This is a genomic window from uncultured Granulicatella sp., from assembly GCF_963515095.1.
GTDB lineage: Bacteria > Bacillota > Bacilli > Lactobacillales > Aerococcaceae > Granulicatella.
Genome location: NZ_CAUPXD010000001.1, coordinates 1 through 115,343, shown reverse-complemented (window position 1 = coordinate 115,343; position 115,343 = coordinate 1). Strand labels below are relative to the sequence as shown.

Annotated in this window: 109 protein-coding genes, 3 tRNA genes, 3 pseudogenes and 3 riboswitches (1 of these 118 running past the window's edge); of the genes and pseudogenes, 20 read left to right on the top strand and 95 right to left on the bottom strand. The window is 33.0% G+C overall.

Annotated features, from left to right (window positions below; all coding sequences use genetic code 11):
• The 3 genes in view from pcrA to RWL86_RS00550 are tightly spaced (at most 26 nt apart) and all read right to left on the bottom strand, a layout consistent with a single transcriptional unit that may run on beyond the window.
• On the bottom strand, positions 1 to 2,157 hold the 5' portion of the coding sequence (gene pcrA / locus RWL86_RS00560; RefSeq protein ID WP_314076671.1) for a DNA helicase PcrA. The gene continues 141 nt to the left of window position 1, outside the view; 2,157 of the gene's 2,298 nt are visible here — the first part of the coding sequence; it begins with the start codon at positions 2,155 to 2,157; the stop codon falls past the left edge of the window.
• A 26-nt stretch (positions 2,158 to 2,183) separates the two neighbouring features.
• Positions 2,184 to 3,296 carry an ATP-grasp domain-containing protein gene (locus RWL86_RS00555; RefSeq protein ID WP_314076670.1) on the bottom strand — a complete coding sequence of 371 codons (1,113 nt, stop codon included), beginning with the start codon at positions 3,294 to 3,296 and terminating at the stop codon, positions 2,184 to 2,186.
• A gap of 7 nt (positions 3,297 to 3,303) precedes the next feature.
• Positions 3,304 to 3,909: a glycoside hydrolase family 73 protein gene (locus RWL86_RS00550; protein WP_314076669.1), complete on the bottom strand. Its 606-nt coding sequence runs from the start codon at positions 3,907 to 3,909 to the stop codon at positions 3,304 to 3,306.
• Between the two features lie 197 nt (positions 3,910 to 4,106).
• Here RWL86_RS00550 and RWL86_RS00545 point away from each other — a divergent pair, with 197 nt between their 5' ends.
• Positions 4,107 to 4,637, top strand: coding sequence for an aromatic acid exporter family protein (locus tag RWL86_RS00545; protein ID WP_314076668.1), 531 nt, complete (start codon positions 4,107 to 4,109; stop codon positions 4,635 to 4,637).
• 46 nt (positions 4,638 to 4,683) lie between these two features.
• Here RWL86_RS00545 and RWL86_RS00540 read toward each other — a convergent pair whose 3' ends face one another.
• The 8 genes from RWL86_RS00540 to RWL86_RS00505 all read right to left on the bottom strand — a co-directional run bounded on the left by RWL86_RS00540 (position 4,684) and on the right by RWL86_RS00505 (position 10,878).
• Entirely contained in the window at positions 4,684 to 4,932 is a 249-nt protein-coding gene (locus tag RWL86_RS00540; protein WP_314076667.1) for a hypothetical protein, read from the bottom strand.
• 113 nt (positions 4,933 to 5,045) lie between these two features.
• Positions 5,046 to 6,275, bottom strand: a complete 1,230-nt coding sequence (locus RWL86_RS00535; RefSeq protein WP_314076666.1) for a hypothetical protein — start codon at positions 6,273 to 6,275, stop codon at positions 5,046 to 5,048.
• A gap of 539 nt (positions 6,276 to 6,814) precedes the next feature.
• Positions 6,815 to 8,035: a hypothetical protein gene (locus RWL86_RS00530; RefSeq protein ID WP_314076665.1), complete on the bottom strand. Its 1,221-nt coding sequence runs from the start codon at positions 8,033 to 8,035 to the stop codon at positions 6,815 to 6,817.
• Between the two features lie 13 nt (positions 8,036 to 8,048).
• Complete coding sequence (locus tag RWL86_RS00525; RefSeq protein ID WP_314076664.1) at positions 8,049 to 8,843, bottom strand: ABC transporter permease; 795 nt, start codon at positions 8,841 to 8,843, stop codon at positions 8,049 to 8,051.
• Positions 8,840 to 9,529: an ABC transporter ATP-binding protein gene (locus RWL86_RS00520; RefSeq protein WP_314076663.1), complete on the bottom strand. Its 690-nt coding sequence runs from the start codon at positions 9,527 to 9,529 to the stop codon at positions 8,840 to 8,842. Before RWL86_RS00520 ends, RWL86_RS00525 begins: the two co-directional genes overlap by 4 nt.
• A 1-nt stretch (position 9,530) precedes the next feature.
• Positions 9,531 to 9,902: a GntR family transcriptional regulator gene (locus RWL86_RS00515; protein WP_314076662.1), complete on the bottom strand. Its 372-nt coding sequence runs from the start codon at positions 9,900 to 9,902 to the stop codon at positions 9,531 to 9,533.
• A gap of 234 nt (positions 9,903 to 10,136) precedes the next feature.
• Positions 10,137 to 10,316 (bottom strand): 2-hydroxymuconate tautomerase, encoded by a 180-nt coding sequence (locus RWL86_RS00510; protein WP_227931913.1) that lies wholly within the window; start codon positions 10,314 to 10,316, stop codon positions 10,137 to 10,139.
• Positions 10,317 to 10,350: 34 nt separating this feature from the next.
• Positions 10,351 to 10,878: a folate family ECF transporter S component gene (locus RWL86_RS00505; protein ID WP_314076661.1), complete on the bottom strand. Its 528-nt coding sequence runs from the start codon at positions 10,876 to 10,878 to the stop codon at positions 10,351 to 10,353.
• Between the two features lie 63 nt (positions 10,879 to 10,941).
• Positions 10,942 to 11,041, bottom strand: a riboswitch (THF riboswitch).
• A gap of 195 nt (positions 11,042 to 11,236) precedes the next feature.
• Here RWL86_RS00505 and RWL86_RS00500 point away from each other — a divergent pair.
• From RWL86_RS00500 to RWL86_RS00490, 3 genes are read left to right on the top strand one after another with little or no spacing between them, the layout of a single operon-like run.
• Positions 11,237 to 12,079: an AraC family transcriptional regulator gene (locus RWL86_RS00500; protein ID WP_314076660.1), complete on the top strand. Its 843-nt coding sequence runs from the start codon at positions 11,237 to 11,239 to the stop codon at positions 12,077 to 12,079.
• 9 nt (positions 12,080 to 12,088) lie between these two features.
• Positions 12,089 to 12,664 (top strand): GNAT family N-acetyltransferase, encoded by a 576-nt coding sequence (locus tag RWL86_RS00495; RefSeq protein ID WP_314076659.1) that lies wholly within the window; start codon positions 12,089 to 12,091, stop codon positions 12,662 to 12,664.
• Positions 12,661 to 13,734 (top strand): PDDEXK nuclease domain-containing protein, encoded by a 1,074-nt coding sequence (locus tag RWL86_RS00490; RefSeq protein ID WP_314076658.1) that lies wholly within the window; start codon positions 12,661 to 12,663, stop codon positions 13,732 to 13,734. Before RWL86_RS00495 ends, RWL86_RS00490 begins: the two co-directional genes overlap by 4 nt.
• Positions 13,735 to 13,798: 64 nt before the next feature.
• Here RWL86_RS00490 and RWL86_RS00485 read toward each other — a convergent pair whose 3' ends face one another.
• Together RWL86_RS00485 and RWL86_RS00480 are read right to left on the bottom strand one after the other, a co-directional pair.
• Complete coding sequence (locus RWL86_RS00485; RefSeq protein WP_314076657.1) at positions 13,799 to 15,415, bottom strand: peptide ABC transporter substrate-binding protein; 1,617 nt, start codon at positions 15,413 to 15,415, stop codon at positions 13,799 to 13,801.
• 147 nt (positions 15,416 to 15,562) lie between these two features.
• The gene (locus tag RWL86_RS00480) at positions 15,563 to 16,363 is read right to left on the bottom strand and encodes a formate/nitrite transporter family protein (RefSeq protein ID WP_314076656.1); all 801 of its coding nucleotides are present in this window, start codon (positions 16,361 to 16,363) and stop codon (positions 15,563 to 15,565) included.
• A 713-nt stretch (positions 16,364 to 17,076) separates the two neighbouring features.
• Between RWL86_RS00480 and RWL86_RS00475 the strand changes: the two genes are divergently transcribed.
• Together RWL86_RS00475 and RWL86_RS00470 are read left to right on the top strand one after the other, a co-directional pair.
• Positions 17,077 to 17,478, top strand: coding sequence for a DUF4430 domain-containing protein (locus tag RWL86_RS00475; RefSeq protein ID WP_314076655.1), 402 nt, complete (start codon positions 17,077 to 17,079; stop codon positions 17,476 to 17,478).
• On the top strand, positions 17,478 to 18,017 hold the full coding sequence (locus RWL86_RS00470; protein ID WP_314076654.1) for an ECF transporter S component: 540 nt from the start codon (positions 17,478 to 17,480) through the stop codon (positions 18,015 to 18,017). The genes RWL86_RS00475 and RWL86_RS00470 overlap by 1 nt, the downstream gene beginning before the upstream one ends.
• A 24-nt stretch (positions 18,018 to 18,041) precedes the next feature.
• On the opposite strand, the gene yidD is transcribed toward RWL86_RS00470, so the two are convergent.
• From yidD to cdaA, 8 genes are all read right to left on the bottom strand, one after another.
• The gene (gene yidD / locus RWL86_RS00465; RefSeq protein ID WP_314076653.1) at positions 18,042 to 18,341 is read right to left on the bottom strand and encodes a membrane protein insertion efficiency factor YidD; all 300 of its coding nucleotides are present in this window, start codon (positions 18,339 to 18,341) and stop codon (positions 18,042 to 18,044) included.
• Positions 18,342 to 18,352: 11 nt separating this feature from the next.
• Positions 18,353 to 18,964: a VTT domain-containing protein gene (locus tag RWL86_RS00460; RefSeq protein WP_314076652.1), complete on the bottom strand. Its 612-nt coding sequence runs from the start codon at positions 18,962 to 18,964 to the stop codon at positions 18,353 to 18,355.
• A gap of 102 nt (positions 18,965 to 19,066) precedes the next feature.
• Entirely contained in the window at positions 19,067 to 19,597 is a 531-nt protein-coding gene (locus RWL86_RS00455; RefSeq protein WP_314076651.1) for an acyl-CoA thioesterase, read from the bottom strand.
• 340 nt (positions 19,598 to 19,937) lie between these two features.
• Positions 19,938 to 20,042 (bottom strand): putative holin-like toxin, encoded by a 105-nt coding sequence (locus RWL86_RS08410; protein WP_227931684.1) that lies wholly within the window; start codon positions 20,040 to 20,042, stop codon positions 19,938 to 19,940.
• A 293-nt stretch (positions 20,043 to 20,335) separates the two neighbouring features.
• The gene (locus tag RWL86_RS08405) at positions 20,336 to 20,440 is read right to left on the bottom strand and encodes a putative holin-like toxin (RefSeq protein ID WP_227931684.1); all 105 of its coding nucleotides are present in this window, start codon (positions 20,438 to 20,440) and stop codon (positions 20,336 to 20,338) included.
• A 465-nt stretch (positions 20,441 to 20,905) separates the two neighbouring features.
• Positions 20,906 to 22,264, bottom strand: a complete 1,359-nt coding sequence (gene glmM, locus RWL86_RS00450; protein WP_314076650.1) for a phosphoglucosamine mutase — start codon at positions 22,262 to 22,264, stop codon at positions 20,906 to 20,908.
• Positions 22,265 to 22,294: 30 nt separating this feature from the next.
• Entirely contained in the window at positions 22,295 to 23,293 is a 999-nt protein-coding gene (locus RWL86_RS00445) for a CdaR family protein (protein WP_314076649.1), read from the bottom strand.
• Complete coding sequence (cdaA, locus tag RWL86_RS00440; RefSeq protein ID WP_314076648.1) at positions 23,286 to 24,131, bottom strand: diadenylate cyclase CdaA; 846 nt, start codon at positions 24,129 to 24,131, stop codon at positions 23,286 to 23,288. Before cdaA ends, RWL86_RS00445 begins: the two co-directional genes overlap by 8 nt.
• A gap of 152 nt (positions 24,132 to 24,283) precedes the next feature.
• Here cdaA and RWL86_RS00435 point away from each other — a divergent pair, with 152 nt between their 5' ends.
• The gene (locus RWL86_RS00435) at positions 24,284 to 24,589 is read left to right on the top strand and encodes a hypothetical protein (protein ID WP_006703658.1); all 306 of its coding nucleotides are present in this window, start codon (positions 24,284 to 24,286) and stop codon (positions 24,587 to 24,589) included.
• Between the two features lie 40 nt (positions 24,590 to 24,629).
• Here the strand turns inward: RWL86_RS00435 and RWL86_RS00430 are convergent, their stop codons facing one another.
• From RWL86_RS00430 to RWL86_RS00390, 9 genes are all read right to left on the bottom strand, one after another.
• Positions 24,630 to 25,559 carry a 2-keto-3-deoxygluconate permease gene (locus RWL86_RS00430; protein ID WP_020991242.1) on the bottom strand — a complete coding sequence of 310 codons (930 nt, stop codon included), beginning with the start codon at positions 25,557 to 25,559 and terminating at the stop codon, positions 24,630 to 24,632.
• Between the two features lie 44 nt (positions 25,560 to 25,603).
• Positions 25,604 to 26,353, bottom strand: a complete 750-nt coding sequence (locus tag RWL86_RS00425) for an SDR family oxidoreductase (protein WP_314076647.1) — start codon at positions 26,351 to 26,353, stop codon at positions 25,604 to 25,606.
• 163 nt (positions 26,354 to 26,516) lie between these two features.
• Positions 26,517 to 27,350 (bottom strand): rhamnulose-1-phosphate aldolase, encoded by an 834-nt coding sequence (gene rhaD / locus RWL86_RS00420; protein ID WP_314076646.1) that lies wholly within the window; start codon positions 27,348 to 27,350, stop codon positions 26,517 to 26,519.
• A 349-nt stretch (positions 27,351 to 27,699) separates the two neighbouring features.
• A complete protein-coding gene (locus RWL86_RS00415; protein WP_314076645.1) occupies positions 27,700 to 27,879 on the bottom strand; it encodes a hypothetical protein in 180 nt (59 codons plus the stop codon).
• 1 nt (position 27,880) lies between these two features.
• Positions 27,881 to 29,221, bottom strand: coding sequence for a PTS transporter subunit IIC (locus RWL86_RS00410; RefSeq protein ID WP_314076644.1), 1,341 nt, complete (start codon positions 29,219 to 29,221; stop codon positions 27,881 to 27,883).
• 11 nt (positions 29,222 to 29,232) lie between these two features.
• A complete protein-coding gene (locus tag RWL86_RS00405; protein ID WP_006703663.1) occupies positions 29,233 to 29,511 on the bottom strand; it encodes a PTS sugar transporter subunit IIB in 279 nt (92 codons plus the stop codon).
• The gene (locus tag RWL86_RS00400) at positions 29,508 to 29,987 is read right to left on the bottom strand and encodes a PTS sugar transporter subunit IIA (protein ID WP_314076643.1); all 480 of its coding nucleotides are present in this window, start codon (positions 29,985 to 29,987) and stop codon (positions 29,508 to 29,510) included. Before RWL86_RS00400 ends, RWL86_RS00405 begins: the two co-directional genes overlap by 4 nt.
• A gap of 12 nt (positions 29,988 to 29,999) precedes the next feature.
• Entirely contained in the window at positions 30,000 to 31,931 is a 1,932-nt protein-coding gene (locus RWL86_RS00395; protein ID WP_314076642.1) for a PTS sugar transporter subunit IIA, read from the bottom strand.
• Positions 31,932 to 32,211: 280 nt separating this feature from the next.
• Complete coding sequence (locus tag RWL86_RS00390; RefSeq protein ID WP_314076641.1) at positions 32,212 to 34,863, bottom strand: YhgE/Pip domain-containing protein; 2,652 nt, start codon at positions 34,861 to 34,863, stop codon at positions 32,212 to 32,214.
• Positions 34,864 to 34,992: 129 nt separating this feature from the next.
• On the opposite strand from RWL86_RS00390, the gene RWL86_RS00385 reads away from it, so the two are divergent.
• Positions 34,993 to 35,553, top strand: a complete 561-nt coding sequence (locus RWL86_RS00385) for a TetR/AcrR family transcriptional regulator (protein ID WP_314076640.1) — start codon at positions 34,993 to 34,995, stop codon at positions 35,551 to 35,553.
• Positions 35,554 to 35,695: 142 nt separating this feature from the next.
• Here RWL86_RS00385 and RWL86_RS00380 read toward each other — a convergent pair whose 3' ends face one another.
• From RWL86_RS00380 to RWL86_RS00360, 5 genes are all read right to left on the bottom strand, one after another.
• Positions 35,696 to 37,216, bottom strand: a complete 1,521-nt coding sequence (locus tag RWL86_RS00380; RefSeq protein WP_314076639.1) for an ABC transporter permease/substrate-binding protein — start codon at positions 37,214 to 37,216, stop codon at positions 35,696 to 35,698.
• Positions 37,209 to 37,940 carry an ABC transporter ATP-binding protein gene (locus RWL86_RS00375; RefSeq protein ID WP_314076638.1) on the bottom strand — a complete coding sequence of 244 codons (732 nt, stop codon included), beginning with the start codon at positions 37,938 to 37,940 and terminating at the stop codon, positions 37,209 to 37,211. Before RWL86_RS00375 ends, RWL86_RS00380 begins: the two co-directional genes overlap by 8 nt.
• Before the next feature lie 23 nt (positions 37,941 to 37,963).
• Positions 37,964 to 38,416, bottom strand: coding sequence for a MarR family transcriptional regulator (locus RWL86_RS00370; protein WP_314076637.1), 453 nt, complete (start codon positions 38,414 to 38,416; stop codon positions 37,964 to 37,966).
• Positions 38,417 to 38,547: 131 nt separating this feature from the next.
• Positions 38,548 to 39,903: a hypothetical protein gene (locus RWL86_RS00365; RefSeq protein ID WP_314076636.1), complete on the bottom strand. Its 1,356-nt coding sequence runs from the start codon at positions 39,901 to 39,903 to the stop codon at positions 38,548 to 38,550.
• A gap of 13 nt (positions 39,904 to 39,916) precedes the next feature.
• The gene (locus RWL86_RS00360; protein ID WP_314076635.1) at positions 39,917 to 40,777 is read right to left on the bottom strand and encodes a methyltransferase domain-containing protein; all 861 of its coding nucleotides are present in this window, start codon (positions 40,775 to 40,777) and stop codon (positions 39,917 to 39,919) included.
• A 173-nt stretch (positions 40,778 to 40,950) separates the two neighbouring features.
• Here RWL86_RS00360 and RWL86_RS00355 point away from each other — a divergent pair, with 173 nt between their 5' ends.
• On the top strand, positions 40,951 to 42,114 hold the full coding sequence (locus RWL86_RS00355) for a GTP-binding protein (RefSeq protein WP_314076634.1): 1,164 nt from the start codon (positions 40,951 to 40,953) through the stop codon (positions 42,112 to 42,114).
• A gap of 340 nt (positions 42,115 to 42,454) precedes the next feature.
• Here the strand turns inward: RWL86_RS00355 and RWL86_RS00350 are convergent, their stop codons facing one another.
• The 5 genes from RWL86_RS00350 to RWL86_RS00330 form a co-directional block, all read right to left on the bottom strand.
• Positions 42,455 to 43,270, bottom strand: a complete 816-nt coding sequence (locus RWL86_RS00350; protein ID WP_314076633.1) for a DUF2785 domain-containing protein — start codon at positions 43,268 to 43,270, stop codon at positions 42,455 to 42,457.
• Positions 43,271 to 43,351: 81 nt separating this feature from the next.
• Positions 43,352 to 44,020 carry a hypothetical protein gene (locus RWL86_RS00345; protein ID WP_314076632.1) on the bottom strand — a complete coding sequence of 223 codons (669 nt, stop codon included), beginning with the start codon at positions 44,018 to 44,020 and terminating at the stop codon, positions 43,352 to 43,354.
• Positions 44,017 to 45,021, bottom strand: a complete 1,005-nt coding sequence (floA, locus tag RWL86_RS00340) for a flotillin-like protein FloA (RefSeq protein ID WP_314076631.1) — start codon at positions 45,019 to 45,021, stop codon at positions 44,017 to 44,019. Before floA ends, RWL86_RS00345 begins: the two co-directional genes overlap by 4 nt.
• Before the next feature lie 11 nt (positions 45,022 to 45,032).
• Positions 45,033 to 45,677 (bottom strand): NfeD family protein, encoded by a 645-nt coding sequence (locus RWL86_RS00335; RefSeq protein ID WP_314076630.1) that lies wholly within the window; start codon positions 45,675 to 45,677, stop codon positions 45,033 to 45,035.
• A gap of 80 nt (positions 45,678 to 45,757) precedes the next feature.
• Positions 45,758 to 46,051, bottom strand: a complete 294-nt coding sequence (locus tag RWL86_RS00330) for a thioredoxin family protein (RefSeq protein ID WP_314076629.1) — start codon at positions 46,049 to 46,051, stop codon at positions 45,758 to 45,760.
• A 143-nt stretch (positions 46,052 to 46,194) separates the two neighbouring features.
• Between RWL86_RS00330 and RWL86_RS00325 the strand changes: the two genes are divergently transcribed.
• Entirely contained in the window at positions 46,195 to 46,914 is a 720-nt protein-coding gene (locus RWL86_RS00325; protein ID WP_314076628.1) for a YebC/PmpR family DNA-binding transcriptional regulator, read from the top strand.
• Between the two features lie 732 nt (positions 46,915 to 47,646).
• Here RWL86_RS00325 and RWL86_RS00320 read toward each other — a convergent pair.
• The 7 genes from RWL86_RS00320 to RWL86_RS00290 form a co-directional block, all read right to left on the bottom strand.
• Complete coding sequence (locus RWL86_RS00320) at positions 47,647 to 49,899, bottom strand: heavy metal translocating P-type ATPase (RefSeq protein WP_314076627.1); 2,253 nt, start codon at positions 49,897 to 49,899, stop codon at positions 47,647 to 47,649.
• 22 nt (positions 49,900 to 49,921) lie between these two features.
• Positions 49,922 to 50,131: a heavy metal-associated domain-containing protein gene (locus RWL86_RS00315; RefSeq protein WP_314076626.1), complete on the bottom strand. Its 210-nt coding sequence runs from the start codon at positions 50,129 to 50,131 to the stop codon at positions 49,922 to 49,924.
• 114 nt (positions 50,132 to 50,245) lie between these two features.
• On the bottom strand, positions 50,246 to 51,487 hold the full coding sequence (sstT, locus tag RWL86_RS00310; RefSeq protein WP_314076625.1) for a serine/threonine transporter SstT: 1,242 nt from the start codon (positions 51,485 to 51,487) through the stop codon (positions 50,246 to 50,248).
• 155 nt (positions 51,488 to 51,642) lie between these two features.
• The gene (locus RWL86_RS00305; protein WP_314076624.1) at positions 51,643 to 53,232 is read right to left on the bottom strand and encodes an ABC transporter ATP-binding protein; all 1,590 of its coding nucleotides are present in this window, start codon (positions 53,230 to 53,232) and stop codon (positions 51,643 to 51,645) included.
• An 85-nt stretch (positions 53,233 to 53,317) separates the two neighbouring features.
• On the bottom strand, positions 53,318 to 54,169 hold the full coding sequence (locus tag RWL86_RS00300; RefSeq protein ID WP_314076623.1) for a helix-turn-helix domain-containing protein: 852 nt from the start codon (positions 54,167 to 54,169) through the stop codon (positions 53,318 to 53,320).
• 216 nt (positions 54,170 to 54,385) lie between these two features.
• Positions 54,386 to 55,429 carry a Fic family protein gene (locus RWL86_RS00295; RefSeq protein WP_314076622.1) on the bottom strand — a complete coding sequence of 348 codons (1,044 nt, stop codon included), beginning with the start codon at positions 55,427 to 55,429 and terminating at the stop codon, positions 54,386 to 54,388.
• A 177-nt stretch (positions 55,430 to 55,606) separates the two neighbouring features.
• Positions 55,607 to 56,971, bottom strand: a complete 1,365-nt coding sequence (locus RWL86_RS00290; RefSeq protein WP_314076621.1) for a hemolysin family protein — start codon at positions 56,969 to 56,971, stop codon at positions 55,607 to 55,609.
• Positions 56,972 to 57,189: 218 nt separating this feature from the next.
• Here RWL86_RS00290 and cbpA point away from each other — a divergent pair, with 218 nt between their 5' ends.
• The gene (gene cbpA / locus RWL86_RS00285) at positions 57,190 to 57,828 is read left to right on the top strand and encodes a cyclic di-AMP binding protein CbpA (RefSeq protein WP_314076620.1); all 639 of its coding nucleotides are present in this window, start codon (positions 57,190 to 57,192) and stop codon (positions 57,826 to 57,828) included.
• A gap of 522 nt (positions 57,829 to 58,350) precedes the next feature.
• Here the strand turns inward: cbpA and RWL86_RS00280 are convergent.
• The 6 genes from RWL86_RS00280 to RWL86_RS00255 all read right to left on the bottom strand — a co-directional run bounded on the left by RWL86_RS00280 (position 58,351) and on the right by RWL86_RS00255 (position 66,492).
• Positions 58,351 to 59,298: an ABC transporter permease gene (locus RWL86_RS00280; protein ID WP_314076619.1), complete on the bottom strand. Its 948-nt coding sequence runs from the start codon at positions 59,296 to 59,298 to the stop codon at positions 58,351 to 58,353.
• Positions 59,299 to 59,302: 4 nt separating this feature from the next.
• Positions 59,303 to 60,043 carry an ABC transporter permease gene (locus RWL86_RS00275; protein WP_314076618.1) on the bottom strand — a complete coding sequence of 247 codons (741 nt, stop codon included), beginning with the start codon at positions 60,041 to 60,043 and terminating at the stop codon, positions 59,303 to 59,305.
• Between the two features lie 13 nt (positions 60,044 to 60,056).
• Positions 60,057 to 60,998: an ABC transporter ATP-binding protein gene (locus RWL86_RS00270; RefSeq protein ID WP_314076617.1), complete on the bottom strand. Its 942-nt coding sequence runs from the start codon at positions 60,996 to 60,998 to the stop codon at positions 60,057 to 60,059.
• A gap of 281 nt (positions 60,999 to 61,279) precedes the next feature.
• Entirely contained in the window at positions 61,280 to 61,861 is a 582-nt protein-coding gene (locus RWL86_RS00265; protein WP_314076616.1) for a TetR/AcrR family transcriptional regulator, read from the bottom strand.
• A gap of 745 nt (positions 61,862 to 62,606) precedes the next feature.
• A complete protein-coding gene (locus RWL86_RS00260; RefSeq protein WP_314076615.1) occupies positions 62,607 to 65,777 on the bottom strand; it encodes an FtsX-like permease family protein in 3,171 nt (1,056 codons plus the stop codon).
• Between the two features lie 13 nt (positions 65,778 to 65,790).
• Positions 65,791 to 66,492, bottom strand: a complete 702-nt coding sequence (locus RWL86_RS00255) for an ABC transporter ATP-binding protein (RefSeq protein WP_314076614.1) — start codon at positions 66,490 to 66,492, stop codon at positions 65,791 to 65,793.
• Positions 66,493 to 66,629: 137 nt separating this feature from the next.
• On the opposite strand from RWL86_RS00255, the gene RWL86_RS00250 reads away from it, so the two are divergent.
• Positions 66,630 to 67,043 carry a peptide deformylase gene (locus tag RWL86_RS00250; protein WP_314076613.1) on the top strand — a complete coding sequence of 138 codons (414 nt, stop codon included), beginning with the start codon at positions 66,630 to 66,632 and terminating at the stop codon, positions 67,041 to 67,043.
• 91 nt (positions 67,044 to 67,134) lie between these two features.
• Positions 67,135 to 67,746 carry a tetratricopeptide repeat protein gene (locus RWL86_RS00245; RefSeq protein ID WP_314076612.1) on the top strand — a complete coding sequence of 204 codons (612 nt, stop codon included), beginning with the start codon at positions 67,135 to 67,137 and terminating at the stop codon, positions 67,744 to 67,746.
• Between the two features lie 81 nt (positions 67,747 to 67,827).
• Here the strand turns inward: RWL86_RS00245 and RWL86_RS00240 are convergent, their stop codons facing one another.
• The 19 genes from RWL86_RS00240 to RWL86_RS00150 all read right to left on the bottom strand — a co-directional run bounded on the left by RWL86_RS00240 (position 67,828) and on the right by RWL86_RS00150 (position 85,931).
• Complete coding sequence (locus tag RWL86_RS00240) at positions 67,828 to 68,724, bottom strand: haloacid dehalogenase-like hydrolase (protein WP_314076611.1); 897 nt, start codon at positions 68,722 to 68,724, stop codon at positions 67,828 to 67,830.
• A gap of 13 nt (positions 68,725 to 68,737) precedes the next feature.
• Positions 68,738 to 70,618: a copper homeostasis protein CutC gene (locus tag RWL86_RS00235; protein ID WP_314076610.1), complete on the bottom strand. Its 1,881-nt coding sequence runs from the start codon at positions 70,616 to 70,618 to the stop codon at positions 68,738 to 68,740.
• The gene (locus RWL86_RS00230) at positions 70,619 to 71,578 is read right to left on the bottom strand and encodes a N(4)-(beta-N-acetylglucosaminyl)-L-asparaginase (RefSeq protein WP_314076609.1); all 960 of its coding nucleotides are present in this window, start codon (positions 71,576 to 71,578) and stop codon (positions 70,619 to 70,621) included.
• Positions 71,579 to 71,580: 2 nt separating this feature from the next.
• Positions 71,581 to 72,672 carry a M42 family metallopeptidase gene (locus RWL86_RS00225; protein ID WP_314076608.1) on the bottom strand — a complete coding sequence of 364 codons (1,092 nt, stop codon included), beginning with the start codon at positions 72,670 to 72,672 and terminating at the stop codon, positions 71,581 to 71,583.
• A gap of 4 nt (positions 72,673 to 72,676) precedes the next feature.
• Positions 72,677 to 73,657: a hypothetical protein gene (locus RWL86_RS00220; protein WP_314076607.1), complete on the bottom strand. Its 981-nt coding sequence runs from the start codon at positions 73,655 to 73,657 to the stop codon at positions 72,677 to 72,679.
• A 16-nt stretch (positions 73,658 to 73,673) separates the two neighbouring features.
• Positions 73,674 to 74,177 carry a GrdB-related putative oxidoreductase gene (locus RWL86_RS00215; RefSeq protein WP_314076606.1) on the bottom strand — a complete coding sequence of 168 codons (504 nt, stop codon included), beginning with the start codon at positions 74,175 to 74,177 and terminating at the stop codon, positions 73,674 to 73,676.
• A gap of 104 nt (positions 74,178 to 74,281) precedes the next feature.
• On the bottom strand, positions 74,282 to 75,637 hold the full coding sequence (locus RWL86_RS00210; RefSeq protein ID WP_314076605.1) for a PTS transporter subunit EIIC: 1,356 nt from the start codon (positions 75,635 to 75,637) through the stop codon (positions 74,282 to 74,284).
• A gap of 11 nt (positions 75,638 to 75,648) precedes the next feature.
• Positions 75,649 to 75,969, bottom strand: coding sequence for a PTS sugar transporter subunit IIB (locus RWL86_RS00205; protein WP_314076604.1), 321 nt, complete (start codon positions 75,967 to 75,969; stop codon positions 75,649 to 75,651).
• Between the two features lie 24 nt (positions 75,970 to 75,993).
• On the bottom strand, positions 75,994 to 76,317 hold the full coding sequence (locus tag RWL86_RS00200; RefSeq protein ID WP_314076603.1) for a PTS lactose/cellobiose transporter subunit IIA: 324 nt from the start codon (positions 76,315 to 76,317) through the stop codon (positions 75,994 to 75,996).
• A gap of 170 nt (positions 76,318 to 76,487) precedes the next feature.
• Positions 76,488 to 76,925, bottom strand: a complete 438-nt coding sequence (locus tag RWL86_RS00195) for a hypothetical protein (protein WP_314076602.1) — start codon at positions 76,923 to 76,925, stop codon at positions 76,488 to 76,490.
• Positions 76,926 to 77,057: 132 nt separating this feature from the next.
• Positions 77,058 to 77,129, bottom strand: a tRNA-Gln gene (locus RWL86_RS00190).
• A gap of 1 nt (position 77,130) precedes the next feature.
• A tRNA-Tyr gene (locus RWL86_RS00185) sits at positions 77,131 to 77,214 on the bottom strand.
• A gap of 149 nt (positions 77,215 to 77,363) precedes the next feature.
• Positions 77,364 to 77,627: a chorismate mutase gene (locus RWL86_RS00180; RefSeq protein WP_314076601.1), complete on the bottom strand. Its 264-nt coding sequence runs from the start codon at positions 77,625 to 77,627 to the stop codon at positions 77,364 to 77,366.
• A 14-nt stretch (positions 77,628 to 77,641) separates the two neighbouring features.
• Positions 77,642 to 79,111, bottom strand: coding sequence for an SLC13 family permease (locus RWL86_RS00175; protein ID WP_314076600.1), 1,470 nt, complete (start codon positions 79,109 to 79,111; stop codon positions 77,642 to 77,644).
• Between the two features lie 107 nt (positions 79,112 to 79,218).
• Positions 79,219 to 80,433: an ATP-binding protein gene (locus tag RWL86_RS00170; protein ID WP_314076599.1), complete on the bottom strand. Its 1,215-nt coding sequence runs from the start codon at positions 80,431 to 80,433 to the stop codon at positions 79,219 to 79,221.
• A gap of 198 nt (positions 80,434 to 80,631) precedes the next feature.
• Entirely contained in the window at positions 80,632 to 80,907 is a 276-nt protein-coding gene (locus RWL86_RS00165; protein WP_314076598.1) for a DUF2087 domain-containing protein, read from the bottom strand.
• A gap of 181 nt (positions 80,908 to 81,088) precedes the next feature.
• The gene (locus RWL86_RS00160) at positions 81,089 to 81,709 is read right to left on the bottom strand and encodes an ECF transporter S component (protein ID WP_314076597.1); all 621 of its coding nucleotides are present in this window, start codon (positions 81,707 to 81,709) and stop codon (positions 81,089 to 81,091) included.
• Between the two features lie 163 nt (positions 81,710 to 81,872).
• A riboswitch (FMN riboswitch) is annotated at positions 81,873 to 81,989 on the bottom strand.
• Between the two features lie 110 nt (positions 81,990 to 82,099).
• A complete protein-coding gene (uvrA, locus tag RWL86_RS00155; protein ID WP_314076596.1) occupies positions 82,100 to 84,919 on the bottom strand; it encodes an excinuclease ABC subunit UvrA in 2,820 nt (939 codons plus the stop codon).
• 250 nt (positions 84,920 to 85,169) lie between these two features.
• Positions 85,170 to 85,931 carry an exodeoxyribonuclease III gene (locus RWL86_RS00150; protein WP_314076595.1) on the bottom strand — a complete coding sequence of 254 codons (762 nt, stop codon included), beginning with the start codon at positions 85,929 to 85,931 and terminating at the stop codon, positions 85,170 to 85,172.
• A 453-nt stretch (positions 85,932 to 86,384) separates the two neighbouring features.
• Here RWL86_RS00150 and RWL86_RS00145 point away from each other — a divergent pair, with 453 nt between their 5' ends.
• The 3 genes from RWL86_RS00145 (at position 86,385) to RWL86_RS00135 (ending at position 89,627) form a co-directional block, all read left to right on the top strand.
• Positions 86,385 to 86,684: a hypothetical protein gene (locus RWL86_RS00145; protein ID WP_314076594.1), complete on the top strand. Its 300-nt coding sequence runs from the start codon at positions 86,385 to 86,387 to the stop codon at positions 86,682 to 86,684.
• Positions 86,685 to 86,756: 72 nt separating this feature from the next.
• Positions 86,757 to 88,973, top strand: a complete 2,217-nt coding sequence (locus RWL86_RS00140) for a hypothetical protein (protein ID WP_314076593.1) — start codon at positions 86,757 to 86,759, stop codon at positions 88,971 to 88,973.
• A gap of 9 nt (positions 88,974 to 88,982) precedes the next feature.
• On the top strand, positions 88,983 to 89,627 hold the full coding sequence (locus RWL86_RS00135) for an ABC transporter ATP-binding protein (protein ID WP_314076592.1): 645 nt from the start codon (positions 88,983 to 88,985) through the stop codon (positions 89,625 to 89,627).
• Between the two features lie 137 nt (positions 89,628 to 89,764).
• Here RWL86_RS00135 and RWL86_RS00130 read toward each other — a convergent pair whose 3' ends face one another.
• Together RWL86_RS00130 and RWL86_RS00125 are read right to left on the bottom strand one after the other, a co-directional pair.
• Positions 89,765 to 90,949: a HAMP domain-containing sensor histidine kinase gene (locus RWL86_RS00130; RefSeq protein WP_314076591.1), complete on the bottom strand. Its 1,185-nt coding sequence runs from the start codon at positions 90,947 to 90,949 to the stop codon at positions 89,765 to 89,767.
• Entirely contained in the window at positions 90,936 to 91,631 is a 696-nt protein-coding gene (locus tag RWL86_RS00125; protein WP_314076590.1) for a response regulator transcription factor, read from the bottom strand. The genes RWL86_RS00130 and RWL86_RS00125 overlap by 14 nt, the downstream gene beginning before the upstream one ends.
• A 185-nt stretch (positions 91,632 to 91,816) precedes the next feature.
• Here RWL86_RS00125 and RWL86_RS00120 point away from each other — a divergent pair, with 185 nt between their 5' ends.
• From RWL86_RS00120 to purR, 4 genes are all read left to right on the top strand, one after another.
• Positions 91,817 to 92,641, top strand: a complete 825-nt coding sequence (locus RWL86_RS00120; RefSeq protein WP_314076589.1) for a lipoate--protein ligase family protein — start codon at positions 91,817 to 91,819, stop codon at positions 92,639 to 92,641.
• A gap of 35 nt (positions 92,642 to 92,676) precedes the next feature.
• Positions 92,677 to 94,029: an HD domain-containing protein gene (locus RWL86_RS00115; RefSeq protein WP_314076698.1), complete on the top strand. Its 1,353-nt coding sequence runs from the start codon at positions 92,677 to 92,679 to the stop codon at positions 94,027 to 94,029.
• A 130-nt stretch (positions 94,030 to 94,159) separates the two neighbouring features.
• Positions 94,160 to 94,978: a sugar-phosphatase gene (gene yidA / locus RWL86_RS00110; RefSeq protein WP_314076588.1), complete on the top strand. Its 819-nt coding sequence runs from the start codon at positions 94,160 to 94,162 to the stop codon at positions 94,976 to 94,978.
• A gap of 260 nt (positions 94,979 to 95,238) precedes the next feature.
• The gene (gene purR / locus RWL86_RS00105; RefSeq protein ID WP_314076587.1) at positions 95,239 to 96,078 is read left to right on the top strand and encodes a pur operon repressor; all 840 of its coding nucleotides are present in this window, start codon (positions 95,239 to 95,241) and stop codon (positions 96,076 to 96,078) included.
• Between the two features lie 138 nt (positions 96,079 to 96,216).
• On the opposite strand, the pseudogene RWL86_RS08400 reads toward purR, so the two are convergent.
• The 21 genes and pseudogenes from RWL86_RS08400 to RWL86_RS00005 all read right to left on the bottom strand — a co-directional run.
• A pseudogene (locus tag RWL86_RS08400) lies at positions 96,217 to 96,288 on the bottom strand (N-acetylmuramoyl-L-alanine amidase family protein); the annotation flags it as partial.
• 267 nt (positions 96,289 to 96,555) lie between these two features.
• Positions 96,556 to 97,512, bottom strand: coding sequence for an AEC family transporter (locus RWL86_RS00100; RefSeq protein WP_314076586.1), 957 nt, complete (start codon positions 97,510 to 97,512; stop codon positions 96,556 to 96,558).
• A gap of 120 nt (positions 97,513 to 97,632) precedes the next feature.
• Positions 97,633 to 98,448: a metal ABC transporter permease gene (locus RWL86_RS00095; RefSeq protein WP_314076585.1), complete on the bottom strand. Its 816-nt coding sequence runs from the start codon at positions 98,446 to 98,448 to the stop codon at positions 97,633 to 97,635.
• Entirely contained in the window at positions 98,397 to 99,101 is a 705-nt protein-coding gene (locus RWL86_RS00090; protein ID WP_314076584.1) for a metal ABC transporter ATP-binding protein, read from the bottom strand. Before RWL86_RS00090 ends, RWL86_RS00095 begins: the two co-directional genes overlap by 52 nt.
• 213 nt (positions 99,102 to 99,314) lie before the next feature.
• Complete coding sequence (locus RWL86_RS00085) at positions 99,315 to 99,479, bottom strand: hypothetical protein (RefSeq protein ID WP_314076697.1); 165 nt, start codon at positions 99,477 to 99,479, stop codon at positions 99,315 to 99,317.
• 191 nt (positions 99,480 to 99,670) lie between these two features.
• The gene (locus RWL86_RS00080) at positions 99,671 to 100,666 is read right to left on the bottom strand and encodes a LacI family DNA-binding transcriptional regulator (protein ID WP_314076583.1); all 996 of its coding nucleotides are present in this window, start codon (positions 100,664 to 100,666) and stop codon (positions 99,671 to 99,673) included.
• Positions 100,667 to 100,835: 169 nt separating this feature from the next.
• Positions 100,836 to 101,534 (bottom strand): MgtC/SapB family protein, encoded by a 699-nt coding sequence (locus RWL86_RS00075; protein WP_314076582.1) that lies wholly within the window; start codon positions 101,532 to 101,534, stop codon positions 100,836 to 100,838.
• Positions 101,535 to 101,536: 2 nt separating this feature from the next.
• Entirely contained in the window at positions 101,537 to 103,228 is a 1,692-nt protein-coding gene (locus tag RWL86_RS00070; protein WP_314076581.1) for an iron ABC transporter permease, read from the bottom strand.
• Between the two features lie 12 nt (positions 103,229 to 103,240).
• On the bottom strand, positions 103,241 to 104,251 hold the full coding sequence (locus RWL86_RS00065; protein ID WP_314076580.1) for an ABC transporter ATP-binding protein: 1,011 nt from the start codon (positions 104,249 to 104,251) through the stop codon (positions 103,241 to 103,243).
• Positions 104,252 to 104,348: 97 nt separating this feature from the next.
• Positions 104,349 to 105,422, bottom strand: coding sequence for an extracellular solute-binding protein (locus RWL86_RS00060; RefSeq protein WP_314076579.1), 1,074 nt, complete (start codon positions 105,420 to 105,422; stop codon positions 104,349 to 104,351).
• A gap of 26 nt (positions 105,423 to 105,448) precedes the next feature.
• Complete coding sequence (locus tag RWL86_RS00055; RefSeq protein WP_314076578.1) at positions 105,449 to 106,111, bottom strand: DUF1868 domain-containing protein; 663 nt, start codon at positions 106,109 to 106,111, stop codon at positions 105,449 to 105,451.
• A 200-nt stretch (positions 106,112 to 106,311) separates the two neighbouring features.
• Entirely contained in the window at positions 106,312 to 107,328 is a 1,017-nt protein-coding gene (gene galE / locus RWL86_RS00050) for a UDP-glucose 4-epimerase GalE (protein ID WP_314076577.1), read from the bottom strand.
• Between the two features lie 11 nt (positions 107,329 to 107,339).
• Positions 107,340 to 108,815 (bottom strand): UDP-glucose--hexose-1-phosphate uridylyltransferase, encoded by a 1,476-nt coding sequence (gene galT / locus RWL86_RS00045; protein WP_314076576.1) that lies wholly within the window; start codon positions 108,813 to 108,815, stop codon positions 107,340 to 107,342.
• Between the two features lie 47 nt (positions 108,816 to 108,862).
• Entirely contained in the window at positions 108,863 to 109,606 is a 744-nt protein-coding gene (locus RWL86_RS00040) for a protein phosphatase 2C domain-containing protein (protein WP_314076575.1), read from the bottom strand.
• A 257-nt stretch (positions 109,607 to 109,863) separates the two neighbouring features.
• A pseudogene (locus tag RWL86_RS00035) lies at positions 109,864 to 110,685 on the bottom strand (SEC10/PgrA surface exclusion domain-containing protein); the annotation flags it as partial.
• Between the two features lie 120 nt (positions 110,686 to 110,805).
• Positions 110,806 to 111,357 (bottom strand): annotated as a pseudogene (locus tag RWL86_RS00030) (N-acetylmuramoyl-L-alanine amidase family protein); the annotation flags it as partial.
• Between the two features lie 369 nt (positions 111,358 to 111,726).
• Positions 111,727 to 111,816: riboswitch (TPP riboswitch) on the bottom strand.
• A gap of 63 nt (positions 111,817 to 111,879) precedes the next feature.
• The gene (locus RWL86_RS00025) at positions 111,880 to 112,533 is read right to left on the bottom strand and encodes a response regulator transcription factor (RefSeq protein WP_314076574.1); all 654 of its coding nucleotides are present in this window, start codon (positions 112,531 to 112,533) and stop codon (positions 111,880 to 111,882) included.
• The gene (locus RWL86_RS00020; protein WP_314076573.1) at positions 112,526 to 113,656 is read right to left on the bottom strand and encodes a sensor histidine kinase; all 1,131 of its coding nucleotides are present in this window, start codon (positions 113,654 to 113,656) and stop codon (positions 112,526 to 112,528) included. The genes RWL86_RS00025 and RWL86_RS00020 overlap by 8 nt, the downstream gene beginning before the upstream one ends.
• On the bottom strand, positions 113,653 to 114,312 hold the full coding sequence (locus RWL86_RS00015; protein ID WP_314076572.1) for a CPBP family intramembrane glutamic endopeptidase: 660 nt from the start codon (positions 114,310 to 114,312) through the stop codon (positions 113,653 to 113,655). The genes RWL86_RS00020 and RWL86_RS00015 overlap by 4 nt, the downstream gene beginning before the upstream one ends.
• Before the next feature lie 12 nt (positions 114,313 to 114,324).
• A complete protein-coding gene (locus RWL86_RS00010; RefSeq protein WP_006703746.1) occupies positions 114,325 to 115,044 on the bottom strand; it encodes a metallophosphoesterase family protein in 720 nt (239 codons plus the stop codon).
• 142 nt (positions 115,045 to 115,186) lie between these two features.
• A tRNA-Thr gene (locus RWL86_RS00005) sits at positions 115,187 to 115,259 on the bottom strand.
• Between the last annotated feature and the right edge of the window lie 84 nt (positions 115,260 to 115,343).

Here is a 115,343-nt window from a genome sequence, read left to right as displayed (position 1 = left end):
CATGACTTTGTCGCCAACTTTCCATACAGCACCATCATTTGCAGCAACTGTTTGTTTACGTACTGGTTGGATGCTAGAAGGCTGCACTGCTTTTGGTTGATACGCAGTTGCCTGAGATTTCGCTCTATATTTGTCAAATAATGAACCCGAAGACGAAGTTTTCGAAGCAAATGAAGAAGACTCTCTACTTGTATAACTGTAGGATTGCTGTTGTTTTGAATCAAATAGTTCTTCTCCAATTTCTAATATAAATCTCGATGGGCGATTCGTTTGTGTACGACCATATAATAATCTTGAATATGCATTTGTTAAATACAACTTCTGTTCCGCACGAGTAATTCCTACATACGCTAGACGACGTTCTTCTTCCACATCATCGTCATGCTCCATAATACTTCTTAAACTTGGGAAAATTCCTTCCTCTAATCCAATCATAAATACAACTGGAAACTCTAATCCTTTAGCAGCATGAAGGGTCATCAATGTCACCATACGACCATCTCCTTCATCGCTATCCACATCAGAAACTAAAGATAAATCTGTTAAAAATTGTAATAATGGAGAATCTTCCGACTCTTCTTCTAAACGATCTTGCTCGAATTGTTTTGCCACCGAGATAAACTCTTGAATATTTTCAATTCTCGCATCAGCTTCCATTGTATGTTGTTGTTCTAAAGCAGCAAGATATCCTGTTTTCTCAATCACTTGTTCTACAAATTCACTAATAGATAGAAACTCTTGCATTTTTCTTAATTCTTCAATCGTTGTTGCAAATTTTTCTAAAGCCTTTGCTGCTTTTCCAGATAGAGGCGATAATGTTGTTTGCAAACTTGCTTCTAATAATGAGAATTGATATACCGTAGCAAAATCTGACACCTTCGCTAAAGAAGTAACCCCTATTCCTCGTTTTGGACTATTAACAATTCTTCTAAAACTTAAATCATCTTGAGGATTTACAATTAAACGTAAATACGCTAGCAAATCTTTAATTTCAAGTCTTTCGAAGAATCGTTGCCCACCTACTAAACGAAATGGAATATTTGATTTTAATAAATTTTCTTCCATCACCCGAGATTGCGCATTTGTACGATATAAAATGGCAAAATCATCATAATGATAGCCATCTCTTAATAAACTTTGAATTTGCGACAATACATAACGTCCTTCGTCTTGCTCCGATTGAGCACGGTAATACGTAATGGGTTGTCCATCTTTATTTTCAGTCCATAATTTCTTCACTTTACGATTAACATTATTCTCAATGACATGATTGGCTGCTTGTAAAATCGTTTTTGTTGAACGATAATTTTGTTCTAATAAAACAACTTTTGCGTTTTGATAATCTTTTTCAAATTCCAAAATATTACTCATGTCAGCACCACGCCAACCATAAATACTTTGGTCTGCATCCCCAACAACACAAATATTTTTGAATTTCTTCGCTAACATCGTTACTAATCGATATTGTGCATGGTTCGTATCTTGATACTCATCCACATGAATATATTGGAATTTTTGTTGATAATAGTGCAATGTTTCGGGATGTTTTTGGAATAGTTGTACCGTCAACATAATTAAATCATCAAAGTCCAATGTCATACTTTTTGCTAATTCTTTTTGATATTCACGGTAACATTTCCCAATAATTTGTTCCACATATCCCGTATATTTCTTATTAAATTCTTCCACATCTTCTAAATCATTTTTAGCTTGGCTAATTCGATTTAAAATCATGCGATAATCATATTTTTCACTATCAATATCTAATTTCTTTAAAATTCGCTTCATTGCCGTTTGTTGTTCACTAGGATCACAAATCGTAAATGAACGTTGATAACCTAATAATTCAATATCTCTTCTTAAAATACGCACACACATGGAGTGGAATGTAGATACCCACATATCTTCAGCTTGCGGGCCAACTAATTGGCTTACTCGCTCTTTCATTTCACGTGCTGCTTTATTCGTAAAGGTAATCGCTAAAATATTCCAAGGATGAACCTCTTCTTCTGCTAAAATATACGCCATACGATGCGTTAATACTCTCGTTTTTCCACTTCCAGCCCCTGCCATAATCAGCAATGGACCTTGAGTATGTTGAACTGCCTCTTTTTGACGTTCATTCATTCCTTCTAGTAATTTCGCTGAAATACTCACAAAGTCATCCTTTCTCTTGTTACATTCTAATCGTGTAATCCACTTAATTCTAATTCATTGACTAAATCCACACTTGAAGCACCTGTTAATCGAATCACTCCAACTGCTTCTCCTGGATTCCCGCCTTCTACTTGGAAATATTCAAATTCCCAATGTGGTTTTAAAATTGTTAAAACATGTGCCTTTTCTAGCATTTCTCGATAAATCGGAACAATTAACCCTTCTTCAATCAATCCACTTTCCAATACGCCTAATCCTGTCGCTAATCGTAAAATGATTTCACTAAACGATTGAGGAATTTGTTTAGCACTAAATTGATGTTGCAGGAATGGTAACTGATCCACTTTTTTGACATAGAAAATACCATTTTTTGCCATCACAACTTGAATCGATACTAAGGTAGAACCTGAAATCGAACGCATCAATTTAGAAGCAATCGTACGAAGCTCTCCAACCCATTCAGGATTCATCCGTTTTGAAGCAATTGAATATTTTAATGTTCCATCTACATACACATCTTCTGTAATCGGTAAAATCGTAATGTGATCTTCATAGTCGCGCAAAATCGTTACACTAAACTGACGTTGCGCAGGAACAAATGCTGTCACCATACAAGATTGGCCCTCAACTAACTGAAATACTTGATCATCCATGTCATGGTCATACAACATCATGCTCGTATTATTTTTATGGAAACGATTCGTCTCCAACATAGCTGGAAAACCAATGCTCGATAACAAGCTTGGAAGTTCTCCAATACTTGTAATCATGCCATAAGGCGCCACATTAATCGCATGTTCTTCTAAAAACAACTTTTCCACCATACGATTTTGAGAAATCTCTGCTAATTCAAACGATTGATAATAACGACTTTTACCGCTGAGCGCTACAATCGTATCAATTTCAATTTCATTAGTTAATATATAAATCGTATCTACTTGCATCGCAAAGTTGAATAATGCTCTTCGGTCAGAATAACGACCAATCTCTTCCTTATCTGCTAATAAAACACTTGGCTCATCTTTTTCACGAAAATGATAAATGCGATATCCCAATCGTTTCGCCATTAAAATCACTGATGAAATTTGAGAATCTCCACCAATAATTCCAATAATACTTCCCGGTAATAATTGACTCATACGTGCTCTACTCCTTTACAGATTTTTCTTGAAATTGATCATATTGTGCTAAATGATACGTTTCAATAACATGAATAATTTTTTGTGCATACGTTGGATCTGTTGCATATCCTGCTTTTTGAAGGGCGTGTGCTGCTTCTTTATAATTTTTCGCTTTTAAAACAGGCTCGTATAATTTAGGATTCCAATCGACTCCATAGGTTAATAACTTTGCATGGGCTTCTACTGATTCCGCCCAACTATTATAAACTCGAAAAGGTGCCATAATCGTAATCCATTTTCCATCGACATATTCGCTCGTTTCTAATTGAACACTCGGTTCAGCGGCTCCTGCTTTGACTCCATATAAATTATAATAATTTTGCGACAGTCCACTTTCTCCCCAATCAGACTCCAATATTGCTTGCGCTAAACTAATGCTTGGCAAAACTTGATATAGTTGATAAGCTTTTTGAGAAGAAGGTACAAGATTTTGAATAAATTGTTGATGAGCAATTGCCGTAGGATCTTGCCTTGTTTCTTGAAACTGTAATGTTCCCATAATAATGACACTGCAAATCGCTACGAATACTAATACGATTCCTAACGTCAATCTCTTAAAGCCTAATTTCATATGCGATTTCCATTTAATTGATTTTCGTCTTCCCACAGCAACACCACTTTCTATACATACCTCTAATTTTATCATAAACCTTAATTTTGCGCTTGAAATTTCCATGTTTTTTTATGAAATTTAATCTCTTTTGCAAGTAATAACGTCATTATTCGATTCTAAACTCTCTCTAATTGTCGCTTCATGCATTTTATGATATGATATTCAAGAATTTTAAACAACGAGGTGAAAGTGTGCCTAATCAACAACATCCTTTTCACATTGGACTCCGAACTTTGAAAACGGCCGTATCTGCATTTATTTGTATTGTTCTTTTTAAAGTACTTCATCGTGGTTCTCCAATGTTAGCAGTATTATCTGCCGTATTTAGTTTAAGAACCGATCATAAACAAACTTGGAAATTTGGAATTTCTCGTTTTTACGGAAATATGTCAGGAGGGGTATTAGCCATTATCCTTCTTCAATCGTATCGATATTTCACGCTTCCAGATTACATTGATTTACTATTAGTTCCTCTTGGAATTATTTTATTAATTTTATTTTGCAATCGATTCAACAAAACTGCTGTCATTAATTCGTCAGCGACTTTCTTAGTAATTTTTTACAATATCGAAGCAGCCGTGAATGTAGAATATGCGATTCAGCGGGTATTAGATACATTAATTGGAGCAGTGATTGCGATGATTGTAAATCGACTATTACCAAGTCCACATTTACAAGAAAAATAGAGCATCCCAAACGGAATGCTCTTTTTTGTTCGTTAGATTTTTAAAATTATTTATTGGTTAAATGTGTAAAAAATCCTGTAGCACCAAATAACGCGATTACAGCGATAAACACAATAAATCCACAAAAGAATGATCTTGAAAAGTTTCGGCGATTGATATTTGAATCGTTAAAACTAAAAATAATCATCATAATAAAGCCTATCAGTGGAATACTGTAAAGAATGGAATATCCAAAATATTCCCACGCTCCTAATGGTCTAAATTGTTCTGGACCTTCATAGTTTACTTTTGCCATATTGAATTCCTCCTTTTTCTATCCTCAACATTATTATAGTTGTTTTTATAAATATTTCATCAACTCTATTAACCAAATTTATTTTCGTAACTGAAACGAGTCGTCAACCTAAGCTACTCTTTTTTACCTTCATAAACTTTATATCCATCCGAAGATAGTTGAGCTCTTAATCCTTCTAAATCTTTAGTCCCCCAGTAATGTGAAAGTTTAGAAGCTGTCTCTAAATCTAAATTACCATCTTTTAATAGATATGCTGTGTAGCCATAGTATTTATATTCCCCAGATTTAGAATTATTACTATCAGTTTTTGTTATTTTATAAATAGTAACTAAAGAAACACTTCCGTTTTCATGATTATTGACATTGATTCTCATATAACTTCCTTGAGATTCTATTGTATAAGTATCATAAGAATTATTTTTATGTTCTGATTTAACATAATCGTCATTTCTCTTGATTAAATCTTCAAAATTCTTAATATCTTTTATTTCTTTTAATCCAGAAACTGTAATGTCTACATTTTTGTTATCAACAATTTTTCCACTTTCTTTTAAAGTTTTAATATAACTTTCATTTACAGTTAAAGTGATTTTATCCCCATTTTTTAAATTAGAATAACTATTGCTTGAATTTAATTGGAAATAATTTTTAATACTATTCCCAAATGAAACTGTACCATATCCATTAAATCCAGAGAAAGTGACAGTCACTTCTTTTAACAAGTTTTCCGCAGAAACTTTTTCATATTCTTTTAAATTTTGAACTTTAAAAGCTTTCTTTTCTGCTTTAATTGGAGAATTTTTTGAACTAGTTGTAATTGTAAATGTAACTTCTTCTCCATTTTTTAGATTATTTGTTTTATTAAATTCATAATGGATAGTCTTAAGCATAGATTCAGCTTTCATTAATTTAAATGATAATTTTCTATCTTGTGCAAGCATAGAATAAGCTACAGGATCATCTTTCGTTAATGCCTTAGCTTGATCTTTATCAAGTCCTACTTTTTTATAGACTGCTTCTTCTACTAAAGATGCAATTTCTTCACTATTATATATTAAATTACCAGATTCATCATATCCGGTGAAATCTACTTTAACTTCATTTATAATGCTTTTTGGAAGTGAATGATAATAACTGTATCCAAAATATACTACAAGAGCCACTGCAAGAATTACTAAAGCTCCAATTACTTCTTTTTTCTTTTTTTGAAATATCTCTTGTGCTTTTTGCAACAATTGATTTCCATCAAATGAAGCAGTAGATTCAAAAGTTGTATCTGTGTCCTTTTCTTTTTCTTCCGTTACTACTTCTTCATTCACAATGTTGTTCTCTGATTCCGCCATAAAAAATCCTCTTTTCCATTTTTATTATAAATATCAATCAAACAAAGCCATTACATAAAAGATTAAATACGATATTACAAATAATTACTGCTTAAGATTTCCTCCTTAAAACTATAAGCAAGCTAATTATACAATATTTACTTTAAATAGCAATAAATTCGATAAATTTATAACAAATTGAACGTATTCATGGCTAATCCTTTTTATAAAATGTTATTCTTAAAACATTTTGATTTTGAAAAACGCTGTTAGTTAACTATCAAACTTTAAGTTCTAGAATATAAATGTTCCTTCCCCACGTTCTTTCTTTGATATCGTATTTTGCGATATCAAAGACGTATATTCATCGTCTGTTCATTGAACCCGTAAAATTGCAATATCCTCCACTACCCCATCAAAAAAGGCACCCCATACGGAGTGCCTTCAATAAATAGTCAAACGGAGTCGCACCGTCATCTCCTCTCTATTACTAGAAAGGCGTCTTCCTTTTTGAACTACTGCCCTATTTATTACTTTGATTGTACTATATTTACAACCGATTAGTAAATTACATATTCACGTTTTCTTTGGAAATATAACTTCGCATCTGCTTTTGGTGTGATTTTTGATGAGAAAACTTCTTCTTTTTTATTCAAATCAAATACTCGAAGTGCATTTTGACCTTGATCAAGTCCAACATAAACTAATGTATCTTTGTTTAGCACTTCTTCTGAAGAATATGGATCACGTTGAAGTGTTCCAATTTTTTCTAAAGATAATTCTGCTGTAGCGCGATACACCGTTTCTAACTCTGCTTGACGATCTTTAGCCGTAATATATTCTGGACGTTCAACTGCATGATCTCTTCCTGATTTTCTACCAGTCACTTTTGGATGAGTCGTTTCTACTGCATAAATTTGAGAACCTGAAATGTAGAAGTTTGCTGAATTTTTTAGTGAAGTAGTATCCAATTTACGGAATGTATTTGTAAATAAATCATATTGATAATACTCATCTTCCTCTGGTTTTTCAGAAGATTTTGGTCTATCTTTTAAAGGAAGTACATTAAACACAATTGTTTCTGGATTATAAGAACGATTTCCAAATGCTGCATTCATGATTAAACCATCTTTTTCAAGTGTTAATTCTCCCACATCTTTCACAGTACCTTCTTCAAAAGATACAATAAACTTCACGAATTTTCTTTCACTCGATTTTCTTTCTACAAAAGGAATAATGACTCCTAATTCTTTTCCCTTACGTTGGAAGATTGGTTCTTCTCCCCAGCCAAATGATGAATCTAAATGAATTGGAATTTGTTTTTCAATGATTCGTTTATTTTCATTTGAGTACATCGCATAATTAAATGTAAAGTCTCCAGTATTACTAAAATATGAAGCCCAATGAATATCATAAAATAGTGAAGAATTGTCTAATTGTAATACATGTCTATGACTGACAAGTAATGAACGTTCTAAAAGAGGAATACGACTTAATATCGCTTGTTCTCTCGCTTGTCCATTCCAAGTTCCTAATGTTTGGAATAGTTTTGTCACTTTTCCATCCACAATGGCTGATGTCGAAACACTATTACTGATTTTTCCTTCGCCTTCTTTTCCAACTTCAAAAACTGTCCCTTTTAAATATTGATTGGCTTCTGCTGAAGTTTCTATGGTGTAAGGAGCATCTGACATTGACGTCCAAACCATATTCCCAATTCCTACTACTAGAAATCCAACAACGATAACCAATAATCCCCATGCAAATTTAATTGATTTCATATGCTCACCCCCATTAAACACTGACCTTATGTTCTAATAAATAATAATCAACTAACCAATGAACGCCTATAAATCCAACTGCATACAACATTGTCATGAAATATTGTTCCGTTTGAGTAAGAGATAAATACAGCATCAATTGCATATAACTTGCTAAAATACCACAGCAAATAACAAAGTAAACGACTAAAGACGCCACCATCAAAGCCCAACCATACGCTTTCAATCCTTCTTCTAAAATGGCTAATTGGAAGAAGAACACAATGGCAACCATTAAAAATGCCATACACCACGCATATGCAGTTCCATTTAACGGTAATAAATATTGTAACGTTGAACCCACATTTAAGAAGTCAGTATAATGAATATGGTCTGCTAAAACCGGGAATCTCCAGATCAATAGCGCCTTATTCACTCCCATAATAAGAAATTGTGTTATTTGAAGTACTAAAATGTAAGATAAAATCGTTAAAAATTTTGCAAAATACACTTGCATTCGATTCCCTGGTAGTAAGAATAATCGATTAATAAAATTCCCTTTACTACGAAATTCTTTGACCCAAATATAAACCGAAGCAATAATAATAATGATAAAAGCTGCCATCAGTGCTAAATTCATTCCAAATCTTGATTGCACTAAATCCGTCACGCTTCTTGTATCTTCGACATTAAGATTTTTAGGATCTATTCTTAAAATACGCATCAGATGAACTAATACTTGAATAATAAAGAACACAATCATTAGAAATCCTAACATAAATTTACTTTTTCCCAATTCATACAACCATAAATTAAAAATCTTTTTCATGATTGATATACCTCCCTCATCACGTCTACAATGGACTTACCTTCTTCTTCACGCACTTGTTCTGCGTAAAATTCTTTAATTACTTTTCCTTCATCTAATAAAATGGCTTTATCAACAATATATTCAATATCTTCAATTTCATGCGATGTTAAAATAATTCCAATTCCTTCTAATAAATCTGAAGTAAATAATTGTACAATTTGTTCCCTTGAAAAAATATCAATTCCAGAGAATGGTTCATCCATTAATACGAAATCAACATCTAGGGATAAGCCTAATAACAAGTTAACTTTTGCAACATTTCCTTTTGATAATTGTTGAATCACTTCATTCCCTTTGAATTTGAAGAAATGTAATAATTTTTTAGCTTTCTCATCATTCCAATTCGGATAAAAAGTTCTCATAAAAGCCATTGCTTCAAAAATCGTTTCACCTTTATTGACAACAATTTGATCACAAATATAAGCTAACTTCTTCGAACGATCTCCTTTGATCACCTGTCCATCAATACTTACTTCCCCTTTTTGGATTGGAATTAACCCCATGATCATATTCATAATCGTTGTTTTCCCAATCCCATTCACTCCGATTAATACGGTAATTTCTCCACGTTCTGCTGTGAAAGAAATTCCATTTAACACCGCTTTGTTGCCAAATCTCTTATGTAAATGTTTCACTTCTAACATGCTATTCTCCCTCTCTTCTCTTCATCGCTTGTTCCAACTGTTCCATGACTTCCTCGTTCGAAACATGTAATGGATAAATCGAATCTGTAAAAATTTGTATCGCTTCTTGTAACATTTCTTGCTTTAATTGCCCAATTAATTGGGGATTGTCTGTCACTCGACTCATGACATTATTTCCTGTTGAAATCAACCCCATCTCCTCCATTTCTCGAAATGCCCTTTGAACAGTATTCGGATTGACTTGCAGTTGACTAGCAAATTCTCTTCGACTGGGCAATTCTTTTCCTAATTCCCATTCACCCGATACAATTTGCTTTTTAACATAGTCAATAATCTGTTCATATACCGGCAATCGTTTATCAAATTGGATCATAACATTTCATCCCCTCCTTGTACTATTGTGTTAATGCATTAATACACTTTGTTCCTTGACTGTATTATACGCTTGATACACTCATTTCGTCAATCATTTTTTGAAAACATTTTTAAAAAATCCGAAAAATTCTTTTGCGAGCTGTTTTTTGTGATAGATTTGTCGATTGGATAGCGATTTTGACAATAAAAAAACTTTAGACAGGAAATTCCCATCTAAAGTTTTCACTAGGCATTAACCACGTAATTGACCGTTTTGCCCTAAGTTTTCATGTTTGATTTCTTGAATAATAATGTGAATATGTTCTGTAGGAGCACCCGTGTTTTTCGAAACAACTTCTGTTACTTCTTTGACAAGTGCTTCTTTTTGTTCACGTGTACGTCCTTCTAACATTTCAATATGAATAAATGGCATTGCTATCCCTCCTTATTGTAAGAATAGTATACGCCTATACTCGATATTTCTCAATCATCTGTTGCATGGTTTGATTACGAAACAGCACATATAAAATCACAGTATTCAACGGTAAACTGATGATATTTTTCAAAATTCGAAGTCCCATAAAGGCTGAAAAAGCTTTTTGCGTCATCATATAAATCCAAAGCGAATTCAATCCTAAATTAATCACAACCGTAATGATTAATACCGTCATAAAAATACGTGGAAGTGTTAATTCTTTGCGATACAAGCAATATCCGTAAATCAATCCACCTAAAACGGCTGTTAAAGTAAATCCAGGGAAAAAGGTACTTGCTTCCCCTCTTAGGAAATTCCCTAAAATATCTACAAAAAATCCTACAACAGCTGCTCGATAAGGTCCTAAAATCACCCCAGCCAATGCCGCTCCGATAAATCCGAATCCGATTTGTACGAGATTTCCCATTTTAATCGATGGAATCATCTCAATAATTAAACGCATGGCAATCATTAATGCGGTTACCGTTAATGTTCGTGTTAATTGTGTTTGTTTGTTCATATTAGCATCTCCTTTTAACTGTCATAAAGAGCTGCTCCATTTAATAAATGGTCTGTCATTAAATGCAGCGAATGCGAATACACTACCGCAAAGAATTCTCTTTTTCGTCCAACCGGCAACATCCCATCCGTTTGGCACTTAACGCAATGTATTCTACTCTGATTTGTAGTGGTTCATCTCTTCGATTGACGAAACCTTTTCCATGCACTCCTTTCTACCAGAAAATAGCATACCTGTTTTTTAAGTTGTCGTCAATGAAACTGTCATTCATCAGTTAAGCTCTATCTTTTTCCAAAGGGAATTGATGAATAAGGCGCTTTCAAGTATAATGAAAGTAACAGATAAGGATGTGAAAAGTATGAGTAATGAACGTTATTTAGTGATTGAATCAAATATGCGAAGTTTATCCTTCCATTTAGAATCTATTACAAAATCAAAATATGATAGCGATTGGCACAGCACGATCCATTCTCATCCATTTATGGAATTATTTTATGTATTAGATGGAAAAGGAGAATTTTTAATTGAAAATCGACGTTTTCCTGTAAAAGCACAAGATTTTGTCATTATTAACCCTCAAGTCGATCATACAGAAGTTTCTTCACCTGAAGAACCTCTCGAATATATTGTATTAGGAATTACTGGACTTGCTTTTTCAAATTTCTTAAATCCTCAAACCAATGTTGAACAACCTTTTTCATTTTTCAACTTGAGAGATGAACAGAAAGATATTTTAGTGTATTTAAACGCAATGGTAACTGAAGCAACCAATCATTCGATGAGCTATGAATTAGTTTGTCATAATTTATTAGAAATATTGCTCATTAAAATTCTTCGCAATAAATCGTTTGAAATTGATGTAAGCCCGATTAATAAAACGACAAAAGATATTAGTCTCATTAAGCACTATTTAAAAACACATTATCGAGAACAAATCTCTTTACAAGACTTAGCAGACTTAACCCATTTAAGCAGATTTTATATCTCACACAGTTTTAAAAATGAAATGGGGCAAACTCCGATGGAATATTTAACCGATATCCGAATTGAAGAAAGTAAAGTACTTCTCTCTACAACAAATTACTCAATGTCGCAAATTGCATCCATTGTTGGATTTTCAACTCAGGCATATTTTTCAAAACAATTTAAACAAAAAATCGGTATGACACCACTTGCATACCGTAAATCTCAATTGGAATAAGGTGAAACAATGATACGACAACCAAAGCCAGAAGAAAGAAAGCAAATTATTCCGCTGATTCATACCATTATGGAAGATATGGAACTACCGATTTTAAAAGAAGTCTCGCCTAGCACTCTTCATACAATGCTAGAAGAAGCCATGCTACAAGAAGACTTCCGATATAGTCTAACCAATACACTTGTTTATATTGAAGACGGAAGTGTTGCTGGAGCAATTTTTGGCTACCATGGACACCTAGAGCCTAGAATTGACGATCCATTTTATCAATTGTATGAAACGTACAATATTCCTTCTTCCATTCGTCTCTATGAAGATTCTGAAACACAAGCTGGAGAATGGTATATTGATATTCTCTCTGTGCATGAAAATCACCGAAGAAAAGGAATTGGGATGAAATTACTAAGAGCTGTTGAAGAACTCGCAAAACAACAAGGTGCTAGTGTCATCGCTTTGAATTGCGAAGAGATTAATGACAAAGCATATCAACTCTATCAAAAACTAGGCTATACTGCGACTAGTACAAAAATCTTAAGCGGACATTCTTATTATCATATGACAAAAAACTTGGAGTTGCTGAGATGAACAAAGAAGATTTATCTATTATGAAAGATGACGAATATAAAAAATTTATTTCGATATTAAAGGAAAAAGTTAGAAGTAGTCAGTTAAAAGCGGCTATAAAAGTTAATTATGAATTACTTGATTTATATTGGAATTTAGGAAAAGAAATTGTTGAAAAACAAAAACAATATTCATGGGGTGATAGTTTTCTAAAAGTATTAAGCTCTGACTTAAAAGAGGAATTTCCAGATATAAAAGGATTTTCACCTACAAACCTAAAACACATTCGATATTGGTTTAAATTTTATAATGATTTTCTAATTGGGTTACAAGCTGTAACCCAAAAATCAGATATTGAAACAAAAATAAAAAGTATTCCTTGGGGACATAACCAAAGAATTATGTATAAAAGCAAAGATGTCAAAGAAGCTTTATTTTATGTAGATAAGACAATAGAAAATGGATGGAGCAGAAGCGTTTTAGAACATCAAATTGATGGGGAATTATATAAAAGACTTGGAAATGCAGTTACAAATTTTGACAATAGATTGCCAGCAATCCAATCTGAATTAGCCAAACAAACTATAAAAGATCCCTATAATTTTGATTTTCTAACCATACGAGATAAACATGATGAAAGAGAGTTAGAAGAAGCATTAGTCAATCAAATAACTTCTTTCCTTTTGGAACTTGGTACAGGATTTTCCTACATCGGTAAGCAAGTTCATATTAAGGTTGGAGAAAGTGATTTTTATATAGATTTACTTTTCTATCATGTTAAACTACACTCCTATGTTGTAATAGAATTAAAAACAGAAAAATTTAAACCAGAATTTGCAGGACAACTTAATTTTTATGTAACAGCTGTAAATAAAAACATAAAGTCAGATAGCGATAACCAAACTATAGGTTTACTCATCTGCAGAGACAAAGATAACATTGTTGCCGAATATTCGCTTGAAAACATCTCACAGCCAATAGGAATAAGTCAATATGAAATCAACAAACTACTTGATCAGGAATTCAAGAGCAGTTTACCTTCTATTGAGGAGATAGAAGCATCTATAAAAGAATTCGATTCAAAATTATAACTAATGATTAACAAAAACAGAGGTAACTACTACAATAGTGGTCACCTCTGTTTTAATATTTAAATTACTGCACACTAGCTTGACGTAAGTTCACCGTACGTCCAAACGGTAACACTTCAAAGCCTTTTACATTTTCAGCCAATAAATAGCTTTGAGAAGCTTGGTAAATTGGAGCTACAACTGCATCATTCATAATGATTTTTTCTGCAGCTAGCATTTGATTCCAACGATTTTCTGGTTGAGTTGCATATGTCGATTTCACGGCATCTACTGCTTTATCATATTCAGGGTTAGAGTATTTCGCAAAGTTAATACCGCCACCTGTAATATATTGCTCTAAGAAGTTCAATGGATCTTGATAGTCTGGAGCCCAAGTTCCGTAGAAAATATCAAAGTCACTTGCACGTTGTAATTCTAAACGGTTTTTCAATGGAACAGGTTGTAATTTAAATGTTACACCTGGTAAGTTCTTTTGAATTTGCGCTTGTAAATATTCTCCTACAAGTTTTGAAGTTCCTGTATCAGAAGTTAATAAAGTAACCGTTGCTTCGCTAACCCCTAATTCTTTTTTTGCTAATTCCCATTCTTTTTGAGCTTCTTGTACATCAAATTTCAAGAAATCGCCTGATTCATCAACAAAATCTTTTCCAGTTGCTTCATTTGTTGCAAAGCTTTTTGGAATTAATCCTGTTGAAGGAATTGAACCATCTTTTAAGACACTATTCGTTAATGCTTGTTTATCATAAGCCATCGCAATCGCACGACGGAAGTGTTGATTTGCTGTTGTTGGTTTCAATGTATTAAAACTCATATATCCCATTGTTGCTTTTGGTTGCGCATGGAATGTTGGTTGAGATTTATATTGATCCACAAATTGGTCACTAATCGTTGTATATTGAACTTGTTTTGAGTCAAATAATTGAACAGAAGTTGCTACTTCTTTAGATACATTCACTGTTACTTCGTTTAAAGCAACATTGCTAGCATCCCAGTAGTCCGCGTTTTTCACTAATTTCCAAGTTAATTCTGAACCTGTCCATCCTTCTAATTTGAATGGTCCATTTACGACTACATTTGAAACATTTGAACCATATTGGTCGCCTAATTTTTGAGCCACTGCTTCAGATTGTGGTAAGAAACGTGATCCCGTTAATAATTTTGGTAAATATGGAGCTGGATTTTCAAGTGTAATTTCTAATGTTTTATCATCAAGAGCCTTAACTCCTAATTCTTCCACTGATAATTCTCCACTGCGAATTTTTTTCGCATTTTTGAACACATCCGCTGATTGTGCTACATGTCCTTCTTGTGGATTCACTAATTTACGATAAGTAAAGACAAAATCTTGTGCTTTTACAGCAGATCCATCTGACCATTTTGCATCACGCAATGTGAAAGTATAGACTAAACCATCTTCACTCACTTTAGGTTCTTGCGCAGCCATTCCTAATTCAACTTTATTATTTGCTGCTACACGATATAATCCTTCAAAAATTTGTCCCATCATATCTGAACTTGGAACATCATCATAATCTGCACTATCTAATGTTGTTAATTCGCCAAAGGTTGTCATTGTTAAGCGATTCGCAGCATTCGTAGAACTTGATGAATTGCTGCCACACGCAGCCAAACCTACCGCCACTAATAAACTGGTCGCTAACATTTTGGTTGTTTTTTTCATAACAATTCTCCTTTTCATTTCATTTATCGTTTTCACGATAGAGTTATAGTAACAGATTTTATCCGATTTCCCAATTATTCTGCTCAAGATTTTTAAAATTTTCTGAAAATAAAAAAGGCTGCCCTTAAAGGCAACCCTTAAATTTTATTATTCATGATACACACTTTTTGTTTTGTTTAAGAATGCGTATGCTAATCCGACAATAACACCACCACCGATAGTATTACCAATGAATGCTACTACCCAGTGACGAATTAAGTTGAACCAGTTCATAAATTCTAGAGATGAAGAAACTGCTGAGAATTTAACAATTGAGAATGAAGCAAAGTTTGCTACCACGTGTTCTTCTCCTAAGAATACAAACATGAAAATTGCTGAAATAATAATCCACATTTTAGCTGCTTCATCTTTCACTAACAAGAATGCCAAGATTGCAACGTTAACAAAGATATTCGCTAAAATAGATTCTAAGATTACTTGCCCATTTCCACGAGTTGCTTTTCCTTGGACAAGATGAACGATGAAGTGTTGTACATCCATTGCATTAAAGGCTGCACTATGTGCAAATGCTGCACCAATAATCATCGCTCCAATCAAGTTGAAGATTCCGCAGTATAATAAAATTGTTACAGCTTTTGATAGACGAATATTTTTTTGATAAACTCCTGCTGTTAAATACATCATATTAGATGTTGCTAATTCAGAATTTAAGAATAAGATATAAACTAGTCCCCAAGTAAAAATAAATGCAAAGAAAAATTTACTTAACGCTGGATTTAATCCTGCAATCACTTGTGCTGCTGCCGCCCCTGCTGCTGTACTCATTGTTAGAAAAGCTCCTGCAAACATTGAACGTAATGCATAACGTGCTTTACTTTCGTCAAACAACGCTTCTTTCTTTTGACAAGCTTTCGTTACTTTTTCTGAAAATTCATAACCTTGTGCCATATAGGTCATTTCCTCCTTTTAATTAATCTTCCTTTTTGGAATAATACTTTGTTAGTATACCATTATTTTCACAAGGTGAGAAGATACGTTTTAACATTTTTTACCCGTCTGTCAAACACAAGTAAAAATGTTCCAAGTATACCATGGAATAAAGCAAAAGGAGATAATATCATCATTAATGCTGAAGCCAAACCTTCCGCAAGTCTATGCGAAAGGAGGTGGAGCAAGTGCACTACATTTTCGACGTCTTACTTGCTATTGTGGCAGAAGTAACAGCACATTACATTTGCAAGTGGTTAGATAGCAAGGACAAAGGCTAAAGCTAACCCACCACCGACAAAAAAGCCCCTAGGGAACTGACATTTCCTTAGGGGCTTCGGTGTGCTTGCGCACTACATTTTCGTAAGGTCATTGTATCATGTGAAAATTGGGGTGTCAAACACAAGTAAAAATGTCCCAAGTAATGTTACAATAAATTCATTCTAATATTATGGAGGATTATCTAAACATGAATAAAAAACTTAAATATGAAGTCATTCTTTTTGTTACTCTTCCTTTTTCGGAATCATACTTCGTTAATATACCATTATTCTTACAACGTGAGAAAATACGTTTTAACATTTTTTACCCGTCTTCAATTGAAAATCACTTTACATTCTAACTTACTTTCGCTATGATGGTATAGGTTTAAACGAACACTTTAGGAGGATTTTATGAAAAAATTATTAGCTTTAGCCTTATTAACACTATCTTTAGGAGCTTGCGCACAACCAGCAACACCTGCCAAACAAACATCTCAAGAAACAACAACTACAGCAAAAGTAGAACAAACAATTACAGTCAATGTTAAAAAAGATGGCGAACCAATTTCAGGAAGCCCATTTACCTTAACATTCAAAGATGGCGATAAATTATTAACCGTTATGAAAGAACAAATGCAAATCGTTGAAAAAGATGGTTTCGTATCTGCGATTAACGGAATCGAACAAGAACCAGCAAACCAAAAATATTGGTTATTTGATGTCAACGGAGAAATGAGCCCAGTCGGAGCTAACCAAGTTGACTTAAAACAAGGTGACGTTATCGATTGGAAATTAGAAGAATTTAAACAATAATGAAAAATACGACTATTTTTTCAATCCGAAAAATTGCACTGATTGCATTACTATCAACCCTAGCCTATGTTGGCAGAATTCTATTTGCTTGGATTCCAAATGTTCAACCCGTTACCGTTATTTTATTAATCATTACTCTAGAGATAGGATTAGTGGAAGGAATACTAACGGCTAGTTTATCCATGTTCTTGTCGAATATCTTTTTAGGTATGGGACCTTGGACATTGTATCAAATTGCAAGTTTTGCGATTGTCATTCTTGTATTTTCTTGTTTGAAATCTTTATGGAGCAGGACTTGGAAACAACCCTTATTGAAATTAGCCTTTTTTACAATCATGGCTGGATTGACAGGGTATTTATACGGATTTGTCATTTCGATTTTCTCTGTATATTTTTATCATATTCCTAAATTTTGGGTATATTATTTACAAGGACTACCATTTGATACGCTACATGCTTTGGGAAATATTGGCTTTTGGATACTCTTATCGCCATTATTGCCACGTATTATCCAAAAGTATCAAACTAAATTTCAGTAACATAAAAAGGAGATTGAATGCTGTTCAATCTCCTTCTTTTTTGATTTCTATTGGTTGACAACAATGACAATTTCTCTTTTTTCGATAGTCTTTATGTCGTCTGACTGTAAATTCATCTGGAACTGGATCTTGTCCTCCTAAAATAAATGGATGACATCTCATAATTCTGCCAATTCCCATTATTACACCCTTGATAACGCCATGTTTTTCAATCGCTTGAATCATATACGCTGAACAAGTTGGTCGATAAATACAAGTTGGTGGAAATAATGGTGAAATCCACCTTTGATACCCTCGCACCAAACCAATCATTATTCTTTTCACACAAAACACCTCTACCCTTGAATCCATTTAAAGAGAACTTGTACTCCTTCTGCTGCAATCAGTGTATACACATAAAGTGTGACAGGTTTTGCCACTAAGCAAATTGCCACAAATTTCTTAAACGTCATCTTCCCTAATCCTGCTACCATACATAAGAAATCATCAGGAAATCCTGGCAACACTAATGCCCAAAAGAAGAAACGTTCGAATTTCTTTCCATCATTTAAATAGTTAATATATTTATCATAAGTCGCTTGAGAAACAAATGCTTGAACGACTGTTTCTCCATATCGTCTTGCTAGCCAAAAATTAATCATAGATCCAATCATAATACCAATAAAATTATAAATAAACCCATATAAAGGTCCGAATACAATATGCCCAACAACACAAGTTAATCCGCCCGGAATTATCGGATAAACGACTTGTACAATTTGAATGAGGATAAAGAATAGTACTCCATACATTCCCCAATGACCTACTAACTGCTGGAATGCTCCTCCAACTTCAAAATAATGATGTTTGGCAATGATGTATCCTAAATAAATCGTTAAAATAATTCCCGCAATCGTCAATAATTGAATCATCTTTCTATTTAATTCAATGGCACTTTGTTTATTCATAATTTCCTCCAGTAATCTCATTTGATAAGACTACTTTAACAAATCAAATATGAAAAATCCTTGATTTTTTCTAACAAAAACGATGATAACCTTACATTACTGTCACAATGATTCCATCCAAGGTTTATGAATGGAAACATGATTCATTAATTCTTCTTGACGTTTCAATTGTTCTAATCGAGCTAAACGTCTCTGTTCATAGCCACTACAAATAAATGCCTCTTCTGCTGTTTCTGGTTCAATCGCAGGAACGGAAAAATCCGTTTCCCCTTCACGTGGCATTGCGACAAATGTCCAAAAACTAGTTGCTGCTAAATAACGTTCACCCGTTAAAACATCTTCCCCTACCACTTTACAAAAGACTTCCATACTTTTCTTTCCAACTCCAGAAATATAAGTTTCCACACAGACAGAATGTCCTAATGGTAATGGTTTTAAATAATTCATCGCATCAACGGAAGCTGTCACTGCTAAACGACGACAATGACGAGATACAGTAATCGATGCACAGTCGTCAATAATCCGTGTTAAATTCCCTCCAAATAATGTTTGATGCATATTCACATCAAATGGAAAAATTCTTCTAGACTGAATCGCACGTGTTTGTGCGCAAGTTTTGATTGTTGTATTCATAATAACTCCTCTAATATTCGATAAGGTTATTGTACCATTCCTTTTCTTTTTTTCAAAAAGTATGGCTTTGAGATATTTCCCCTAAATGGTATCTTTTTTATTTCCTAGCATCCTACAAAATTTAAATAAAGATATACTAACAGGATTTAAGACATTTTTACTTGTGTTTGACATGAGACAATATCACTTGAATTTGCGAAGTTTGCAATTCGTTTTGTTTTTGGTATAATGAAGACACAAAAAGAGCCGAGCAGCAACTCGACTCTGATGTAGACCGTTGAAAAGACGGTGGCAGAATTTTGGTGCATAACACCGCTAACTCTCCAAAGTTAGAGCGGTGTTATTTTTTTGTCTTAATTTCTATCAATTTGACAATAAGTGCCAATAATGCAACTAGTAAAGTTGCAAAAGAACACACTAAGGTCAAAGCTTCATAGACTGACAAAGTACAACCTCCTTTCGATAGATTTTAAACAGATGCCCATAAGCATCACCTACCTTTATAGAGATTGCCACCGCTTTAAAACTTTCTACGAGGAGAGTGTACCATAAACGAAATAGAAATAGTAGCGGACTGTGCAAAAAATCACATTGTTTGAAAATTTAAGAAATTTTGTTATAATAAAGGTACAAAAAGAGCCGAGCGGTAACTCGACTCTGATGTAGACCGTTGAAAAGACGGTGGCTTGTTAAAAAGTGTTATAATAACACCGCTAACCTTCCAAAGTTAGAGCGGTGTTATTTTTTTGTCTTAATTTCTATCAATTTGACAATAAGTGCCAATAATGCAACTAGTAAAGTTGCAAAAGAACACACTAAGGTCAAAGCTTCATAGACTGACAAAGTACAACCTCCTTTCGATAGATTTTAAACAGATGCCCATAAGCATCACCTACCTTTATAGAGATTGCCACCGCTTTAAAACTTTCTACGAGGAGAGTGTACCATAAACGAAATAGAAATAGTAGTTAAATGTGTAAAAAATCACATTGTTTGAAAATTTTAGAAGTTTTGGTATAATGAAGACACAAAAAGAGCCGAGCTGGAACTCGACTCTAATGTAGCCCGTTAAAAAGACGGTGGCTAGAATTGGTATTAAGATAACACCGAAAACTACCCTAAGTTTAGAGCGGTGTTATTTTTTTGTCTTCATATCTATTAATTTGACAATGAGTATTACATTTATTTTTTCTAACTTAATTTTACAATCGGCGATATTAAAGAGTATTTGTAAAAATTTCTGCTTTCATATCCCAAAACAAAACGACAAAAAAAGAGAGCAACTCCCGTTACTCTCTGCTACGATTTCTATTTATCTAATCCAATCTCATCACGCACAACATCTGCAATTCGTGTAACATAATCATGGCATAACTCATCTGTTGGCGCTTCTACCATGACACGTACTAATGGTTCTGTTCCACTTGGACGAACAAGAACTCGACCATTCCCTGCCATTTCAGCTTCCACTGTATCAATAATTTCTTTAATCGCTGGAACTTCCATTGCTCCATTTTTATTGCTCACTCGAATATTCACTAATTCTTGAGGATAAGTAGGCACTTCGCTGGCTAATTCACTTAATTTTTTACCTGTTTGTTTCATAACATTCATTAATTGAATTCCTGATAACAATCCATCGCCTGTTGTATTTAAATCTAAAAATACAATATGCCCTGATTGTTCTCCACCGAAGTTATACCCATTTTTGCGCATTTCTTCTACAACATAGCGATCTCCTACAGCTGTTTGAAGAGCGACCATTCCTTCTTCTTCCACTGCTTTATGGAATCCTAAGTTACTCATAACTGTTGAAACAATTGTATCTTGTTTCAATTGCCCTACACTGCGTAAATATTTCCCACAGATAAACATAATTTTATCGCCATCTACGATTTCTCCGTTTTCGTCAACCGCAATACAACGGTCTCCATCTCCATCGAAGCTTAATCCTAAATCTGCACCATTTTCTTTGACAAATGCCGCTAAAGCTTCTGGATGTGTTGAACCCACTCCATCATTAATATTCACACCATTTGGTTTATTCCCCATTGTGTAAAATTCTGTTTCTAAATCTGCAAATAAACGATTTAATACTGCTGAAGTTGCTCCATTTGCACCATCTAATGCTACTTTCATATCTGTTAGAGGACCATCAATTGTTTGTTGTAAAAATTGACTATATTTCATTGTTCCTTCTAAATAATCATCCACAGTTCCTAATTCATCTGTTGAAGGACGTGGTAATGTATCTTCTGGACTATCTAATAAAGCTTCAATTTCTGCTTCTGTTTCATCCGATAATTTAAAGCCATCTGCTCCGAAGAATTTAATACCATTATCTTGTGCTGGATTGTGAGATGCAGAAATCATAACCCCTGCCACAGCCCCTTGCATTCTTGTTAAATAAGAAACTCCTGGTGTTGGAATCACTCCTAATTGCATTACTTCAATTCCTACAGATAATAACCCTGCAATTAAAGCGTGCTCTAATAATTGTCCTGAAATACGAGTATCTCTTCCGACTAAAACACGTGGATGCTTATCTCCACCTGCTTGTTGTAATAAGACATAGCCACCAAAACGTCCTAATTTAAACGCTAATTCTGGTGTTAATTCAGCATTTGCTACTCCTCTTACACCATCTGTTCCAAAATATTTGCCCATATTCAATCTCCTTTAAAATTCTATCATTTTCTATTGTCTTGTTGTTTGTGTTGTCTGTGTTGTTTCTGTCGTTTGTGTTGTCGTAGGTGTAACTACCACTTCTACAGAAATATTTTCTGGAGTAACACTATCGACTCCTGTTGGTAACGTCAATTTAACCGCTTGTGTTGTCGTTTTTGTCATTTGACTAACGTCTACTACTACAGGAATAGCTGTCAATCGATCCAGTATTTCTTGAGCTCCTAAAATTGTAACTTCTTTAATATCAGATTTCAATTGGTAAGTATATTGACTTCCTGCACTTCCAGTTGTCGTTAATACAAGTGGAACTTTTTTACTATTCGTTGTAATTGGCACTCTTACTTGAACTTGCTCTGGTTCTACTTTTAATGCCAGAGGTTTTCCTGTTGCATCCAACGCTTGTACTGCAACGGAAGACGTATAATCTGCCTTTGTGTTTTCTGGAACTGTGACAGTTGCCAATACATTTTCCACTTGATTAATAAGAGACTCTGGTCCCGAAATCGTTACTCTAGCAGGACTCACTAAAGCTTGTCCACTTTTATAAGCTCCTGGTAAATTTGCACGATTCACATTTACCGAAACGGGTAATTCAACTGTCGCTTTCTTTTCAATCATAATCTCAACCGTTTCTGGAGACACTGTCCCTTTTACTCCTGAAGGCAAGCCTGTCACTTGTAAAGTTATCATATGTTTCCCAGTTCCTAATTCATTTAAATTAGGAGTTTTTACACGATAAGATGCATTTCCTGCAACTGCTAATAACGAACTACTCGAACCTTCGATTCTTAACGTCACAGATTCTGGCAAACCTGTTACCGTATATAATTGACTATCCATATCGACATACACTGGAACATTTCCAATGGTATTCGAAGTTGTCTGAATAGATACTGCTGCAGATTGTCGACTCGGACTTGATTCACTTGCATATACAAATAAAGCCATTGTTAAAATAAAGGATATCACTACCAAAAATGATTTTTTTGTCATCCATTTACTAATCATTCATACGACCTCCTCTAAAGAAATCGATAATCATCGTTAACATAGTCGAATCTTTTTGAGAAGTTTCTTTGGTAATTAAATGTTCACTTAACACTTCTACAAATTCATCCGGAGTTAGCTCACGTAATAATTTTTCACGCAATGCCACACTAACTTTACCTGTTTCTTCTGAAATAACAATAATCAACGCATCTGTTACTTCACTTAACCCGATAGCTGCACGGTGTCTTGTTCCTAATTCTTTAGGAATAAATTTACTTTCTGATAATGGTAAATAACATGCCGCTGCTTCCACTTCATGACCACGAATAATCACCGCACCATCATGAAGAGGTGTATTCGGAATAAAAATTTGCGTCATTAATTGATTCGAAATTCGTGATTGTAAAGGAATCCCCGTATTAATATATTCTTCTAAAGAATTCGATTGTTCGATACAAATTAATGCACCAATTCTTCTTTTTGCCATATATTGTACAGAAATATTTAACTCTTCAATCATCCTTTGAGCTTGATTCGTTCCCGAAGCTCTCCTTGAGAAAAAGTTCGAACGACCAATATGTTCTAGCCCTCTTCGAATTTCTGGTTGAAAGACAACAATGGCTCCAACAACTCCCCATTGGATTACTAAATTCATAATCCAGTCAAGAGTAATTAGCCCAAACATATAACTGATGAATTTTACCCCAGCAATAACTGCCAATCCCTTCATCAAATGTACAGCCCTTGTACCTTTCATGATGAGTAATAGATTATATAATAAGTACCAAACAATCACAATATCGACAATATTACGAATGCTACTCCAAGCACCTAAACTACTCCAATTAAATTGCATCACTCAACCCCCATTTCTATATCTTCTTTAGTTTATACCTTTTCTAAAAACATTACAACTGCCCTCATCATGAACTTATTTATATTTTATTTTTTGACAGTAAATTTCTCTTCGTGCTACACTACAATCAACTAATTAAGGGAGGATTTATCATGCAAAAAAGTTATTTTGACGGTGGAATGCTAACGTATATTTTCAGTTGCATTATTTCATTTTTTATTATTACACTGACCTTTGGACTAGGAACGCCTTGGGCAATCTGCATTTTTTATAAATGGGAAATTGAACATACCGTTGTTGAAGGCCGTCGTCTTGGATTTAATGGCACTGCACTCGAATTGTTTAGAAACTGGGTCAAATGGTTTTTCTTATGTATTATCACATTAGGAATCTATGGATTCTGGGTTCATATTAAAATACTAGAATGGAAAGCTGAACATACTTATTTCTTAGATTAAAGTAAAAACCACTCCGTAACGTTAAACGGAGTGGTTTTTGTTATGCCACATTCTTTTCTTTTTGCTGAACTCGTTTAGCAATATATGCTGTTAAGATTGGTGTTAATATAGCTGTCACGATAACGGAAGCTGTAATTTGAGTTGTAGCAGTCGCTTCAATTGCTTTAAAAGAAGCATCTACCGCAGAAAGTGCCGCTGGTGTCGCAATAGCACTTGCAGCCGTACTAGAAATCGCAGCACCTGCAACTCCATTTCCTCCAGATAATTTATCTGCAGCAATCGCTGCAACCCCACCAATTAAAGTTGTAATTACACCTAGTAAAATACCAGGTAATCCACCTTCAAGAATTTGTCCAAAGTTCATATTTGCCCCTAAACAAAATCCTACGACGATAATAATCGCTGTAATCCCATTTGAGAGAACTTTCTTCATATAAGGAAAGGCATTTCCTAAAATAATCCCAATAATTAATGGTAAGATTGTTCCAATTAAGTTCCAAATGGAAATATTCGCTAATCCTGCGGTACTTAACACCGCCATTGTTACCATTGGACCAACACTTAAAGTAGTAATCCCAACAGCACCAGCATCAATTTCATCACCGTATACTTCTACAATTCCAGCATACATCGCATTATTCGCTACTGAAATCGCTCCAATTACCGCTACTGCGCTCAATCCTAAGAAATTATCATTGAAAACTTTTGCCACTAATAATCCTAGAATAATTGAAACAATAATTTTAGCGATAATAATAGACGCCCCACGAACAACAGCCTTCGGCGTATTTTTTAAGGAAATCGTTCCACCAATGACAAATAAGAACGCCCCAACCAATGGACCTGCACCTTTTACAATCGGTGTTGTAAATCCACCAATTTGCAAGATTTGAGGAATAAATGTATTAATAAAACATCCAATAAACATTGGTACAATAATGGTATCCCCAGGAATTTTAATCTTTTTCATTGCATTCACATACCTTTTTAAAATTTTATCGAGCGGAAGAAAAATCAACCATCTAATGTAATACCACCATCGCAGTCGCCGATTTCCCCTGTAATAAAGCTTGCTAAATCACTCGCAAAGAATAAAATCATTTGAGCAATTTCAACAGGTTCTGCACGACGTCCTAAAGGAATCATACTAATTACTTTTTGACTCTTTTCTTTATCTTCTGAAAGCACTGTTGTCATATCTGTTCTTGTAAATGATGGACATACTGCATTACAAGCAATATTGTATTTACCGCCTTCTTTAGCAACTGCTTTTGTCAAACCATTCAAGCCTGCTTTTGAAGAAGCATACGCTGCAGTTCCTAGAAGACCTCCCCCTAATTTTGCAGCAACAGAAGAAACATTGACAATTCTACCGCCTTTATTTTTAATAAAGTGAGGAAAAATCGTACTAATCGTTGAGAAACATCCAGAAAGATTAATACGAATTGTTCTTTCCCATTCTTCATACGTCAATTGATCAAAAGGTTTCGCACTAATAACTCCTGCACAATTGACTAAAATATCTACTTTACGTTCGGATAGAATCTTGTTCATGCTTGCAACAATGGACTCATGATTTCCTAAATCCATATATTCAAACACAGTATGTTCTGCTCCAAACTCGGCTACTGTTTTCGTAGCAGCAGCTTCATTAATATCTGCAATAACTACAAAACCTCCGCCTTCAACAATTCCTCTTACTACTTCTTTTCCAATCCCATTTGCTCCACCTGTCACGATAGCAACTTTTCCTGAAAAATTCATAAAAATCACTTCCTTTGATTGATTGTTTACATTCTATTCCTATGAAAAAATCAGTTTGTTATCATTTGTTACTATTTTCACAGTTTTTGCAAAATTTTTTATGGAAAATCCGTGAAACTAAAAAAACCTGCTGGATTTACCAACAGGTTAGGAAGTGGTTAAATTAATCTAAATATCTTTCTGGCACTTTTAAAACAGCGCAGATTTTCTTCAAATCTTCTTTTGAAAGAACATTGCTTTCATAAATGCTCTTACCACTAACTCTTTGAACATCTAATGCAATATGGGCTGCTTTATCAGCAGTTTCAATTAATCCGAAGCAATCTTGATAATCTACACCAGTAGAAAGAACTCCATGTTTACTCCAAACAACTAAACGATGAGTTTCTAATTCTTTAGCTGTAGCAGAACCAATTTTTTGAGTTCCTGGTACTTCCCAAGGTAGAACAGCAATTCCATCAGGGAATACTACGATTGATTCAGTTAACACTGACCATAAATCTAATGATAAAGATTCAGTTGTTACATCATTTAATAAGCAGTATGTCACAACATTTGTTGCATGATTATGAATAACTACTCTATGATTTGGGTTTTGTTTTAATCTTGCTGCGTGAGATAATACATGCATGAAGATTTCACTTGTAGGACGTTTTCCTGTAACAAAACCTGCAACGACTTGATAACCTTTATCTGTTAATTGAATGATACCAGTATCCGCATGTGGTTGTGAATGTAATGTTCTAAAATGACTTCCAGAAGCTGTAATTAAAATATATTCTCCTCTTACGTGTTCTGGAACATCTAAAACTTCCACTTCTTTTCTATTTTCAGCATAGTACGTATATTCTGTACCAGCCAAGCTGCTTTCAAGATTTTCAGCTTCTTCAACTGTCAAACGATAACTAACATTTCCACCGTTATATTCGTCCCAGCCTTTATTCCACATATCATATGTCACTTGACATAATCCTTCGATAAATTTAGGATACCCCATAATTATTCCCCTTCTTTAACTGTAATATTTTTCAGCCGTACCTGAAAAAAATTTTTTTGTTTATCCAACATAATAGTAACCGTTTTCTTGACTGCCGTCAACCGAATTCGTTTATTTTTTAATAATTTATACATGATTTATCTCAACACCTTATTATTATGTGATTTTGCTGAGATTAAATATTCAATTTAACAAATTCATAGACGATTCCTAATCATTTTCTATAAAAAGAACGGATCCCGATAATGAGATCCATTCTTTTATTACTTTAAATCTTTCCCATTATTCAAATTCTTTGATTCTACTATTCTATCTATTTCTGAACCAATCCTTTGAATTTTCGTATTATTTACGATTCTTTTTTAGTGCTACGGAATTTCTTAAATTTTCTTTCATCAAATTCCTTAAATAAATTCTGCTTATCCAAGTAAATAGCAACAGGTAAAATTAAGACCGTTAACCAAATCATCTGGGAAATGATAGAATAGACAAATAGTATACCTAATACTAAAACAAGCAACTTCTTCATTCTATTCGCCCGCTTCTAATGTTTCATTATATTTCTTTCTATCTTTTAATAGCCATACATAAAGAGCTAACCATACAACTCCTAATACAATAGCGATAACATCTCCATTAAATCCATTTGCTAAAATATAACGAATATCTGGTCCTTCAAAAGTAGCCCATGAAATTAAACCACTTTGATTTAATGTTTTTGTTTCTTCTGCTAAACGAGTCATATATGGAGTGAAGTAAGTTGCTCCATATAAGAATAAAGGAGTAGAAATTAAACCATGAATAATCATTCTTAACACATTACCATTTGTTAATAATAACGCTCCTACAACAAATGATAAATTAATAATACCTGCAAATGGTAAGACAATATTATTTGGTAAAACAATAGATCCTACTAAAAGGAATGGGATTGTAAAGATAACTGCTACCCATAATTCATTACGTCCACCAAGTACTGGCCAGTCTAAGCCAATATAAACTTCACGATCTTCAAATTTTTCACGCATAAAGTCAGATACTGCTTCTGAAATTGGTGATAAAGCTTGAGAAAATAATTTTGATACCATAGGGAATAAAGTTAAAGCTGTTGCCGCTTGAACTGACAATGTTAATGCGTATTTAATACCATTACCTGATGCTGCTCCTAAAGCAAAACCAATAATAGCTCCCATTACTGCATTTTCTCCAAATACACCAATTTTTTCTTTCAATGTATCTGCATCAAATTGTTTATTTAACAGAGGAATTTTTTTCAATAATTCATCAATTGGATGTAAAATTACTGCAATCATACAAATAAAGTGAGGTACTGTAATCCCTGGAACTCCAGTTAAACGTTCTACTTCTGGCGCAAACACATCTCCAAGTTTTAGTTCTAATACAATAATAATAGCTGCTGCAATAAATCCTAAGAAAATGTTATTTGTAAAGTACGTTACAATTACTGCTGTAAAAATTTTATTCCAAACATTCCATAAATCTACATTTAACGTTTTTGTTTGTTTAGTCACTAACATAATGAAGTTAATCGCTAATTGTAATGGGAACACTAAGAAAGCATAAGGCCAAGCCCAACTAATTGCTGCAGCTCCAGGCCAACCAATATCAACCGCTGGTAAACTTAATCCAGTATGAGTTGTTAAATCATTTGCTGCTGCACCCATACTTGTCATAATAAAGTTTACAAGAATTCCCATACCTGTAAATGCAATCCCTAAAGTTAACGCTGCTGTGAAAGCTTCTCTGAACTTCATTTTCATTGCTAGTCCAACAATTAACATTAAAAATGGAACAAATACTGCAGCTCCTAAATCCAAAATATATTGAATAACTACTTGCAAGGTTTCCATAATTTTTCCTCCTAACTATTTAAGAAATCTATAATTTTTTGTAACTCTTGTTTTTGACCCATTCCTGTTAAAAATGCAATTCCGTTAAATACTGGAACTCCATAGTCTTTTTTTGCTTTAACGATTGAAATATATCCATCTGCTGATTTTAAATGCATTTCTAACGCCTTCATATCAACAGCTTCAATCTCGCAAGGCACATTGGCTTCTTTTAATAATCTTTCAACTTTTGATGCTACTGTTTGAGAAGTAGCCACTCCTGATCCACATGCAACAATTAATTTTTTCATAACTCTTCCTCCATTTCTACTGTTACAAATAATTGATAAACTTCTTCTTCCGATTTTGCATTTTGCAATTTTGTAATAAATTCATCTTGTCCAAAAATATTCATTAGTTCCACTAACAAACCTGTTTGATTTTTTGGTTCAGAAATTCCTAATACAATTACAAAATCTACAGGAACCTCTTCATCCGATGTTCCCATCTGAATAAAAGTTATAGGTTTTGATAATTTAACAATGTAAATAAAAGGTTTTTTTACATATTCACTATACGTATGCGGAATTGCTACTGCTGTTTTTTCTAATCTTAATCCTGTCGGAAATTCCTCCTCTCTTTCCACAATTGCAGATGCAAATCCATCTGTTACAAACCCTTTATCAAACAAAGTTTTAGACAATTTTTGAAGCAATTCTTTTTTGTCTTCACCCACTCCTTCTAAATTAATTAATTGTTTATTGACTAACTGTGATATAATTGTCATTTTTTTCACTCCTTATAATATTGATTCAAAGTTAGCTTCCGAAAATAATGCTGTTATAAAACTTTCATGATTTTCGCTCTCCCATAATTTTTGTATATAAGAAGAACTATCAATCTTAGAATAAATAACTTTTAAAGCATCTTTATAAAATTCTAATTCCTTTTCCGCAATTGCAATTAGCATTACAACTTTAACTAAATTTTGCCCCCAATAAATTGGTTTTTCTAATGTCATCATAATTAATTCACTAGTATGAACTTCTTTTGGATTAGCATGAGGAAGTGCTATACCTGTGTAAGTACTTGTAATTCCTAAATTTTCTCTGTGGCGTATAGTCTTTTCAAATTTTATATTTTGAAGATTTTTCTCATTAGCCAATTGAATAATCTTTGACAAACACTTATCTACACTGCTTACCTTTTCTCTAATATATATCGATTTCCCAAGTAATTTTTTGATAAGTCGATTCGTATATTCTTCATCATTTTTCATTAAGAAGTTATATTGTGTTTGCTCCATTGTATTGGCTAAAAATTTCCTTTGGATTTTTAGTAAATCTTCTTCTTTCATAATCGTTCCAACATGTATGTACGGAAACGATACATTTTTTAATTCCACAGAACTAATCACTAAGTCATTTTCGCTAACATCTAAATAACTTGCTTTAGAATATTCTACTTTATGCATATGTTCGTACTGACCTGTTATTTTCCTAACTTGATTCAATAATAATTCTGATGTTGCTAAACTGTGTGGGCATATTACATAAATATTCATTGGTTTTTTTATTTTTTCTACTGATATTTCTAAATGTATGGTTAAAAGTGCCGCTTCATTATCGGTCAATTCTACATTGAAGTTATTCTTAAAAACTTTTCCTGATAACCAAACAAAGTTATACAAAACTCCATACTGGTATTTAATTTCTTCCATCAAATCACTTTTTAAATGAATTTTATTTCGTAATCTCATAATCATTGCTGGAATATGATTGATTAACATTCCTCTTAAATACTCATCTTGTTCAAAATGAATACCTGCCAATTCTCCAACCAATGCTATAAATTCATCCACTGTTTTCTCAATTTGAACATTAGACTCTAAATAAGAATTTTCATAATTTCCAATAGTAATTAAACTCTGACAAAGAGAAATAATCTCCTTTTCGGCAACTTCTTTTCCAGAAACTTCATTCAATAAATCTCTAGCTAATAAATAAGTTTCAATAATTTTTGGATTATTACTATCTAAATCATTTTGTTGTTCTATAAAGTATCCATTTTCCCAACGAATATCGAAAATCACCAAATCCATTAATAAATAATGACGATATTCATAACAAACTGAAAACTTATATTTTTCTAACAATCGATTCATAATTTGGATGATTTCTTGAACTCTATTCTGATTAATACATCCATAATTCGATAATCCTGTTAAATTAAAATGAATTAATCCACTTAATAACTTATTACGAAAGAACTTCCTTATATTGTCTTCCAGACCATCCAAAGTTATTTTTCCTTGTTGTTTAGTCAACTTTATTCCATTCTTAATAATCTCTTTTTCCAGTTCATGAATTTCTCTTCGTACAGTTGATTCACTCGTGAAATTTTCAATGGAACAATCTAAAATATCAATTTCATTTTTCAGCATAAATGTAGATAATAGTTTACACTCTTCATTTTGCTTATTTGTTTTTTGTGAAACTTGAAAAGTTTTCTTCAATTGTTCTTTATATTTTTCATCTATTTCAATATAAATTCCCATACTAGGTTTTTTCTTTATCACTGAAGAAAAAGCTTTTAGATATTGATTAATAACTGAAATATCATTGTAAATTGTTTTAGTGGAAACTAAATACTGTTGAGCTAATACCTTTCCTGTCACAGGCTCATTTTCTTGAATTAATCGATTCAATAGATCCACCTGTCTATTATTCATTAAAATCACCCTCCAACTATTTCCACACTTCTATTTTAAAACGTTTGCAAAAAAATATTAAATCAACTTTTTTCTAGAACATTGTGGAAGTTTTATTTTTCCTTTTTTAAATTACAATTTTCCATGTATAAAAAATACGTAATTTATTTCCTATTATTTTCCTACTTTATCCCTTTGCAATCAATATCCTCTATTCAAATTTGTAAATCAAAAATATAAAAAACGACTTTTAACTATTAGAAGAAATCTAACAGTAAAAGTCGTTAATTTATCTTAAATTCTACTCTTCTCCCACACCAGGTCGATATGCAAGAACACCTAATCCCATAAAGATAACTAATGTCACACTTAAGAATACAACCTGTTCTTGAATCATTCCTGTCATAGAAATCGTTTGACGTAATCCTGATACTGAATAACTCATCGGAAGCCATGGATTGATCGTTTTGAAGAAATCATTCGTCAATGCAAGAGGATACGTTCCTGCACTTGACGCTAATTGTAATAATAATAAGATAAGTGAGAAGAATGCTCCCACTCGAGAATTCCATGTCGTTAGTGCAGTTACTATTGACATAAATGTTACACTCGCTAATAGAATCAATAATAGTGTCTTCATTTCATGTACCGCTGTTAATCCTATTAAGTGTACTCCACCATAAACAAGTACTCCTGCTAATACCGCAATAATCCCATTAACTTCTAAACGAGCTTTAAACCATGCCAAACGAGTTTCTGGATGTCTTCCAGATGGAAGTTTCGCAAAAATCATATTCGTTGATAATGCTGCTACAAATAATGCCACAGAAATCATGTATGGAGCCATCGCAATTCCGTTAACTGCTACTGCATCATCATCTGTTTTCGATAACGCTAATGGATTTGATAAAGTTTTTGCATTCGTCTCTTCTGTTGAGGCTAATGCTAATTGTTCATTTGCATCCATTAATCCAGTACTTAATGTAGTAACTCCTCCATATAAAGTTTCTAAACCAGATGAAAGAGTATTTCCGCCGTCAGCAAGTTTTTCTGCACCATCTGCAATTTTTTGTGATCCATCTGTTAATTTAGAAGAACCTAAAAGAAGTTGTTCAGATTTTTGATTTAGCTGGTTTGTTCCTGCTTGTAAGGTAGTCATTCCAGATACTAATTCTGAAGATTTTTGATTTAATAGGTTACTTCCAGAAGAAATTTTTTCAATCCCTGCGACTAGTTCAGGAGCTTTTTGTGCTAATTGTCCAACTCCAGAAGTTAACGTAGAAGATTTTTGCGCTAATTGAGAAGAACCTGACGCTAACTGACTGACACTACCGTTTAAAGTACTGTTTTTAGAACTTAAAGTATTAGCTCCTTGGGCAACTTTATCCACTCCACTTGTATAAGCACCTACACCGCTTTGAATTGCTTGACTAGCTGGAACAAGTTGTTGACTGACTTTAGTTTGAAGTGTTCCAAGTCCTCCTGATAATTGTGTTAATGAAGAAGAAGCTAATGGCAACACTTTTCCTGCTGCAGATTGTAATTTTGCGACACTATCTGCTTGAGATTTTGCATGTTCCAAATTCCCTTTTAATTTTTGAATTGTCGATAAAATTTCTTTTGCAGATTGCACACTTGTATTTGCTTGATTTGATACAGCTGCTGTTAATTCTGCTTGCTGTTCAGCACTTAAAGTGCTATACGCATTTGTTGATTGAATAGCTGTTAATGCAGCTTGTTGAGAAGCTTGACTATTTACCATTATACTTTGTGCTGAAGCTGCGATTGTAGATAAAGCATTGGTTACCTCACCCATTAAAGCTGTACTTTCATTTGCATTCGCTGATTGAATCGCTTGATTTAATTGATCTAACCCAGCTGCCAATTGAGAAATTTGACTACTTTTTTGTGCAGATGCCTCTAATTGACTCGATAATTGCTGAATTCCTTGGTTCAATTGTTGAACTCCATTTCGCAATTTGTCTGATTGGCCTGCTAATTGACTTGCACCTGAAGATAAACTATCCACTCCAGATGTATATGCTTGAACTCCACTAGATAATTGATTCAACCCAGAGTCTAGTTTTACCACTCCACCAGCATATGCTTGAACTCCATCATTTAATTGTTGGATTCCAGATGCTAATTCTGGAGTTTTAGAAGATAATTGATTTAAACCATTATCTAATTGAGAAACAGCTCCTGTATATGTTAGTAATCCATTATGGAATGTCGTTACACCTGCATCAATTTTTTTCACAGCATCTGTGTAAGTTGCTAGTCCATTGCTAAATTGCTCTGCTCCATTTGAAAAAGTGACACTTGATTGAGCCAAAGTTTGTAAATTAGTCGCTAATTGTTGGCTTCCATCTTTTAATTGATTAGACCCATCAGCAAGAGTTTGACTTCCTTGCGAAGCTTGTTCCATCCCTTCTTTTAAATTCCCCATTTTTTCAAATAGAGCTTTTGTATAAGTTTCTGTCACATTTTTTGCAACAGTTTGCTTTAATTGAACCATCGCTGAATCGCTCATTTTACTAGCAATAAAACTATGTCCACTTGAAGTTTGATAATCAATATTCATTTGTTCTGGATGATTTGTTAAAATCGATGCAGCTTTTTGGGATAAATCACTAGGTAAGGTCACAACCATATAATAAGTACCATTTTCTAGTCCTTCCACACCTTCTGCTTCTGTAACAAAATGAAAATCTAACGAATCATTATCCTTCAAATTCGAGACCATGTCTTCTCCAATGTTCATTGATTCTCCATTATAAATAGCTGGGTGATCTTTATTCACAACTGCTACTGGCAATTCAGATAATTTTCCATATGGATCCCACATAGAAGATAAAAATATAATATTATACAAAGCAGGAATTAGAGCAATCCCTACCATAACAATTATAAAAGTTGGTTTTTTCAAAATAGCTTTCCATTCTCTAAACATATAACTCCTCTTTTCTGTACATAATGTCTAATTTTTGATAAAATAGATTATACAACAATAAAAACATATATCAAGTTATTAAAAACATTTTTAGACACAATGTATAAAAACGTTCATAAAGGAGATATTATGACAGAGAGTAATAAACGACAAAAAACAAAACAAGCGATTGAAGATGCCATGGTACAATTACTAGCAGAACAGCCATTCGACCAAATTAGTACTGTAAAATTAGCGAAAACAGCTGGAATTAGTCGTTCCAGTTTCTATACCCATTACAAAGATCAATACGATATGATTGATCTCTACCAAAGTAGACTATTCCATACACTAGAATATATTTTTAGCAAGTATGCCAACGATAAACAACAAGCTATTTTTGAAGTATTTGAATATTTACAATCTGAACCCCTTTTAGCCGCATTATTATCTGAAAATGGTACAAAAGAAATTCAAAATTATCTTCGAAATAAATTACTTATTCTTGTAAAGACAGATATCGAAAAAAGAATTTCTACCAATTCTTTAAATATAATAGAATTAGAATATTATAGCGTCTATCTCTCCAATGCATTATTCGGGGTTTGTCAAAAATGGATTGCCCGAGGAAAAAAAGAAAGTCCTCAAGAAATTACAGACTTTTTATCTCCATTAACAAATTCAGTCAGTGAAGTTTTCTCTAAAAAATAAAAAACCGCATGAATCGTACGTTCACGATTCATGCGGTTTTAAAAGCAAGAAGAAATTTTTTTGTAGCGAAAGTTATCTATGAGCCTCGCATGCGTGGCTGCTGGCGACCTCACAAACAAAAAGATTTTTCTTTTACTTTTTTCTATCTTTTCAAAAGATTAATCTTCACTAAATACTCTCTAGCAACTTCTTCAGCAGGTCTTCCATTTGCCCCTACTTCAAAGTTCATTTGGCTCATTTCTTCTTCAGAAATTTTTCCAGCCAATTGATTCAAGATTCCTTCTAATTCAGGATGTTTTTTCAACAATTCTTGTTTCATTAAAGGAGCCCCTTGATAAGGTGGGAATAATTGTTTATCATCCTCTAATACTTTCAACTGGTAACGTGAAATTTCTGCATCTGTTGAATAAGCATCTGTCACTTGAATATCACCAGATTGAATAGCTTGGTAACGTAAAGCAGGTTCCATTGTGGCTACATCTAATTGTAAGCCATACATACTTTGTAATCCTTTATTTCCATCTTCACGGTCATTAAATTCTAGTGTAAATCCAGCTTTTAATGGACGGTTTACTTTTTTCAAATCAGAAATTTTTGTTAATTTTTCAGCTTCAGCTAATGATTTTGGTACGGCAACTGCATAAGTATTTTGATACGCCATTGGTTTTAAAAATACAAAACCATCTTGTTCTAAAATTCCTTTACGAGCTACTTCATAGACTTCTTCAGGTTCATGACTGACTTTTGGTTTATTCTTCAATAAGCTTTCTGTAATGGTTCCTGAAAATTCTGGATAAATATCAATATCTCCCTTTTTCAATGCTTCATATAAGAAATTCGTTTTTCCAAAGTTTGGTTTCACTTCGACTTTTAATTTTGTTTGATCTTCGATTAATAACTTATACATATTCATCAAAATCTCAGGTTCTGGTCCTAATTTTCCTGCGATCACTAGTTTATCTGATGTTTGCATTTTAGCAATTGTTGGTGCATAAGAAGCTCCTAATCCAATGATTAAAACTAAAAAGGCTGACAGAATTGTTTTTAATTTTGCAGTTTCCATCCATTTCAATAAGAAATTGAATAAAATTGCTAAAATCGCAGCGGAAATAGCTCCAATCAATATTAAACTTGAATTATTTCGGTCAATTCCTAATAAAATAAAGCTTCCTAATCCTCCTGCACCAATTAATGCGGCTAAAGTCGCTGTTCCAATAATGAATACAGCTGCGGTACGAATCCCAGACATAATCACGGGCATCGCTATAGCAATTTCAAATTTTTTAAGACGTTCAAATTTTGTCATTCCAAAAGCAATTCCTGCTTCGACTAGACTTTCATCAATTCCTTGAAGTCCTGTAATTGTATTTTGCAAAATTGGGAATAGCGCATATAACACTAAAGTTGTTAAAGCTGGTAATGTCCCAATTCCCATTAAAGGAATAAATAATCCAATTAACGCTAAAGATGGCAATGTTTGAATAATTCCTGCAATTTGTAATAAAAATCCAGAAATCTTTTTCGATGGACTCACTAATACTGCAACAGGGATAGCAATCACTACTGCTAATAATAACGCTAATAAAGAAAGTTGAAGGTGTTGCCCAAGAGATAACATCCATTCACTATTTCTCTCTTGAAATGTTCGAATAAATTCATTCATGATGTTCTCCCCCTTTAAATAATTCTTTTACAAATGCATTAGCCGGATTCGTTTGAATTTCGTGAGGAGTGTCTACTTGAACAATTTCTCCATCTTTTAATACAGCAATTCTATCGGCTAACTTTATAGCTTCATCTGTGTCATGTGTGACAAATAGTGTTGTCATTTTAAATTCTTGATGTAACTGTTTCGTTAAATCTTGTAATTGTTTACGGCTGATGGCATCTAATGCTGAGAAAGGTTCATCCATTAATAATATTTTTGGAGTCGCAATAATTGCGCGAACAATTCCTACTCGTTGTTGTTCTCCTCCAGATAATTCTCTTGGATAACGATTCGCATCATCTTCAAAAGAAAGTCCAACCTTCTCTAATAACACCTTTGTTCGCTCTTGAATTTGTTCTTTTTTCCAACCTTTCATTTCGGGAATTAAAGCAATATTTTCTGCTACTGTTAGATTCGGAAAAAGCGCAATTTGTTGTAAGACATATCCTGTTTCTAATCGTAATTCTCGTTGATGATGATCTTTAATTCGCTTGTCATTCAAATAAATATTTCCATCTGTTGGTTCAATTAATTGGTTAATCATTTTCATCATCGTTGTCTTTCCTGAACCAGATGGCCCCACTAGCACCATAAATTCGCCGTCTTCAATGCGTAAATTGACATCTTTTAAGACGGTTTTTTCTGCATAGCGCAATGCTACATTTTTGTATTCAATCATTGTAATCCCTCCTAACACCTAAATTACTTCAGTGCTTCAGTCTTCTTTAAATTTTGAAGAATCCGATTTAAGTATTCTTCTACTTGGATAATTTCTTCTTTACTAAATCCAGAATAAAAAATTTCTCCTAATTCCTGATGAACTTTCTCTCCAATTTCTTTTTGAGCCCATCCTAATTCCGTTAAGTTTACATATCTTTTTCGTTTATCTTTAGGACAATGTTTCAAACAAACTAAGCCTTGTTCTTCCAATTTTTTAATCATACTTGTTAAGGTATTATTGGCAAGCCCTGTTCGAATGCTCAAATCAGTATAAGTAATATATCCTTCTGTATCATTCCATAATACGGATAAAATTTTTGCTTGTTCACTTCTGTATAAAGCTTTTGGCTCGTTGTTTAATAATTTTTGGCAAACTCTTCCATTTACTAATCCAAGATGATGAATTAAATTTCCGCCATGCATCTTCGAAGTCATATACAACCTCCTTCAATTATTTCTATATAGAACTATACACCTATCTCTTATCTTTGTCAATTACTTCTATATAGAAATTTTTGTAAACATAAAAAAAGAGCGTTCTTTCTCGAACACTCCTCTTTGAATCATTAATCTACTTTTTTCATTTCTTCAAACATTTCATCATTAACATAGCAACCTAGAGCAGGATTTTCAGATGGGTTAATCACTACATCGAAAGCTTTTGTTACTTGAGATAAAGTCTGAATCATTCCACTCCAGCTTTCATCATAAATTTGTCTCAATCTCTTCCAATCTGTATAGAAGACCATCGCTTCTTTTTCATCTTTTCCTGGTAGAATCGCAACATTTAATTTTTCTCCAGATTGTAAATCAATTTGTGCATTTGGATCTGCATTTTCTAATTTAATTGGTGTTAAGAATTTGGCTTTTGGTAATTCTAAGCATAAGAATCGATAGTATAAGCCGTGCATAATTTTTTGTTCTTCTGTCTGCGGAAATCCTAATTGTCCTAATAACAAGATCCATCTCATGACATCTGGATTTGTAACCGGAATATCTTCTTCTGCTACTCCTGTATAATCAGGTGCTGCAATAATCCCTTCTGCTGCAAGAGATGTTTGTTCTGTTACAAGATGGACTCCTGTAGCTCCGTTTTGGTAGAACGTTTCTAAGAAGAAATTCTCAATTCCTTTTCCATCTTCTCCTTTTTGAATACGACGTAATTCAAAAATTTCTGTATCTGCAAATCGAGATGCTAATCTTTCTTCATATGCTACTGGAGCAACAAAAATCATTGGCGAACTACAAATGAATCCACCTTCTTCTCTTTGTTGAGTTTGAGAGAATAAATAGGGTTCTTCTGTTTTTTTAGAATACACGGTTACTAATTCATCAGCTTGTAATAATTTATCTCGCACAGCAATCATTAATTGTTCAATCTTGCCGACATTTGCAGTATGTTCTTCTGGTGATTCTTGTGAAGCATTCATATGACAGTATAGTAAAAATACACGTGCAATTTCTGATAAATCTGCTAAGCTTAATGCATCAATATCTCTTTGTGTTAACACACCTTCTTGACGTCCCACAAAGACATTTCCTAATGTATTGACAAATGTTTTATAGATTTCTTCCTTGTCGGCACCTTCTTCATGTAATACAGTTCCTTTTTTAATGCCTAATGGCATTGCATCTTCTAACCAAAGAGCCACTGGTTCATCTGTTACTTCAAACACTTTTTCTCGCTGAGCATTTTCCATTGCATAAATCGCAGAAGTTGTAACAGTTCCATTATCATCTCCAAGATTTGTCAACCAAACAAAATCCCCTACTTGTAATGTTCCTTCCAGATTCCCTGTTACTACTAAATCTAGAGAATCATCGCTAATTTTATAAACATCTTCTACCCCTAGTTTGAATGTTGGTTTTTCTTTTGCTGTTTCTTCTTTTTCTTGTTTGTTAAATAAATCTTTTAATCCCATTTTCGTTCCTCCGTTAATTCTTTTCTCCAACTAATATCCATAAATGTACCGTAATAGTTTCTAAAGGATGATTTTTACTATAGTCTTGATCTTCAATACTAGCTCCCCAATATAAAGGAGTCATTTGTAATAGGTGTGCATACATTTCTTTTGTCAGTGTCACTTGATAAGAAAGTTCCTTCATCTTCATCGATGGATATTCTTGTTTGAATCGTTCTACAATATCCTCATTAGAATAATATTGTTTTTCTTCATTACTTTTATATAATTGTTGTCTTAATTCAATTAAATAATTACTTCCAGGAATAATTTTGATTAGTTTTCCTTCTGGTACTAATACACGGTTGAACTCCTTATAATTCGAAGGAGTTAACATATTGATAAGCGTACCACAGGATTCATCCCAAAAAGGTAACTGGGCTAAATCTGCCACAATCCACAAAGCTTTTTGCGCATGATGATGACTAGCAGCCAAAATTCCTTCCTTAGCAATATCCATTCCTACTAAAGGAATATCTTCTAAAAATGACGATAAATAAGCAAGCGGGCTTCCTTCTCCACAGCCAATATCAACAATTAGTTGATTCTCCTGTTTTGAAATCAGTGACAAAACTTCGTCTAATAAAGGATTGAAGAAACCACTTTGCGCTAATTCATAACGATGCGTAAATAGCTCTGCATCATAATCCTCATTCGCTTTTTGTTTCATCAAATGGAGAGTGCCTTTTTTATTAATATCAAAACGATGACGGTTCGTACAAACCAGACTATACCCATCTAACGCTTCAATAGCTGCATGACAATAGGGACATGCAAATAAATGTTGATGTTTTTGTATAAAGTCTCGACTCCAGTCGATTTTCTTTTGCATCATGCACACTCCTACTTTATTTATTCTCAATTGTCAGTATACCATAAAATTACTTTTCTGTTTGATTTTCTTTCTCTATAAAATTAACAGTTTTTTATTTTGACATTTTTTCCTGCAATGATACAATAGAATAGAATCGTAATTATGCCGATTTAATTACATGAATGGAGGAAATCATGATGAGTAGTAAAATTCCAGTAACCATTGTCAGCGGATTTTTAGGAGCAGGTAAAACAACGCTCATTAACAAAGTATTAAAAGAAAAACACGGTGAACATATTGCCGTAGTTATTAATGAATTTGGAGAAATTGGTGTTGACCATCAATTCGTATTAGACGTAGAAGAAGAAATTTATCAAATGGATAATGGCTGCTTATGTTGTACTCTTCGTACAGATATTGCAGACATGTTAAAATCTATTTTAATGGTCAAAGAACAAAACGGTATTAAAGTGGACCGTGTATTATTTGAAACAACTGGCTTAGCAGATCCTGCACCAATTGCTCAAACATTTATCAATGTACCATTTTTAAATGAACATTTTATTTTAGACGCTGTTTTAACAGTTGTCGATTCAAAAAATTTCTTATATCAAACAACTCATCAAACCGAACCAGCAAAACAAGTTGGTTTTGCAGACAAAATCTTTATGTCTAAACATAGTTTAGTGGACGATACAATTTATGCAAAAGTCATTAACGAAGTTCGTTCTATCAATCCTTTTGCTGAGATTCAAGATTTAGATGCTCGTCCAGTAGAAATGAAAGATATGTTTGGTCTTGAATTATTCTATGCTTCTGAAAAGAAAATTTTAGAAATGCAAGAAAATTCTGAAGAAGAATATTGTGAAGCATGTGGACACACTCATGCTCATGGGGAACATGATCACCACCATCATCACGATGAAGAACACTGCGAAGAATGCGGTCATGCTCATGCACACGGTGAACACGATCACCACCATCATGATGAAGATCATCACCACGATCACGACCATGATCATCACCATCATGGACATCATCATCACAAACATCACCACCACAGTGGGATTAATTCATTCGTCATTGAAACAGAGAAACCTCTTGTTTTAGCTCATATTAATGAATGGTTGAATGAATTAGTTTATATTTATGGACCTGAATTATATCGTTATAAAGGTATTTTAAGCGTAGAAGGGTTGGATTATCAAATCATTTTCCAAGGGGTTCAAATGAGTTTTGATATTTCTCGTGGACGTGATTGGAATGATACAGAGCGTAAGTCGACTTTAGTGTTTATTGGTAAAAACTTACCAGAAGATACATTAAGAGAAAGTTTCGTTGCTTGTACAAATAAATAATAAGCGTAAAATAACTACAATAAAACAGAAAAAACATTTCTAGTCGTAGCATGGTCGCCAGCAGCCTCGCAACTGCGAGTCTCATGGCTAAAATTTGAGCCTTGGTCTCAAATTTTCCCTGTACTATAAGCCAAAGGCTTATAGTACTTTTGCCACGGAAAAATGTTTTTATCTGTTTTATGTAATTCTCCAAAAATTCTTCTCACTTTCTTATCGGAGTCTTCATATAATTTTCAAAATTTCACTCTATACTTTAGTCATTCCCAAATAAGAAATATTATCCTCCCAAATTAAATATTTCAAAATCCTTTTTTCCACCGACCATTGTGTCGGTGGTTTTTTAATATTCTTGGAGGATCATCATCATCTCATCCTTTAAAGAATTTTCCCAAAGGTTTAAAGCTTCCATCCTAAAATAGATTGTCGCTAAAAAACTTTTGTACATTGCTAAACGTTGAGAACTTTCACGGCTTCCATCTAATTCTTCAAATCTTTGCTTTTTAATCCATTCACACAATTGTTTTTGAGAAAGATTTCCAGACTCTATCCCAAAAAAGATTGCTAATCCTAATCGTTTTTCTTCTTCATCCATAAATGGTTGGTTACTCTTTTGAAAAATATCACTAATGACTTCTAATACTTCTACTACATATTCTTGGGTACAATTCGGATGAGAAATAATGGTTCCTAATAAATCTGCTCCATGAGCAAATGCATGTACCCATCCTAACTTATCATCATATCCTGTTCTGTCTTTTTCTCTTTTTAAATAATGAATTCCATTTTGAATCCAACTCGTTCTCTCTGAAGTTGTTAAACAAGAATCATATCCACTTGTTTTATCCCCGTCTACTTGTAAAATCATTCCCATTACAAGCGCAGAGAATGAACGATACGCTGTTGCACTACCGAATTCTTCGATTCTATACTCCAAAGGATTTGTAACATTCACTTTTTCGATGATCCATCGTAATTGTTCTTTTGTTATCAGTTGTTCAAAAATAAATTGTCCAAATAAATTAAAGACTAAGTCATCTCGGATTTCTGGATTTGGATTTCCTATATTCTCCCATAACCATTCTAACTCTTCTTGTGTTAATGCTAGATTATTCCCTTGTTTTATTTTTAACTGAGTAATCATTTCTTGTTCTAACATGATATTCACCTCTCTACTAGGCATATTGTAACACAAAATAAAAAGGCTAAGCATTTCTGCCTAACCTTCTTTCTACGCTTTTTATCGCATACTTTTTGGTTTTGATAACACTTCACTTGCGACAATTGCTTTTTTCCATTGTAAGTGATATTTTAACACTCGATTTTTCGTTGTATAATTTGTTGCACTTTTTACAGCTTCCACCACTAATTCACCTTTTGAACCCATATGTTGAACTTCTTCTTCCTGTAATTGGATGGCTTCCATTTCTTCTACAAAAACTCGAAGATGTTCTAATAATTCTTCTGGTAAATTCGGATTATTCAAATATAATCGTTTTAATTTTTCAGTATGAATTAAAATGGCGCTTCTTCTCATAGTATCAATTTCTTCTGAAGAAATAATCGACACTCTTTGGATTAATTCCTTGTCAAATACAGATAAAGAATAGTCCTCTGGTGAGAATTGTCGAAAGACTTGTACTATCTTAAAAAATTGTTGTCTCATTTTCTCTGTATGAGATAATGTCGCTTTTGTTTCAGGCATTTCTTCTACGACAACATCTACTACTTTTTGATTTTTTGGATGATGACGTTTAGGCGAAACGGATTTTTCTTGAAAAGAATGGTTCAACCAATCGTGCAGTTGGTTAAATCCCTTTTCTTGACTCTTTAGTTTTAAATTAATATAACTAGCAGCAGACATGATCACAAGGATTACTATATACAAGAGAAAGAGTACAATATTCATGATTCACTCTCAACAGAAGATTTGCTAATCGCTTCTCTCATATCTGTATCCGATTGAATATTTTTCAATTGATAGTAGTCCATGACTCCAAGTTTTCCATTACGTAGAGCTTCTGCCATCGCTAATGGAATTTGCGATTCAGCTTCTACAACTTTTGCACGCATCCGTTGTACTTCTGCTAACATTTCTTGTTCTTGCGCTACGGCAAGAGAACGACGTTCTTCAGCTTTTGCTTGTGCAATTTTCTTATCTGCTTCTGCTTGTTCTGCTTGTAATTTTGCCCCGATATTTCTACCAACATCAACATCTGCGATATCAATGGATAGAATTTCATATGCTGTACCTGCATCTAATCCTTTTCTCAAAATCGTTTGGGAAATAGAATCTGGATTTTCTAAAACTAATTTATGATGAGCTGCTGAACCAACGGTAGTAACAATCCCTTCACCAACACGGGCAATAATGGTTTCTTCACCAGCACCCCCAACTAATCGTTCAATATTGGCACGTACTGTTACTTTTGCTTTTGCTTGAACTTCAATCCCATCCATCGCAACCCCTGCAATAACAGGAGTTTCAATTACTTTTGGATTTACAGACACTTGAACGGCTTCAAATACATTTCGACCTGCTAAGTCAATGGCAGCTGCTTGTTCAAATTCTAAATCAATATTCGCACGTTGTGCTGCGATTAACGCATCAATAACCACATTGACATTCCCACCTGCTAAATAATGGGCTTCTAATTCATTAATATCGATTTTTAATCCTGCTTTTGTAGCTTTAATCATCGGACGCACAATATATTGAGGAGCTACTCGACGTAATCTCATCCCCACTAATGTGCCTACTCCAATTTTTACATCAGAAAAATACGCTGTAATCCATAATCCAATTGGTACAAATCTAAAAAATAACATGACAACTGTTAAAATTAGAAATAGTATCACAATAAGTCCAATGACTCCTGTTGGATTATTTAATAAACCTTTTTCTAACATTTTACTCCCTCCTACTCATTATTGTTCTCCAAAACTTGTACGACGATTTTACTTCCTTCTACTTTGACAACTTGTATCATTGTATCTTCTGGAATGACAAATCCTGTACTCACCACATCAACGATTTCGCCGTCTAGTTCAGCCTTTCCGCTTGGACGTAATACCGTCAATGTTTTCCCTGTTTTATTGACTAAATCGTCATATACTTTTGAGGTTGAATAGCCTTTTGATTTTTTTAGAGAAGAAAGTAATACTAATCCTTTCTTATGAGAAAAATGATTTCCCCTTTTCACCAATAAAACTAACAAGACTATCGCCAACAATAGTGACATTAAAATTAAAACGACTAAATCCATGACAGCCTGGTTTGCCCAGTACATCCCTCCTAATACGAATACTGTCCCTAACACTCCTAAAGCTCCAATTCCTGGAATTAACACTTCAAATCCTAAAAATAGAAACCCAAATACAAATAGGATAATAACGAAAAAATTCCAGTATGGATGTAGGAAAGTATAGGTTGCAAAACTTATTACTGTTATAACACTACCAAGTAGGTTCCATTTGGAGAACAAAGAAATGAAAACCCCAATGACAGCTACTAACAGTAATAGTAAGTCTACATACAAAAGACCACCCCCATTCGTTGCCATCATTATAGCACTTTCCTTTTTAAATACAACTGAATAATTATTATGAAATTATTAAATTCAAAGCATTAAATCTTCCACCATTTTTACGATGAATAATCTTCCATTTGAGCAAATTCTTTCGCTTGTTGCAGTTGTTTTTCGAACAATTCCATATCAATAAATCTCCCTTGACGAGCAAATTCTCTCTCTCCTACAAAAACAATCGCAACCGGAACTGTTAACACTTGATACTGACTAGCCACTTCAGGCTGCTGCGTTACATTAATGACTTCTAATGCTATTCCTTCTTGTTCTGTAACTTCTTCTACTCGTGGCTGTAATGCATGACAAACCCCACAAGTTTCGCTTTCTAAATAGATTACTTTAATATTTTTCATAAACTCACCTCTCTTATAGTGTACCATTTTTAGAAAAAATTTCTTGTAAAATGCATTTCTGAATAGAAAATACTTAACAAACCTAGCTTCCATCTGTATAATGAAAAATGTCTTATAGATATTTTTAGAAAGTGAGTGAGAAAATGGGACGTAAATGGGCTAACATCGTAGAAAAGAAAACTAAACTCGATGCTAACAACAGTAAAATTTATGCAAAATTCGGAATTGAGATCTATGTAGCAGCAAAACAAGGTGAACCAGATCCACATTCTAACCAAAAATTAAAATTCGTAATTGACCGTGCGAAAACTTATAATGTACCTCGTCATATTATCGAACGTGCAATTGAAAAAGCTAAAGGTGGCGGCGATGGCGACTACCAAGAATTACGTTATGAAGGATTCGGTCCTAACGGTTCTATGATTATCGTAGACGCCCTAACAAATAACGTAAACCGTACTGCTGCAGACGTTCGTGCTGCTTATAGCAAAAACGGCGGAAACATGGGTGCACCAGGTTCTGTTACTTATTTATTCGACCATACAGCAATCTTCGGTATCGCAAACAAAGATGCAGACGAATTATTAGAACAATTAATGGAAGCAGAAGTAGACGTTCGTGACGTTGTACAAGAAGACGACCAAGCAATCGTTTATGCTGAACCAAACGACTTCAACACAGTTCGTACAGCATTAGAAGGATTAGGAATTACAGAATTCACAGTATCTGAAATCGAAATGATTCCTCAATCAGAAGTAACATTAACAGGCGATGACTTACGTTTATTTGAACGTATGATTAACGCTTTAGAAGATAATGAAGACGTTCAAAAAGTTTACCACAATGTAAACTTAGAAGACTAATCATTGTTGATTTTTACGAAATATGACAAAAAGTCTGTCCTAAGAGAAGTTCTCCTGCGACAGACTTTTTTGTTTGAGATTATTTAGCGTGTACTTCTTTTATAAAGCCCTTACAAAATTTAATTATACATCAATTTTTTCTGAAATATAAGTCTATTTTTTTCTGAAATGATATTTTAAAATATGGATAAGATAAGGAAAACTAGACATCTAATGTAAGTGGAGATGAGTAAAAATGAGTAAGTTTTTATTTGGTAATTATTTGTTTTACGGTACTATTTTCGGCGTAGGAACAGTACTACTTATATATTACTTCTTACCTGACTTTTTCTTGTTATTTGTTCAACTATCTACTATTTGTTTTTATCTAGCATTACTGTATGCTTTTTTAAAATTTGTGTACAAAAAAATTAAAAATAAAACTTAGAATGTTACTTATCACAGCTTAGATTATGATGGTGTTATTTTAGATTTGAATTGGCAGTCAACATTTGCTTGCTACCCGAGGTGATGATAAATGGTAACAGTATTTGTGTTTGTTATGGGTTTGATTTCAGTGACAATAAGTATTGTATTAGTCTATAAAAAGAAGATTCAAGAATTTAATCCAATGAGTTTTTTAATATTTGTATTAATATTAATATTTATTTTGGCTGTAGCTTCCATGAATAATTGAAGCGACCACAAAAAATTAATTTTTTGTGGTCGCTTCATCCTCTTTTTATGTTCTATTTATTTTTCCAATTTTGATAATTTATGATTCAATCTTAGTGCGTTTAGCACAACTGATACGGAACTGAAACTCATCGCAGCTCCTGCTATCATTGGACTTAATAATGGGCCTCCAAAGAAGTGTAAAACTCCCATTGCTACTGGAATTCCAATTACGTTATAAATAAATGCCCAGAATAAGTTTTCTTTAATCGTCATCATTGTCATTTTACTTAATTGAATCGTTTTAGCCACTAATCTTAAATCATCTTGCATCATGACCATATCGGCAGTTTCAATGGCAACATCTACTCCAGATCCAATCGCAATTCCTACTGTTGCTTTAGCAAGTGCAGGTGCATCATTAATCCCATCTCCAACCATGGCTACTTGATAGCCTTCATCTAATAATTGTTGGACAACACTTGCTTTTTCATTTGGTAATACTTGACTATATACTGTCTCAATTCCTACTTCATTCGCAATCGCTTTGGCTGTTTTTTCATGATCTCCTGTTACCATTCGAACTTGAAGTCCTAAGGCTTTCATTTGTTGGATTGCTTCTTTACTAGTTACTTTAATCGTATCCGCAACTACAATAATTCCTGCTACTTGTTTTTGAATGGCTACGAACATGGCTGTTTGTCCCTGAGAAGCAACTCCATCAATTACAGCATTATAATCGTCTACCGCAATTCCTTGATTTTGTAATAATAAATGATTTCCTAGTAATACTTCTTTTCCATCTACAATTCCTTGAATTCCCATACCAGAAATAGATTGGAATTGTTCAATTGGTAAAACGTCAAACTCTTGTTTTTCAGCTTCTTCTACGATGGCTTTTCCTAATGGATGTTCAGAATGTTTTTCAATTGATGCTGCTACTTTTAGTACTTCTTCTTTTGAATAATCATTGAACACTTGAATATCGACTACTTTAGGTTTACCGTTTGTAATCGTTCCTGTTTTATCTAGTAATACAACTCCTACATGTCCAGCTTCTTCTAAAGCTGCACTACTTTTAATTAAAATCCCTCTTTTAGCACCGAAACCTGTTCCTACCATAATAGCAGTTGGAGTTGCTAATCCTAATGCACATGGACAAGCAATGACTAATACAGAAATCATCACGGTTACGACAAATTCAAAAGATTCTCCACCAATCAATCCCCAATATAGACCTGCTAAAAGAGATAATCCCATTACGATTGGAACAAAAATTCCGGCTACACGGTCTGCAATGGCAGCAATTGGAGCTTTAGATCCTTGCGCTTCTTCTACTAAACGAATAATTTGAGATAATGTTGTATCTTTCCCAACTTGGGTCACTTCAACTTGGAATGAACCGGTTGTATTCAACGTAGCTCCAACTACTTTGCTTCCTTCTTTTTTGAAGACTGGTACACTTTCGCCGGTAATCATGGATTCATCAACAAAGCTTTCTCCAGAAAGAATAACCCCATCCACAGGAATTTTTTCACCTGGTCGTACGAAGACTACTTCTCCAATTTGTAATTCCTCTACTGGAACCTCTACTTCTTTTCCATCACGAATGACTGTCGCTACTTTTGGAGATAAAGCGACTAATGATTGAATCGCTTGAGAAGTTCTTCCTTTTGTTAAAGTTTCAAAATATTTTCCTACAGTAATAAAAGCTAAAATGACTGCTGCAGATTCTACATAAAGATGCATCACATAATGATACTCTCCAGCAAAAATACGAATCGTACTCCATACACTATATAAAATGGCAGCACTCGTTCCCAATGCAACTAATGAATCCATATTCGGATGCTTTCTAATCAATGCCTTAAATCCATTCACAAAATAACTACGACCCACCCATAAAATAGGAGTTACTAAAATCAATTGCGTTACAGAAAATACAATTGGATGTTCCATCGGCTGTAAGATTTGTGGAAGAGGAAGTCCAATCATTTCACCCATCGCAATATAAAGTAATACAATGGCAAACACACCTGATATCCATGCTCTTACTTTAAGCGATTGTAATTGTTTTTCTTTTTTAATCGCTGTTTTTTCTAACACATCTTCTTCATCATTTATCAATATAGCCTGATATCCAGCTAGAGAAACAGTTTCCATAATTTTTTGTACATCTGCTTCCTTTGGATTAAATTGCACCATCATTTTTTCAGTCGCTAAATTCACATTAGCTTCTTTAACTCCTGGAAGATCTCGGACAACTTTTTCAACCGTACTGACACAACCAGCACATTGTAATCCTTCTAATGCAAATTCTTCTTTCTTCATGATTAACAACTCCTTCTTACTATTATGCTAATTCAGCTTGATATCCTGCTTTTGATACAGCTTCTATAATTTTTTGTTCCTCTACTTTATCTTGTAGAAATTCTACAGTCAGCTTTTTAGCTTCGAAATCAACACTTGCTTTTTCAACACCTTCAACAGCATTCACTGCATTTTCAACAGCTTTCGCACAACCTGAACATTTTAATCCTTCTACTTTAAATTCTTTTATCATTTTAAAACCGCCTTTCTTAAATTTACATTTGTAAACTTTATAAATTGATTATACCTCTTATTTAAAAAAAGTCAACACAAAAAAAGGAAGACCAAAAAGTCTTCCCTAGAAATGTTATTCTGCTAATTCAGGACGAACATCAATTACTCGACCTTCTTTTTTCCATTGACGGAATTCTGCTGCTGCTGTGAATAAAACGTCTGTTGATGAATTTAAGGCAGTTTCACAAGAATCTTGTAATACTCCAATAATAAATCCAACCCCAACAACTTGCATCGCAATATCATTTGAAATTCCAAATAAACTACATGCAACAGGAATTAATAATAATGATCCTCCAGCTACTCCAGAAGCGCCACATGCTGCTACTGTTGATAATATACTTAGTACTAGCGCTGTTAAGAAGTCTACTTGAATTCCTAAAGTATTAACGGCAGCTAATGATAACACTGTAATCGTAATTGCCGCACCCGCCATATTAATCGTTGCACCTAAAGGAATCGATACTGAATAGCTATCTTCATCTAATCCTAAATCTCTACATAATTCCATATTTACTGGAATATTGGCTGCTGAACTACGAGTGAAGAAAGCTGTAATTCCGCTATCTTTCAAACAACGGAAAACTATTGGATAAGGATTTTCTTTAATCATAAAGAATACAATAATTGGATTTACCACTAATGCAACAAAAAACATACTTCCAAGTAAAACCATAATTAGCTCACCATACGAAGCAAATACTCCTACTCCATTTTCTGAAACAGTTGTATATACTAACCCCATAATCCCAAATGGCGCACAACTAATTACTACTTTAACAACATGACTTGTAGCATCCGCCACTTGTTGTAAGATAGATTTTGTTGCTTCATCTGCTTTACGGAATGCAAAACCAAAAACAACTGCCCAAGATAAAATACCAATATAGTTTCCGCTCATTAAAGCATTCACTGGATTATCTACGATTTTTAAAATTAATGTTTGTAATACAGAAGCAATTCCTTCTGGTGCCTTAATCTCTGATACAGAATCTGTTAGAGTTAGTGTAATTGGGAATGCAAAACTAGCAATAACCCCCACTAATGCAGCTGCAAAAGTTCCGAATAAATATAAAATCACAATTGATTTCATATTTGTTTCATGTCCTTCTTTATGTTGTGCCAATGCACTTAGTACAATAAAGAATACTAATAATGGTGCGATTGCTTTTAACGCACTTACGAATACTGTCCCGATAGTTCCTACCGCTGCTGCTTGAGGAACGAAAATTCCTAATAAAATACCGATAATCATACCAATGACGATTCGGTTAATCAAACTTAATTGATTCCAAAAATTTAATACTTGTTTCATCTCTTTGCCCCTATTCTCTTAATATAGCGACAATCATACACAAACAAGCCCCATTCTGTCAATAAAAATCCACGAATTAGATACATTTGTTTTTGTTTCAGAAACACTTCTTTTTCACTGCTTATGAGGGGAAGAAAACTCTAGCATCTCTCTATTTACAAAATGATTTCTTCATCTAACAGAGATTTTAATCCTGCCGGAAGATGATGAGTTACCCAAAGAATGGTTAAATTTTCTTCTTGTAATAAAGACTGCATGATTTCTGTTCCAGTTTGAACATCTAAATTCGCTGTCACTTCATCTAATAATAACACTTGAGGATTTCTCACAAGCGCTCTTGCTAGAGAAATGCGTTGTAATTGTCCTCCAGACAAGGTTGAGGAAGTATCTCCAATCATTGTATCTAAACCTTGAGGTAATTGTTCCACGATGGATTTCAGCAATACCTGATCTAGTACATTCCAAATTTTCTCATCCGATATTTCTTCTTGAAAAACAATGTTCTCACGAATACTTCCTTGGAAAATATGAGGATTTTGTTCCACATAAGTAATGGAATCGTACAGTTTTGAATAGGGAATCGTATTTAATTCTTCTTGATATAAAGTTACATTCCCCTGATATCCTTCGTTTTTTCCACCTAAAATATTGAGCAGAGTGGATTTCCCTGTTCCACTTTCTCCCATAATGGCATATTTATGATTTTTGAATAAGGTTTTACTAAAAGGTTTCAAAACAATAGCATCCCCATAAGAAAACTGAAGATTTTCTATGTTGTATAATACTTCTGCATCATCCAATATTTCTACTGCATTCCCCTCTGCTCGTGTTGAGGGCGTTAATGTATGAATTTTTTCAAATAATGGTTTGGCACTAGTGACCATCGCTAATTCTTGACTCATATTTCCAACGGCATTGAAAATAGTTCCCGCCAAACTTGTCGTTGCCAAAATAGCCCCTACAGTTACCATTCCCTTTGTCACTAAATATCCTGTAAATAAAAAGATGGAAATTTGACTAAGGACATTCCCAAAGCCACCTAATACTGCTACTTTCGCAAAAGATTTACTATAATTTCTTCTAGTAAAGCCCAATTGTTCAGAAGCTTGATGAATTTTTTCTTTAAAATATTTCCATTGTTGAAACACAAAAATCGTATCGTACGCTAATAATACGTCAGAAATAATTTGATTCAATCGTTCATTTTCCTTTGTTTTATGCACGGTCTTCTTAGATAGTTCTTTAGCATAAATCTTCGGCAATAGAAGTAAAATACCAATTTCAATCATCACAACAACGACTAAACTCCAATGAATACTCCATAACCCAATCGTTGAAAATACGATTCCTAAAATTCCCCTTAACAAGGAAAAACTTGGATTGACTGCCATTTCTTGAATTTGATCCATATCACTTGTAAACCAAGCAATATAATCATGATTCTTCTTTTGATGAAAATGAGCATAAGATGTATTTGAAATAGCTTCACTTACTTCATCTCTCCAAATCGTTGCAATTTTTTGCTTTACAAAGGAGCGATAACGAAGATCCATATACGTCACTGCTAGAAAAACAGCATATACCGCTACTAGTAATAAGGCGCCCATTCCGAATTGATGAAAATCCAAATCCACCAGAGAATTTAATAAGTCTGCATGGATAAAGCTTGTCCATAACTCTAATCCTTCTAGGCTACAAAAAATAATGAAAATAGTTATGAGTTGTAATGTTAACTTTCGAATCATGTCATACTCCCCTTAAAAAACGAATGTTTACTTACAGTATACTTTCCCCTTAAATACTTTGAAAAAAATCATCCTATAGTTTGATTTATTCTATTTCACACAAAACACACTCTAAATATTCTTCATATTGAGAAGCCTTCTTCACTTCCTTTAAATTCTTAAAAATATCAATCATCTTCAAACACTCTTGTTCCCCTTTTTCTACATAACCTTGATAAATGTGAAGAATCCCTTGCAAATAGTTGAAACGAATTTTCTCATAATAAAATTCTTCATCTTGTAATACCTCTATTAAGTACTTTTCTACTTGGCTAGCTTCAGATGAATTTGCTTCAATATCTTCTAAAAAAATATTTAATAAAATGCGACACAACATTCGTTTATGCATCGTATTCTGTTTTCCTAAACGAGCTTTTCTAAAGATAGAATCTATATATAAATGTGTCTCTTTAGTGGATAAACAAAAAACAATATTCCCGAATAATTCCCATTCATAATCTCCCCACTCTTCTACTTCAAACAAATAGGATTGAATTACTTGTTTTTGTTTCACCTCAAGATTTTTACCTTGTAAATACTGTAGATGAGCTTCCACCAAAATTTGATTATGAAGATGTCGTCTATTTCTATCAACTTGAAACAATTCTTTTTCTTCCGCTTTTAAACTTTCTAATAAATAAACGTCTTTTTGACTTTTAAAAGTATCTAATTTTTGTAGAAATTCTTTTTGAGAATGTTTTGAAGTCACTAATTGTTCAAATTCATCTAAGGAGACATTTAACCGTTCTAACAAATTTAAAAAAATTTCACTCGTTATTTTACTTTCTCCTCTTTCAAACTTCGATAAAAAATTTTTACTTAAAATACCTTCCGCTAACTCTTTTTGTGTTAAATGTTTTTCTTGCCTAATTTTTTTAATAAATTCTCCATGTCCCATAACTTCTCCCCCAAGTCATCCTATAAGATTACTTTTTACACAATAATTTAGTTTTTATTATAATCATTTTTAAAAAGGAGTAAAGAATATGGCAGAAAAAATCATTGAGAATTCAACAAAAAATCCAAAACCACGCCCAAACTTATCAGAAATTATACAATATCTAAAATAAAAACTATCGAGTTCAGTTACCCGATAGTTTCTTTTAGTTTAAATCTATAGTTTCATATATTTTGTAGAACGACCATTTCCTACTTGTTGTATCTTTTCAGCAAGCTGTAATTCTTTTAGAGCTCGTTCAATCGTTCTTTGTGAAATATCTGGGCAAAGAATCATAATATCCTTTTTAGAAAGTGGCAATAATGATTTTTGAATCACTGTCAATACTCTTTCAGGAGATGTTAGTTGTTTTTCTCCTATTAATCTAAATCTATCATCACATTCTTTATATGCTTTCAAGATAACACCTAGCATATATTTGATAAATGGCAATTCATCGTTTTCTCCAGTATGCCATTTTTCACTTGAATGTTGTAATTCTTCATAATAAGACTCTTTTGTTTCCTCAATCAGCATTTCTATACTAATATACCGCCCTACAAAATATCCAAATTTATAGAGTAATAATAATGTTAAAATTCTACTCATTCTTCCATTTCCATCATCAAACGGATGAATACATAGGAAATCATGAATGAGCGCTGGAATTAAAATAAGTGGAGGAACATTTTCCTTTATCGCTTCGTTATAAGCCTTCACCATTTCATCAACATACATTTCTGTTTCAAAACTACTAACTGGTTGAAATCGAACTTTTTGATTTCCAAAAGCATCTACTTCTATAATACTATTATCCAATTTCTTAAACTTCCCGTTATGATTCACGAAAGAATAAGAATACAACTGATTATGCAGTGTTAAAATATCATTTTTATTAAACTCGATATAATCATAATTTTCATGAATTAGATCAAGCACATGCCTATATCCTGCAATTTCTTCTTCATTTCTATTTTGAGGCTCTGCCTTTTGATTCATCAATTCCTTCAGTCTTGCATCATTTGTATAAATCCCTTCAATCGCATTAGAGGATTTTGTACTTTGAATTTTAGCAACATCCACCATTTTTTCCAGTACATCCGGATAGTTTTCTACATAAAGCTCTTGTTTCCCTTTATATTCATGAATTTTAGCAATATGATGATAAATATTTACAGGTATAGATAGTTCCATCAGTTTTAAATAATTAAATTGTCTCAAAATATCCCCTCCATCTTTTTCTACGCCATTATATCATATTTGGCGTAGAAAAACTATAAATGGCGAGATTAATCTACGCCATTTTTAACGTTTTGGCGTAGAAAAATCGAAACTGGCGAGATTAGCCTCTCTAAACACAAAAAACTACCGAGCCTGTTGCCCGATAGTTACGATATATTATTCTTCTGTTTCTTCTTCGTTTTCTTCTTGTTCGTACGCTTCTACTTCTTCCGGAGTTAGTAAGTGCACATGAATACGACGAATTCTTCCATTTTCTACTAATGTTGGTTTTAATAAGACATTTTCTTGACGAACTTCTACCACTTCGTCATCTTCTGGGAAATATCCTAAGTCTTCTAAAATAATTCCCGCCATTGTGTCCACTTCATCTGAATCAATCGTTGTTTGGAATGTTTGATTGAATTTTTCTAATGTCATTCCCGCATCAATTAAGAAATTCTTCTCATCAATTTCACGGTAACTCATTTCTTCCACATCATACTCATCTTCAATTTCACCGACAATTTCTTCGATTAAGTCTTCCAATGTCACGACACCTTCGACTCCACCGTATTCATCTTTTAAAATCGCCATATGTTGACGTGTTTTTCTAAATTCGACTAATAAATCATCTACGAAAATCGTTGATGGAACAAATAATGGCTGATGCGCTAAATCCATTAATTGGATTTGATCGAAGCCTTGTTCTTTTGCCGCTCTTAAAACGTCTTTAGAGTGTAAAACTCCAATGACATTATCTTTATCTTCTTCATAAATTGGAAAACGTGAATAAGAACTACTTAAAATGATTTCGATATTTTCTGCTAGATCATCTTCCACATCAAGCATTAATGTGTCCGTTCTTGGTACCATCACTTCTCTAGCTAGTTTTGAATCCAGCGATAAGACCCCTTGAAGCATTGTAAATTCCTCTTTATCAATCGCTCCATCATTGCGGCTATTCGCTAGAAGAGATTTCATTTCACTACGCGTTAATTTTTCTTGTTCATTATTAAATTCAATCGGTGTCATTCGTTTTAAAATACCCGTTGAAACGGTTAAAATCCATACAAATGGTTTGGAAACTTTTTTGACAAATAAAATAATTCCTGCCGTATGTAAGGCAATCGGTTCCGCTAATTGTAAGGCAACTTGTTTCGGATACAATTCCCCAAATACCAATGTTAAATAAGATAAGATTACAGTCACAATCAAAATTGCTAACGTTTCTGCACCCGGTACATTCTCCAATAATGGTTGAATACGAGAAGCAAAACTTGTTGCTGCAGAAGCACTTGAGAAGAATCCTGCTAAAGTAATCGCTACTTGAATCGTTGCTAAAAATTCATCCGAATTTTCTAATAAACGCATCACTCGTTGCGCCTTCTTATCTCCTTCACTCGCTTTTTGACTCATCTTTCCTTGATTGACCGATACAAAGGCAATCTCCGCTGCTGCAAAAAATGCATTTATGGCAGTTAATAGTACAATAATTAAAATCTGGATTCCCAGCGAACTCCCATCAGAATCTGCTGTCATCATTCAGTTATCCCCTTTGCTTTATTAAATTTTTAAAAATATACAAATATCATACTCACTTTTTTCTGAAAATGCAAGATATGTCCATTATATAGAGATTTTTGCCCTCTATTTTAATAGATTTCTAGTTACTTTTTAAGCAAAAAGTGGTATTATCAATAATGAAAACGTGTCTATATTTTACAAAACACGAAAATTGATTTCAAGAAAGGGGCATATCTATGCTATTAAAATCACTTGTTATTCCTAAGAAGAGTTTAACGGTTGTTAAAGAATCTTGTACTCTTGAAGAAGCCATTGTTATTTTAGAAAATTCTGGATACCGTTGTGTTCCAGTTTTAGATGAAACAGAAACTTTCTTCCGTGGAAATATTTATAAAATGCACATCTATCGTCATAAAGCAAATGGGGGCGATATGAGCTTACCGGTTACTCATTTAATTAAAAACACTACGAAATTTATCAATATTACAAGTTCGTTCTTCAAAGTGTTCTTTACAATTAAAGAATTACCTTACATTGCTGTATTAGACGATTCTCAACGTTTTTATGGTATTTTAACGCATAGTAGTTTATTAAATATGCTTCAAGAATCTTGGAGTGTGAATAATGGTTCTTATGTTTTAACAATCATTTCTGGTGGGGAAAAGGGATCATTAGCTCAAATTTCTAAGATTATTAATCAATATGCTTCTATTGCCAATGTGATGACGTTAGATACGGAAAGAGATCGTACACTTCGTCGTCTGTTAATTACTCTTCCAGCAGGAGTTTCAAACGAAACATTGAATCAAATTATTGCAGCGCTAGAGAAAAAAGACTTTTCAATTGCTGAAGTGGAAGATTTGAACGACTACTAAATACGAATACTAAACAAAAATAAAAACAGAAAAAGTCTACGCTTTAGTAGCTAGGGACGCCAGCAGCTTCGCTTTGCGAATCTCATGGCTAAAAATTGAGCCTCGGTCTCAATTTTTCCCGTACTATAAGCCCTTGTGGCTTATAGTACCAAAGCTACAGCGCTCCAACTTTTTCTGTTTTTATTTTTTTGTGTGCCGTTTACTCTATTCCTACAAACATCAAAATATTAAAAAACGTAAACCTAACTATAGTTATCATCAATTTCATAGCAAACGTAAGTAAAATGATTCAACGTAAATATATAAATAAAACAGATAAATTAAAATATCCTTCAGCATTCGACAAAAAATGCTCAACTGATTTTGAAATTATTAGCGAAAAAATATGAAAAATATTTTCAAATTTACTAAGCAATAGAAAAGTAGGCATTTTTCAAACGAAAACAAGGCTCCTAAAACATTGTTAAATCAATGTTTAGGAACCTTTTGGCTTCTGTAAAGTGTCAAACTCCGAAAAATATATTATTCACCTACTTTTTGATTTTGTAAGTAATTTGCAATCAGGAAGAACAAAAGTATGTAACCTACAATTACTGTAATCGAATAAGATAAATTAGTTAGATTACCATCAATACTTTTTCCTAAATTCGAAAAATAATACTGAGGAAAGATATAATGTATCTTATCTTGAATAGAATCTTTTTTTACAGAAAACAATGCACCTGAAAGAAGCATAGTTATAACAGATACCATTGTTCCGATTATAAGCGCTCCTTGATTTTTTTTAGTCAAAGTAGATAAAAATATTCCAAAGTTTGCTGAAAATAGCTCAATTAAGAGAATATATAGGACTAACTTCCATGAAATATTAAGATCAAATAAAGGAAGTAAAATTAAACTACTTAATAAATTAGTAGTAAATAAAATCAAAAAATTAAAGACTACCTGTTGTAGCACATAAGAAAAATTGGAAACTCCGCTTAGATAGATTCGTTTATCCAGTCCATTTCTATCATCAAAATAAAATCTGTATAGTATTAACGAGAGTATCATAGAGCTCATAACCATAACAGTAATAATAATTTTATAATAACTATTACTGCTAGAAGTAATTAATAATTTCCCTTCATTTAAATACTGACTTAAGTTCATACCTAAAGTTGAATTTCTGACTGTAGTTACTTTATATTTTCCATCCTCTTTGTTGATATATGCATCGTATTCACCTGATATTAGATTAGTATAATAGTTCATATCTCTTTCTACTTCTTTGATAGAAATGTTGTTATTGTTCATCTCTAATAGTTCAATTGCAGTTTTTGTTACACCAATCTTTACTTTTTGACTTTCCATTGTTACAACAAACGATGTTGCTGCGATGGTTATAAAAACAAGTAGAAAAGATATAATAGCATATGTTTTTTCTTTCAAAAAACGTTGTAAGTTATTTCTTAAAATAATAAATTTCATTTTTTCACTCTCCAAAATTTTCAGGTCGATACTTAAAGTGAATGATAATTACAAATAGTACTGAACATAGTAACAAAATTGATAGTGTATTAAAATATGAACTATAATTTTTATCGTAAATGATACTAAAAAAAGTTGACATCACTTTTGAAATTGGGGATAAGGCAGATAAATTAGCAATTTTTTCCCCAAAGATATACATTGGGAAAAATAAACCAGATAAAATTGCTAAAACATTAATAACTAGATTTAAAATTTTTGTTACAATATCTTCACTTTTTAACAATACACAGAAAGCACCTCCAAATGTGATAGAAAAAATTACTAAGGCTAAGTCAAGCAACAAACTATAGGCAATATTAGATTTACCATAGTTTACCACCCCTGTACTATTAAAGATAAGCATATAAAAAGCTAGGATCAGATATGAAATAAAAATAGCAACTATTAATTTTGACAAATAAATCTTATAACGTGGAATCGGAGAATATACAATTCTGTAATTTGCATACTTCACATTACTCCCAAATAATAATTCTGGCAATATAATTACTGTTGCCATGGACAAATAAATCAGCATTGTAACACCATAATAATCATATGATGTTAAAATATCATCACTAAAAATCGATCCAAATACAAACCCTGTTATTAATATCAGAACAATTGGATAAATTAGCAGATACATCATAATTGGCTTATTTTTTAAAAGATTCACTGTATCTTGTTTCATTATTGTTAACATTACAACATCACCACTAATCTCTTAAATTTTTACCAGTTAATAGTAAGAAAACATCTTCTAAATTTCTCTTTACCATTGTAATACTGGTGATATTTAAATTAAATTTAATTAAAACCTCTAGTACACTATTAATCGACATAGAGTCCTCACACATACTAAAGATTATTTCAAATTCATCTTTTTGGCTTAATTCTTCGACATTTGTTAATTCACGAATCTCATCTAACACTGCAGGAGGTAACTTTTTATCTACTCTAATTTGATAATTAGAATTGCTATAATATTCTAAAATATCATCAAGAGAACTATTCAAAAGTACCGCTCCACCATCCATGATAATGACACGGTCACAAATTTGTTGCACCTCTTCCATGTAGTGAGTTGTGTAAATGATAGTAGCTCCCTCATCTCTCAACTTCTTAATTGAATCGAGAATATGATTCCTAGATTGTGGATCAATTCCTACTGTTGGTTCATCAAAAATAATCAATTTAGGGTTATGTGCTATTGCACATGCAATATTCAGACGTCTTTTCATACCACCAGAAAAAGTTGATGGTTTGTCATCTTTTCTGTCTTCAAGTCCAACTTTTTTTAATGCATTTTCAACTTTTTCATTAATTTCGCTTTTTTTGACTCCGTATAAAGAAGCAAAGAATTTAACATTCTGTGCGGCTGTGATATCTTCATAAATAGCCAATTCTTGAGGAACAATTCCGAGTTGTTTCTTTACATCCTTGATGGACAAATTTTTATCATTAAAAAATATTATTTCGCCTTCATCAGACTGTAATAAAGTAGATAAAATATTTATTGTCGTACTTTTTCCTGCACCATTTGGTCCTAAGAAACCAAGAATTTCACCTTTTGTAACATGAAAATTTAAATTATCTAATGCTTTTCTTCCGTTTTTATACGTTTTTGACAGTTTTTTAACTTCTAAAAGATTTTCCATTTTTTCTTCCTTCCTTCATTCTTTAATAATTCTTTTGATTTTTCAAGGAAATATTCCTTTAAATGCGTTATTTCGGATTCAGTGCACAATTCATTTCGATATTTAATTATGGCTTGTAAACATCCCCCAATTTTCACAAATCCCTAATTAATATTAAACATACCTTGTTTTCTTATTTATTCTGTTTGAATTTCTTAAATATCTATTCTAAAATTATCCAAACTGATTGAATATTAGTAAATAAAATAATCACTAAATTATAATATGCTATTTTAACCTCATTACTCACTAAAACTAATACTAAAAATAATATTTACAAATTTTTCGATATATTTCTCTTTTTCAACTTCGCTATCAAATTTTGAAAAACTAGGGTATGAATTTTGAATTAAATTCATAATCATTTTTGCTTCCAGTAAAGGGGGATTTTCTTTAAGTTCTGGATTAATAACTGTAAGTATCTCTACAATAATGGAAACCATCTTTTGATTAAAATAAATCATTAATTTTTGAAACTCTTCATCTTTTCTTGAAAGTAATAAAATATCACTATTTAAAAAGTTATTTTCCCAATTATTATCTATTTCATTAATTAAAAATTCTTTGAATTTAATTTCTGAACGAATATTTTTTCCTGTAATTTCTTTTTGTAAGACTTCCATTTGTTTTAAAGAATAGTTGAAAAATGTCTTGATTAATTCTTTAAAGACATCTTCCTTACTACTAAAATAATTATAAAAAACTCCCACAGAAACTCCTGCAACCTTTGTAATCTCTTTTGTTGTAATAGAAGTTATGCTTCTATCCTTTAAGAGAACATCTGTAGCCTTTATTAATTTTTGTTTATTATCATCTTTTTCCATAGTTACCTCAAAGTAATTTTATTTTTATAAATGAATTATAGTTCATTTTTTTATTAATTTCAATCTTTTTATGAACAAAAGTTCATTTTTAGTAATGAAATCTTTTTAAAAATGAATAAAAATTCATTAAAAAGTCTATTTTTATATATAATAATTACCTCCCCCATTATGCTAGTTAATTTTAAAATAGCAGAAATTATGAACCAGAATAATTTGTTAAATTCGTAACGGGAGTCCGGCTAGTCCGAGAGTTTGATACTTGTAAAAATTTCAATAATATAGTGCCACCAAAAAATTAGACAAGCAGAAAAAAATTAAAGAACATTAGGATAATTATGCTTTTCGTTGAATTCATCGTAACCGCAAGAAAAGTAATTCAACGTAAATACATAAATAAAGCAGAAAAAGATGGAGCTTTGTAGCTTGAGAAATATAAGCCTTCTCGGCTTATATTACAGGAAAAAACGAGACCGAGGCTCGTTTTTTAGCCATGAGACCGTAGGTCTGCTGGCGTCCTTAGCTACTAAAGCGTAATCTTTTTCTGCTTTATTTTTTACGTCCTCACCTTATTTCCAAAGTGAATGAAAAGGAAAATGTAGCATTGGTGATATAAGCCAGATTGGCTTATATCACTGGGAAATTCGAGACCTAGGCTCGAATTTTAGCAATGAGATTCGCTTCGCGAAGCTGCTTGCGTCCATTGCTACAGATATTTTTAATTATTTTCTATTTTTATTTTTTCGTATTAATCAACAGACTTCAAAGCCTCTAACATATCAACCTTTTTTAGCATATGGTTCACTAATATTCCTAGCACTGCTAAAATCAAAACGATAAAAATACACGGCCAAATATAAACATCCAACCCGACTTGCGGATTGAATCGTACAAACGTAGGTGCCACCGCTTCAATAATCACACGATGCAATACCTTCCCCAACAATAGCCCCACACCAATCCCAATCAAAGAAAGAACCATCGTTTCACGATAAATATATAAAGTCACCTCTCGATTCAAAAAGCCTAATACCTTGATGGTTGACAATTCCCGAATCCGCTCTGCCACATTAATCGTTGTTAAATTATATAAAATAACAATAGCTAACAGAACTGACACAATCGTTAATAAGATCATCACTCGACTCAATGAACCAACAATCGTTTCAATTCGATGAATCATAGAAGTATTTTGAACAACAGCCTTCACTCCATCTTGAGCTAATAACTGAGCAGACATCTTACGTACACTATCCGCATCTTTTTCTTTAAAACTAACAAAGCTTGCGTTTTTTGTTGGAGTTTCTTGAGCTAGTGTTTCATAAACCGTTGGCGACATGATCATAAAGTGCCCTGCATACATTTCAATAATGCCTGACACAACCATCTCTTTCGTCACACCGTCTTTAATTGGTAAACGAACCTTTTCACCTTCATGAACATTCAATAACTGGGCTAATTTTTTCGACAAAAATACTCCATCGTTCGTAAGAGATTTCTGTCGCTTTGTTTTCGCATCATACAAGTGTATATAACGACTTAACTCTACCTCTTCTCCTACTAATATGGTTAGGGATTGCTCCTCATGTACTCCAGGAATTTTAGTAGCAATCGTTTCACTATGTACATCACTATAATGCTCGATTTCTTTTGTTGCTAATAATTGGTTCAAGGCTTCTTGTTCTTTTCCCGTCATCACCGCTTCTTTGATAACAATGGCATCATACGTAATAATTTCCCCAAATTGGCGATGTGAAATACCTGATAAAGAAGATAAAATTCCTCTTCCGGCAAATAATAAAGCCACTGAACCAGCTACCCCAAATATTGTCATCAACATTCTTTGTTTATAACGGAAAATATTTCGTGCTGTTACCTTTTGAGTAAAACTGAATCTCTTCCAAATAAATGGTACATATTCCAACCAAATTTTAGAACCTACACTTGGAGCTTTTGGTAATAGTAAACTTGCTGAACTTTCTTTTAATTCTCGATACGCAATCCATATAGGTGGAATAACACTACAACCAATCGAACATAGTAGCGCTACTAAAGTAATCGGGAAATTAAATAGGAGAGAAATCGAAGGCAAGATTGTTTCTTTTAATAAAGTAACCCCTAATATACTTGGTAAAAAGTAAGTCCCTAATCCGATTCCTATAATTGTTCCAATCATTCCCGCACTAAATCCATAAAAAGCAAATTTTTTCATCACATCAAAAGTACTATAACCTAGCGCTTTTAAAATGCCGGCATTCATTCGTTCTTCATTGACAAAACGAGTCATCGTTGTCACTGTCACAAGAGCTGCTACAGCATATAATACAACCGGGAATAAATTCGCTACAGCAATAATCCCTTCTGCAGTAGACTTCATATTTAAATAGCCTTCACTGCCTAGCATCGTCGAGCGAGTATAAACAGAATAACGAGGTTTCGTTAGTTTAGAAGCTTTGACTTTTGCATCTTCTAAATCCGTTTTAGCTTGACCAATCTTTTCTTCAGCTTTTTCTTTTTCATCTGTATATTGGTTTTGTTTTTCTTCAATTTCTTGTTTTGCTTTTGATAAAGCTTCTTCACCCACCGAGACTTGTCTTTTTCCTTCTGCTAAAGCTGTTTGCCCAGCATCTAGCGTATTTTGTTTAGACTGAATGATTGCTAATCCCTCTTGGTATTGTTTCAAGCCCTCTTGATAACTAGCCCAACCATTCTCGTATTGCGTTAATCCTTGTTCATAAGCGGTAGTTCCCGCATCCAATTCTTGTTTTTGTTGAAGAATTTTTTCTTGCATAGCAGATAATGCTGTTTGAGGAAGCCCTTTTTCTTTTTGAGATTCGAATTGCTTTTCTGCTTCTGCTAATTTCTTTCTACCTTCTTGTAAGGTGCTATTTTGCTGATCCAACGTTTGTTTGGAAGTTTCTAACTGTACTCGATTAGCTTCCAGTAATTTAAACTGATTTTGTAAATTTTGCTTTGCTTGTTGAATTTCTTGATTTCCTCTATTGAGAGATGCCTGATTTTGAGCGAGTTCATTTTGGCTTTGAACTAATTTACCTTCTTGATTTGCGACTTGTTGTTTTCCATCTTCGAGCTTCGTTTTTCCCTCTTCTAGTTGATTTTGAGCTTTGGAAATTTGTTCTTCTCCCTCTTGAATTTTTCCATCTGCTTCTTCTTTTAAATCATTCAACCTTACCGTTCCATTATCAGATAATTTTTCCTCGATGGATTGTTGAATCCCAACCACTTCATCTAAGTATTCCCTACTAAATGTTTTTAAACTGCGTAAGTTCGGGTAACGTAAACGAGCTATCGTATAAACAGATCTATCAAAACTTTCTTGTAGAACAATGGCAAATCCTGATAAGTCCCCACTTCCTGCAGTTGAGACTCCTTTACTATTTTTCGATAAAATTTCACTCGAATGAGCAAATCCCACAATTTTAAACTCGTGCTGTTTTAATAATGACGGAGATTTCACTTCATTTAAATTGATGAGATTCCCGATTTGATAACGATTGGATAACTGTTCATCTAATACGACTTCATCCAGATGACTTGGATAAGCTCCACTCACTAATTCTACTTCCGATTGCTGAGCAGTCTTAGAAAATACTCGAATCGCTTTTGGACTGTCTGCTATCACGGTATCTACAAAATATCCAAATTCAACTTCGGCATTTTCTTCTCGTAATTCTTCTTGATCTTTTGGACTTAATCCATAATCTGCCAATACAAAAATATCCGCTGTATGATATTTTTCCAAATATTGATGAACCGTCTCTTGAATATCCGGACCTGAAACTTTTAATCCCACTAATGCAAATGAACCGAGCATCATTAAACATAAGATAGATAAAAATCTTCCCTTCGATTCCTTCAATGAAGAAAGAATCGCTTTATTCAATATTTTTTTCTTCACGATTCTTCTCCTCTCAATATTCCAATTCCTCAATCGCTTGTGGAGATTCATTCAGTACAATACTTTTCACCCTAGCATCATGCATATGAATCACACGATTCGCTAGTGGCGCCAATGCAGTATTATGAGTAACGATAATAACAGTTGCTCCATAATCTCTTGACATTTCTTGTAAAATCTTCAATACTTGCTTGCCGGTTTGATAATCTAATGCCCCTGTTGGCTCATCACAAAGTAAAATCTTCGGCTTTTTCGCAATTGCTCTAGCAATCGTTACCCTTTGTTGTTCTCCCCCCGATAATTGTGCAGGAAAATTATGAAGACGATGTCCTAATCCTACTGCTTTTAACGCTTCTTCTGCATCCCAAGCATCCTTCACAATTTCGGCAGCTAATTCTACATTTTCTTTTGCTGTTAAATTTGGCACTAAATTATAAAATTGAAAAACAAATCCTACATCATCCCTACGATAATACGTTAATTGCGTTTCATCAAAGTTTGAAATATTGACACCATCAATCCATACTTCTCCCTCATCATTTGTATCCATTCCCCCTAAAATATTTAAGACGGTGGATTTTCCTGCTCCAGATGCTCCAAGAATAATCACAAATTCGCCTTTTTCAATATCGAAATTCACATCATGATTGGCAATTATTTCCGTTTCTCCTACTTGATATCGTTTAAAACTATTTTTTACTTGTATATATGTCATCACTTTTCCCTCTAATCATTAAAGAAATCATGCGTTGATTGTTGTTTTTATTTACTATATAATAACATAAATTTCAATGTTTCATTACAATCGGTATGTTGATTTAAAAAGAAATAGCCTATTAAAAAGGAGAACTTATGAAAAAAGAAATTATGAAAGACCCATTTTTCTTATCGCAAAAAGCAATCCCTGCTAATCCTATTACGGATAAACAAGTCATTATCGACTTACAAGATACTTTACGTGCCAATCGTGACCGTTGTGTCGGCTTAGCTGCGAATATGATTGGAAGTCATAAAGCCATTATTATTGTTGCCGCTGGACCATTTGATATCGTGATGATAAATCCAGTCATTACTAAAAAATCTCAACCGTATCAAACAGAAGAAGGTTGCCTCTCTCATACAGGAATGAAAAGCACTACTCGCTATCAAAAAATCGAAGTTCGCTATCAAGATGCCATGGGGAAAACTCATACAGGGACATTTACAGAGTTTACTGCTCAAGTCATTCAACATGAGATCGATCATTTACAAGGAATTTTAATTTAAGGAATACAGCATCGAATCTAGTTTGCTAGTTACCATTATTATTTGTTAAAATGATTCCAGAAAACTACTACAAATATTAGGAGGATTAAAAATGGAGCAAGCATGGCAATTATTCATGGAAGGAAAAATCGAACAGGCAAAAAAACTAGTTGAGCCTGATTTTTCAGTAGAAAGTTGTACGGACTATCATTTATTAAATTTAATGGGCTATATCTATCTTGAAGAGAAAAATTATAACAACTCCTTAAAAATCTACCAACGTTATATTGACCTAGCTCGTTCTAAAAACGACCTAGAAAACGAACACATTGGTTACCATCAATTAGCAATGGTTTATCGTGACTTGGGTGAGTTTCAAAAGGCTTTACTCTATATCAATCAGGAAATGGAAATAATTCAAAACAATTTCCCTAATGATGCTTTAAAACTTTCTATTAATTACTACGAACAAGGACTTCTTCATTTAAAAATAGGTGAACTAGAATACGCAGAAAATCATATGCAAAAATCCTTAGATTTCGCTTTAAAAACGGATGATTTCATTGCACAAGCATGCGCTTATAGAGGTATGGGAGAAATTTATCTAGATCAAGAATCAGATAAAGCTCAAAATTATTTTTATCAATCTATTCAACTCTTTGAAAAAGCTGAAGATAAAATTGGAGCAGATGAAGTAAGAGCTTTATTAGAGAACAAGAAGTAACTTATAAAAATTTCACCCCAAAAGTTAGACATAAAACATCTAACTTTTGGGGTATTTTTTGATATTCATTTTAACCTTACATTAGCGCACTACCGAACTTGCCATTCTTGCAACGGTATGTCTCATACCCCGAATCGCAACGGACAAAGCAAAGATATTATTTACATCGGCTAAACCGCCATAACCAGCGTCTCCAATATGTTGAATATCGACGCCGCAAATTTTATTGCGAATGGCGATTTGTTCAATGACTTCCTTAGAAGAGCCTTCTTGACTAGTTCCAATGGCAGATAACACAAGTGTTTCATGTTCATGAGCAAATTGGACAATATCAATCAATGCTTCTTCTGTAAATCCAGGAACTGTCCCTACTGCTGGAACCAATAAAATATCCGCTCCCGCTTCAATCAATTCCTTTGCAATTTCTCTATTCATTACGGGTTCTTTTGAGCCTGCTCCATGCATTTTTCCGGCAATAATGACTCCTGTAAAATATTTTTTCGCTTTTTGAATGGCTTGAGCAATCGCTTGATTCGTCACTCCTGTACCAGGATTTCCAGTTAAACAAATAAAGTCTAATCCTAAAGCTTCTGCGGATTTCAATGTTTCTTTCGAGCAAATTCTTCCTGCTGGAATAACTAGTCGAGTTTCCAACATTTCTGCTTCTAAATCGACTGGTTCTAAGTTAGCACCAACAGGACGTCCGCATAATTCTTTTAATCGCGCAATTGGATTTGCGCTACCTTCTACTCCGTATAATTTTGGATTTAAACAATCAAATCCATTTAAAAGCATTAAGTCGCCCCCAAATGCACTGGCAATTTCCGCATGTGTTAACTCCGGAATAATTGGACGATGATGAATCGCCATTTCACAACATACCGTTCTACCCTCACCTGCCTGAATGGCTAGTTTTAAATCTTCTGCAGAAAATTTTCTAAAATCACTTGCCACACAGTTTAAAATTCGTTTTCCCATTGTAAAGTCCCCTTTATTTTAAAATATTCACTGCTTCTTTCATACTTTCTAAATGACACAAATCATAGTCTCCGCTATCAGAATAGCGATAAGAAACTTCTCCATTCGTTGTCGTTGGATCCACTGCCCAAGATTTAAAACTGCCATGAAGTTGTTCTAATCCGGTTTTTTCTAGAATTTCTGTTAGATTGGCAAGAGAAACGCCACATCCCCCTAAAAATTCGATTTGTTTTCCATATTGTTTTTGCCACTTAGCTAAATTCTCCAAGCCAGACATAATATTTTTTCCTTGCCCACTTGTTAAAATACGAGTGCATCCTAATTCGATTAATCTTTCTAGTGTTTCTTCCGGATTTTTCACACAATCAAAAGCACGATGAACTACGCTATCAGCTCCGTATTCTTTACATAACTCAATCATTTTCTTTGTCGCATCCCAATCCATGTTCCCTTCTGGAGTTAAGAAACCAAATGCTAGACCTTTTGCACCTGCTTCTAAGAAAATTTTCGCATCTTCAAACATTACTTCTTTTTCCAATTTGTTATAACAAAAACCAGCTCCCCTTGGTCGAACCATACAAATAATAGGAATATCGATTTTTTTAACAGCCTGAGTTAAAACAGCTAATGATGGGCTTAATCCTCCTAAATGTAATGCACTATTTAATTCAATACGATTTGCTCCTGCAGCTTGAGCATTGATACAATCCTCAATTCCTCCTGCACAAATTTCTAAAATGGTCATTCTTCTCTCTCCTTCTAATGATGTTGTTATGAAACTTAATTCATACAATGCTAATCCATAAATAATAGTATTCACTTTTAAATCTTCGATTCCTATCCACTCATTTGGAAGATGAGCAATATCTCTTTGCCCTGGAAAACTTGGTCCATAAGCAATAATATTTGGAATAATTTTCGCATAAGTTCCACCCGTTGTTGTAACAGGCGGTGCATTGCCATCGACGACTTCTTGATAGACTTTTTGTAAAGTTTGCACATAAATCGAATCTTTATCATACAAAACCGGCTTCCATGAACTGATTTCTTCTAAACGACTTCCTTCTGGAATATGTTTTCGAATATCGAACAATAATTGTTCTTTTGTCACAGAAGCTGGATAACTCATCGTCCACTCCACAAAATGTCTTTCCTCCTCTATCCCAACTGTATATCCTCTTAATTGCATCATCCCAAAATCTTCATCGGAATAGTTGATTCCTAATTCTACTCCTTGATGAGTTGTATGAAGTAAGTACTGATTGGTAAAATCATATAATGCTGAAATCTGTTCTAAAGAAGTACTCAATCGAACTTTCAATCTTCCTCTTTCTCCATAAACAACTGGCCATTTACAGTCTGGAGTCCATCCAAAAGTAGGAGGCTGTTCTTTTGTTAAATAATGTTTTACACAGCCAAATCCCGTTTCCTCATTTGTTCCAAATACAATTCGAATCGGACGGTCAAATTGAATTCCCTTTTCCTTCAATACATATAAGGCGAATAAATTCGACAAAATCGGTCCTTTATTATCCAATACGCCACGTCCAAATAGTTTTCCATCTCGCTTCGTTGCTTTTAACGCAGGACTTTCCCAGCCTGTTCCTAAAGGCATGACATCTACATGTCCAAAAATGCCATAATATTCACCATCTTCTCGGGCATCTCCATATTGTGCATAGCCAATTTTATTGTCTAAATTTTTCGTTTCAAATCCTAATTCTTCAGCAAGTGCTAATACTTCTAATAAAGCTTGTTTGGGGCCTTCTCCATAAGGAGCTTCTGGTAATGATTCTCCCCGAACACTTTCAATGGCGACTAATCGCTCGATAGCTTTGTGCAATTCAGGTTGAATTTCTTCCAAGGCTTTGACTAAATCCTCTCTTATTCCCATTTACTTCACCTCGAGTGGTTTCATCCGTTCTCTTAAATACTCATCCAACCATTCTTGAGTGGCTTTTTCATGAAGCATTGTGCCATCTTCTTGTGGATGTACTCGGTAAACCGTTAACGCTTCTTTTTCTGTTGCTACTACAAAAGAGAAATTTGCAATATTGGTCGCTGCTCCCCATTCTCCTTTATGATTCATCGCTACAACTGATAAATCCCCAGCATTTCCTCTTCGTTGGATTAATTTTCGGGATAAATTCTTCACTGCTATTTCACACGCTTGTTGAGGATGCATTCCTTGTTCCATTAATCGAACAATTTCGTAGGAAATAATTCCCTTCATCAAATCTTCCCCTAAACCTGTAGCAGTTGCCCCACCAACTGTGCTATCCACATATAAGCCAGAACCAATAAATGGAGAATCTCCTACACGTCCTCTTTTTTTCATAAACAGTCCGCTTGTCGAAGTGCCGGCAACCATTTTCCCAGTTGTATCTAAGCTAACCATCCCAACGGTATCATGACCTGCATACGGTACTAAAGATTCCGTTTGTAAGTCTTTAACACGATTATGATAATGAATTTTTGCGCGATCAGTTAACATATTTTTCCGTTCAAATCCCTGCTTTTGCGCATAAGCTTGAGCACCGATTCCAACTAATACATTATTCACCGATTGTAAGCTCAATTGACGAGCCACTGAAATGGGATTCGCCACATCTTGAATGGCACATACCGCTCCAAAATCAAGAGTTGTCCCATCCATATAAGCTGCATCTAATTCCACTTCCATCACTTCATTAGGAAGTCCTCCATAACCAACTGATTTATAATAGGGAAAATCTTCAACTGCTTTAATCGCTACTTCAATCGCATCTCCAGAAGATGCCTGTTGTTCTAATGACTGCACAGCCTCTTGAACTCCTTCTAGCGCCATTCTCCAAGTGGCAATCATTCCCCACATACTCACTCCTCCATTCCGTATTGATAATTGTATTCTAATATTTGATGGTATTTTTCCATCGTTAAATCTTCGCAAATCACACACATTAATCGAAGCGTTGCTTCAACATCTCCTAAATGCACAATACTTTGATGCGTATGCATATAACGAATTGGAATTGATAAAGTTGTCGCTAAAATTCCCGTTTCAGACTTATAAATATTTCCCGCATCTGTTCCACCCTTTGTAAAACAACCAATTTGATAAGGAATTTGATGTTTCTTACAAAGATTTTCCAAATAAATAAGCAAACCACGATTCGTCACTGTCATATTATCAATGGCAGTAAGTGAGACACCTTTTCCTAGTTTCGTATGATTTTGATTGGCTGGAGTATCTCCTGCTAATGTTGTATCAACCGCAAAAGCAACTAATGGTTTTTCTTGGAAAGCTGTCGTACGTGCACCCCTTAATCCAACTTCTTCTTGAATCGTTGTTGCTAATGTCACTCTTTTCGGTACATGTTGATGTTCTAAAGCTTGCATGAGCCAAATTCCTAACGAAACACTCACTCGATTATCGAGAGCTTTCCCAATCATATATTCCTGATTCAAACCAATCGTTTGGCAAGCACTCACTAAACTCACGACATCTCCTACTTCAATGCCCATTTCTTGAATAGACTCCCGACTCTCAACACCCAAATCGACAAATAACTCTTCCATTGCAACAACTTTTTTACGAGCTTCTGGAGAAATCGCATGCGTTTGAGGTCCCCCAATAATTCCCGTCCATTGTCGACCATCACTCGTTGTAATGGTCACTAATTGTTGTAATAACGTATGCGCCCACATATTTCCGACAGGTTGAATCGATACATATCCTCTCTCATTAATCGAAGAAACAACAAATCCCACTTCATCCATATGAGTGGCAAACATAATGGAAAGATCTCCCTCTCCTAACGAAAATAATCCTGAGCCTAATTTATCTTGTTCTTTCGTACAAAAAGGAAGTTGTTCTGACACAAATTGTAAAATTTTCTCTTCATGTCCTGACACACCTACAAGATTACTCAATGTCTTTAATAATTCTATTTGATGATTTTCTAACATCGCTTCACCAACTTTCTTGGAAAGCAAGTCGCTGAACTTTTTGGAGAGTTAAATTTTCTAAAAATACTTGAAGCGTATGAATGACAGGTTTCAAATCTTCCTTCTTCAATAATTGGATAAATTCTCCTTCTTCTTTTAACGGAATCACCACAACAACCGTTGGGGTTCCTGCTAGAGATTTATGAATAAATGATCCATCCGTTCCTTTTTCTTGGACATTTGCCTTCACTTCGTATCCTAAACTTTGAGCAACTGTTTTGATTTCTTTCACTAACGAAACATTCGGTAATAATGTCTTATCAAAATAGCGAATATAGACTGTTTGTTCTGCATAATCTCTAACGGGTGCTACATCTAATACAATCGATATATCAGGTAATATTGTATTTGTAGCAGTAATAGCTCCTCTATATCCCACAATCGATTGAGCAATTCCTCCAATGCTAAGTGTATAAGGTAGAGAGGACATTGTTTCCATCAACTGATAGGCAGCATAAACTCCCGCTCGATTAGATATATTTTTACTTAAAATCATTTGTTCCGTTTCAATAACTGGAATTTCTAATACAAAAGTATCTCCTACTTGAACTCCAAACTCTTCCACTTCTTGCTGCGATTTAGCTCCTATATGAATCCAAAATTTCTCTTGTTTTTGTAGGACATAGCCATAGACTCGTTGATGATGTCGTGTTAACAGACAAACTCGTTGGTGAAGAAAATCTTTTGGTAAAACATCACCAATCGTAACGAAAGACAATAATCCACTCTCATGAATATCGTCAATCATTCCTCCACATTCATCAATATTGGAACTAATCATCACTTTAAAAGGACTATTCTCGACTTGTCTCTCCCCAAAAATCGAACCTAATTTATCTCTTTTCAAGTCTAAATTCAATTGTTGATATTCCTTAGACAAATATTGATGAACTTCATACTCATCTCCAGAAACTCCCGGTAAACTACATAAAGTCTGTAACTCCACTTCACTCGCTTCCTTTCTAACGATAAATTCGATTCGAATCTTGTTGATCATGCGCAATAATTAGCGCAATGTCTTTCAACGCATCATTCAAACCAACTGCACCTTTTTTAGGCATTTCAATCATAGTCGTCTGTTCCTTGAATTGTTGAATGATCTCTTCATTTTCTTTCGAACAAGCTACATACGTTTTACAATCTGTTTGATGCTCAATAAAAGAAGCTACATTTGCTGCCATTTCTGTATAACTTTCATCATTAAAGCATGGGCCCACAAACAACACTTCTGCATTTGTTTTCAAAATCAAATTATGAATTTTATGAAGCACTTCTTCCTTATGATTCGTAAAATAATCTGGACCACAATAGACAGTCGCTAATACTTGTAAATTTTCTTTTAAAAAGTAATCTTTATACATTAAGTAGGAGCCAATTCCTCCTTTTTCTAACCCAAGAGGAGTATCTGCTCTTTCCTTTCCACCATAACCCGCTTGTATTTGATTTAAAAATAATATCACTCGCATATGCTTTCTCCCTTCAAAAAAAGTGGGAATAACGACAGAAATTGATTCATTTCTGTTGTCTTCCCACCTCCGCACGTTCAACTTTTCTACTCGTTTATTACTTTTTATAAATCATCAAAGCTTAAATCATCTAATGACAATTCATCTAATTCATCGCTTAATGAATTAGCAGCTTGATGTTCTTCATGAAGATATTGTTTATCAATCACTCTAAAGAATGGATAGTAAATACACATTCCGATAATAATTAATACAATTTGGAATAAACCTGCTACGATACTTCCTGTGGCTAACCAACCAGAGAAGAAGAATGGAGTTGTCCAAGGAAGTGCTGCTCCTGTAGTATATGGAATCAAACCAATTAATGTAGCAATAGTGGCTAAAATAGTATTCACTAATGGTGTTAAAATAAATGGAATAACGATTAATGGATTTAATACAACTGGTAATCCAAAAATAATCATTTCGTTAATCCCAAAAATACCAGGAACAATAGCTAAACGTCCTAATTTTTTCATACGTTCTGATTTTCCGAAGAATACCATTAAGAAAACAAGTGACAATGTACTACCGCCACCACCAAAGTTTCCAAAGAAATCTCCGAATGGACCTGTAAAGATATTAGGAAGTGTTGCTCCTTGTTTAAAGGCTTCTAAGTTTTCTGCTGTTAACGCTAAATGAATTGGATTAAATACCGTATTCGTTACAGCTGGCCCATTAATACCAAAGAACCAGAATAAAGTAGATAAGAATTGATAAATTGGTTCAAAAATCAAGCTTTGTCCGAATCCCATTAATGGTGCTTGTAAAATTTTATAAATAAAGTTATGAGCGTATTGATAATCTGTTGCTGAGAACACTAAATACACTACAAAAAAGAAGAACATTGCAAATGCACTTGGAATTAATGCTGCAAATGATTGAGTTACAGCTGGTGGAACACCATCAGGCATTTTAATAACCCAACCTTTGTTTTTAACCGTTACAAAAATTTTTACAGAAATAATAGCTGTTAACATTGCCAAAAACATTCCTGCAGAACCTAAATGTGCTAATGCAAATCCATTAAAAGCTTTACCATTCGCTGCATTTACGAAATCAGAATGAACTTTTGGTGTAATAATAAGGAAACATACAAGCGCAACGGCTCCACCCGCAATTGGATCGTTTTCCAATTGACGAGCATATGCATATCCAATTCCAAAAGCTCCTAATAATCCTAAAACACTAAATGTTGAATCAATGACAGCATCCATTTTACTTGGCCAACCTTGACCAAAAAATTGAGCTAAGAAATCAACATACCCTGGTATTGGAAAGTTCGCAATAACAAGGAAAATAGAAGCCACAATAATTAATGGTGTGGATACTAAGAAACCATCACGAATCGCAATTAAGACTTTATTATTGCCTAATTTTTCCGCGGAACTTCCCATTATTTTTTCTAACGAAGCAAACATAACAATTCCTCCTATTTTTTATTTTTAATCAGTTGAATCGCGCGTTTCAAAATACGTTCCCCATTAACATTCCCATAATCTTCAAGATTAATGACTTCCACAGGAATACCAGTAGGTTCATATTTATCACGAGTAGCATTAAATTTGAATTTCACTTGAGGTCCTAACAAAATGACATCCGGATGAAATTCTTGAACTACAGAATCTAGCTGAACATCAGGAAATGCTTTGACTTCAATTGGCAATTGATGTTGATTCGCAACTTCTTGCATCTTACTTGCCACTAAACTTGTAGACATTCCTGCATTACAAAATAAATACACACGTTTCATATTTATACCCCCAGTTTTTTATTCTTACGCTTTTTCAATTTTATCCAATCGTTGATATAATGCGAGCACTTCTTCACTTGTTACTTGTAAAATTTCTACACTCATCAATTGATCTTCTGAATGTAATAAAAGCAACGAAAAAGGTACCTTATTTCCTGAACTATCTTTTTGTAATAATTCAAAATGTATTTGATGTCCTTTTAATCGTTGCTGTTGACCTTCCTCAATCAAAGATTGAGCTTCTTCAAAATTTCCTTTTTTTGCGGCTACTATTGCCTCCATAAATGCAGAACGAGCTGCTCCTAATGCACTAATCATTCTAAAACACACTAATTCTATTTCATTCATGATTATTCCTCCTCCCCTAGTTTTTTAAACGCTTTCTTTATGAAGTCATTATAAACCGTTTTCAAGGAAAATCCTAGTCTTTTAACTTAAAATCATTCAATTATTCCATTTTTTCACAAAATAAACAAACTCTCAGAAAAATAGAGCTTCTATCATTCTGAGAGTTTATTTTAACTAATTTTATTTTCATAAGGAGTCTTCACAAATTGAATAGCTTTTAAAATTGCCATAATTGGATTTACCAATACTAATATATATTGCATCATTCCAAGTAATCGCATTAATAAAATCATTGGACTAGATAAATGAAGAATCCATCCTAAACTTAATACTTCTGCCATATAACGATACGACATAAAAAAGATTGGTGTTAACATAATCGAAAACATCATTTCCCCTAATACCATTAATGGAGAATTTTTCCACGTTTTCCCATTCCATTGTTCTGCAACCATCATCAATAAAGCCATTAGAAAAACGAATAAGACAACTTCTCCATCTTTAGCTAATAATGAACTTCCTTGATTCATAGCATATACTGTTATTACACTCGTTAGTACTATCATTCCCATGATAAATTTCCAATAATAGGTACTAAACTTTTTCATCACCTTTGCTCCTTTCTCTAACTCCCACCTTTACGACCATCATCACGGACTAGGTACTTTAAATCAAGAGTATCTGAGAAAATTTAATAAAAAATTAGGAAATAAAAAAGACAGCCGAAGCTGTCTATCCTACTGGGGTAGCTGGATTCGAACCAACGAATGACGGAGTCAAAGTCCGTTGCCTTACCGCTTGGCTATACCCCAATGGTGGAGGGGGGCAGATTCGAACTGCCGAACCCTAAGGAGCGGATTTACAGTCCGCCGCGTTTAGCCACTTCGCTACCCCTCCAGCTGTTATTAAAATAACGTACTCATATATAATAAACTAGTCTTTAACTTTTTGCAATACCTTTTTTCAAAAAATATTTATTTTTATATAAGAAAACTCCAACCACTTCCCTCGAAGCGATTGGAGTATTCCTGTTTCAATTATCCTTGTTATTCAATCCAATTTTTTTGATGTTTACGAGAAATTCGCATTAATTCAGTATAAAGTTCAGCCAACTCATCTTTTAAAGACTCGTCTTTTAAATACGATTGAACTTTCAAAATTACTTGTTCCTCACGACCACTATCTAAAATCGGAATATCATTTTCTAACTTAATTTTCGCTACTTCTTCTACTACATTTGTTCGTTCTTCAAATAACGCAACAATTTGGCGATCAATAGAATCAATTTTCTGACGTTGTTCTTCTAACATGATTTTCTCCTTTCTTACATCCATAGAGTCCCTAATGGATACCCGATTACAATTGCACTTACAATACTTAACACTAATAACCATCCACCATATAAAAAGGCATCTTTTGAACTCGTCCATCCACTACCAACAGAAATGGCTACATAAGGCATTGCCGGCGGAGTCATATAGGCTAAACTTGCCATAAAACCAATTAAACAAGCAACAACAGCTGTATGAATTCCTAAATCCGTACTAGCAGCAATCGTTGTTAACACAGTCGTCACAACCGAAACGGTTACTAAATTCGATGAAAAATTTGTTTGAAGTCCCGCCCAAATGACAAAGACAATGACAATTACCATCGCACTCCATTGATGGAATAAAGGAGTTAACCCACTTTCAATTAAAGGTAATACCCCTAATTCTGGTTTTGTTAATAAAGTTCCTAAACTCAAAGTTGCCCCTACTAATAATAAACTTGGCCAGTAAACGCCACGTGTTAAAGCTTCTTGAATCGACATTAACGGTTTTCCATCTTCACGGATACAAGCTAATAATACCGCACCAATCATTGGTGGGAATGCCATCCCCGCAGATTTTAAGAAAGCTGCCACACTAGGCGAAACAATTCCTAACCATTCCGGAATAATCCATAAAGCAATCACAATTGAAAAAATAGAAACAATCCATTTTTCTTTTTTTGTCACTTTTGGTAAATTTTCCAATGATTCTAGACTTTGGAACGTTACTTCTGATAAATCTAATTTCCATAAGCGGTGTAAACTTGCCAACATTCCAACAAAAATACAAAGCCCTGCCGGCATCGCAATTCCCATATATTGTACATTTAAAATACTTACACCAGTTGCTGTATGATACAATCCCATTGCTGTAATCGCAAAGACATGATTAATCGGCGTCATCGCCGTTCCAATCGCAATGGTAGAAAATAATGTAATTAAAATAAAGGACGCTTGTCGACTCCCTTTTTCTAATCCAAATACTTCCATCATCTCTTCATAAATTGGAAAGACAATCATAAATAAAATTGTCGGTGAAATAAAACAACTAATGACTAACACAGCACCTAGAAAGGCTCCTAAAAAATGACTCGGACTTTTCTTTGCAAAATTCGTTTTTAAAAACCAACCCACTAAACGTTTCAAAGCAGGAGTCTGTTCTAAAGCATACGTCACTATAAACGTAAATAATAAGAAAACAAATGTGCTATTTCCAAAAGAAAGAGAAAATACTTGACTATACGTTACTTTTGGAAGCCACCCGAGTCCTAATAAGACTAAACATAAAACACTTGGCCAGTCGATTCCTACAAATAACCATAATAATAAGCAACTCATAAAAATCGATAATAAAGCAAATGCACTTCCAGGTATCGCTAATAATTGCCAATCAAAATGCGAATTAATCATCGCAAGAACGATAAAAAGGATACTTAACACTATTGCGACCGTTTGAACCAAACTTCGCGTTTCTTTTTTCATATTCTACTCCTCAACTTTCATTTATTCCGCTATCCATCCTACCGTATTTTTCTCGAAAATACTAGTAAAGCTATCATTTCTCATACAACCAAAAGCCTCATCATTGGTTATTCAATCATTGTGCTCTCTAGTAAGAAATCTATTACATTCTTATGAATAATTCCGTTTTGACTAAAATCTACTTTATCCATTGACAAAACATATTTTGGATAATGATCATCTATTTGATGGTACACACCAAATTCTCGCTGTCTTGTTTCTTCTGTTCCCATCATATAGGAAACTTGATAATACACTCTCTCATTTCCCTTACTTGCAATGAAATCAACTTCCAAATCCCTTACTTTTCCAATTTCAACTTTATATCCTCGTGAAATTAATTCAATATACACAATATTCTCTAAAATTCTTTCGATATCTTTTGTATTAGAATATCCTTTTGCTGCTCTAAAACCATGGTCTGTCAAATAATACTTCTCATCGACTTTTAAATTCTTTTTTCCTACTGTATCAAATCGTGGAACTTTCTTTAAAATAAAGGCTCTACTACAATATTCTAAATAATTGAGAATTGTATCAATCGAAACTTCTCTACTTTCACTTTTCAAATATCTCTTAATACTACTTGCTGAAAATGTAGAACCAATATTTTGAATCGCAAAAGACAAGATACGATTAAAAATATCCACATCTCGTATTTTGTTATAGTTCAATACATCTTTAACTAAAACCGTATTGTACACATCGTTCAAGTACTTGTAACTCGTATCTTCCTCTAAATTAAAATATTTTAAAATAGGCATCCCACCGATTTTAATAAATTTCATAAAGAGTTCTTCCTTAGATAACGAATAGTCTTTAAAAATGATTGAAAATTCATCAAAAGTAAATGGCTGAATTTCAAATTCTACATAACGACCTGCTAGCAATGTTGCAAGTTCTCCAGAAATCAAATTTGAATTAGAACCTGTGATATAAATATCGCAATCTTTATCTACTCTTAATCCATTGATGACTTTTTCCCAGTCTTTTACTAACTGAATTTCATCAAAAAAATAATACATTTTTCCTTCTACATTTTTTGTTTTATCCATTAAATATTTCGCCAATAAATTCGCTTCATTAATATACATAAACTCTAAAGACTCAAAATTGATATAGATTTTTTGTTGATCAGGTATTGCTGTGAGCAGTTTATCTTTAATCATCATTAATATCGTTGACTTTCCAACACGTCGCATCCCTGTCAAAATTTTAATAACAGGTTTATCGATAAACTTCTCAATTTGTTTTATATATTTAGGTCTTTCCATATATTCCATCTTCATCACCTCATATTCTACTATTTCGATTATACTCGAAATAAACATAAATTGGAACTGCTGTTTCGATTATAATCGAAACTAGATAGATTTCTGTTGTTTTTATCGACTGTAGTCGAAATCGTTTATATTTTTGAATTTCCTAAAACCAACAAAAAACGATAGAGACCTTTCCTCTACCGTTTCCTGTTTTTGTATTTAATTATCTAATTCAACATCTGGATTCAGTTGATAATTTTTTCCATAATCATCTCTAATGACAAATTTATAGTCTACTAAATAACGACGCATTGTAGCAAAATCATCATATAATTCCTTAATTTTTTCATTCAATTCTTTTTCAGTATACGTCTCTGAATGATTCTTTAAATGATTATAAATAAATTCAAAGATTTCCATTTTATTTTTCTGCTTTTTAGGAAGAACAGTAATTTTTCCATCCCTCATAAATCTAGAAATATTTTCCTCTTTCATACTGAGAACACCTCTTATTCCTATTTTTGTAAAGTTTATACTACATACAGAAAAAAGGCAAATCATTATAAGAAACTTCTTTGATCTACGACGCTGACAATTTTTTCCAACAAAAAAACTTGTTAGAAATGGCAGTTATTTCTAACAAGTTCTGGGTAGTGGGTTTCTTGAGTTATTAAATTTATTGTTTCTCTAATTTTAATACTTTTTCAACTTTTTTATAAAGCATTAACGATAGTACACTGCTTAAGCCAAATTTTAATACATTAAATGGTAATAAGGCAAATAGCATCAATGTCCATAAATTTGTGACAAATGGGTTTGTAGTAGCTGCAAGTGCAACAATTTTTTCAATTGGGAAATGCATCGCTGTTGCATATAATGGGAAAATTACAAAATAATTTGCTGTTAACAATACTACTGTTGCAGTAGTTGTACCAATCACTAAACTTGTAATCGCCCCTTTAAATGTACGGTGATATTTATAATAAAATACCGCTGGTAACATGAAACTTAAACTTCCAATTAAGTTCACTGTTTCGCCAATCCCAAATGTTGTTGTTCCATTTAAAACAAAGTTCAATGCAACTTTTACAATTGCAATATACGCACCATATAATGGTCCTAATAAATAACCTCCTAAAATAACAGGTAATTCAGAAAAATCCATTTTAACAAATGGTGGAATAAATGGAAGACTAAATTCTAATAACATTAGAATCGTACTTAACGCACCGAATAGTCCTACTAAAATAATTTGTTTTGTCGCATAACGTGACACTGTTTTTGCATTTGTACTCATCGTACATCTCCTCCTTAACCGGGTGAAGGATCGGATGGTTTCTCACGTTCTTGTTCCATTTTATTTGTATAACTGCACAAAAAAATGCAGCAACAAAATGGTCTACATTTCATCGCTGCATTCTTATATATCAAATTGATTGGTATCTTCGAACGTGAAATATAACCATTTTCTCTCATCTAGACTATCACTATCGGTTCTGGAATTGCACCAGATCATGCCTGTTCGGCTCGCGGACTATACCGCCGGTAAGGAATTACACCTTGCCCCGAAAATGTTATTTTATGTACAAAGAGTACCATACTTTTTTTTGAATGACAATAGTTCTGCTTGAGTTCTCAAAAGAAGGCTAATTTTTATTGTAAATAGTTTCAAAAACTTTAAATTTAATTATTTCAATACTTTCTTCAAATATTGTCCTGTAAAGCTTCCTTCCACTTGAGCAACTTCTTCAGGTGTTCCAGTAGCGACAACTTGTCCTCCACCACTTCCACCTTCTGGTCCCATATCAATAATATAATCAGCCGTTTTGATTACATCTAAATTATGTTCAATCACTAAAACAGTATTTCCTGACTCTACTAAACGATTCAATACTTCTAATAATCGAGCAATATCATCTGTATGAAGCCCAGTCGTTGGCTCATCTAATACATAAAAAGTATTCCCTGTAGACACTCGTTGCAGTTCACTCGCTAATTTCATCCGTTGTGCTTCTCCACCCGATAAAGTTGTAGCGGATTGTCCTAAAGTCACATAGCCCAAACCAACATCTTTAATCGTTTGAAGTTTTCGTTTAATTTTTGGAACAGCTTGAAAAAATTCTACCGCATCATCTACCGTCATTTCTAATACTTCCGCAATACTTTTTCCTTTATATTTGACTTCCAATGTTTCTGAATTATAACGACTACCATGGCAAATTTCACAAGGGACGTATACATCTGGTAGGAAATGCATTTCAATTTTTAAAATACCGTCCCCCTTACACGCTTCGCATCGTCCACCTTTGACATTGAAACTAAAACGTCCTTTTTTATAGCCACGTAATTTTGCTTCATTTGTTGTTGCAAATAAGTCACGAATATCATCAAATACACTAGTGTAAGTTGCTGGATTACTTCTTGGAGTACGACCAATTGGACTTTGATCGATATCAATAATTTTATCTAATCCTTCATATCCTTTAATCGCTTTAAAGGCTCCTGGCTTTTCTTTTGATTTTGAAATTTCTCTTGCTAGAGCTTTTTTCAATACTCCATTGACAAGAGAACTCTTTCCAGAACCTGAAACTCCTGTAACTGCTACTAATCTTCCTAAAGGAATATCGACGTTAACAGATTTTAAGTTATTTTCACTGGCTCCTTTTAAGCGAATCCACCCTTTATCTTCTGTTCTACGTTCAGTTGGAACGGCAATTGATTTTTTCCCTGATAAATATTGACCCGTCAATGAGTTTGGATTTTTTTCCACTTCTTTTGGCGTTCCAGCAGCAATAATTTGTCCTCCAAATTCTCCTGCTCCCGGTCCAATATCAATTAAGTAATCTGCTGCTCTCATCGTGTCTTCATCATGTTCTACTACAATTAATGTATTTCCTAAATCACGCATATTTTGTAACGATTGAATTAATCGATCATTGTCTCTTTGATGCAATCCAATCGATGGCTCATCTAAAATATATAATACTCCTGATAAATTCGATCCAATTTGAGTCGCTAGACGAATCCGTTGTGCTTCCCCCCCTGATAATGTTCCTGCTGCACGACTAAGGTTCAAATATTGCAACCCAACATTTTTCAAGAATGTTAAACGAGATTGCACTTCTTTTAAAATAGGAGCGGCAATTTGTTCATCTTGTGGAGATAACGTTAAGTCTTTGAAAAATTCAATTTCTTCATCAACGGATAGTTCCAATACTTCACTAATATGTTTATGATTCACTTTGACTGCCAATGCCTGTTCATTTAAACGATGTCCATGACAAGCTTTACACGATAATTCCGTCATATATTGACGCATTTGTTCTCTAGTATAATCGCTATTCGTCTCATGATAGCGGCGTTTCACATTGACAATGACTCCTTCAAAAGGTACATCCACATCTCGAACACCACCAAATTCATTTTCATAATGGAAATGGAAAGTGGCATCTCCAGAACCATATAACACTAGATTTTTCTGAGACTGTGTTAATTTTTCAAACGGTAAATCCATTGGAACTTTAAACTGCTCACAAAATTGGCGCAACATCTCTGGATAATAGTTCGAACTAATCGGATTCCAAGGCGCTAATGCTCCTTCATTTAATGTTTTTTCTTTATCTGGAACGACTAAATCGATATCCACTTCTAATTTCATTCCTAATCCATCACATTCCGGACAAGCTCCAAAAGGTGCATTGAATGAAAATAGACGTGGCTCTAATTCTCCAATCGTAAATCCACAATGAGGACAAGCGTAATGCTCACTAAATAAGATTTCTTCTTGCCCAATGACATCGACAATCGCATACCCTTCTGCTAAACGAAGCGCTGCTTCTAATGAATCGAATAATCTTGAACGGCTCTTATCCGACACAATAATACGGTCGACAACAATTTCAATCGAATGTTTTTTATTTTTTTCTAATGAAATTTCATCCGTTGTCTCCATCATTTCGCCATCTACTCGAATACGAATATAGCCGTCTTTTTGAATATTTTCGAAAACTTTTTTATGTTCTCCCTTTTTCCCTTTTACAATCGGAGCTAAAATTTGAATTTTTGTTCTTTCTGGCAATTCCATTACACGATTCACCATTTGTTCAATCGATTGACTTTCAATTAAAGTGCCGTCATTTGGACAATACGGTTTTCCTACACGTGCATATAGTAATCTCAAGTAATCATTAATTTCCGTTACTGTTCCGACAGTTGAACGAGGGTTACGAGAAGTTGTTTTTTGGTCAATCGCAATTGCTGGACTTAACCCATCAATACTATCAACATCTGGTTTATCCATTTGCCCTAAAAATTGTCGTGCATAAGCCGATAAACTCTCTACATATCTTCTTTGCCCTTCTGCATATAATGTATCAAAAGCTAGTGAACTCTTCCCTGAACCGGATAATCCTGTAATTACTACTAATTGATCTCTTGGAATCGTTACATCAATATTTTTTAAATTATGGGAGCGTGCTCCACGAACGATAATCTGATCTTTCGCCATTCCATCTTCCTCTATTTCTATCTAAAATCAAAAACTCTGCCCTTAGGCGTTCACCTTAGTATAGCATAGTTTCTTTTTTGTTACGAACAAACGTTCTTTTTCGATTATACATCTTCATTTTAAGTGAATTTAAAAAAATGAGCAAATTTTGAGCAGAATGTAAGCAGAATATGAGCAGATTCCTACTCAACAAAAAAGTCTGAACCTTCATAGCTCCCTCACTATCAAAATTCAGACATTTTTTTAATTCTTAGATAATTTCCATTTCCACTGGACAGTGGTCACTTCCGGTTACATCCGCACGAATTTTCACTTCTTGAATGCGAGAAGTTAACACTTCTGATACAACAAAATAGTCAATTCTCCATCCAATATTTCTTGCACGAGCGCCACCCATATAGCTCCACCAAGTATAAGCTCCTACTGCTTCTGGGTAACGAAAACGGAACGCATCTACTAAGCAATTCTCTACAATTTGATCAAATTTTTCACGCTCTTCTTTTGTAAATCCTGCATTTTTTGTATTTGTTTTTGGATTTGCCAAATCGATTTCCTTATGCGCTACATTTAAATCGCCACAGAAAATAACAGGCTTTGTTTCTTCTAACTTTTTAATAAAAGCTAAGAAATCATCTTCCCACACTTGGCGATAACTTAAACGAGTTAAATCACGTTTTGCATTTGGTGTATAAACTGTCACTAAATAATAATCAGCATATTCTGCTGTAATGACACGTCCTTCTTGATCATGTTCTTCAATTCCTAATCCATATTGAACAGAAATCGGTTCTTCCTTTGTAAAAATAGCTGTTCCAGAATATCCTTTTTTTACTGCTGAATTCCAATACGCATGATAGCCTGCAAATTCCATTCCTAAATCCACTTGTTCAGGCTGTGCTTTTGTTTCTTGTAAACATAAAATATCTGGTTGAGCTTCTAATACATATTCTTGTAAAGCCCCTTTATTTAAAACAGAACGAATTCCATTCACATTCCATGTTGTTAATTTCATACTTCTTCCTCCACATTCATTTTGTTCTATCATAACAATTTTATAAAATGATGACTAGCAAAAAGATACCGACCTCCAACGGTTAGATTTTTAGTCCAACTTTTTGGGGTCGATATCTCAGAAATATATCTTTTCAAAGTACACATTATCACTTGAATGTAAACGGTTAATACATTATAATATAAGCAAAGAAAAATAGTTAAAAACAACACAAAGTAAGTTAACGTGTGGGTGAAGTTTCTATTAAGTTAAATATTCAATTTAAATAGAAACAATTAATATAAGGTGATTAATTTATATAAAACATAAAAAAGGAGGTGCTAAGCATGGAAAATATTAATCCTCATAGATATAAAAATGGAGATTACTTATTTTAATCTATTTAAGTTGTTGGGAATAATAATTTTATGTTAGTTAGTTCATATTTAAATAACTTCAAAGGAGAGATATAAAATGAAAAATAAAATTATGAAAAGAATGACAATAATTATCGCAACACTTATGGTATTAGCTTCTATTCCAGGAATTGCATACGCAACATCTGCAACTGTTTATTATAAGGGTGAACCTGTTAACTGGGAGTATGGAAGAAAATGGGGAGTATTTAGTTATTCAGAAGTTCAAACACATGACTTCGAACATTCCGCAACAGCAAATGGTTCATTTTCAGGTTGGAAAGATGCTGGCGAAGTTGCTTATGCTTCACGGTTTATAGGAAACTCTACAGCTAGAGCATATTGGGATTGTAGATAGTTAAATTTGAAAGGCAAAAGAATTTAATAGATTCTTTTGCCTTTCTATATAATAATTCATTTAGGAGGCACTATGAAAAGTATTTTTAACAATAATTTATTAAAATATTTAACTTGTATTATGATATTACTAAATGGTGTTTTATTTTCATTAGTGGCAACTTTTTACATGGATATAGCATATTTTAATAAATTAAGTATGTATCCATCTTCCGCTTTATATATTCAATTAAAAACGATACCAGAAGAAAAAGCAGACTCTACGTATAAATTTTTAAATGAATATGCAGAACAAAATGGATTGTTTTATATTAGGAAAGATTTTTTGCTTAATAGACATGGTTCAGTTATTGGTGCTTTGTTTAGTATTGATGGGGATATAAAATCTAATAAAGATAAGTTAACACTTGATTTTTTAGGGCAAAATATTACTAATTCAAATAAATTAGAGAAATTATTAGTTGCAAAAGATGAAAATGCAACTTTGGGTGTATCTGAAACTACATTAAATAGTATTGATAATATTCCACGTTTTAAATTCGGAGAAAATATAGTCTTTAAAAAGTTATCAAATACAATTAGAGAAACAAAAACTATTAATGGTGAATACAGAATTCTGGGATTAGATAATTCAAAAAAAATAGAATTTTTAGAAGGACTCAGTAAAGTGAGTGGTGTTGATAGTTCCGTTTTTTTTGATGGTAAATCTGGATATTTTCTAGATCATGGATTGAATGAAATAATAATAGTTGGTATGTTTGTGATTAGCAATTTAGTATTATTATCGTTACTTATTGTAATAACGATAAAGTATTTGCCTAATTTAGGTAAACTTATTTTACTAGGATGGTCAAGAAAATATTTTGCTATTAAGTTATATCAACCGTTAATTTATACGGCTCTGTTATCTATTTTTTTATTCATACCCTATGGATTAGTTTTAACGGATATTACTTTCAACTCCATTTTTTTTATTAGTTTAATGCTTGGGATAGGAATACTTCATTTTATAATCATTAGTATTTTATTATTAATAGCATCCCTTTTTATCTTCTTAATTTCAGCAATAAATGCAGCAAGAGAAAGAATACCAAGAAGAAAATATATGATTGTTGCAGTATTGGTGTATTTTATTTTTAATATCTTCTTAATTGTAGGAAGTGTATATATAGATAGCCCCTACCAAGAAGTTCAAAAAAATATAGAAATCTCTAAAAACTGGAATAAGGTTTCTGACTATAAAATTTTAAAAAATATTAGCGTTGGAAATGATCAAGCTAGTTTTAACAGGCAATCAAAAGAGTTATTTAGAGATTTTTATAACTGGTACAAAGAAATTTCAGATGATAATGATGTAAATATCATAAACACTTCATTTATTTCCAAGGATATGCTAAAAAAGTATAAATTAAACGAAGTTTATAAATCTGTTCCTAACGAAGAATTTTGGACACTGACTGCTTCTCCTAATTATTTAAAAAAAATTGGTATAAAAATTGAAGATTCAGTTATAAAAAATGCTAAGCGAGGGACTAGAACTTATTTAATTCCAGAAAATAAATCAGATAATGAAATTAAATTGTTAAAAGAAATGCTTATTGAAAAAGATACTAAAAATATTAGATCAGATGATATAAAAACTAGTTTTAATGAAAATAAAGAATTTGAATTTTTAAAATATCAATTCAATCAAGAAGTATTTTCATTTAGTACGAAATCAGTAGATAAACTTATGATTAAAGATCCAATCATATTAGTCATTACTCCTGAGAATATGATCTATAGAGAGACAGAAAGCTTAATTGCTATAGGGTTAGAAAATTCTTATATTAAACTTGAAGGGGAAGCTGAAGCGAAGTATTTAAGCCAAGAATACTTATCAAAATTTAATTTAAATGATAACTATATAGAGTTTGCTACAATTCGTTTATTTGTTGATGGAATACAAAAAGATTTATGGTTAACGATACAATTATTTCTGGGAACTTTAATTGCTATTACATTTATCGTTATTATTTTATTGATTAGCATCATAACTATTTTTCAGAATGCGTATAAAGAAAAAATATCCGTTAAGAAATTCTTGGGATATAGCAATTTTAGTATATACAAAATCCCGCTACTGTTAACAACTTTTGTGATAGCCTTAGACATTGTAACTGTTATACTTTTTCATAGTAAAGTCGGCATAGTATTTATGATAGTTCTTGGTTTAATACAACTTATTATATTTTATAAGGTTATGATAAGTAATCAAATGAAAAAACTAAATCTATTTTTAAAATCATAGGAGGGGAATATGAATATACTAGAATTAAAAAATGTTTCTAAAAGTTATAATAGCAGAAAAATTATTGATAATTTCACTATTTCTATTCCTGAAAAATCTATTGTATCTATCATAGGTAAGTCTGGCTCTGGAAAGAGTACAATATTAAACATGATTGGAATGCTCGAAAAAGTTGATAGTGGTGAAATTAAAATAAATGGGAAAAAATTACCATCTATCAACAGTTCCTTAGCAATGAAATTGAGAAGAGACAGTATTAATTATTTATTTCAATCGTTTGCTTTAATCAATGATATAAAAGTTGTTGATAATTTACTAATTGCTATGGAATTTTTAGATATCTCAAAAAAAGAAAAAATCCATCTAATAGATAATGTTCTAAATGAGTTGGATATATTTGATTTAAAAAATAAAATTGTAAATACATTGTCTGGGGGAGAACAACAAAGAGTTGCTATTGCTAGGTGTATTTTAAAACCAGGAAACTTGATATTAGCTGATGAACCTACAGGTTCTCTTGATCCCATGATGTCTGAAAAAGTATTTAGCTTAATTAAAAATTTACGCGATAAATATGGAAAAACTATCATTATTGTTACTCATGATATGAATTTAGCCAATAAGACCGATAAAATTATAAATTTAAATTTTTAATGTTGTATCATTATTATGATAAATTTTTGTAGTATTATTTTATTTAGTGTTTAGACATAACTATCATTTCTATACTTTGGTTTCGTCGACTTAAGTATACTAGATAGTTATGTCTTTTTGTTGCACTTTATTTCTCTCTAAACATCCGCATCATTCGGCAAGCAAATATAAAAACTAATCACTTCTCCAACAGATTCAGCTAACATTCTCCCACCATGACTTCGAACAATATTATCCGCAATGGCTAAACCTAAGCCTGTTCCCCCTGTTTCTTTCGAACGAGAGCCTTCTGCACGATAAAAACGACTAAATAAATGCTCCAACACTTCTTTTGAGATAGGTTCTCCAATATTACGAACAGCAATGGTTACAATGTCTTTTTGTTCCAACACTTCTATCGTAATTTTCGTATTTTCACGACCATATTTAATGGCATTCGACAGTAAATTATGAATCGCTCGTACCATCTTTTCGGCATCCATCTCCAAGACCATTTTTCTTTTTGGTGGAATCACTTCAATTGTCATTTGACGTTTTTGTGCTTCTAATTCAAAATCGGCTGCTACTTGTTCTAAGAAATTCGCTACTGGAATATCATTCAATCGTAATGGTGCTCCATTTGGACTTGTCGTTGTATATTCGAATAAATCATCTACTAGTGCCTTCATTTGTTGCGCTTTATGATACGCAATTTCTGCATAACGCTTTGTTTCTTCAGCTGTTTTAGGCTTTCCATTAATGACTAATCCTAAATACCCAATAATAGACGTTAAAGGGGTACGAATATCATGAGAAACATTTGTAATCAATTCATCTTTTGATTTTTCAATCATCCGTTCATCTTCCATGGCGCTTACAGTCGAATCTACTAAACGGTTAATACTCGTCACGACTTTTCCCATATCTCCTGCTAATTGGAAAGGAATTCTTCGATCATAATCTCCTTGCGCAATTAAATGTAATTCCTCTAAAACATGAGATAATTGCATTTGATGATAACGACGAATTAAACGCCAATAAGTAAATCCAATCGCAAAAATAATCGAACTAATGGAGAAAATATTTTTATATAATTGAATTTCACTTGGTTCAACATTCCAAGCTTGACGAATCGAACGACTGCCGTCTACAAAGTATCCAGGCGCATCTAAAATTTGATTCAACAATACTAAAGCTCCTAAATACAAGACAAAGACGATACAGAGTGTAATCACGCCTTCTAAAAATAATTCACTAATTTCCCGGGCTGTTAATTTTAAAAGGGCAGCAGGCTTTTCCTCTCTATCTGCCTTTTTTTGAAAAAATTTGCTATTTACTTTCAATTTTATAGCCAACTCCCCATACGGTTTCAATAACCTTATCTCCACCTGTTGCTTCAGCAATCTTGTCACGTAAATGACTTACGTGAACCATTACCGTTTTAGTAGAGACAATACTTTCTTGTTGCCATACCGTTTCAAAAATTTCATCTGCACTAAATACTTTATTAGGGTGACTTGCTAGTAAGAATAAAATTCCAAACTCTAACACCGTTAATTGAATTTCTAAACCATCTAATGTTGTTACTTGATGAGAGCCTTTATTAATTAATAATGGTCCAATCGTAATTTCTTCCGCACTTTCACTTTCTTTTGTTAAAGCTGAAGTTCTACGTAATAATGATTTTACACGTGCAATCACTTCTAATGGATTAAAAGGTTTCGTTACATAATCATCTGCCCCATTTGTCAATCCTTGAATTTTATCAATATCTGTTGATTTGGCACTTAATAATAAAATCGGCAAAGTATCATTCGTTTTACGAATTTCATGCACAACAGAAATTCCATCTAATCGTGGCATCATAATATCTAAAATCACCATATCAATATCTGGATAAGCTTGAATTTTTTCTAATGCTTGTTTTCCATCATATGCTTTTACAATTTCAAATTTTTCATTTCTTAAATAAATCGATAATAATTCAACAATCTCGCGATCGTCATCTACGACTAAAATTTTCATAAAAATCCCTCTTTTCGTATTATTTTCAACCTTATCCTACTCAATCTCTAAGAAAAACTCCACTATTTCATTAAAATCTTGAAAATTCTTTAATAATTTGGCAAAAAAATCGCTTCTTTATGCCTGAATACACGTTTTTTTGGTATAATGTAAGTGTATTCCTAATTTATTGGAAAGGATTTTTTATGACACAAACACCTATTACAAATCAACAAGTTCAATTACTAGAAACAATTGTCTCTTCATCAGAACAAATGCAAGATTATTTTGTTCCATTTGCAGTGGATGAATCCATCTTACATCATCTCGTGCAATTTCCATCGGAAACTTTTCTACATTTTTGGGAAATGGAAGATACAGTGATTTTAGGAATGACAGATACTAAAACACCCTATTTAGAAGAGGGAGTTGCTTTGTTAAAACAACGAAATTACACACCAGTTGTTCGTCATGCTGGAGGCTTAGCCGTTGTTAGTAACTCAGGCGTTTTAAATATTAGTTTATTATTTTCTAGACAAAATGCAACGATTACTCAAGTATATGAATGGATGCAAGAAATCATCACACGTGCCTTTCCAGAAGCTATTGGAGAAAAAGAAATCCAAGCCTTTGAAGTGAGTGATTCCTATTGCCCAGGAGACTATGATTTAAGTATCCAAGGGAAAAAATTTGCTGGAATTGCGCAAAGACGTTTCAAAAATTCCATTTGTGTCTCCATTTATCTTAGCATTAATGGAAATCAAGAAGAACGTGGAAACTTAATCCATGATTTTTATGAAGAAAGTATTAAGGGAGAAGAAACTCGTTGGCATTATCCAACTATCAATGCAGATAGTATGGCAAATGTATCGCAATTATTAGACTTAACACTAACGGTTCAAGAAGTCAAAGAACGTATTTTAACCGCTCTATTAGATGGGCAATGTGAATTATTAGAGTCAGAAATTAATTTTGCAACTGAAGCAAGTTATCAAAAAGCCATGGATCGTTTAAACCTTCGAAAAGTTTAACGGTAATTCCAGACAATATAAGGAGGAAAAGATTGATGTATATTGAAGAACTATCCCGTGAAAAAGTATTACGTGACCCTGTTCATGACTACATTCACATTCAACACCGTGTGATTTTAGACTTAATTAATAGCCGAGAAATGCAACGATTACGCCGAATTAAACAAACTGGCGCTTCTATGTTCACCTTCCATACAGCTGAACATTCCCGCTTTTCTCATTCATTAGGCGTCTATGAAATTGCTAGAAGAATTTGTGACAAATTTGTTCGTAACTACCCTTCTACAACCTCAGAAGATGGATTATGGGATGACTCTAACCGCCTTGTTGTCCTATGTGCCGCTCTTTTACACGATATCGGACATGGCCCTTATTCTCATGCTTTTGAGAAAATTTTCGATACAAATCATGAACAAATTACAATTGATATTATTTTGTCACCAGACACAGAAGTAAACAAAATTTTAAAAACAGTCTCTCCTACTTTCCCTGAGGAAGTAGCCAGTGTCATTCAAAAGAAACATCCAAATCCACAAGTTGTTCAATTAATTTCTAGTCAAATTGATGCAGACAGAATGGATTACTTACTACGAGATGCTTATTTCACAGGGGTAAACTATGGAACCTTTGATTTAACTCGTATTTTACGTGTGATTCGTCCTTATAAAGGTGGGATTGCCTTTAACTTCTCAGGAATGCATGCCGTAGAAGATTATGTCGTTAGCCGTTATCAAATGTATATGCAAGTTTATTTCCACCCAGTCTCAAGAGGGATGGAAGTGGTGTTAAATCACTTATTAAAACGTGCTACTGAATGTTATCATTCAACGACGCATCCATTAAAATATACAGCCTCTTTCTTAAAACCATTTTTTGAAAAAAATTGGACATTAGAAGATTACCTTCGTCTAGACGACAGTGTCTTAAACACTTATTTTGCTCATTGGCAAATTGAAGACGATGCGATTTTAAGTGATTTAGCCGATCGTTTTATTAATCGTAGACCATTTAAATCCGTGCCATTTAACCCTGTCAATGATGTGACAACAATTGAACGTATGAAAGAACTAGTACAAAATGTTGGTTATAATACCGAGTATTATACTGCGATTAATAATAGTTATGATTTACCATATGATTTCTATCGTCCAGATTCAGTGAAACCAAGAACTCAAATTGAATTAATGGAACGAAATGGAAATATGGTCGAATTATCTATTGTTAGTTCGATAGTATCTGCTATTTCAGGAAGAGTTCGTGGAGATGAACGCTTATACTTCCCTAGAGAAATGTTTGCAGAAGGAACATCAGAATTATTTAGCGAAGATTATCAAGAATTCCAAGCATTAGCTACAAAACTTGATGTCTACTCAAATCAAATGAAATAATAGGACAAAGACTTTTCTAAACTAGCGAACTCACCATAGAATTCAGCTACGAAGAAAAGTCTTTTGTACTTTTTCATTCAGTTGTGAATTATGGTATAATAAAACTGATACAGAAAAAAGGAGACTGACTATGATTAAATTAATTGCCATCGATATCGATGGAACTTTGATTAACTCAAAACACGAAATTACTCCTCGTGTTCATGCAGCATTAACAAAAGCAAAAGAACAAGGTGTCTATATTGTTCTTTGTACAGGACGACCACTTCCAGGCGTTCAAGGATATTTAAAAGAACTAAACTTAATTAATGATCGTGATTTTGTCATTACTTACAACGGTTCACTTGTTCAAAAAACAGGAACAGGAGAAAGTTTAGTACGCTTTGGAATGACGATGGATGATTTAAAACAAATGGATGATTATCATCAACAATACGGCGTTCACTATCACGTAATCGATGAAAAAAATATTTATGTTACTACACCAGATATTGGAAAATACTCTTATATGGAACGTGACCTTGTTGGTATGCCAATTGTTCAACAACCACTGGATCAATTTGATTCAAATGCTACTTTTTCAAAAATGATGTTCGTAGATGAACCAGAAATTTTAGAAAATCTTATTCCAAATTTAAGTGACTCATTTAAAGAAAATCATAATATCGTTCGTAGTATGCCTGTTTACTTAGAAGTCCTACACCCACAAGCAAGTAAAGGACATGCTGTCGCTAAACTAGCAGAGTTATTAGGATTAGATGCTAGTGAAGTCATGTGTATCGGAGATCAAGAAAACGATAGAGATATGATTGAGTATGCAGGAATGGGCGTTGCAATGGGAAATGCGATTGATGAAATTAAAGAACTCGCAAACTTCATTACAACAAGCTGTGATGAAGATGGCGTTGCAGTAGCTGTAGAAACTCACGTCTTAAACACGGAGAACTAATTCAAAGAAGAAAAACAATAAAAAGAAAAACCAAAGGAGAATTTACACTTCTTTGGTTTTTATTTACTCTGTAACATCAAGAAACTCTTCACAAAACACGATTATTAATAATAAATTATGAAAGAAAAAGCGAATTTTAACGAATGTTCGCCTTGTTTTTTGTTGTAATTTTCGTAAATTTCTGTATAATAGTTTTACTGGAGTATTCTTCAGCCAGAGCTGTCTTATAAGCTTTGATTCAAATTAAAGGAGGCTAACAAATGAAATTAAAGAGAAGCGAACGTTTAATCGATATGACACAACGATTACTCGATAATCCTCACACATTGATTTCATTAACAAGTTTTACAGATTTATACCAATCTGCAAAGTCTTCCATCAGTGAAGATATTGCCATTATTAAACGCACCTTTGAAATTCAAGGAATTGGTGTTGTTAATACACTTCCTGGAGCTGCAGGAGGCGTGATTTTCACTCCAAAAATTAAAAAAGAACAAGCATTAGAAGCAGCACAAAAAATTTGTGACCAGATGAATGATTCAACTCGTCTACTTCCTGGTGGATATATTTACTTATCTGATTTACTTGGAAAACCAGACGTTCTTCATCACTTAGGAAAAATGATTGCTTCTGCCTATGAAGACCAAAAAGTCGATGTCATTATGACTGTAGCAACGAAGGGTGTACCAATCGCTCAAACAGTTGCCAATTATTTAAATGTGCCATTTGTGATTGTTCGTCGTGATTCGAAAATTACAGAAGGAGCCACTGTAAGTATTAATTACGTATCTGGTTCATCTTCTCGTGTTGAAAAAATGGAATTATCTAAACGTACACTTCCAAGTGGATCAAATGTACTGATTGTCGATGACTTTCTAAAAGCCGGTGGTACCATTAATGGGATGCGAAGTCTTATCAAAGAATTTGATTCTCATGCAGTGGGTGCAGTCGTTTTCTGTGAATCAGGAGTCTCTGGACATCAATTACAAGATTATTCTTCTATTATTCGTATTACAGAAATTAATACCGAAAACCAACATATCAAAGCCGAACTCGGCAACTTCTTCGATACACATACATTTTTAGAAGAAACACATTAATGAACCTTTAACACAAAATAACAGAAAAAAACTTTCCTTGAATAGCAAGGTCACCAGCAGCCAATAAATGCTGTCTCATGTACTTTTGGTATTAAGAAAAGTTTTTTCTGTTATTTTTTCTTTACGTAGATAAATAGACTAAATCCATTCACCGTTCTCATTCAATTGATATCCATCAATAACAGTATTTTTTACCATCTTACCATTTGATAGAACATAATACCATTTTCTTTAGCAGTTTCTATTTTATATGTTATTACAAAAGTTAAAATATCGTTTTTATCTAGCAAAAATAAAAAGAAAAACTCCTTTGAATAGCAGTAGTAAAATAAGCCAAAGTGGCTTATTTTACTAGGGGAAATTCGAGACCGAGGCTCGAATTTTAGCCATGAGACTCGCATTGCGAGGCTGCTGGTGACCTTGCTATTCAAGGAATTTTTTCTGTTATTTTTGCTTTACGTTATTAAATTTTACGTTCTACTGGAATGCAATCGAAAATAGCATCATCCATACGGGTAAAATCACGATATAGAATAAAGTCGTAATCGTAACAGCGGATGTCGCAAAATCAACATCAGCTTTTTCTTCCGTTGCCAATAACGGCATTATAACCAATGTAGGAATTGTTGATTGAAGGAAGAACGTTTCTTGTAATTTCATTGGTAATTCGACTGAAAACAATTGCATCATTCCCACTTGGACAGTTAACAGAATTACTGGAAACAATACAAAACGCCCCAAAATCGCTAAACTCATATCTCGATCGAACGTCAATGAACGAAGCCCCACTTGTGCTAAGTGAATTCCAATATACATCAAAGATAATGGCGTTACTAAACTACCAATATAAATAAGCGATTGATTCAAAAACGTTGGAATCGTTCCTCCAAACCATACCAAAATCATACTTCCTAAAAAGGCAATTAATGGTGGTGAGAAAATCCGACTCCATTGAATTCCTTTTCCAACATGTTGCTGATTATAATAAGCAAATAAATACGTCCCCACTGTAAAAGTCGATAAAGTATTCACTACATAATAGACTAAAAAATAAGGCATAGCCTCTTCACCAAATAAAGATAAATTCAAAGGCATTCCCATAAAAATCGTATTCGCATTGACAATCGTATTTATCACCGTCGCCTTACGATTATTTGGAATACGAAATACTTGAACAATGATCCAAGCAACAAAATATCCAACAATAACACTCAACAGTGGAATTCCTAAACTTCCAACAAATTCAATCATTTTCTCCCTTGAAATAAATCGTAAAACAGAAATCATAATCGAAGCGGGTAACGCAATTTTAATAATAAGGGAAGCAATACTTGTTGAAAAGTTTTTGTCAAACCATCCCTTTATTTGTAATACATATCCTAAACTAATCATGATAACTATCGTTGCCATACTTGAAAAGATTTGACCTAACATTTTAATCCTCCAATTTCTTAGTACAGTCACTATACTCTGCTTTTCCTCTACCTGTCAACATTCCATAAAATATAAAAAATCTCGAAAAATCTGCTAGACAAACTTTCCGAGACTTCAACTTTATTTCTTGAATTGATTTTTAATCATTGTTCCAAATAAACTAATGACTAAAATCATTAGGAATACACAAGTAATCGTAGCACCTGGTGGTGTATCAAATTCATAAGACATACTTAATCCACTAAAAATACCAAATATGCTAATTAAAATACCCGACACAATTACGCCTGTAAAACTTCTCGTTAAACGAATCGCAATAGAGGCTGGTAACACAATAACCGCTGAAACTAATAAAGCTCCAGCAATTGGCATCATCACTGAAATGACTACCCCCGTAATAATCGTGAAAACTTGTGTCATCAAACGAACAGGTAATCCTGCCGTATAAGCAGTATCTTCATCAAATGATAAAACATATAATGGTCGTCTAAAAATTAAATATAACACGACTACAATAACCGCTAAAGCTATCATCAATCCCATTTGTTGTTGTGTAATCGTCACAATGGAACCAAATAAAAATTGATCCACACTAATCGTTGAACGACCTTTTTGGAAATTCATTAAAATTAAGGCAATCGCCATCCCGCCAGACATTAATATCGCAACAGTCACTTCTGAATAACCTTTAAAATATTTTCCAATTACTTCTAACACAATAGCTGCTAAAACTACCACTACTAATGTCATAAAGGTAGGATTATAGCCTAATAATAAGCCTAGAGAAACACCCACTAAGGAAACATGAGATAAGGTATCTGCCAATAATGACTGTCTTCTTAAAATTAAAAACAAGCCCAAAATTGGTGTAATCATCGCCATTGCTAATCCTGTGATGAATGCTCTTTGCATGAAACCATAGAAAAACATCTCCATGGAGAATCCTCCTTTCTCATCAAATGAATATGTTTATCCACATAATGTTCCAAATCTTCTTCCTCATGCGTCACCATTAAAATCGCTTTTCCATGATGTGCACAACTGTGATGTAAAAGATGATAGAAACGCTCTCTACTTGTTTTATCCATTCCTGCTGTTGGTTCATCTAAAACAAATAAGTCCGGATCTGTTGCAAAAATACGCGCTAAACAGATTCTTTGTTTTTGACCACCCGACAACTCGCCAATACGTTTATGGCGTTCATCCCACATTCCAACAGATTTTAAGGCTCTTTCAATATGTTCGTGGTCTTCTTTATCTAATCGTTGGAACCAACGACCTTGTTGGTAACGACCTGAAGCAACTAATTCATAAACGGTTGAAGGAAATCCCACATTAAAAGAAGAAATTTGTTGTGGGGCATATCCAATGGATAATGTTTCTCCTTGTGTATTAACGGTTGCAATTGTTGCCTTTCCTTGTTTTGGAGTTAATAATCCTAAAATATTTTTTAATAAAGTGGATTTTGCTGCACCATTTTCACCTGTTAATATGACAAACTCTCCCGGTTCAACAGTGAAACTAATGTTTTCTAAAACGGGCTCATTATCATACGAAAATGATAAATTCTCAACTGAAACGTAACTCATACTAACTCCTTCCTTTTCTAAATCGTAGTAATTCTTTTTTATGTACGTTTGTTAGGATAGCATATTTTAGTACGAATAATCAAGAATTTACGATAGATAGAATTCTATTAATATCTAAAAGATTTACTCCACAACTAAAATAGGAATCAAGCAACCTAACATTACTTAATTCCTTCAATATAGTTAATTCAAAAATCCTATTTTATTCAGTAATTAAATCCATTCACCATTATCATTAACATAGTAACCATCTGGAGTAATTGTATTTATTATTAATTCTCCTAATGAATTTAAGTAGTACCATTTCCCTTCAAGTTGTTTCCATCCTACTTGTACTTTATCTAATACTACATTTGAATTTGTTACTGCATTTTTAATTGATTTAGATTCATATCTGTTTATTTCTTCATTTTTTCTACACCGTCTAAAATTGAATTGCCTAATTTTTCATTACTAATACTTAATGTATTTTTTAAAGCATTAAAATTTTTTCTAATATCAATAACATTACATAATTCTTTAATTTTTTATAATAGGTTAAAATTTACATTTTCAAAATTCAAATATGGTTAAAAAGTTTGCCGTCTTATTAAACTTGCAGAAACTTCAACTGACTCTCTTTGATCACCATTTATAATCGCTAAAACACCTTCAATCATTTCTTTAGCTAATTCTGTATAATTTGGAGCGATGGTTGATAATGCGGGAGTATAATATTTAGCTATTGGTATATTATCAAAACCAACGATTGTTAATTGGTCAGGAATTGAAATCTCTTTTTCATAACATGCTCGAATAACACCTTGAACTTTTTCATCTCCAGACACAAAAATAATATCTGGAATATTTGAAGTTGATAAATTTTCTCTAACATAATCATATACAGACTCAATTGTAAACAGTCCATATATAACTTCCAGATTAATGTCATACGACTTATCACTTACACATTCTCTAACACCATTTTCACGATTTTTGTTAACAAGAGATGGTCCACCCATTAATAACCACATCTTTTTAAAGCCTTTTTCTTCAACAGCTTCCATTAAATCATATCCTGCTTGAAAATCATTATTTGAAACATAAATAACACCATCTGTGTGAGACTCCCCAAATACAATAAATGGCATATTATTCTTTTTCAAATATTGAATTCGACTATCATCTTTTCCTTCATAAAATACAATTACACCATCAACTAAACTACCCGTACTGGAAATAATAGAATCTTTAATAGAGTCTCCTTCTCCAAAATACTCAACAATTGCATTAACTCCTACTTCTTTACATGTCTGCAATACCTTATCTAGTAAAGTTTGAAACCAAATTAAAGGGAATGATTCCATTTTTTTCACAGATATTAAAATATTAATGGTTTCTTTTTTCGTTAAATTTTGAGCATAAGCATTTGGAACATATGATAATTCATCTATTACTTTCATTACAGCTTGATAGGTTTCAGGTTTAACTCTTTCTCCCCCATTAATAACTCTTGAAACAGTCTTTGGGGATACCCCTGATATTCGTGCAATATCATAAATAGTAATCTTCTTGTTATTTTTCATTTTTAGTCCTCAAAATAATCTAAATTTTCAAAGTAATTTGCCCTATCATTCTATCAAATATAATCCTAACATACAATTTATATTTTCATATTTTACGAACTAGATTTTTACTTCAAACAAGTCATTTTATGATAAAAAGGCAAGGTTACCCTCGCCTTTTTATCTTGCGTTAACTAGTTTCTTCTAAGTAAATAACTCCAACAATGTCTGATAATTCTTCCATTAGACGAAGATGTTCAAAACGACCAAGAAGTTCTAAAGTAATAAATGAAGCTATTTTCTTTTCAGGTACATCAAAATATTGAATTCGACTTTGATTCACTTCGCCAAAAGCTGTTCTTGAATCTGTAACACGAATATGTTTTTCAGCACAATATACTAATACACGATTATAGGCTTCTGTTGAATTTACCACTATATACAATTCAATAATTTTTGAACGTTTTTGTAAATATATTTTCAATGGTTGAAACATTGAAATAATTCCCCAAATTGAAATAGCCGTTAATATAGCTCCTTGATAGAACCCAACGCCTATCGCCAAACCAATACCTGCAGCTCCCCAAATTCCTGCAGCCGTTGTTAATCCTGTAATCTTTTTATTTTCTTTTATAAGAATTGTTCCTGCCCCTAAAAAACCTACTCCTGAGACTACTTGTGCTCCTAAACGTGTAGGATCCCCCGTTCCAAACTTATATGAAACAAACTCATTCGTCATCATTATTAGACAGGCTGCAACACAAACAACGCTGTGCGTTCGGATACCTGCCGGTTGAGATTTGCCTCCACGCTCCATACCAATTAGACTTCCCGCTATAAGTGATAAGACAATTCGTATTATTATATCAATATTGGTTAAAGCAGTCATAATTACTTCCTAGTTGTTTTACTTCGTCTTTGAGTAAAGTAAAGTACTGTTGAAGAAATAATCATTAATACAATAGTATATACAAAGACAAGTGCTTGTGCATTTGAAGTTGCTGTTTCATCACCTGCTGAACGAATAGTAATCCCTAATGGTTGAGCTAGTGGATGATATAAGAATACAGATAAATCAAAATCTGTTAATAACGAATTAAAGTTAAGAGCAATGATTGAAAGAACTACTGGTAAAATAAATGGAATAATAACTTTCATCATAGTATAAAATGGTGATGCTCCCATACTACGAGCAGCATCTTCCATTTCATCATCAACACTAAATAAAATAGCTCGAACCATACGATATGAAAATGGAATTTTTACAATAATATATGCAATCAATAACATTACAAATGTTCCAACTAAAATTTTATTTAATACAAGTGGTTGTGGTTGGTTAAATGTAAACAGTAAACTAATTGCTAATAATGTACTTGGTAGTAACCAAGGAAGCAAAGCTCCATATTCAAACAAGAAGTCAAATTTAGATTTATGTTTTCTAACCACTCTTGCAAAAACAACAGCAAGGACTGTTGCTGTAATAGCAGCAAGAATTGCATAAATAAAGCTGACTAAGAATGGTGAGAAAGCAACACTATTACTAAAGAATTGATAATAGTTTTCTAAAGTAAAGTTAGACAATGACAAGTTTCCTGTTTGAATCGCTACTGGATCTGTAAATGAATAAAGAACAATAAAGACCAAAGGTAACATAAACACTGTAAATAATGCATATGCAACAATATGTGTGATAATATTCCATGGTTTTGAAGTTATCTTTTGTTTTTTCAAAGGTGCTTTTGTTTTAGAAATTGAAATATAGTTACCACCTTTTTCAATTTTATTCATAATAGTTAATAAAATTGTTGTAGCAATTCCTAAAACAATCGCAAGTAATGCAGCTAAATCACGAGAATTTCCCATTCCCGCAAATGTAATAATCATTGGGTTAATAGTTTGGAATTGTTTTCCTCCAACAATCATTGGTGCTGCAACTGCAGATAATCCACTAAGGAAAATCATAATAGTTAATGCAAATAAGGTAGGTGTTAAAGTAGGTAAAACTACTTTTCTAAACACTGTAAAAGGTTTTGCACCCATATTACGTGCAGCTTCAATTGTATGATAATCTACACTTCTAATCGTATTTGTTAAAAACAATGTATGATTAGCAGTTCCTGAGAAAGTCATAATAAACAATACTGCTCCATATCCAATAAACCAGTTAGGATCAAGTGAAGGAATAATGTTTTGTAAAACTCTTGTAATCATTCCATAAGGTCCATAAACAAATTTATAACCTGTCGCAAGAACAACCCCTCCATAAATCAATGAAGTCATGTATCCTAATTTTAAGATTTTAGCTCCTTTAATATCAAAGTATTCGGTGAATAATACACAAAGTACTCCTACAACGTTTACTGTAATAATCAATGAAAAAGCTAATTTAAAACTGTTCATAATACTTTGTAGAGCTCTTTGAGATTTTAAAACACGTTCAATTGCATTTATAGAAAAATGTCCGTCTTTAACAAATACATTCACTACTAAATCAAAGTTTGGATAAATAATAAACGTTACTAGGAACCAGACTAACCCTAAACGAATAAGCCAATCTTTCCAATTTAACTTTTTACGCATACTATCCCCTCCCTAATATTGAACAATATCTGAAGGTGTAATATATAGTTCTACATTTTCCCCCACAGATTTAATTGCAAATTGACTATCAATACGAGTCACATTGACAATTTGATTTTCAGATACTTGTATCGTATATCGAACGTTTACACCAGAAAATTCTGTGTCAATAATTGTACCATTTAAGACGATATCTTCTTCTGTTTCACGTTTAAAACGAATTTTCTCTAGACGAATATATCCTTTCTTATCTTCTAAGTTTACTGATGGATTTTTAGATAAAATATCATGAACCGTTTCTTCAGTTAAGACATTAATATCACCAATAAAATCACATACAAACTCTGTTTTTGATTGATGATAAATTTCAGGTGGTGTTCCTACTTGTTCAATAAACCCATTATTGAATACAGCAATTCTGTCTGATAATGTTAAAGCTTCCTCTTGGTCGTGTGTAACATATAATGTTGTAATTCCTAAATCTTTTTGCAGACGTTTTAATTCTTTTCTTAAATCTACACGTAATTTTGCATCAAGATTAGAAAGAGGTTCATCTAAACAAAGAATTTTAGGTTCTAATACTAATGCACGAGCTAATGCTACACGCTGTTGTTGACCACCAGATAATTCTGACACATTACGTTGTAATTGTTTATCAGAAATTTTAATTTTTGCAGCTACTGCTGCAACTTTTGCTTTAATAACATCTGGAGCAACTTTTTTTACTTTCAATCCGAAAGCAATATTATCAAATACTGTCATCGTTGGGAATAAAGCATAAGATTGAAACACGATTCCAATTCCACGTTTTTCAGGTTCTAATTTAGTCACATCTTTCCCATTTACTTCAATTCGTCCTTGAGAAGGATCAAGAAATCCTACTAAAGCTCTTAAAGTTGTTGATTTTCCACAACCTGACGGTCCTAAAAAAGTAAAAAATTCACCTTCATTAATTTCAAGATTAAGATTATCAATTGCAATAAAATCTCCATACTTAATTTGAATATTTTCAAATTTAATCATAATATTTTCTCCTTCATCTATTTCAAAAAGTCTCGCAAAGGCTCTTTCTATCCAATAGAGTTCAGACCCTGCGAGACTCGTGATACCATTTATAAAATTATTTAACGTATTCTAATTCTGCTTTTTCAACCCATTGGTCTAAGTATTTTCCAACAACTTCCCAATCAATAGCTTGTGGTTTAAGTTGTCCAACAAATTTCTTAGTATCTTCTGGTAATTCAGATACCGCATCTTTATTTGCAGGAATAGATCCAAAGTTTTTACTATATTCAGCTTGAATTTTAGCTTGACCAAACCAGTTAATAAATTCTTTAGCAAGTGCTTTTTTCTTACTAGTATTTAATACCATTGTTTGTTCTGTTACAAATGGAACACCTACATCTGGAGTCATTACTTTAAATTCTACATTTTGTTCTTTTTGTCCTACTAATGCTCCTGAGCCCCAAATCATACCATATTGAACAGGACTTTCTTTATCTAAAACTTTAACGACTGTACTTTCACCTTTTTGAAGTGTATATGCATTTGTAAAATAATCTTTTGCAACATTCCAACCTTTTTCTGATACACCTAAGTCTCCTTTTTCATCAAGATAACGAACTAAAATACTTGCATAAATCGCACGTCCAGTACCACCTGTTAATCCATAAATTGAATATTGACCTTTATATTTACTTGCTAACTCAGTCCAATCTTTCGGCATTTCTTTAGCTTCAGGATTTCCAACTAATACTAATGGTTGAACAATTACTGGATTATAAAAGCCATCTTTATCTGCTAATGATGAATCAATTTTATCAAGCCAATCAGGTTTAAATTGTTCTAATAATTTTGCATCTCGTAATTTATTTGAATCTACAGCTCCAATCCCAAATACCATATCCGCAACTGAATTATTTTTTTCTGCAATAACACGATCTGCAAGTTGTGCGCCGGCAATATCAACCATACGGATATTAAATCCTGCTTCCTTAGCTTGAGCTGTTAACCAGTCCCCACGCCCGTTTGATACCGAGTTAGAATAGATTACTAACTCTTGACTTTTATCTGCTTTTTCATCAGCTCCTGAGTTAGAATTAGAAGAAGGATTTGTACTACTTGAACAAGCTGCTAAGGCTGTTGCTGTAAATACTGTTGTTAATAATTTTGATAAAAATTTCTTAGTTTTCATAATAAAACTCCTTTTATGTTAATTTTTTATTTCCCAAATTTTTCATGATATGGAACAAATTGTCTCATATCTTCAAACACTGTATAATCAATGCGATTTACAGTAATTACAGGTACTTTCTCTAGTAATACTTTTGTTAATTCTTCTTTTACTTTTTTAAATTCCTTATCTTCTTCTTCAGTTAACGGAACTCGTAAGTATCCAATTGAGATATGAAATTGATATCGATTATGATTAGGGAAACATACTCCTGCTTTTTCTGAAACATATGTACGTATTTCTTCTAATCTTTTAGCAGATTCTTCATCAGCAGGTTCCACTAAAATATTTTGATTTCCCATTTCAGTTACTCTCATATGAATGTTTTCATTCAACAATGGAAATATTTCTAATTGTTTTGCAAAATAATCATGAATTTCCTGTAATGGAGTATCTAATGATAAGTAGCTACTCCAAAATTCTGGTTCACGATTCTCATGACAAAGTAACTCAATCACTGTCATATGAATTGATTCTCTAGGAGTTAGAGTAAATTTATCAATAAATGGTAACTCTCTATAGCGAGATTGAATAATATCAACTACTTCCATCAAGTCTGGTTTACTGTATAAATTTGCAACTACAGTATTTCCTGGAAAATGGTTAAATTCACCATTTTCTTTAAATTTAATTTTAGTAAGATTTTTCATAAACTTCTTCCTTTGTTATCTTGTTTTTTGACACCGGTGTCAATCCGATGAGTTCATTATACTTTGCAAACGTTTCCTTGTCAACCGCTTTCATTATTTTTTTCTTCAAAATTTTATAAAAAAAACGCACCAAAATTTGGCGCGAATTTAATTTTGAAAATATTCCCTATAATTTTATTTAGTAATTCTTTCTTATAAAGTCATGATTGTCTATAACCATTTGGATTCTTTGATTGCCAATTCCATGTATCTCTACACATATCTGCAATTGTTTTTGTTGTTTTCCAATTTAGTTCATTTAATGCTTTATCTGCATTAGCGAAACAAATTGCTACATCACCTGCTCTTCTAGGAACTATCTTATAAGGTATTTGTATCTTATTTTCAACTTCAAATGTTTTAATCAACTCTAATACACTTGTTCCTACTCCTGAACCTAGATTATATATATGAACTTTTTTACTTTCCGATATTTTTTCAAGTGCTTTTATATGTCCAAATGCTAAATCTACTACATGAATGTAATCACGTACCCCAGTTCCATCTACAGTATCATAGTCATTTCCAAATACACTTAACTCTTGTCTTTTTCCAATCGCTACTTGAGCAATAAAAGGCATTAAATTATTTGGGATTCCTAATGGATTTTCTCCAATCATCCCTGATTCGTGTGCCCCAATTGGATTAAAATATCGTAAAAGTGCAATACTCCAGTCAGAATCTGCAACATAAACATCTTTTAAAATTTGCTCTAACATTACTTTAGTGTAACCATAAGGATTGGTAGCACTTGTTGGCATTTCCTCAACTAATGGTGATGGATTATTAATACCATACACTGTAGCACTTGATGAAAATACTATTTTTTTAACATCATATTCAGTCATGATTTCAATTAAGGATAAAGTGCTCATTATATTATTTTCATAATACATTACTGGATATTTTACAGACTCACCAACTGCTTTAAAGCCTGCAAAATGTATGACAGCTTCAATTTTTTCTTTTTCAAATACATTTCTTAATAACTCTTTATTTGAAATATCTATCTGATAAAATTCAGGACGTTTTCCTGTGATTTCTTTTATTCTATCTAAAACTAAAATACTTGAATTTGAAAGATTATCAACTATAACTACATCTTTTCCCATATTTAATAATTCTACAACAGTATGACTACCAATATAACCGGCGCCACCAGTAACTAATATTGACATAAATTCTCCTCCTAATTGATTCCAACCACTTTAATAAATCTCATAAAGCCTGACTGACCAGATTGGTTATTTTTATACACACCGGCATCTTCCAATACTCTAGCAAAAACTTGACCTACTTCATATTGAATAATTTTAGTAACTTCTTTTTCTTCTATATATGAATATTTCTCTTTTAATTGTTTAGCCCAATCTAAATGATACTTTGCTATTTCATTTGGTTTATTTAATAAAAATTTCTCTACTTCTTCTAATTCTGTTTTTAAGCGAGGTGGTAGAATTGCAAGCCCCATTACTTCTATTAATCCAATATTTTCTTTTTTTATATGATGAACATCTTTATGAGGATGATAAACGCCGTCTGGATGTAATTCAGATGTATGATTATCTCTTAAAACTATATCCATTTCATACTTTCCATCAACTTTTCTAGCAATAGGAGTAACAGTATGATGCGGTGTATCACCTGTTTTTGCAATAATATCTAATTCAATATCTGTATAATTTTTCCATTTCTCCAATATCTTCGATGATAATTCTATAATTCTCTTTTTATCTTTTCCACGCAATCTAATAACTGACATTGGCCAATTAACTATTCCAGCTTCTATATCTTCAAAACCTGTAAATTCAAAATTTATGTCATAATCTGCTTTTTCCATTGGGAATACATATTTTCCACCTTGATAATGATTATGACTTAGTATAGAACCTCCAGAGATAGGAAGATCAGAATTTGATCCTACAAAATATCCTGGAATAATATCAATAATATCTAATAATTGTTCAAATGTCTTAGGAGTAATTGCCATCGGAACATGTTCTGAATTAAAAAAGATAGCATGTTCATTAAAATATGAATACGGAGAATATTGAAATCCCCACAGTTCTTCTCCAAGATTCATTCTTATAATTCTATGATTTGCTCTTGCTGGATAATTCACTCGTCCTTGATAACCTTCATTTTCCATGCATAAAAGACATTTTAGATAATTTGATGGTTTCAGTAATTTTTCAGCTGCGATTGTTTTAGGGTCTTTTTCAGGTTTAGATAAATTAATTGTAATTTCAAGATTTCCATACTTCGTTTCTGCTTGGAATGCAATATTTTTTGAAATAGCAGATAACTTAATATAATCATTATCCTTACTTATTTGATAAAAATTTTCAATTGCCTTTTGAGGAGATAACTTATATGAATTCCAAAAAATTTCATTTATAAGACTTGGTATTGGAGTAATAAAATTCATTAACTCTGCACCTAAACAGTCTTTTTCTTCAGCTGTCGATTGAACTTTTCCATTTTTTTCTGCTATTTCTACTAAACTATCTTTTAGTTTTTTTATATCTTCTTCCTTTGTAAAAGTGTCAATTCCTTCCTCTCCTACTAAAGCTAGTACCCTATTTTTAACATAGGAATAATCCATTAAACTATATACTCCGTAGTTAATAACTTTCTCTACAAATTTGTTAATTAATGGTTGCATTATTTTCTCCTTTAATTTAAATTTTAAAATTTCCTTTGTAATATCCCTTACAATTCAACAACTAATATACTTGCATCATCTTTTTTTCCATAAATAGGATCAAGTTCTGTCGATTGTTTTCTCATTGCGATTAATTCCTCAAAACTTTTAGTAGTATTTTGAGAATAATAATCATAAAATCCATCACTCATCAAAACAATTTTATCTCCAGTAACTTCAAGATTTCCATATAGCGCATGTTCAATACTTGAATCATCTAAAGAACCAATCCAATAACCTTTCTCTTTATTAGCAAGTCCTCTAATTTTTTGTAAAATTTCTTTTTTATTTAATACATTTAATCCTTTTTTTGAATTTTCTATTTCATTTTTCCCTAAATCAAATAATCGATCCACTCTATGATCCGTTAATTGTTCATCATTTACTAACATGACACAATCACCAAGGATTAAATATTCAAGTTTTCTTCGTGACAATCTAGCAATAATAAAGGCAAATGTTGGTAATTTATAGTATTCTTCATGATTGGAATCATTTAAACCTATAATATTTCTAACTTCCTTTATAGCATTTTGAAAAATAGTCTTTAAAGATTCTTTTTCATTGCAATATACTTTTAGTTTTTCAGATAATAGATGAGTTATCTCAGAAACAGAATATCCAATAGACTTTTTTGAATCATATAAATCTGTAGCCCCATCAATAATCCAAAAATAATTTTCAATATTCCCTAAGGCATCCTCATTTTCCATTGCTGTTCCTTGTATAGAACAAATATTTCTTATTTTCATACTTTCTACCCCCAAATTCCAATAAGATAAGTTAATTCTATCGTTAAAAAATTCCAACTAACACAAATTTAGTTAGTAAAATCTTTAGAAATATTAAAAAACAATTATGACACCGATGTCATTTCTTTCATCATATACCTTCAAAGTATAATTGTCTAGAAAAATATAATAAAAAGCATCAAAAATATAAGCGCATCATTCATATTTAGTTTATCGACAAAAAAAGCAGGCAATTATGATTGCCCACTTTTAATCGATTATTGTAAAGTTGCTAAATGTTCTTTCAAGCGTTGAATAACTTTTTGTTCATAATCTATACGAACTTTTTGAGAAATTTCTGTTGTTTTAAATGGTAGACTTCCTGTTTTTTGAATATAAGAATCATCCACAAAAATAAAATGTCCAGAAGCTCCTAATCCCACACCAAAATATTGATCTTTATAAGATTTTCCAAAATTTACTCCAGCAACACTTTGAGCGTGATCAAATTCATGATCATTTAATAAGAATAATAAAATAGATTCTCTTATTTCTGCACGAATTTTGAAATAATCTTTATTTTGGAAATCAATACTAATTGCATTTTCATAATACTGATTTCCTTTTTCTTTCGCATTATCTCCAGAAGTTTGTAATCCGTATTGCTCTACTACTTTATTAATCGCATGAGCATCATGACCTTTTCCATCTGAAACAAATCTACCATCATTAATATATTCTTTCGCAATTTTTTCTGAAATCATCACCATTGTTTCCGTGACTTTTACAGGAGATAATTTCATTTGTCGACGAACAGAATTAATTAAAGAAGCGGCATACAGATTTAAGGATTGTTTCACTTCTTCCGGCATTGTACGTAAATTATATTTTTCTAATAAAGTATTAGAAATATTACCTATATCCTTTTTATTTTCTTTTTGTAACTCTTCGCTTAAAGATTTTAATTTTTCAATATTTTCTTTAGTTTTTCCTTTATCAGAAGAACCATATTCCATTAAATATTTTACATAAGCATCATTAATCGTAATAGAATCTTCTGATTCTAACCATTGAATCGCTTGTTCTAAAGCTTTTTTCTCAGCTTGTTGTGTTTGAGGAGAATTGCCAAATTGTCTTTTAGCTTTTTCAGCTTCTGTCTCTCTCATTTTTCCATCTGATTCTAAATATCTTCCATCTTTTTCTTCATCATGAGCGTAATTTCCGTCAGATTTTAAATAATACCAAGCATCATAATTTTGATCAAAAATCCATTCGCTAACAGCCATTTTACCATTTTGTTTTAAATAATAAGAACCTTGCCATTCATTTCTAGCATAAGGTCCATCACCTTTTAGGTAATACCAAGCATTAACGGTAACATCTTCAACCCATTCGCTACTTGCCATTTTCCCATCTGATTTTAAATAGTAATCTTTTTGCCATTCAGAACGAGCATAAATTCCATTTCCTTTTAAATAGTACCAAGCTTGATAAGCATTATTATAAACCCATTCAGCCATAGCCATTTTACCATTTGAGTTCAAATAATAATCGCCTTGCCATGTAGAATAAGCGTAAGATCCATCACCTTTTAAATAATACCAAGCTTGATAATCAATATCGTAAATCCATTCATTCGTAGCCATTTTACCATCTTTTTTCAGATAGTAATCCCCTTGCCATTGTTTCATTACTGGTTTTTGATTTTGATAAAAATACCATGAACCATTTTCTTTAATCCAACCTTGTTTTGAAATTTCTTCTGCATGAACTGCAGCAAGACTTGTTAAAGTAACCGTTGCTAGTAATGAAATAATTGTTTTTTTGTTCATAAAGTGCCTCCTTTATTCCTTACTGTTATTGTACCGAATCTTGTATAAAAAGCAACTAATAGCCTATAAAGAGAAACTCCACTATCAGGCACAACTCTGATAGTGGAGAAAAAGGGAAAACACACCAAAATGATGGCAACAAATGGGTGTTTTACTTCAATTTTAAAGCACATGTTTCCTGTTAACAGAAACAATCCGTTAAAACTATATAAAAAGCCCCTCTCGTTATTAAAAACAAAAGGGGGAATCATCGCATAATCATAGATTGGAATAAAATACTAGTTTAAAAAATGTAAGTTACCCTTCTTCTATACTTGATCGTCATTTTCCTTCGCTGGCATTATCCAGAACAGGTTCAATGGGTATGATCTCAGCCTTTCGGCACCCCAAATGCTTCTCTATTGAATTGAGTTCAGTATAACATGTTTCCTCTAAGAAGAAAAGGTTTCTAGAATACTTTTATTAGCGAATATGATGGTCATAAGCAAAAATTACTAATTGCGTACGATCTCTCAAAGCTAATTTTGATAAAATTGTACTAATATTATTTTTAACGGTTCCTTCAGATAAAAATAATGCTTCTGAAATTTCTTTATTATTTAACCCTTGAGATACAAGTCGAATCAATTCAATTTCTCTATCCGTTAAGCCGAATGAAGAAATATCCTTTTTTTCTATAGAAGAAGCTGGTACTTTTGGTTGCATCACTAATTTCTCAGAAACTGTTGCATCCATCACTACTTTTCCAGATAAAGCAACTTTAATCCCATCATAGATAGCTTCATAACTACTATCCTTTAATAAATAACCTGAAGCCCCATATTGCATCGCTTCTACAATATATTCTGTATCTTGAAAGGTCGTCACCATTACAATCTTCACTTCTGGATAAGCTTCTTTAATGAGTTTAGTTCCTTCAATTCCCGTACTTACTGGCATACGAATATCCATTAATACCACATCTGGAACTTCGATTTTGCAACATTCAAACGCTTCTCTTCCATTTCCAGCTTGATGAATCACTTCAATATCTGGATAAGTTTCTAACATAATTTTTAAACCAGATCGAATTAATTGTTCATCATCTACTAACATCACTTTAATTTTTTCAGACATTGGATTCTCCTTTCAATTTCATTTGTACTGTAAATCCTTGTTCAGTATTTTTGATTTCTAATTGTGCCTGTTGTTCATGTAGTCGCTCTTCTAAAGCTTTTAATCCACCTTCTAGTGAAATAGCTGAAGATCCCACTCCGTTATCCATAATCGTTACAATAAGTTCATTTGCAGAATACATCATTAATAGCGTAATTTTAGTTGCTTTTCCATGACGAATCGCATTTGTCGTTGCTTCTTGCACTCCTCTAAAAATCATCAACTCTTGGTCTTTAGTAAGTTGAATCGTTGGCTTATTTTGTCGAAATACAAATTCCACTCCACTATGTTGTTTTGTTTCATAAATAAATTCTTCTAAAGCTACATTTAGTTGTTGTTTCGTTAGTTGTTCTGGTTTTAAATCATGAACTACCGTACGCACTTCTTGTAATCCTTTAACTGCAAATTCTCTTAATTGTGCACTCATTTGAGAAACTTGAGGACTAATTTCTTCACTTAATTTACTAATCGCTCCTAGTTGAATAATAATCGTTGAGAGACTATGTCCAACTGAATCATGAATTTCTCTTGAAATACGATTTCTCTCTTGTAAAGTATATAATTCCTTCATCGTTCCCATTGTATATTGCGCTTGTTGCAATTCCTTTTTCTGCTCAAACAATTGATTTTCTTGCTCTTTTAATAAATTTTCTTGGTAATTTAATTTTAAAACGAGTTGTGCACCATAATAAAATAATACATTTCCAAAACTCATCACTGGAATCGCCCACCATTGTTGTTGCTTTATCCCCAATACAATAACTACTAGACTAATCATCACTTGAAGAATAATGGCATGCATAGAAGAAAATCGAAAACTAATCTCGAAACATAATAAAAGCATTAAAGTAATGAAAATATTTCCTGTAAAATAACAAAATGCTAAAATTGCCATACCTTGAGCTAAAATTGCCCAAGGATATTGAATCGAATAGTAATCTAATTGAGCTACAACAACAATAACAAGAAATAGTAACAAATGATAAGCATTCACCGGATGATATAATGCCCATTCTACGAGAGCTGTTATTAACAAGCCATAGCGAATTAAAAATTTCAATTGATTTTCTTGAATCATTTTCATAATAGGAACCCTCTAGCGACTAAAAATATCATCGCAACACTATTGCTCACAAAATGCATTAACATAGATGCAGTAACATTATCCTCATAATAACGATACATTCCGACTAAAGGAATTGTCAAAGGAACATACATCAACGCCGCACTCCAGTCAATTCCACCACTATTGGAAATTGAATGCAGTAAAACAAAGAAGAAAATTGAAATTGCTGTTAAAATCCAAGGATTCATTTTATCTTTAAAAGCTCCAATAATCGCTTCCCTAAATACTAATTCTTCCACAATCGGTGCAACTACACAAGTTAAGATTAGCATTAATACAATAGATGTAGAATTTAATAACGATTCAATATTGGCTTGATTATCTGTCTGCTGTAATGGAACAACAATAGCCAAAAGCATAGTAAATACAACTCGAACTACATAACCAATCGCAATATCGCGAACAAATCTTCTTTTCACTAATCTTTCAAATCCTCTTTGAATCACTTCTCGATAAGACCAGACTGCATACATAGCTGTCATTAATTGAACTAAAATATAAACTTTTCTGTCTACATGTAATGTACCATCTTCAGCTTGTGTTAGAAAAAATCGAGGAACAATCATTAAATTAGAAAAATAAACAAACCATAATAATACTGCTTTTTTCTTCATTCTTTACCTCCATTAATGGAAATCTTTATGTTCTAAACTATAAATTTTTTGAATTTTACCATCATGCCAAACAACACCATGTAAAGCCCCACCAAAAACAGCGCCACCGTCCATTCCAATTTTTCCATCATGTTGCCATAATTTCATATAATCTCCATCTTCATTTAATCCTTTTAATGGAGTATGACCAAAAATAATTGTTTTTCCTGTTGTATTTTTTCCAGTATGGAAAGGTTCACGAATCCAATAAAAATCTTTTGGAACAGTGTCTAACCAATGATCTAATCTTAAATCGACTCCAGCATGAACAAATAAAACATCTCCTTCATCAATATATAAAGGGCGTTCTCGTAAAAAAGAAATTAACTCAGGATACTGTTCTTTTACTAGTTCGCAATCTTTTAAAGAATCAATTTCTGTATCTACAGGACGATTTAATAGATGATTAATGGTTGTATTCCCATTGTTTCTCATATAATGGTCAAAGCGCTCTTCTGGATTATCAATCCACGCTAAAAACATCACTTCATGATTTCCCATGACATACCAAGCATTTTTTTCTTTTACATATTTCATAGCTGTTAAAACACTTTTTTTATTATTTGGTCCTCTATCAATTAAGTCTCCAAGGAAAACTAATTGTTGAGTACTTTCATCCCAATTCTTTAACATTTCATCGAGCATTTTATCTTCTCCATGAACATCTCCAATAATAAAATATGTTTTTTTCATAAAATTCTACAACTCCTCTTTAAACATACGATGATTATACCATACTACAAAGTTTCAAAAAAGCTTGTAGAATTATGTTGAAATAGTTAGACAAAAAAAGACTGGCATTTACCAGTCTCACTTAATTTTATATTTTTATGTAAGCTACTTGCCGGGATTGAACCGGCGACCTCCACCTTACCAAGGTGACGCTCTGCCGACTGAGCTAAAGCAGCAAGTTACTAAATTTTGGGTAAAAAAAAAGAACTCCGCAAGTAGGACTCGAACCTACGACATCATGATTAACAGTCATGCGCTAC

Coding starts and splice junctions, on each gene's coding strand:
- RWL86_RS00460 (WP_314076652.1), bottom strand. CDS start 18,964: ATGAATAAACAAAGTGCCATTGAATTAAATAGAAAGATGATTCAATTA.
- RWL86_RS00455 (WP_314076651.1), bottom strand. CDS start 19,597: ATGAATACAACAATCAAAACTTGCGCACAAACACGTGCGATTCAGTCT.
- RWL86_RS00485 (WP_314076657.1), bottom strand. CDS start 15,415: ATGAAAAAAACAACCAAAATGTTAGCGACCAGTTTATTAGTGGCGGTA.
- RWL86_RS00305 (WP_314076624.1), bottom strand. CDS start 53,232: ATGATTCGAAAGTTAACATTACAACTCATAACTATTTTCATTATTTTT.
- RWL86_RS00090 (WP_314076584.1), bottom strand. CDS start 99,101: ATGAGTTACGTTTCAGTTGAGAATTTATCATTTTCGTATGATAATGAG.
- RWL86_RS00140 (WP_314076593.1), top strand. CDS start 86,757: ATGAAAAGTATTTTTAACAATAATTTATTAAAATATTTAACTTGTATT.
- RWL86_RS00255 (WP_314076614.1), bottom strand. CDS start 66,492: ATGACATATATACAAGTAAAAAATAGTTTTAAACGATATCAAGTAGGA.
- RWL86_RS00360 (WP_314076635.1), bottom strand. CDS start 40,777: ATGATGCAAAAGAAAATCGACTGGAGTCGAGACTTTATACAAAAACAT.
- RWL86_RS00445 (WP_314076649.1), bottom strand. CDS start 23,293: ATGATTAGTAAATGGATGACAAAAAAATCATTTTTGGTAGTGATATCC.
- RWL86_RS00385 (WP_314076640.1), top strand. CDS start 34,993: ATGACAGAGAGTAATAAACGACAAAAAACAAAACAAGCGATTGAAGAT.
- RWL86_RS00325 (WP_314076628.1), top strand. CDS start 46,195: ATGGGACGTAAATGGGCTAACATCGTAGAAAAGAAAACTAAACTCGAT.
- RWL86_RS00370 (WP_314076637.1), bottom strand. CDS start 38,416: ATGACTTCGAAGATGCATGGCGGAAATTTAATTCATCATCTTGGATTA.
- RWL86_RS00250 (WP_314076613.1), top strand. CDS start 66,630: ATGAAAAAAGAAATTATGAAAGACCCATTTTTCTTATCGCAAAAAGCA.
- floA (WP_314076631.1), bottom strand. CDS start 45,021: ATGTTAGAAAAAGGTTTATTAAATAATCCAACAGGAGTCATTGGACTT.
- RWL86_RS00070 (WP_314076581.1), bottom strand. CDS start 103,228: ATGCGTAAAAAGTTAAATTGGAAAGATTGGCTTATTCGTTTAGGGTTA.
- RWL86_RS00315 (WP_314076626.1), bottom strand. CDS start 50,131: ATGATAAAAGAATTTAAAGTAGAAGGATTAAAATGTTCAGGTTGTGCG.
- RWL86_RS00540 (WP_314076667.1), bottom strand. CDS start 4,932: ATGGCAAAAGTAAACTATGAAGGTCCAGAACAATTTAGACCATTAGGA.
- RWL86_RS00330 (WP_314076629.1), bottom strand. CDS start 46,051: ATGAAAAATATTAAAGTAATCTATTTAGAAAGCGAAACTTGTGGGGTT.
- RWL86_RS00290 (WP_314076621.1), bottom strand. CDS start 56,971: ATGATGACAGCAGATTCTGATGGGAGTTCGCTGGGAATCCAGATTTTA.
- RWL86_RS00240 (WP_314076611.1), bottom strand. CDS start 68,724: ATGGGAAAACGAATTTTAAACTGTGTGGCAAGTGATTTTAGAAAATTT.
- RWL86_RS00195 (WP_314076602.1), bottom strand. CDS start 76,925: ATGAAAAAGTTTAGTACCTATTATTGGAAATTTATCATGGGAATGATA.
- RWL86_RS00495 (WP_314076659.1), top strand. CDS start 12,089: ATGATACGACAACCAAAGCCAGAAGAAAGAAAGCAAATTATTCCGCTG.
- RWL86_RS00550 (WP_314076669.1), bottom strand. CDS start 3,909: ATGAAATTAGGCTTTAAGAGATTGACGTTAGGAATCGTATTAGTATTC.
- RWL86_RS00265 (WP_314076616.1), bottom strand. CDS start 61,861: ATGGAAAAAGATGATAATAAACAAAAATTAATAAAGGCTACAGATGTT.
- RWL86_RS00175 (WP_314076600.1), bottom strand. CDS start 79,111: ATGAAAAAAGAAACGCGAAGTTTGGTTCAAACGGTCGCAATAGTGTTA.
- RWL86_RS00425 (WP_314076647.1), bottom strand. CDS start 26,353: ATGAATTTTTCAGGAAAAGTTGCTATCGTGACAGGTGGAGCAAATGGG.
- purR (WP_314076587.1), top strand. CDS start 95,239: ATGAAATTAAAGAGAAGCGAACGTTTAATCGATATGACACAACGATTA.
- RWL86_RS00010 (WP_006703746.1), bottom strand. CDS start 115,044: ATGAAAAAAACATATTTTATTATTGGAGATGTTCATGGAGAAGATAAA.
- RWL86_RS00395 (WP_314076642.1), bottom strand. CDS start 31,931: ATGAATAATAGACAGGTGGATCTATTGAATCGATTAATTCAAGAAAAT.
- RWL86_RS00020 (WP_314076573.1), bottom strand. CDS start 113,656: ATGAAAATGATTCAAGAAAATCAATTGAAATTTTTAATTCGCTATGGC.
- RWL86_RS00555 (WP_314076670.1), bottom strand. CDS start 3,296: ATGAGTCAATTATTACCGGGAAGTATTATTGGAATTATTGGTGGAGAT.
- RWL86_RS00515 (WP_314076662.1), bottom strand. CDS start 9,902: ATGATCCAATTTGATAAACGATTGCCGGTATATGAACAGATTATTGAC.
- RWL86_RS00180 (WP_314076601.1), bottom strand. CDS start 77,627: ATGTTAGAAGAACAACGTCAGAAAATTGATTCTATTGATCGCCAAATT.
- RWL86_RS00390 (WP_314076641.1), bottom strand. CDS start 34,863: ATGTTTAGAGAATGGAAAGCTATTTTGAAAAAACCAACTTTTATAATT.
- RWL86_RS00475 (WP_314076655.1), top strand. CDS start 17,077: ATGAAAAAATTATTAGCTTTAGCCTTATTAACACTATCTTTAGGAGCT.
- RWL86_RS00145 (WP_314076594.1), top strand. CDS start 86,385: ATGAAAAATAAAATTATGAAAAGAATGACAATAATTATCGCAACACTT.
- RWL86_RS00345 (WP_314076632.1), bottom strand. CDS start 44,020: ATGAATATTGTACTCTTTCTCTTGTATATAGTAATCCTTGTGATCATG.
- RWL86_RS00225 (WP_314076608.1), bottom strand. CDS start 72,672: ATGTTAGAAAATCATCAAATAGAATTATTAAAGACATTGAGTAATCTT.
- RWL86_RS00120 (WP_314076589.1), top strand. CDS start 91,817: ATGACACAAACACCTATTACAAATCAACAAGTTCAATTACTAGAAACA.
- RWL86_RS00210 (WP_314076605.1), bottom strand. CDS start 75,637: ATGTTTGCTTCGTTAGAAAAAATAATGGGAAGTTCCGCGGAAAAATTA.
- RWL86_RS00245 (WP_314076612.1), top strand. CDS start 67,135: ATGGAGCAAGCATGGCAATTATTCATGGAAGGAAAAATCGAACAGGCA.
- RWL86_RS00235 (WP_314076610.1), bottom strand. CDS start 70,618: ATGGGAATAAGAGAGGATTTAGTCAAAGCCTTGGAAGAAATTCAACCT.
- RWL86_RS00405 (WP_006703663.1), bottom strand. CDS start 29,511: ATGAAAAAATTAATTGTTGCATGTGGATCAGGAGTGGCTACTTCTCAA.
- RWL86_RS00230 (WP_314076609.1), bottom strand. CDS start 71,578: ATGTGGGGAATGATTGCCACTTGGAGAATGGCGCTAGAAGGAGTTCAA.
- RWL86_RS00170 (WP_314076599.1), bottom strand. CDS start 80,433: ATGGAATATATGGAAAGACCTAAATATATAAAACAAATTGAGAAGTTT.
- RWL86_RS00430 (WP_020991242.1), bottom strand. CDS start 25,559: ATGAAAAAGATTAAAATTCCTGGGGATACCATTATTGTACCAATGTTT.
- RWL86_RS00500 (WP_314076660.1), top strand. CDS start 11,237: ATGAGTAATGAACGTTATTTAGTGATTGAATCAAATATGCGAAGTTTA.
- RWL86_RS00470 (WP_314076654.1), top strand. CDS start 17,478: ATGAAAAATACGACTATTTTTTCAATCCGAAAAATTGCACTGATTGCA.
- RWL86_RS00215 (WP_314076606.1), bottom strand. CDS start 74,177: ATGCGAGTGATATTATTTTTAAATCAAATACAAGCGGGTTATGGTGGA.
- RWL86_RS00150 (WP_314076595.1), bottom strand. CDS start 85,931: ATGAAATTAACAACATGGAATGTGAATGGAATTCGTTCTGTTTTAAAT.
- RWL86_RS00375 (WP_314076638.1), bottom strand. CDS start 37,940: ATGATTGAATACAAAAATGTAGCATTGCGCTATGCAGAAAAAACCGTC.
- RWL86_RS00015 (WP_314076572.1), bottom strand. CDS start 114,312: ATGAAGAAAAAAGCAGTATTATTATGGTTTGTTTATTTTTCTAATTTA.
- RWL86_RS00160 (WP_314076597.1), bottom strand. CDS start 81,709: ATGAGTACAAATGCAAAAACAGTGTCACGTTATGCGACAAAACAAATT.
- uvrA (WP_314076596.1), bottom strand. CDS start 84,919: ATGGCGAAAGATCAGATTATCGTTCGTGGAGCACGCTCCCATAATTTA.
- RWL86_RS00525 (WP_314076664.1), bottom strand. CDS start 8,843: ATGAAAAAGATTTTTAATTTATGGTTGTATGAATTGGGAAAAAGTAAA.
- RWL86_RS00165 (WP_314076598.1), bottom strand. CDS start 80,907: ATGAAAGAGGAAAATATTTCTAGATTTATGAGGGATGGAAAAATTACT.
- RWL86_RS00040 (WP_314076575.1), bottom strand. CDS start 109,606: ATGAAAATAAGAAATATTTGTTCTATACAAGGAACAGCAATGGAAAAT.
- RWL86_RS00365 (WP_314076636.1), bottom strand. CDS start 39,903: ATGGGATTAAAAGATTTATTTAACAAACAAGAAAAAGAAGAAACAGCA.
- RWL86_RS00100 (WP_314076586.1), bottom strand. CDS start 97,512: ATGTTAGGTCAAATCTTTTCAAGTATGGCAACGATAGTTATCATGATT.
- RWL86_RS00095 (WP_314076585.1), bottom strand. CDS start 98,448: ATGGAGATGTTTTTCTATGGTTTCATGCAAAGAGCATTCATCACAGGA.
- RWL86_RS00075 (WP_314076582.1), bottom strand. CDS start 101,534: ATGACTGCTTTAACCAATATTGATATAATAATACGAATTGTCTTATCA.
- RWL86_RS00055 (WP_314076578.1), bottom strand. CDS start 106,111: ATGAAAAATCTTACTAAAATTAAATTTAAAGAAAATGGTGAATTTAAC.
- RWL86_RS00270 (WP_314076617.1), bottom strand. CDS start 60,998: ATGGAAAATCTTTTAGAAGTTAAAAAACTGTCAAAAACGTATAAAAAC.
- RWL86_RS00435 (WP_006703658.1), top strand. CDS start 24,284: ATGCAAAAAAGTTATTTTGACGGTGGAATGCTAACGTATATTTTCAGT.
- RWL86_RS00025 (WP_314076574.1), bottom strand. CDS start 112,533: ATGTCTGAAAAAATTAAAGTGATGTTAGTAGATGATGAACAATTAATT.
- RWL86_RS00510 (WP_227931913.1), bottom strand. CDS start 10,316: ATGCCATTTATTCATATTGAAATGTTAGAAGGACGTACACGTGAACAA.
- RWL86_RS00065 (WP_314076580.1), bottom strand. CDS start 104,251: ATGATTAAATTTGAAAATATTCAAATTAAGTATGGAGATTTTATTGCA.
- RWL86_RS00205 (WP_314076604.1), bottom strand. CDS start 75,969: ATGAAACGTGTGTATTTATTTTGTAATGCAGGAATGTCTACAAGTTTA.
- cdaA (WP_314076648.1), bottom strand. CDS start 24,131: ATGCAATTTAATTGGAGTAGTTTAGGTGCTTGGAGTAGCATTCGTAAT.
- glmM (WP_314076650.1), bottom strand. CDS start 22,264: ATGGGCAAATATTTTGGAACAGATGGTGTAAGAGGAGTAGCAAATGCT.
- RWL86_RS00530 (WP_314076665.1), bottom strand. CDS start 8,035: ATGAAATCAATTAAATTTGCATGGGGATTATTGGTTATCGTTGTTGGA.
- RWL86_RS00275 (WP_314076618.1), bottom strand. CDS start 60,043: ATGTTAACAATAATGAAACAAGATACAGTGAATCTTTTAAAAAATAAG.
- RWL86_RS00505 (WP_314076661.1), bottom strand. CDS start 10,878: ATGAACAAACAAACACAATTAACACGAACATTAACGGTAACCGCATTA.
- RWL86_RS00410 (WP_314076644.1), bottom strand. CDS start 29,221: ATGGAAACCTTGCAAGTAGTTATTCAATATATTTTGGATTTAGGAGCT.
- RWL86_RS00125 (WP_314076590.1), bottom strand. CDS start 91,631: ATGAAAATTTTAGTCGTAGATGACGATCGCGAGATTGTTGAATTATTA.
- yidA (WP_314076588.1), top strand. CDS start 94,160: ATGATTAAATTAATTGCCATCGATATCGATGGAACTTTGATTAACTCA.
- RWL86_RS00535 (WP_314076666.1), bottom strand. CDS start 6,275: ATGGCGGAATCAGAGAACAACATTGTGAATGAAGAAGTAGTAACGGAA.
- RWL86_RS00300 (WP_314076623.1), bottom strand. CDS start 54,169: ATGGGACATGGAGAATTTATTAAAAAAATTAGGCAAGAAAAACATTTA.
- RWL86_RS00400 (WP_314076643.1), bottom strand. CDS start 29,987: ATGACAATTATATCACAGTTAGTCAATAAACAATTAATTAATTTAGAA.
- RWL86_RS00335 (WP_314076630.1), bottom strand. CDS start 45,677: ATGATGGCAACGAATGGGGGTGGTCTTTTGTATGTAGACTTACTATTA.
- RWL86_RS00115 (WP_314076698.1), top strand. CDS start 92,677: ATGTATATTGAAGAACTATCCCGTGAAAAAGTATTACGTGACCCTGTT.
- galE (WP_314076577.1), bottom strand. CDS start 107,328: ATGTCAATATTAGTTACTGGTGGCGCCGGTTATATTGGTAGTCATACT.
- RWL86_RS00480 (WP_314076656.1), bottom strand. CDS start 16,363: ATGGCACAAGGTTATGAATTTTCAGAAAAAGTAACGAAAGCTTGTCAA.
- RWL86_RS00545 (WP_314076668.1), top strand. CDS start 4,107: ATGATATTCAAGAATTTTAAACAACGAGGTGAAAGTGTGCCTAATCAA.
- RWL86_RS00080 (WP_314076583.1), bottom strand. CDS start 100,666: ATGAAAAATAACAAGAAGATTACTATTTATGATATTGCACGAATATCA.
- RWL86_RS00200 (WP_314076603.1), bottom strand. CDS start 76,317: ATGAATGAAATAGAATTAGTGTGTTTTAGAATGATTAGTGCATTAGGA.
- RWL86_RS00060 (WP_314076579.1), bottom strand. CDS start 105,422: ATGAAAACTAAGAAATTTTTATCAAAATTATTAACAACAGTATTTACA.
- RWL86_RS00350 (WP_314076633.1), bottom strand. CDS start 43,270: ATGTTAGAACAAGAAATGATTACTCAGTTAAAAATAAAACAAGGGAAT.
- RWL86_RS00490 (WP_314076658.1), top strand. CDS start 12,661: ATGAACAAAGAAGATTTATCTATTATGAAAGATGACGAATATAAAAAA.
- RWL86_RS00355 (WP_314076634.1), top strand. CDS start 40,951: ATGATGAGTAGTAAAATTCCAGTAACCATTGTCAGCGGATTTTTAGGA.
- RWL86_RS00520 (WP_314076663.1), bottom strand. CDS start 9,529: ATGTTAGAAGTGAAACATTTACATAAGAGATTTGGCAACAAAGCGGTG.
- sstT (WP_314076625.1), bottom strand. CDS start 51,487: ATGAAACAAGTATTAAATTTTTGGAATCAATTAAGTTTGATTAACCGA.
- galT (WP_314076576.1), bottom strand. CDS start 108,815: ATGCAACCATTAATTAACAAATTTGTAGAGAAAGTTATTAACTACGGA.
- RWL86_RS00320 (WP_314076627.1), bottom strand. CDS start 49,899: ATGAAGAAAGAAGAATTTGCATTAGAAGGATTACAATGTGCTGGTTGT.
- RWL86_RS00380 (WP_314076639.1), bottom strand. CDS start 37,216: ATGAATGAATTTATTCGAACATTTCAAGAGAGAAATAGTGAATGGATG.
- RWL86_RS00415 (WP_314076645.1), bottom strand. CDS start 27,879: ATGAAGAAGTTGCTTGTTTTAGTATTAGGTATACTATTTGTCTATTCT.
- RWL86_RS00135 (WP_314076592.1), top strand. CDS start 88,983: ATGAATATACTAGAATTAAAAAATGTTTCTAAAAGTTATAATAGCAGA.
- rhaD (WP_314076646.1), bottom strand. CDS start 27,350: ATGGGGTATCCTAAATTTATCGAAGGATTATGTCAAGTGACATATGAT.
- RWL86_RS00280 (WP_314076619.1), bottom strand. CDS start 59,298: ATGAAATTTATTATTTTAAGAAATAACTTACAACGTTTTTTGAAAGAA.
- cbpA (WP_314076620.1), top strand. CDS start 57,190: ATGCTATTAAAATCACTTGTTATTCCTAAGAAGAGTTTAACGGTTGTT.